The following is a 112,040-nucleotide window of genomic DNA, read 5'->3' as shown; positions in this document are numbered from 1 at the left end:
GCGAGCATGGAGACCGAGTCGGAGCCCTACGTCCGTCTTGCGTCCCTGCGGCAGCTGCACCAGGCCATGGCCGACATGAACAAGGCCCGCAGCCTGGCCGACACCCTGCAGGCCGTCGCCGACGGCGTCGTCCAGGCCCTCGGGTACGAGCTGGCGTGCGTCAACCTGGTCCGGCCCGACGGTGACCTCGTCGTCGCCGCCTTCTCCGGCAACCAGGCCGCCGAGGCCCTCATCACCGGCCGGGCGGGCTCCCGCGAGTCCTGGGACCGGCGGCTGCGCATGGGCGAGCAGTGGGGCGACCTGATCTTCATACCCCACACCGAGGGCTGGGTCCTCGACGACGACGACGTCCCGCAGTGGTACACCGACGGGCCCGCGCCCCGCTTCGAGGACGAGTGGCACCCCTCGGACCGGCTCTTCGCCCCGCTGTACGCCCCCGGCCCGCAGGGCGGCGGCAACAGCGGCGAGCTGATCGGTGTCCTCTCCGTGGACCGGCCGCGCAACGGCCGCCGCCCGGGCGCCTGGGGCCGCGAGGCTTTGCAGATGTACGCGTTCCAGGCCGCCATCGCGATCAGCAACGCCCGGCTCCGCTCCAACATGCAGCGCGCCCTGGTCCGCCTGGAGCGCGACCAGCAGGCGCTGAGGGCCAGCGAGGAAAGCTTCCGGCAGGCCTTCGAGTACGCCCCCTCCGGCATGGCCATCGCCGAGATGGGCGGCGACCAGCACGGCCGCATCCTGCGCACCAACGACGCCCTGTGCCGCCTGCTGGGCCGCCCCGCCTCCGCCATGCGCCGCTACGCCTTCTCCGACCTCGTCCACCCCGAGGACATCGGCACCCTGCTGCGCACCTCCGCCGAGGGCGGCCGGGCCGAGCTGCGCCTGGGCCGCCGCGACGGCACCTACGTCTGGGTCTCCCTGCGCAACAGCGTCGTCGCCGACGCCGCCGACGGGCCCCGCTTCCTGCTCACCCACGTCGAGGACATAGAGGAGCGCAAGCGCCGCGAGCTCCAGCTCGCCCACCGCGCCTCCCACGACTCCCTCACCGGCCTGCCCAACAGCGCCGAGCTGCGCTCCCGCCTCGCCGCCCGGCTGTGCCGGCGCCCGCAGTCGCCGCACGCGGGCGTGGTGGACGCCATGGACGCCGCCTACGGGGACTCCGCCGTCTTCGACTCCGGCGGCCACACCTTCGACTTCGGGGCGGCGGCCGCCGAGCCGTACGGCGCCTACGACCACCACGTGCACGCCGTCGCCCCCGAGGACGGCCGCGACGACGGCACCAAGGGGCTCGCGGTCCTCTTCTGCGACCTGGACGGCTTCAAGTCGATCAACGACCGGTTCGGGCACAACGCCGGTGACGCCGTCCTGATCGAGGTCGCCCGCCGGCTCAGCGGCGGCGTCCGCGACGGGGACACCGTGGCCCGGCTCGGCGGCGACGAGTTCGTGATCCTCGCCAACGGGCTCGGCCGCGCCGACGCCCAGGACCTCGCCGTACGCCTGCGCAACGAGATCATCCAGCCGATCCGCGCCGAGGGACGGGCCGTCCGCGTGGGGGCCAGCTTCGGCATCGGGTGGGCCCACTGCGGCATGACGGCGGACGAAGTGCTGAAGTCTGCTGACGAACGTATGTACGTCGAGAAACGATCTCGTCCCAAACAGCACCGACGTGCGGGATGATCACCAGGTCAGGGCGCCGATGCGGTCTGAGTCACCCTTTCGGGTCAGTGCGAGCGGGTAGGCTCGCCCTCTCACGACCCGTACCGCACACGCAAGCATCTGGTTAGGAGACCAAGGGATGACGCCCGGCAACAACGGCGCGAGCACGCCCGAGGACGACGACCCCTTCGGCTACCTCTACGCCGACGGGCAGGCCAACGGGGCCCAGCCGCCGTCCGGTGGCTACGGCTACCCGAACTCCGTCAACCGGGTGCGTCCCGTCGGCACACGGCAGTACGGCGGCGCACCGCAGGGCCAGGCCGCCCCGACCGCCGCCTACGGCCAGGCCGCCCCGCAGCAACAGGGCGCGTACGGCGCACCCAACGCGCACTACGCGGCGCCGGAGACGCTCCCCGGCGGCGGCGCGCCGAACGGCCCGCAGCAGCCGGGACGCGGCGCGGGCGGGGGCGGCGGTCGCCGCGGTCCCAACACCAAGGGACTGCTGATCGGCGCGGTCGCGGTCGTCGCCGCGGTCGTCGTCGGTATCGCCGTGGCCATGACGAGCAGCAGCTCGGAGGACGACAAGGGCGGCAACGAGGCGGGTGGCGGCTCCACGCCCACCCAGTCCCAGAGCAGCGAGCCCAGCCCCTCGGCCAGCGACGACGCCGAGGAGGAGGTCGAGCTCCCCGCGACCGACGCGAAGGCGCTCAGGCTGTCGCCCGGCGTGACGACCGCCTCGGACATCGAGGGCGCGAAGGCCGACGGCGGGGTCTACGTCACGGGCTTCAACCAGGTCGGCGCGAAGGTCACCTGGACCGTCAGCGGCATCGAGAAGGCCGGCAGCTACCGGCTGAACGTGCGCTACGGCACCCCGGGCACCGACGCCGACGCCACCCTGCTGGTCAACGGCAAGGCCCAGGCCCGCCCGCTGAACATGAGCAACTTCGGCGGCACGCCCGCCGGGGACTGGGAAAAGGGCTGGAAGTCCACCTGGGCCACCGTGAACCTCAACGAGGGCACCAACACGATCGAGCTGGCCTGCAACGCGGACAACAAATGCGAGGCGGTCATCGACCAGTTCTCGCTCACGACGGGCTGACGGCCCCGTAGACCGGCCGCGCGTCACGTCCGCCGCCCCGCGTCACGCCGCGTCGGCCTCCGCCGTCACCGCCACCCCGCGGCCGAGCAGCTCCTCGTACGCCGCCCGGTCGAACTCGCCCGCCACCGGCGCCCGCACCGTCGCCGCCGACAGGGCGACCGCGCGGGCCAGCCGGTCCGGCCAGGGCAGGTGCTCCACCAGGCCGGAGAGCAGCCCGGCGACCGCCGAGTCGCCCGCGCCGGTCGGGTTGCCGCGCACGTGGGCGGGCGGGGCCGCGCGCCAGCGGCCCTCCGGGGTCTCCGCGAACAGTCCGGCGGCCCCCAGCGAGGCGACCACCGAGCGGGCGCCGCGCCGACGGGCGGCCTGCGTGGCCCGCAGCGGCTCGTGCGAGCCGGTCAGCTCGGCCAGCTCGTCGGCGTTCGGCTTGATGATGTCCGGACGGGCGGCGACCCCCCGGCGCAGCGGCTCCCCGCTGGTGTCCAGCAGCACCGGCACGCCCGCCGCGCGGGCGGCGCGCACCAGACCGGCGTAGGCGCCCACCGGGACACCCGGCGGCAGGCTGCCGCACAGGGCGACCGCGGCGGCACCGGCCAGCAGCTCCTCGTACGCCTCCTGGAAGGCGTTCCACTCGGCGGGCGCGACGGCCGGGCCCGGTTCGTTGAGCTGGGTGGTGTCACCGGTGCGCTCGTCCACGACGGCGATGGTGCGCCGCGTCGCCCCCGCCACCGGCACCAGCGCGTCCGCCACCCCGGGCACGCCGGTGAGTCCCGCGCGCACGGTGTCGCCGGTGGTGCCGCCCGCGAAGCCGGTGACCGTGACCTCGTGCCCGAGGGCGGCCAGCACCCGGGCGACGTTCAGGCCCTTGCCGCCGGGACGCTCCGTCACCTCGGTCACCCGGTGGGAGGCGTGGGGCCTGAGGCCCGGGACGCGGTAGGTGATGTCGAGCGCGGTGTTGAGTGTGACGGTGAGGATCACCGTGCCGACCTCCCCCGATCGTCTGCGGCTGGCGTGCCCGTGGAGCTGTGCTCCACGACACGATCATGCCAAAAGGGCGGCGGTCGGCCCAGCCCCCGGTCGGCCGTCGGGGCCCGGTCCCGGGACGGATCAGGCCAGTTGGGGATCGACCGCCCATTCGCCCCGGCGCATGACGCCCACCAGGTCGAACGCGTCGTCCAGGACCACCAGGTCGGCGTCCTTGCCGGGCTCCAGGGAGCCGATCCGGTCGTCCAGGCCCAGCAGCCGCGCCGGGTTGGCGGAGATCGCCGCGACGACGTCCCCGACCGGCAGCCCGTCCACCGTCACCGCCCGCTTGAAGGCGCGGTCCAGGGTGAGCGTGGAGCCCGCGATCGAGCCGCCCTCCACCAGCCGGGCCACGCCGTCCGCGACCTCGACCTCCAGCGGGCCGAGCAGGTAGCGGCCGTCGCCGAAGCCGGCCGCGTCCATCGCGTCGGTGATGAAGGCGACCCGGGAGGCGCCCGCGTGGTGGAAGGCCAGCTGGAGCGCGGCCGGGTGCAGGTGCGTGCCGTCGTTGATCAGCTCGACGGTGATCCGCTCGTCCTCCAGCAGCGCGGTGATGGGACCGGGGGCGCGGTGGCCGACCGGGGGCATCGCGTTGAAGAGGTGCGTGGCGACCGTCGCGCCCGCGTCGATGGCCTGCACCGTCTGCTCGTACGTCGCGTCGGTGTGCCCGATCGCCGCGATCACGCCGTGCTCCGCGAGCAGCCGTACGGAGTCCAGGCCGCCCGGCAGCTCGGTGGCGAGCGTCATCATCTTCGCGTGGCCGTGCGAGGCGTCGACCAGCTTGCGGACCTCGGCCGGGTCCGGGTCGCGCAGCAGTTGCTCGTCGTGGGCGCCCTTGCGGCACGGGGAGATGAACGGCCCCTCGAAGTGGATGCCGGCGACGTCGCCCTGCTGCGCCAGCTCGGCGAGCAGCCCGGCCTGCCGGGCGAGGAAGTCGAGGTCGCCGGTGACGGCGGAGGCGACCACCGTCGTGGTGCCGTGCCGGCGGTGGGTCTCGACGCCCTTGAGGACGTCCTCGGCGGTGCCGCCAGTGAAGGAGGCGCCGCCGCCGCCGTGGTTGTGGATGTCGACGAAGCCGGGGACCACCCAGTGGCCCGACACGTCGACGATCTCCGCCCCGGGGGGCGCCGTGTCCGCGATCCGCGTGCCGTCGACGATCACGCGGCCGTCGTCCACGGTCCCGGTGGGCAGTACCACCCGGGCACCGGCGAGAACCTTGCTTGGGGCCATCAGGTGGTTACCTCCGGGGGAGTCATGGTGGTCGTAGGGGTGGTGCCGTGCGGACCGGTGCCGAGCAGGTCCCAGGCCATCAGCCCGGCGCCCAGGCAGCCCGCGGTGTCCCCGAGCGCCGCGGGGACGATCTCGGGCAGCTTCTGGAAGGTGACGCGCCGTCGGACGGCGTCCCGCAGCGGTGAGAACAAGGTTTCCCCGGCCTCGGCGAGGCCGCCACCGATGATCAGCACGCGCGGGTCCAGCAGAGTGAGCGCGGTGACCAGTCCGTCGGCGAGCGCGTCCACGGCGTCCTGCCACACGGCGAGCGCCCGCGCGTCCCCCGACTCGACGGCCTTGGCGCAGTCGGCGGCGTCCGCCTCCGGGTCGCCGCAGGCCTGTGCCCACGCCTGGCTGACCGCCGACGCGGACGCGAACCGCTCCAGGCACCCGCGCTGCCCGCACGGGCACGGGATGCCGCCGGGGCGCACGACGACGTGGCCAATCTCGCCCGCGAAGCCGTGGGCGCCCGACTCGACCCGGCCGTCGATGCCGATGGCGCCCGCGATGCCGGTGCCCAGCGGCACGAACAGGAACCGGTCGGCGCCCTTCCCGGCCCCGACGCGCCCCTCGGCGAGCCCGCCGGTGCGCACGTCGTGCCCGAGGGCGACCGGGACGCTGCCCAGCCGCTCGCCGAGGAGCGCGCGCAGCGGTACGTCGCGCCAGCCGAGGTTGGCCGCGTAGACGGCGGTGCCGTGCTCCTCGTCGATGATGCCGGGGACGGCCACGCCCGCGGCGGCGGCGGGCTCGCCGAACCGGTCGGCGCCCAGGGCGCGCAGCTCGGCGGCGAAGTCCAGGATGCCCGCGACGACGGCCTCGGGACCGCGCTCGCGGCCGGTGGCCCGGCGGGCCTGGTGGAGCAGCTCGCCCCCCGGCCCCGCCAGGGCGGCCTTCATCCCGGTGCCGCCCACATCGAGGGCGATGACATGTCTCACGGAGACAGTGTGGCCCGTTGACCCGGGAGAGGTCTAGTCCACTGCCGTGGTGTAGACCTTAGTCCGTTAAGCGAACAAGCGCGCAAGCGCGAATCAGTGAACAAGCGAACAAGCGAACGACTGCGGCAAGCAGTGCACGACGTGTCGTCGGCAGGGTTGGGGAATCAGGGTGCAGCGGCGTAGGACAGGAACGATCGCGGTGGTGTCCGCACTGGGCATGACGGCGGTCCTCGGCGGCTGCGGGATCACCGGCGACTCCGGCGAGGTGACGCTGAGGCTGGTCGCCGCCGACTACGGCGACAGCAAGGCCAACAGCTCCCAGGGCTACTGGGACGACGTCGCCAGTGCGTACGAGGCCAAGCACCCCGATGTGAACGTCGACGTCACCGTTTACTCCTGGAACGACGTCGACCGGAAGGTCCGCGAGATGGTCGAGGCCGGCAAGGCTCCCGACCTGGCCCAGATCGGCGCCTACTCCGACTACGCGGACCAGGGCCTGCTCTACCAGGCCGGCGACGTGCTCTCCATCCCGGTCCAGGCGAACTTCGTCTCCCAGCTCGCCACCGCCGGCCAGGTCAACGGCGCCCAGTACGGCCTGCCCTTCGCGGCCTCCACGCGGGTGCTCTTCTACAACAAGACGCTCTTCGAGAAGGCCGGCGTCACCCCGCCCAAGAGCTGGGACGACCTCGCCGACGCCGCCGAGGCACTCAAGGACGAGGGCGTGAAGTACCCGTACGCGCTGCCGCTGGGCCCCGAGGAGGCACCGGCCGAGGCGATGCAGTGGATGCTCAGCGGCGGGGGCGGCTACACCGACGACGTCGGCACCTACTCCATCGACTCCCCGCAGAACGTCACCACCTTCACCTGGCTCAGGGACGAACTGGTCGCCGAGGGCCTCACCGGCCCCGTCGCCCCCGGCAAGCTCGACCGCGCCGACGCCTTCGCCGCCTTCGCGGGCGGCGACGTCGGCATGCTCAACGGGCATCCCACGCTGATGAAGGCGGCGTCCGACAAGGGCGTGAAGTACGGCATGGTGACGACTCCCGGCATCGACGGCGCGAGCAAGAACACACTCGGCGTCACCGACTGGATGACGGCCTTCAAGGAGAACGGCCACCAGGAGGAGATCGGCGACTTCCTCGACTTCGTCTACAGCGACGAGAACGTCCTCGCCTTCTCCCGTCGCTACGACCTGCTCCCGGTCACCACCTCCGCCTCCCAGATCATGAGCACGGCCAAGGAGGACGCGAACCTCAAGCCCTTCCTGAACGAACTGCTGCTCTCCGAGCTCTACCCGGTCGGCAAGACCTCCTGGGCCTCGGTCAGCGCGGACGTCAAGAAGCGCATCGGCCAGGCCGTCGCCCCCGGCGCCAGCCCCAAGGAAGTGCTCGGCCAGATCCAGGCCACGGCGATGCGGGCGGGCAGCGCCGAGTAGCGGCGGCGGGGGAGCGGCCGTTGTCGGTGGCGGGCGTTACGGTGCCGTACATGGACCTGGGACAGAGGGAGCGGGACGTCCTCGCACTGGAACGCCGGAGCTTTCCCGGCCCCGGCGCCAAGGAGCGGGCGATCCGCGAGGAACTGGGCCTGGCCCCCGTCCGGTACTACCAGCTCCTCAACGCCCTCCTGGACGACCCCCGCGCGCTCGCCGCCGACCCGGTGACGGTCAACCGGCTGCGCCGGGTACGGGAGTCGCGCCGCTCGGAGCGGTGAGGTTGACCCACGCCGCGGCGGGATAGGTTCGCGGTATGGGCAGCCACCAGGAATCCACCCGTGACGAATCCCCGGACCACCTGCCGACCCCCGCGACCGAGGCCGGACGCGAAGGCCTCGACGCCCTCCTCGCCGACCCCGGCCGCGCGGTGATCGCCCTCGACTTCGACGGCACACTCGCCCCGATCGTCGCCGACCCCGACCGGGCCCGCGCCCACCCGGACGCCGTACCGGCGCTCGCGGCCCTCGCCCCGAAGGTCGCCGCCGTCGCCGTGATCACCGGCCGCCCCGCCGAGGTCGCCGTCCACCACGGAGGCTTCGCGGACGTGCCGGGCCTCGACCACCTCGTCGTCCTCGGCCACTACGGCGCCGAACGCTGGGACGCCGCCACCGGCACCCTCACCGCCCCCGACCCGCACCCCGGCGTCGCCGCCGTCCGCGCGGAACTGCCCGGCCTGCTGGAGCACTCCGGCGCGGGCGAGGGCACCTGGATCGAGGAGAAGGGCCACGCGGTCGCCGTCCACACCCGCCGCGCCCCCGACCCCCAGGCCGCCTTCGACGCCCTGCGCGCCCCGCTGACCGGCCTGGCCTCCCGCAACGGCCTGATCGTGGAACCGGGCCGCATGGTCCTGGAACTGCGCCCACCCGGCATGGACAAGGGCGCCGCGCTCCGCGAGTACGTCCGCGAACTCGGCGCCGGGTCCGTCCTCTACGCCGGCGACGACCTCGGCGACCTCCCCGCCTTCGACGCCGTCGACACCCTCCGCACGCAGCACACCCCCGGCCTCCTGGTCTGCAGCGGCAGCGACGAGGTCCCAGCCCTCCGCAAGCGAGCCGACCTGGTGGTCGACGGCCCGGAGGGAGTAGTGGCCCTACTCCGAGCCTTGGCGGACGCCTCCTAGCCCGAGCTGCGGGCCGGGCAGCGCGATCAACCCCTCAACGCCTCCAACTGCTCCAAGAACCACCGCCCCGGCGGCAACGCCGTCCCCGCCGCAGCCAACCGCTTCGACCGCTCCCCCCGCTCCCCGGCCGGCAGCCCCAGCGCCTCGTGCAACGCCTCCGCCGTCCCCGACACGTCGTACGGATTCACGACGACCGCGTCCTCCCCCAGCTCCTCGTACGCCCCCGCCTCCCGCGACAGCACCAGCACACACCCCTCGTCGGAGACGACCGGCACCTCCTTCGCGACAAGGTTCATCCCGTCCCGGACGGGGTTGACCAGCGCCACGTCCGCCAGCCGGTACGCCGCCAGCGACCGCGCGAAGTCGTCCTTCACGTGCAGCACGACCGGCGTCCACCCCGCCGTCCCGAACTCCGCGTTGATCGACTCGGCCACCCGCCGCACCTCGGCCGTGTAGTCCCGGTACACGGCGAGATCCTGCCGCGACGGGTAGGCGAACGCCACGTGCACGACCCGCTCGCGCCACTCCGGCCGACCCGTCAGCAGCTCCCGGTAGGCCAGCAGCCCCCGCACGATGTTCTTGGACAGCTCGGTCCGGTCCACCCGCACGATCGTGCGGCGACCCTCCCCGATCTCCTCGCGCAGGTCCGCCATCCGCTCCTCGACGTCGGCCTCGTGCGACCGCTTCCGCAGGAAGTCCCCGTCGGCGCCCAGCCCGTGCACGCCGATCTCCGTGCCGCCGAGCCCGCCCACCAGGGCGTCGCAGCACGCGGTGAACGCGTCCGCCCAGCGCCGGGTGAGGAACCCGAGCCGGTCCGCGCCCAGCATCCCGCGCAGCACCTGCTCGGCGATGTCGTCCGGCAGCAGCCGGAAGTAGTCGACCGGCGCCCAGGGCGTGTGCGAGAAGTGGCCGATCCGCAGGTCGGGCCGCAGCTCGCGGAGCATCCCCGGCACCAGCGTCAGGTGGTAGTCCTGCACGATCGCGACCGCGCCCTCGGCGGCCTCCTCGGCCAGCGCCTCGGCGAACGCCCGGTTGTACTTCTCGTAGGAGGCCCACCGCAGCCGGAACTCCGCGTCGAAGACCGGCTCCAGCGGCGTCTGGTACAGCATGTGGTGCACGAACCACAGCACGGAGTTCGCGATCCCGTTGTACGCGTCCGCGTGCACGTCGGCCGGCACGTCCAGCATCCGCACGCCGTCCTCGCCGACCCCGCGCCGCACCGCCTCACGGTCGCCATCGCTGAGCGCGGAGCACACCCACAGCGCCCCCGCGTCCGGCCCGATGGCCGACAGCCCGGAGACCAGCCCGCCCCCGCCCCGTTTCGCGTCGAGTGAACCGTCCTCCCGCACCTCGTACGAGACGGGCCCCCGGTTGGAGGCGACCAGCACCTGGGCAGTACCGAAGCTTGCAGCCATACGCCTCAACGTAGCCCGGCCCCGAAAACCTCAAACGTGCCCGGGGATCACTTCGGCCGCGATTCGGTCACACCGCTTGTGTGGGAGATGTGAACGTGCCGAGGATGTGCGGTGCACATTTCAACTTTCTGGGGGGTGGGCTCCGTGCCCGTACGTATACGCATGCGCAGACTCGCGGCCTCCGCGGCACTGGTCGCGGCCTCCGCGCTGGCGCTGGCCGGCTGCGGCGACTCAAGCGCCGGTACGCAGGCGGACGAGCGGCCCGCGAGCGCCGCCACCACAGCCACCGCCACCGCCACAGCCACCGCCACGCAGAGCCCCAGCCCCACCCCCGAGGCGTCCCCCGCCGCACAGACCCCGACCCCCACCCCCGTCACGCTGTCCGACTTCACCGGCCGCGACGTCGGGTCGGCCGTCGCCTCCGCCAAGCAGGCCGGGCTCGACTACGCGGTCCAGCTCCAGGGCACCGGACGGCAGGCGTCCTCCTGGGGCGCCGGCGAGGAGGTCTGCGAGCAGACCGACGGCCCCGACGGCGTGACGTTCACCGTCCCCCGCGACGGCCGCGACTGCGCCGGTCGCCTGCTGCACACGCCGGAACCGGACCCGACCCCCGAACCCGAGAAGACGAAGGACACCGGCACCGGTGGCACCGGCGGCGGCACCGGCGCCTGCGAGCTGACCAGCCCCGCGGGCAACTGCTACGCCGACGGCCAGTTCTGCGCGAAGAAGCACCGCGGCCTGAGCACCCACGGCCGCGGCGGCGAGTACCTGACCTGCGAGCCGGACTCCGGCGGCACCTGGCGCTGGTCGGACGGCGTCACCGGCTGAGGCTTTTCACGCCACCCGGCGGGCCGCGTACTCGGCGATCTCCGTCATCGGGGGCCGCTCCTCCGTGTCCACGGAGTACGTGCGCGGCTCGAAGCCGTCGGCGCCCCGCTCGAACTGGGTGAGGGCGGGCCGGACCAGATGGCCGCGGGCCAGCCGGAGCTGGGCGGTGCGGTAGATCGCGGCGGACATCCGGCCCAGCGCCTGGCCGTCCTGGTGCCGGTGCCTGCGGACGCCGACGTCGACCTGCGCGAGGGCGTCCAGGCCCACCAGGTGCAGGGCGTCGACCAGCATCCCCAGCTCGACGCCGTAGCCGACGGGGAAGGGCAGCTGTTCGAGCAGGGAGCGGCGGGCCGCGTACTCGCCGCCGAGCGGCTGGACGAAGCCGGCCAGCCGCGGCCAGTGCATGTTGAGCAGCGGGCGGGCCATCAGCTCCGTGACCCGGCCGCCCTGACCGGGAGCCGCGCCGAGCGGGCGGTCGTACATGGCCTTGACCAGGTGCACGTCCGGTTCGGTGAGCAGCGGGCCCACGATGCCGGAGACGAAGTCGGCGCGGAACTCGCGCAGGTCGGCGTCGACGAAGCAGACGATGTCGCCGCCGGTGACCAGCAGCGAGCGCCACAGCACCTCGCCCTTGCCGGGCACCGCCGGGACGCGCGGCAGGATCGTGTCCCGGTGCACGACCCGCGCGCCCGCCGCCGCGGCCACCTCCGAGGTGCGGTCCCGCGACCCGGAGTCCACCACCAACAGCTCGTCGACGAGCGGCACCCGCTCCATCAGCTCCCGGCGGATCACCGAGACGATGGCGCCGACGGTCGCCTCCTCGTCGAGGGCGGGCAGCACCACGCTGACCGACTGCCCCCCGGCGTGCTTGGCGGCCATGAGCTGCTGGATCGGCCGGTCCCGCACGGACCAGGAGCGTGCGTCCAGCCAGCGCTCGACTTCTTCCAGCACGGTCGGTGGCTCCCTCTGTGATCCATCTCGCGGTTCGGACGACTATCTCAACTGTCATGGCCGTCGGTTACAGTCTTGAACAACGCGGGCGACCATCGCATGCCGGGGTCGCCGCGTGACCAACAACTGAAAACCGCTCATCCAGAGGGGCAGAGGGATACGGCCCGATGAAGCCCCGGCAACCCTCCAGTCGGTTCTTGTCACACGGACGTGGCGAGGCTCCCGGCTAGGGAAGGTGCCAAATCCGTCTCACGGCGAGATGCGTCGTGAGGAAGATGAGGAGAAAGGGCCTCGCCTCACATGGCTGTGCAGACTGTCGCAAGCAACACCGACACCACCGCTTCCACCCCCTCCGCCGCCTCCCCGGTCGACCTCGGTCCCGCCGCGGCGCTCTCCTGCCGCGAGTGCGGTCACCGCGTGCCGCTCGGCCCGCTCTTCGCCTGCGAGGAGTGTTTCGGCCCGCTGGAGATCGCCTACGACTTCTCGGCGTACGACACCGAGGAGCTCCGCAAGCGCATCGAGGCGGGCCCCGCGAACATCTGGCGCTACGCGCCGCTGCTGCCCGTCCCCGCCGACGTGGCGACCAAGCCGAACATCAACCCGGGCTGGACCAAGCTGGTCAAGGCCGACAACCTGGCCCGCGAGCTGGGCGTCGAGGCCGGCAAGCTCTTCGTCAAGGACGACTCCGGCAACCCGACGCACTCCTTCAAGGACCGCGTCGTCGCCCAGGCCCTGGAGGCCGCCCGCGCCTTCGGCTTCACCACCCTCTCCTGCTCTTCCACCGGCAACCTCGCCGGTGCCGTCGGCGCCGCCGCCGCCCGCGCCGGCTTCCGTTCCTGCGTGTTCATCCCGCACGACCTGGAGCAGGGCAAGGTCGTCATGGCCGCCGTCTACGGCGGTGAGCTGGTCGGCATCGAGGGCAACTACGACGACGTCAACCGCTTCTGCTCCGAACTGATCGGCGACCCGGCCGGCGAGGGCTGGGGCTTCGTCAACGTCAACCTGCGCCCGTACTACGCGGAGGGCTCCAAGACCCTCGCGTACGAGATCTGCGAGCAGCTCGGCTGGCGGCTGCCCGACCAGATCGTCGTCCCGATCGCCTCCGGCTCCCAGCTCACGAAGATCGACAAGGGTCTCCAGGAGCTGATCAAGCTCGGGCTGGTCGAGGACAAGCCGTACAAGATCTTCGGCGCCCAGGCCGAGGGCTGCTCGCCGGTGTCCACCGCGTACAAGGCCGGGCACGACGTCGTACGCCCGCAGAAGCCGGACACCATCGCCAAGTCGTTGGCCATCGGCAACCCGGCGGACGGGCCGTACGTCCTCGACATCGCGCGCCGCACGGGTGGCGCCGTGGAGGACGTGACCGACGAGCAGGTCGTCGACGCGATCAAGCTGCTCGCCCGCACGGAGGGCATCTTCGCGGAGACCGCCGGCGGGGTGACGGTGGGCGTGACGAAGAAGCTGGTCGAGGACGGCGTGCTGGACCCGGCGCTGACCACGGTCGTGCTGAACACGGGGGATGGCCTGAAGACGCTGGACGCGGTGGCTGGCACGGGGCTCACCGCGACGATTCGTCCCAGCCTTGATTCGTTCCGCGAGGCCGGTCTCGTCTGAGGGACCGCTCCATCGTTCTCGTCTGCGGGTCGGTGGGGGCTGGTCGCGCAGTTCCCCGCGCCCCTGGGCAATCACCTGACCGGAGGTTTTGAAGTGAGCGTCACCGTTCGTATCCCGACCATTCTGCGCACCTACACGGGTGGGCAGGCCGAGGTCAGCGCCGACGGCGCGAGCCTCGGGGAGGTCATCGCCGATCTGGAGAAGAACCACACCGGCATCGCCGCCCGGGTCCTGGACGACCAGGGCAAGCTGCGCCGCTTCGTCAACGTGTACGTCAACGACGACGACGTGCGTTTCGAGCAGGGCCTGGAGACCGCCACGCCGGACGGCGCGGGCGTCTCCATCATTCCGGCGGTCGCCGGCGGCTGACACGCCTCGTAGTGCCCATTGCCCCCTCCGTGAGAGAAGCGGAGGGGGCAATTCCATGTGATTGAGCGCGGTAGAGTTGGGGAACGCGCTCCCGATCGGAAGATCCGGAGTCCTGAGTTCCTGCTTTGCGCCCGACAAGATGCAGCCAAAATGCAGGCGCATTTCGCGGCTTTTGCTCCTTTTGTGACACCCGACTTGACCCGAATTCAGGCGAAAGCTCGCCATATTTCGGACCGGGTGCGTCCAGATTTCTCGTCCGATTGACCTGTTGCAGACGGCAGTTGGACAGATACATTCAGCCGCGGTCGACGCGTTCCGGCGCACGCCCCCAGTCGTGGGGGGTGAGGTCTGACCCGGGTCCGCGAAGTGCGGATCTGTGCAAGGGCCAGTAATAGGGGAGTTAGGCATGGCTCAGGGCACCGTCAAGTGGTTCAACGCGGAGAAGGGGTACGGCTTCATCGCGGTCGACGGTGGTGCGGATGTTTTCGTCCACTACAGCGCGATTCAGATGGACGGCTACCGCACCCTCGAAGAAGGCCAGCGGGTCGAGTTCGAGATCTCGCAGGGTCAGAAGGGCCCGCAGGCCGACATGGTTCGCCTCAGCGCCTGAGACGTTCGGCCACCGCAAGTAAACGGTTCTTCTCCGAAGGGCCCGCACCTCACCCGGGGTGCGGGCCCTTCGGGCTGCCCGGACGGCCCCCGGTTCCGTGTTCGCGGGTGGCTGAGCGCGGGCGCGGATCCTCGAGAGGCGCTTGCACTCGATGGGGGCGAGTGCTAATCATTGGCGTTAGCACTCTGAAGGTGAGAGTGACAACGAAGGACCGGGTCGGTGAGGCCCGCGGGCCGGGTGGGGAAGGAACCACGAGGCCGGCGAGCCGTCCGTCGCGGGCGCGGGCGCGGTCCGAAGGAATCACCCCCAGTCCTGGAGGGACCACTTCACATGGCCAAGATCATCGCGTTCGACGAGGAGGCGCGGCGCGGCCTCGAGCGCGGCATGAACCAGCTCGCGGACGCCGTCAAGGTGACGCTCGGCCCCAAGGGCCGCAACGTCGTCCTCGAGAAGAAGTGGGGCGCGCCCACGATCACCAACGACGGCGTCTCCATCGCCAAGGAGATCGAGCTCGAGGACCCGTACGAGAAGATCGGCGCCGAGCTGGTCAAGGAAGTCGCCAAGAAGACGGACGACGTCGCCGGTGACGGTACGACCACCGCGACCGTTCTCGCCCAGGCCCTCGTCAAGGAAGGCCTGCGCAACGTCGCGGCCGGCGCCAACCCGATGGCCCTGAAGCGCGGCATCGAGAAGGCCGTCGAGGCCGTCTCCGCCGCCCTGCTGGAGCAGGCGAAGGACGTCGAGACCAAGGAGCAGATCGCCTCCACGGCCTCCATCTCCGCCGCCGACACCCAGATCGGCGAGCTCATCGCCGAGGCCATGGACAAGGTCGGCAAGGAAGGCGTCATCACCGTCGAGGAGTCCCAGACCTTCGGTCTGGAGCTGGAGCTCACCGAGGGTATGCGCTTCGACAAGGGCTACATCTCGGCGTACTTCGCCACCGACATGGAGCGTATGGAGGCGTCGCTCGACGACCCGTACATCCTCATCGCCAACTCCAAGATCGGCAACGTCAAGGACCTGCTGCCGCTCCTGGAGAAGGTCATGCAGTCGGGCAAGCCGCTGCTGATCATCGCCGAGGACGTCGAGGGCGAGGCCCTGTCGACCCTGGTCGTCAACAAGATCCGCGGCACCTTCAAGTCCGTCGCCGTCAAGGCCCCGGGCTTCGGCGACCGCCGCAAGGCCATGCTCGGCGACATCGCCATCCTCACGGGCGGCGAGGTCATCTCCGAGGAGGTCGGCCTCAAGCTGGAGAACGCGTCCCTGGACCTCCTGGGCCGCGCCCGCAAGGTCGTCATCACCAAGGACGAGACCACCATCGTCGACGGCGCCGGCTCGACCGACCAGGTCAACGGCCGCGTCAACCAGATCCGCGCCGAGATCGAGAACAGCGACTCGGACTACGACCGCGAGAAGCTCCAGGAGCGCCTGGCGAAGCTGGCCGGCGGCGTGGCCGTCATCAAGGCCGGTGCCGCCACCGAGGTCGAGCTCAAGGAGCGCAAGCACCGCATCGAGGACGCCGTTCGCAACGCGAAGGCGGCCGTCGAGGAGGGCATCGTCGCCGGTGGTGGCGTGGCCCTGCTCCAGGCCTCCCAGGTCTTCGAGAAGCTGGAGCTGTCGGGTGACGAGGCGACCGGCGCCAACGCCGTGAAGCTCGCCCTGGAGGCCCCGCTGAAGCAGATCGCCGTCAACGGTGGTCTCGAGGGCGGCGTCGTCGTGGAGAAGGTCCGCAACCTGACCGTCGGCCACGGCCTGAACGCCGCGTCCGGTGAGTACGTCGACATGATCGCCGAGGGCATCATCGACCCGGCGAAGGTGACCCGCTCTGCCCTGCAGAACGCCGCCTCCATCGCCGCGCTGTTCCTCACCACCGAGGCCGTCATCGCCGACAAGCCGGAGAAGGCCGCCGCGGCCGGTGCTCCGGGCGGCATGCCGGGCGGTGACATGGACTTCTGATCGACCGGTTCCGGTTGATCGACCGTCCAGTACGGACCGAGGGCGGCACTCCCGACAGGGGGTGCCGCCCTCGGGCGTTCGGTGCCGTGACCTGGGTCACTGATGCCGGGCGGCCGGAATGCGCGTGGCGGGCGCCCCCGTTGTCATCGGCAGGTTCATGCACATGCACATACCTCCCGGTACCTCCAGAGGAGCCCCCACGTGACCGTCACCGCCGCCGACGCCGCCTCGCGCGCCGCCCAGATCCTCGCCCGCCCGGCCACCATCAACGGCCTGACCGTCCCCAACCGCATCGCGATGGCCCCGATGACCCGGATGTTCTCCCCGGGCGGCGTCCCCGGCGAGGACGTGGTCTCGTACTACTCCCGCCGCGCCGCCGCCGGTGTCGGCCTGATCGTCACCGAGGGCACCTACGTCGGCCACGACTCCGCCGGGCTCAGCGACCGCGTGCCGCGCTTCCACGGCGAGGAGCAGCTGGCCGGCTGGGCGAAGGTCGCCGAGGCGGTGCACGCGGCGGGCGGCACGATCGTGCCGCAGCTGTGGCACATCGGCATGGTCCGCAAGCAGGGCGAGCAGCCCTTCCCCGAGGCCCCCGCCGTCGGCCCCTCCGGCCTGCGCATCGGCGAGGACGAGGTCACCGGCAAGGCGATGACCCAGCGCGACCTGGACGACGTCATCGGCGCCTTCGCCGACGCGGCCGCCGACGCCGAACGCATCGGCTTCGACGGCGTGGAGATCCACGGAGCCCACGGCTACCTCATCGACCAGTTCCTGTGGGCGGGCACCAACCGCCGCACCGACGCCTACGGCGGCGACCCGGTCTCCCGCACCCGCTTCGCCGCCGAGATCGTGGCCGCCGTCCGCGAGAAGGTTTCGGCCGAGTTCCCGGTCATCTTCCGCTACTCCCAGTGGAAGCAGGACGCCTACGACGCCCGTCTTGCCGAGACCCCCGAGGAACTGGAGGCCATCCTCGCCCCCCTCGCCTCGGCCGGCGTCGACGCCTTCCACGCCTCCACGCGCCGCTACTGGCAGCCCGAGTTCGACGACTCCGACCTCAACCTCGCCGGCTGGACCAAGAAGCTCACCGGCAAGGCCGCCATCACCGTCGGCTCCGTGGGCCTGGAGGGCGAGTTCCTGGGCTCCTTCCAGGGCCAGGGTGCCGCGCTCGGCAGCCTCGACAACCTCCTGGACCGCATGGAGCGCGACGAGTTCGACGTGGTCGCCATCGGCCGCGCGCTGCTCCAGGACCCGCAGTGGGCGGACAAGGTCCTCTCCGGCCGCTTCGGTGAACTCGCCCCCTTCGACGCGGAGTCGCTGAAGACCCTCAGCTGACCCGGCCCGACCCGTCCGCGCACCGCGGCGTAGGGTCCGTGGGATCACCAACTCGAGTGAGGGAGTGATCCATGACGAACCCCGAGGTCCCGGAGCCCGTGGTGCGCACCGCCACCGGCGCGGTGCGCGGCCGAGTGGAGGACGGCCTGACCGTCTTCCGCGGCATCCCGTTCGCCGAGCCGCCCGTGGGCGAGGCCCGGTTCGCCGCCCCGCGACCGGCCCGCCCCTGGGACGGCGTCCGCGAGGCCCACGCCTTCGGCCCGCCGCCCCCGCAGGACACCGGGCTGGCGGGCCCGCCCGCCGCCCTCCCCGAGGGCGACGACTGGCTCACGGTCAACGTCTGGACCCCAGCCCCCGACCCGGCCGCCCGCCGCCCGGTCATGGTGTGGATATACGGCGGCGCCTACCGCCTGGGCCACTCCGGCAGCCCCGGCTACGACGCCCGCCGCATCGCCGAGGACGGCGACCTCGTCGTCGTCACCCTCAACTACCGCGTCGGCATGGAGGGCTTCGCCCGCATCGAGGGCGCCCCCGCCAACCGGGGCCTGCTCGACCAGATGGCCGCGCTGGAGTGGGTACGGGACAACATCACCGCGTTCGGCGGCGACCCCGGCCAGGTCACGATCTTCGGCGAGTCGGCGGGCGCCGGTTCCGTGGCCTCCCTCCTGGCCATGCCCCGCGCCGCCGGGCTCTTCCACCGGGCCATCGCCCAGAGCGTGCCGGGCACCTTCTTCTCCGACGAACTCGCCTGCGACATCGGCACCGTCCTCGCCGCCGAACTCGGCCTGCGTCCCACCGTCGCCGACCTGGCCGCCGTGGACCCGGCCCAGCTGGTCAAGGCGGGCCAGACCCTCACCCCGAGGATGTCCCAGTACCTCGACCGCTGGGGCCAGGCCGCGCCCACCTCCACCCCGTACTCCCCGGTCGTCGACGGCGACGTCCTCCCGGTCACCCCGTGGCAGGCGCTGGCGTCCGGCACGTCCCGTGACGTCGACCTGGTCGTCGGCCACAACCGCGACGAGAACCGCCTGTTCACCGCGATGGCGGGCAAGCTGGGCTCGATCGGTGAGGAGCGCGCGGGCAAGGCGCTGCGGCTGTACGCGCCGGGCGGCGAGGAGGCCTACCGCGCCGCGTACCCCGACTGGTCCGCGAACGACCTCTACGAACGCGTCCAGACCGACTGGCTGTTCGCCATGCCGTCCCTGCACCTGGCCGAGGCCCACCTCGCGGGCGGCGGCCGCTCCCACATCTACGAGCTGACCTGGCCGGCCCCCGGCAACGGCGGCGCCCTCGGCGCGTGCCACGCCCTGGACGTGCCCCTGCTCTTCGGCACCTTCGGGGCCGACCTCGGCCTGCTCCTCTTCGAGGGCGCGCAGCCGTCGGCGGAGGCGCTGGCGCTGTCCTCGCGTTTCCGGTCCTCCTGGACGTCCTTCGCCCGCACCGGCGACCCCGGCTGGCCCGCGTACGACACGGAGCGGCGCCTGGTCCAGGTCCTGGACGCGGAGCCGGCCGTGGCGCCGTACCCGGAGGAGGCGTCACGCCGCCTGTGGGAGGGCTACGAGTTCGCTGCGCTGCCTCTCACGCAGGGTGCGTGAGGCTCCCGACGAACGCCGACCAGGCCTCGGCCCGGAAGAGGAGTTTCGGGCCGAGGGGATTCTTGGAGTCGCGGACGGGGACGAGTGCGGTGTTGCCGAGGGCGGCTTCGAGGCAGTTGTCGCCGCTTCCGCCGCTGTAGCTGGACCTGTGCCAGTCGTACTCAGGGGTGGTCTCCATGGCCGTAATTCTGCGCCAGGTCCTCGATCAAGGACAGGGACTTCCCAGGCGGGAGCGCGGACATCATGAGCAGGTCGTAGTAGACGCGGTAGCGCGCCACGGTGGCAGGGTCGTCGTCGACCCGTCCGGTGCCGACTCCCTCGAGATACACCAAGGGTGGGGAGTCCGCGAAGTCCATCAGTCGGACGCAGCCCTGCATGGCCGGATGTGCTCCCGCGTCGAAAGGCAGCACCTGGACGATGACCCGGTTCTCCTGCATCAGACCGGCGAGGTGGCGCAGGGCGTCCGCCATCACCGTACGGCCACCGGCGGTCCGACGTAGCGCGGCTTCGTCAACGACGGCCCACAACACGGGCGCTGTTGGATCCGTGAGCATGCGTGCCCTTTGCATGCGTGCGTCCACGAGCTCGTCGATCACGTCGTCCGCCGCAGTCGGCTGATAGGCGCGGCAGACTGCCCGTGCGTAATCAGGAGTCTGCAGCAACCCCGGGATCAGCATTGACGCGTACTCTCTGATCGCCGTCGCCGCCCCTTCCGCCTCCGCCGCCTCGGCGAAATGCTCGGGATACTTCGACTTCGCCGACGCCGCGCAGTTCCGCTGGAAGAAGTCCTCCGTCCCGAGGACGTCGTCCAGCATCCGCGCGTACTCCGGCTGCATCCTCCGCGTGCCCGCCTCCAACTGGCCGATGAACGAGCCGCTGACGAACAGCCGCGCGCCCAGCTCCTCCTGGCTCAGCCCCGCTTTCTCGCGGGCGTGACGCAGCTCCGCGCCCAGGAGCGCGCGGGGGGACGACGACGGATCGAGGTCTTTCGGTCCAGGCATGGCAGCGGAACTCCCGGTCGCACAGCAGGGATTGTTGGGGCGCCCTGTATGGCCAGGTTAGAACCGGAACGGACACGCTGTGTGGCGAATCACAAACTCAGCGTGGAGGTGAGGAAGCGTGCGGTCGACCGAAGAAGTCGTCGAGACCTTGCGACAGGCCCTCGTGGGCGCGGGCATCGTGTTGCCGTCCCTGTGCGTCGATCCGGTGACGGGGGCGAGTGAGGAGCCGTTCGCGCTGGTCGAGCTGGGGCGTTGCAACGTGCGGGTCGCGGAGCGCCTGGCGTCGGTGGTGAGGGGTGAGCGGCCGGCGGTCGGTACGCATGCCGTGGACGCGCGGGACGGGCGTGTGGGGGAGGTGGTGGCGCACGACGGGCGTGACGTACGGCTGCGGCCGGTCGGTGGGGGCCGTGAGTGGGACTGTCCGGTCGTGTCGCTGGCGGCCGCGCAGCAGGGTGAGCTGATGCGGGCCCGGCTGCGCAGGACCAATCAGGACAGTGTGCGGGGGTAGAGGCTGTCCGGCGCCACGATGCGCTCGACGGCGGCGGCCACCAACTCGTCCCGTTCCTCCTGGGAGAAGACGTCCGGCAGCGTGAGCTGTTCGACGATCAGCCAGTTCAGGGCGAGGTACAGCAGCTTGACGGCCGTCGCGTCGCCGGGGAGGCCGGACGCCTCGTGGTAAGAGACGTTGGCGGCGACGTCGGCGCGGACGCGTTCGGTGAGGACGGCGCGCAGGCCGGGGCGGCGGGTGGCCTCCAGACGGAGCTCCAGCAGGGCGAGGTAACCGGTGCGGAACGAGGCGATGCGGTCGACGAGTTCGCGCATCAGGGCGACGTAGGTGTCACGGTCGCGGCCCGCCGTGCGCTGGCGGGCGATGGTGGCGTCGTCGGGGTGGAGGCGTTCGTAGACGCGGGCGCCGGCCTGGGTGAGCAGGTCGTCGCGGTTGGCGAAGTAGTTGGACGCGGTGCCGGCCGGGACGGCGGCGGCCGTGTCCACCGCCCGGAAGGTCAGGCCTCGGGCGCCCTCCGCCGCCAGCACTTCGATGGCCGCGTCGACGAGGGCGGCACGGCGCTGGTCGTTCCGTCTCACCATGGCTCAGAGGCCGCCCATCGGCTCGATGTCCACCCGTACCGGCGTCCCCCACACCCGCAGCACCTCGTAGTCCGTGAATTCGTGGACCAGCCGGTACGCCATCGCCGCGCGCGGCGTCCGCAGTTGGGCCGCGATGTACTGCTCGGCCTCGCGGCGGTCGCGGCGCGGGGTGCCGCACAGCTGCCACGTCTGGCCGTTCCACAGCTCGGGCAGCCAGCGCTGCTGCGGCTGCGGCCGGTCGCCCCGGACGCCGTAGCGGGACTGGACCGGCTCGGTGGCGGGCCGGGCGGGGAGCGGGCCGCCGTTGTACTCGGCGCGGCGGGCGGAGCGGCGGCGGGTCTCGCAGAGGAGGCACAGGTCGGGGGCGGCCTTGTCGACCGGGCCGTTCGGGTGCTCGGGGCAGCGGGTGCTGGGGGCCGCCGACTCGACGCTCTCATCCAGCAGGTCGAGTGCCCGCTTCAGGTCCGCGCGGACCTCGTGCAGTTTGGCGTCGGGGGTGTCGGTGCCCAGGGCCTCGCCGTGCTCACCGAGGAGACGCAGGGCGCGGCCCAGGGCGGTCAGCTGGGCGTGGTTCATGTTTCTCAGGGTCGCACACGGGGCGGGCGGCGCCGTCGGGAAGACCGAAGAAGTACGTGGCCAGGAAGCCGACCGCGTACCCGGTGAGCAGCCCGCCGCCGTACACCCCCGCCGTCACCGCCCAGCCGCCGCCGCCCGCGAGGAGCGGGAACAGCGCCCAGCCGGACGGGCCGATCGCCGTCGCCCCCACGTCCGTGCCGAGCATCGCGAACAGGCCGACGAAGGCGCCGCCCGCCGCGCCGCCCACGCAGGCGGTGAGGAAGGGGCGGCCGAGGGGGAGGGAGACGCCGTAGATCAGGGGTTCACCGACGCCGAGGAGACCGGCCGGGAGCGCTGATCTGATCGTCGTACGGAGGGAGGTGTCGTGGCGCAGACGGACGTAGACCGCAGCCGCCGCGCCGACCTGGCCCGCGCCCGCCATGGCCAGGATGGGGAGCAGGACGGTGTGGCCCTGCTGCTCGATGAGGGTCGTGTGGATGGGGATGAGGGCCTGGTGGAGGCCCAGCATCACCAGGGGGAGGAAGAGGCCGCCGAGGATCAGGCCGGCCAGGGCGCCGGTGGTCGTCAGGAGCCAGTTCGCCGCCGTGCCGATGGCCGTGGCGACCTCGCCGGCCGCGTACATGAGGACGTAGAGGGTGACCAGGCCGGAGACCAGGACGGTGAGGGTGGGGGTGAGCAGGACGTCCAGGGTGCCGGGGAGGCGGGCGCGGCACCACTTCTCGACGCGGGTGGCGAGCAGGGCGGCCGCCAGTGCGCCGAGGACGCCGCCCTGGCCGGGGGCGAGGGCCGCCCCGAAGGCGGTCACCTTCGCCACGCCCGGGTAGACGACGACGGCGGCCACCGCGCCGCCCAGCACGGGCGTGCCGCCGAACTCCTTCGCCGTGTTGTGGCCGACGAACACCGCGATCAGCGCCATGAAGGCGGCGGAGAGGGCGGTCAGGGCGGGGGTGAGGCCGGGGAGCCAGCGCAGGTTCGTCAGCAGGCCCGCGAGGCCCGCGACGATGCCGCAGCCGATGAGGGCGGGGATGAGGGGGACGAAGATGTTCGCGACGCGGCGCAGGGCCGTCTTGAGCGGGGTGGCGTTGCGGGCCTTCTGCCGCGCCTTCAGCATGGCGCCGCGCCGGGCGAGGGCGTCCGCCGTGTCGTCCGTCGCCAGTAGGGCCTCGAAGGCCTCCGTCACCCGGCCGACCACTCCCGGGCCCAGCACGACCTGGTACGACTCACCGTCCTCCACCACCCCGAGCACGCCGGGCAGCGCCCGCAGCGCCTCGTCGTCCACCTGGGAGCGGTCGGCCAGGCCCAGGCGCAGGCGGGTCATGCAGTGGGCGACGGAGGTGACGTTGGCGGCGCCGCCGACCAGGGGGAGGAGGGCGACGGCCGTGGAGTGGGGGTCCTTGATCACTCCCCGAGGGTGCGGTCAGCCCTGCGTCGCCGCCAGCGCGGCACGCAGGTGGCCGCCGGAGTCCTCCAGAAGGCGGGCGGCCGTCGGGCCGTCCACATCGGCCAGCAGGGTCAGGATGGCGTGCTTGACCTCGCCGTCGGTCGCGGTGAGAGCCCGCTCGATCTCGTCGTCGGCGGCGCCGGTGGCGAGGGCGACGATGCGGCGGGAGCGGGCGCGCAGCTTCTCGTTGGAGGCGCGGACGTCCACCATCAGGTTCCCGTACGTCTTGCCGAGGCGGATCATCGTGATCGTCGACAGCATGTTGAGGACCAGCTTCTGCGCCGTACCGGCCTTCAGGCGGGTCGAGCCGGTGATCAGCTCGGGCCCGGTGACGACCTCGATGCCGTGCTCGGCGGCGGCGGCCAGGGCGCTGCCGCCGTTGCAGGCCAGCCCGACGGTCAGGGCACCGTGGGCGCGGGCGTGCTCGACGGCGCCGACGGCGTAGGGCGTGCGGCCGGACGCGGAGACGCCGACCACCGAGTCGTCGGCGGTGAGACCGAGGGCGTCGAGGTCGGCTCGGGCCAGCTCGGCGGAGTCCTCGGCGCCCTCGACGGAGGTCACCATGGCCTCCGGGCCGCCCGCGATGAGGCCGACGACCTGCCCTGGGGCGGTGTTGAAGGTGGGCGGGCACTCCGAGGCGTCCAGCACCCCGAGCCGGCCGGCGGTACCGGCGCCCGCGTAGATCAGCCGCCCGCCGCGCGTCATCCGGGCGGCGATGGCGTCCACGGCGGCGGCGATCTCCGGCAGCCGCTCGGCGACGGCGGCGGGGACGGAGGTGTCCTCGCCGTTCATGACGCGGGCGATCTCGAGAGTCGGTGACTGGTCGATCTCGGCCAGCTCGGGCCGGAAGGCCTCAGTGGTCAGCGTCTCCAACTGGGAGCGGAGATCGGGGTGGTGAGGGGTTGCAGTCATGAGGAAGCCGCTCTTTTCCACTTCGGTACCTGTACTTACCTAGGGGCGCGGGGAACTGCGCGACCAGCCACAACGAACCCGCAGTCGCGCACGGCGAACAACCCCTACGGTCTCCCGCGCACCCCATGCCGATGAGCCAACGCCTCGTAAGAAGCCGCCAGCGCAGGCGCCGCCGCCTCATACGTCCGCTGCGCCACCCCCACGAACAGACAGTCCACCACCAGCAACTGACTCGTCCGCGACGACATCGCCGCCGGCCGCAACTCGCTCTCCCGCGACGTCGACGTGGTCAGTACATGGTCGGCGTACTGCGTGACGGGGCTGTCCGGCCGCCCGGTGACGGCGACGGTCGTCGCGCCGCGTTCGAAGGCGGCCCGCAGCGGCTCGATCACGTCCCCGGTCGACCCGGAGTGCGTGATCGCGATGGCGACGTCCCCGGCCCGCAACTGCACCGCGTTGGTGACGGCGAGGTGCGGATCGCCGGGCGCGTGGGCTATCAGCCCTATGCGCAGCAGCTTCTGTGTGAGGTCCTGGGCGACCAGCCCGGACGCGCCGATGCCGTACACGTCGGTGCGGCGGGCGGCCGCGATCGCGGTGACCGCCGCGCCGAGCTGGACGGTGTCCAGTCCGGCCGCCGTGTCGGCGAGGGTCTGCTGCTCGTCGTAGGCGAGCTTGGCCACGACGTCGGCGATCGGGTCGTCGACCGCGATGTCGGTGGTGATGGCGGGCGCGCGGCCGGACTGCTGCTGGGCGGCGAGACCGGCGAGGGCGAGGCGCAGGTCCCGGTAGCCGGGGTAGCCGAGCAGCCGGGCGGTGCGTACGACCGTGGCCTCGCTGGTGCCGGTGAGCTCGGCGAGTCCGGTGACCGTGAGGGCCGCGCAGCCCGCCGGGTCGCCCGCGACGGCCTCGGCGACCCGCTGCATGGAACGGGTCATCGACGGTGCCAGCGTGCGCACCTTGGCCGCCAGTGCGCCGGGAGCGGGAGGAGAGGCGAAAGTTTCCTTCACGTCATCGGTCACTCATGAAAGATATTTTCGTTTCGGTCCGTGGGTCAAGAGTGCGCACAATGGGTGCATGGACCCCATCAGCCCCCTGGAGCAGGCGCTGCACGCCGCGCGCGCCCTGGTGCTCGCCGACCTGGTGGCCGGCCAGGTCGCCGAGCCGGACGTCGTGTCGCTGGTCGAGGAGTCCGTCGTCCAACGCCGTTGGTGGGTCGAGCAGTGGCCCGAGGGCGTCGAGTTCGTGGCCGGGCTGGTCGCGCAGGACGTGCAGGACGCCCTGCTGGAGCGGTACGGACGGTGGCCGCTGTGCCCGGTGTGCGGCTCCGGCGACCCGCACGCGCTGGACGTCGAACCGGAGCTGGGCCCCGACCCGCACTGGGTGTGCGGCAAGGCGGGGGTGAAGGTCGCGGCCGTCGGTTCGCTGGGCGAGGCCGGCGGCGGCCCGCTGCCGTCGTGAGCGCGCCGGGGACGCCACAGTGACCGTCTACATCGATCCGCCGACCTGGCCGGGCCACGGCCGCATGTGGTCGCACCTGGTCAGCGACGTCTCCTACACCGAACTGCACGCGTTCGCCGAGCGGCTGGGTGTGCCGCGCCGCGCCTTCGAACGCGACCACTACGACATCCCCGCCCAGCGGTACGCCGACGCGGTGTCCGCCGGTGCGCTGGAGGTCAGCAGCCGCGAGGTGGTGCGGCTGCTGCACGGGGCGGGACTGCGCCGGCGCAAGGGCGCCGGTCAGCCGCGCAGTTCGTAGGCGTACTGCTCGGTGTCCTCCCCGGTGACCCGGCGGAAACCGGCGCGGGTGATCACGGCCTGCGAGGCGGTGTTGTCCGGCTCGGTCGTCGCGAACACGGACGTCACCTCCTCCCGGGCCAGCGCCCACGCGGCGAGCACACGCAGGGCCTCGGTGGCGTAGCCGTGACCGCGGGCGGACTGGGCGAGGTCGTAGCCGACCTCCACCCGGCCGTCCTCGTCCGGCGCCGCGTGGAAGCCCATGCCGCCGACCGCGCGGCCGTCCTCGCGGCGCACGAGCACGAACACGCCCCACTCCGGCCGGTGCACGCCCGCCTCGTACGCCTTCAGCAGCATCCCGGCGGCGTCCCGGGTGCCCTGGTACGGGCCGCCCTCGACCCACGCGAAGCCGCCGTCTCCGCCCGCGGCCAGGTCGGCGGCCGCGGCGGGGGTGACCCCCTGGAGGGTGAGGCGTTCGGCGTCGATCACCAGGTTGTTGCGCCAGCGCCACTCGGTGACCGCCGGGCGTCCGGGCAGGTCACCGCGGCCGGTGGCCCACAGCAGGGTGCGCCAGGGGTCGGTGCCGGGGCGGACGTGCGGGAAGAGCCGGGTGAGGACGTCCGTGCAGAGCCGGGCGGGCGGCTCGTAGGCGAGGCCCAGGCCCTCGGCGATGTCGTGCGTGTGGAGCAGTACCTCGGTGATCCCCATCGCGGCGAAGCCCTCGCGGTTCGCGCTGCGGAAGGGGTACGGGTGGAAGGCGCGGACCTCGCGCGGGGTGGTGCGGAGGGTGGCGGCGAGCAGGGCGCCGGTCGTCTCGACGACGTGCAGGGCGCCTGCGTTGTCGGTGCCGTCGTCGAGGGTGATCTCGAAGGGGACGTACGCCTGCGCGGCGCGTCCGGCGAGCTGGCCCGCGTAGGCGATGAGGTCCCCCGCGATGTGCTCGGCCGTCTGCCGGCAGTCCCACTCCAGCCGGCCGGCCCGCACCGCCGTCCAGTCCCGGTCCGTCGCCGTACGCAGCAGCGCCACGGCGTCCGCGACGGCCTCTTCCACCTGTTCCCCGCCCAAGGTCAGCATGTGGGGCAGGCTACGGGGCGGTCTCCTCGCCGGGCGACAGCATTTCCAGCTCGCCGGTGAGGTTGTAGCGGGCGGTCGCCTCCCATTCGCGGCGGCCGTGCGGGGTGTGGAAGAGGGTGGGCAGGTCGAGGAGTTGGCGCAGGATCGCGGCGCGGCCCTCGCGGAAGGCGTCGTCCGGGACGAAGTGGTACTCCTGCCGCACGGCCGCCGTGTACGCGGCGTACGCCGACGGCGGTGAGGCGAGGACCGCCAGGTCGGCGTCGCAGAGCACCTGGCCGTCGTGGTCGTCCTCGGCCGGGGCGTGGGTGACGGTGAGGCGGACCAGGCGGGCCACCTCGGCGGTCCTGTCCGCCGGGACGCCGGCCTCGGGCAGGGCGCGCTCGGCGAGGCGGGCCGAGCGTTCCTCGTTGGTGGACCGGTCGGGGAGGTAGACCGCGTCGTGGAACCAGGCGGCGAGGCGCACCACGGCCGGGTCGTCGGCGTACTCCTCCAGTACGTCGATGTGGTCGAGGACCGCCGTGAGGTGCGCGAGCGTGTGGTAGCGCCGCTGCGGCTCCTGCCAGCGGGCGAGCAGGTTGTCGGCGTACGGGTACGGATGGGGGTGGCAGGCACCGTCGCGTGCCGGGAGCAGGGCACGCAGCCAGCGGGCGCGCAGGGCGTCGAGGTCGTCGGCCATGGGCCCATTGTCGCAACGGGGAGGCGAGCGACTGCGGTGATAGCCTCTAACTGAATCTTGACTCTGTACCGGAGAAGGCGGCGGACCATGACGCAGGCGCGCACCGAGACCCCGCGCGAGCGCTACCGCGCCCAGGTGCGTGCGGAGATCAAGGAGCACGCGCGGGAGCAGATCGCCACGGCCGGTGCCTCCGCGCTCTCCCTCAACGCGATCGCCAAGCGGATGGGGATGAGCGGGCCCGCGCTCTACCGGTACTTCGCCGGCCGCGACGAGCTGATCACCGAACTCGTCACGGACGCCTACCGGAGCCTCGCCGACACCTTCCGGGCGTCCGCCGCGTCCGGCGCCGACCTGGCCGGGCTGGCGCACGCCATGCGCGCGTGGGCGCTGGCCGACCCCCAGCGGTACTTCCTGGTCTTCGGCACCCCCGTGCCGGGCTACCACGCGCCCGCCGACGTCACCGGGATCGCCTCCGAGACCATGGCCGTCATCCTCGACGCCTGCGCCACGCTGCCGTACGAGGGTGACGGGACGGCGGCCTTCGACGCGCACCTCGAAGGCCACCGGCAGTGGGCGGACGGGCATCCGGCTCCCCCCGCGGCCCTGCGCCGGGCGCTGTCCTTCTGGACCCGGCTGCACGGCGTGCTGTCCCTGGAGCTGGCCGGTCACTTCACCGGCATGTCCTTCGACCCGGCGCTGCTGTTCGACGCCGAACTGAACGACCTGACGGCACCCTGACCGCGGGACGGTCGCGGCCCCTAACGTGGAGCCATGACGACTCCTGCTGACGTGCACGACGTACGCGACCCCGAGCGGCCCGGACGGCTGCTGGCCATCGAGCGGGACGCACTGGTGCCGCTGATGCGGTCCCGGACGGACGGCGACTTCGCGGTGCCGGTGGCCGCGTGTCCCGGCTGGACCGTGCGGGACGTGCTGGCGCACTGCTCCTCGGCGCTGATGCGGACGGTGGAGAACCGTTTCGAGGCCGGCGTCTTCTCGCCCGAGTCCAACGACCGCGACATCGCCGAACGCGCCGACTGGACCAACGCCCGGGTCCTCGACGAGCTGGAACGCGGCATGACCGAGGCCGGTCCGGTGATCGGCCGCGCGGGCGGCGCCCTGGACCTGCTGGCGCTGGGCGAGTGGGTGCACGCGGGTGACGTACGGGTGGCCCTCGGCGAGCCGGGCGCGTACGCGGGGCCCGGGCTGCCGGAGGCGCTGGCGCTGCTGGGCACGCTCACCCGCGACCGCGGCCACGTGCCGCTGCACGCCGACCTCGACGACGTGGACGAACCGCTGAAGCTGGGCGGCGCGAGCGGTGAGCGGCCGCCGGGGCGGTTCATCGGGGACGCGCCGACGCTGGTGCGGCTGTACGCGGGCCGGGCGGTCGAGGACGGCAACGGCTACGAGCTGGCCGGGGTGGAGGCGGAGGAGCTGAACCTCTTCCGGCGGCTGGACGGCTGAGCGGCGCCGGGTGGCGGCGTCGGGGAGCCCTGGCCTGCCTATGGGGCGTAGTCTTGGATTGGACTAGACCTGTAGCAGGCCGACGAATGGGGTCCCATGAGCAAGCGTGCAGTCCTGGAGGTGATCGCCCTCGACGTCGAGGACGCGGTCGCCGCCCAGGCCGGAGGCGCGGATCGCCTCGAACTGGTCACCGACATGGCGGCCGACGGACTCACCCCGTCGGCCGGGACCGTCGCCGCGATCCGCGCCGCCGTCGACATCGACCTGCGGGTGATGCTGCGACTGGCGGACGGCTTCGCGGCCGGGGACGTCGAGCGGCTGGTGACAGTCGCCGGGCGGATGCGGGAGGCCGGGGCGACGGAGTTCGTGCTCGGGTTCCTCGACGCGGACGGTGACGTCGATCTCGGGGCGGTGGAGCGGGTCGCCGGGGCGCTGGAGGGGTGCCGGTGGACCTTCCACCGCGCGATCGACCGCGCCGCGAACCGGGACGCCCTGCGCAAGCAGCTCGCGGACTTCCCCGGACTGGACACGTACCTGACGGCCGGGGCGGCCGGCGGGGTGGACGACGGGCTGAACGTGCTGCTCGCGGAGGCGCGGCGGCGGGGGGAGCCGGGGTACGAGCAGCAGCTGCTGGTGGGCGGCGGGCTGCGGCTGGAGCACGTGCCGGGTCTGCTGGAGGCGGGGATCGACGGGTTCCACATCGGCGGGGCGGCGCGGCCCTCCGGGTGGGGCGGGCCGGTTTCGGCGGAGGCGGTCGGGGAGTGGCGGCGGGTGCTGGGAGGCTGATCGCGCGTAACCGCGGGCAGTCGTGCCGCCTGGGGCGGCACGGGTGGACGCGGCGGCACCCGGCCAGCGCCGGGCCGCGTCACCCACCCCCCCCCCAGCGCCGGCGCGGTCAGCACTCGTCAGACGCCCGAGGTTACGCTGCCAGCTGTGGTGGCAGGCCCGCCCCGTGGGTCACGATCAGGCCCGACACCGCGCGGGTCAGGCAGACGTACAGCCGCCGCAGCCCCGTCCGCTCGTCCGGTTCGCCGTCGACCACCGCGCGCGGCTCGTCCAGGACCACGTAGTCGTACTCCAGGCCCTTGGCCAGCGAGGCCGGGACCAGGGTCAGGCGGGTGGCGCGGGTGGTCTCCTCGCCGGGGCGGACGAAGCCGATGCCCGCCGACCCGAGGGCCGCCGCCAGCTCCGGCACCCGCGCGTCGGCGGCGATCAGGCCGACCGAGCCCTCCCGCTCCAGCAGCTCGGCGCAGGCTCGCACCACGTTCGCCGTGCCGGCGTCCGTCCCCCGGACGTCGAAGAACCCCGGGTTCTCACGGATCGACGCCACCGGCGTCAGCCCCGGCGCGATGTGCGGCAGCAGCCGGGACGCGTAGGCGATCACGTCCGTCGGCACGCGGAAACCGGCCGTCAGCTCCTCGACCACCGCCCCGTCCTTGCCCAGGTGGGCCAGCGCCTCGGCCCAGCCGCGGGTCGCCCACGGAGTCGTGCCCTGCGCCAGGTCGCCGAGAACGGTCACCGAGCCGGTCGTGCAGCGCCGGCCCACCGCGCGGTACTGCATGGGGGAGAGGTCCTGCGCCTCGTCGAGGACGACGTGCCCGAGGGAGTGGGTGCGCTCGATCAGGTCGGTGGCCTCGTCGATGAGCACGGCGTCGGCGGGCGACCACTTGGCCGACTTCACCGAGCGGGCCGGCTTCACCCACAGCACCGCCTTCTGCTCCTCCTCGGTGAGGACGCCGTCCGCGTGCTCGGCGAGGAAGTCCGCGTCGGTCAGCAGGCGCAGGACGAGCTTGGCGGGGTCGACCTGCGGCCAGACACTCTTCACCACCGCCTTCACGGCGGCGTTGCGCGCCACCGCGTTCTGCACCCGGTCGTCCGGCGCCTCACCCGCCCGTTCCATCTGCACCAGCACGGCGTGCGCGACGCGCTGCGGAAGGGCCTCGCGGGCGGCGCCGTAGCGGATGTCGCGGGCGAGCAGCTCGCGGACGATCTCCTCCAGCTCGTGCGCCGCCACCCGCCAGCGCCGCGAGCCGCGCACCACGACGACGCCCTCGGTGGGCAGGGTGACGTGCGCGTACAGGGCGCGCCGCAGCACCCGCGCCATCCGCGCGTCACCCTTGATCACCGCCGTCGCCGCCTCGTCGCCGCCGCGCACCTCGACGTGCGCCACCAGGTCGTCGACCGTGGCCTGGCGGACCGTCAGCTCGCCCAGCGCCGGGAGGACCTGCTCGATGTAGTGCAGGAAGGAGCGGTTCGGGCCGATGACGAGGGTGCCGGTGCGGGCCAGGCGCTCGCGGTGGGCGTAGAGGAGGTAGGCGACCCGGTGCAGGCCCACGGCGGTCTTGCCGGTGCCGGGGCCGCCCTGCACGCAGACCGACCCGGCCAGCCCGGCGCGCACGATCTCGTCCTGCTCGGGCTGGATGGTCGCCACGATGTCCCGCATCGGACCGACGCGGGGCCGCTCGATCTCCTGCTGGAGCAGCTTGCTGGTGGTCTCGGCCTCGGCCGGGTCCGACAGGTGCTCGTCCTCGTACGCCGTGAGGTCGCCGCCGGTGTAGCCGAAGCGGCGGCGCAGGGCGACGTCCAGCGGGTTCTTCTTCGACGCCTGGTAGAACGCCTGCGAGACCGGCGCCCGCCAGTCGATCACCATCGGGTCGCCGTCCGCGTCGTGCACGTGCCGGCGTCCGACGTAGAAGCGTTCCCCCTCCGCGCCCTCGGCCTGCTCGGCGCCGGGGGAGTGCAGGTAGTCGAGCCGCCCGAAGAACAGCGGGGTCTCGCTCAGGTCGGCCAGCGCTTTGATGCGCTCCTCGATCTGGCTCTCCAGCACGGCGGCGTTGACCCAGTTCGCGGTGACGTCGGTGATGTCGAGGGACTCGACGTCCTCCCTCATCGCCCGCAGGGCGGAGCGTGAGGCGGCGAGGTGGGAGCGCTCTTTGGACAGGGGATCGTCGTGGACGGGCGTGGACAAGGGAGTGCCTCCGGATGACCTGCGGTACGACCTGCGGTGTGGTGGGCGCGGTTCCGCGCGCCGCGGGGCCGGCCGGTTTCCGTCCGGTCGGCGGCGCTCCGTGGGGAGGCGGGCAAGAGCGGAGATTCTAGGGGAGCGGCCGGGACACGGGCCAACGGTTTTCCGACCCCTAGGGGTTCGCGCCTCCCGCTCTCGGGGGACGCGCTCCCTCCACGGTCGTAGCGCGGGGGGCCGGGGATTGGGCCCGCAGACCGATGCCGGTCGGGGGTGGGCAGTCGCACCATGGAGACATGAGTGCAGCAACCATCTCCCCCGCCCCGGCACCGGGCCGCGCGTCCGGTGCCACGCCCGTGGCCGGCAGCCACCGGCACCGGCTCGGCGACGCCGTGCGCGCCGTGCGGGTGTTCGCGGGTGCCGCCTTCGACGTCGTCATCCTCGGCGAGTACGGCGAGGAGGCCGGCGTCCGCCGCCGCTGAGACCGAGTCCGAGCCTCAGCCGAGGATGTCGTCCGCGTCCATGATCCGGTACGCGTAGCCCTGTTCCGCCAGGAAGCGCTGGCGGTGGGCGGCGAAGTCCTGGTCGAGGGTGTCGCGGGCGACGACCGAGTAGAAGTGCGCCTGGTGGCCGTCGGACTTCGGCCGCAGCACCCGGCCCAGGCGCTGCGCCTCCTCCTGCCGCGACCCGAAGGTGCCCGACACCTGGATCGCGACCGTCGCCTCCGGCAGGTCGATCGAGAAGTTCGCGACCTTCGACACGACCAGCACGCTGATCTCGCCCTGCCGGAAGGACTCGAAGAGCTTCTCCCGCTGGGCGTTGGACGTGTCGCCCTTGATGACCGGCGCGCCCAGGTGCTCGCCCAGCTCGTCCAGCTGGTCGATGTACTGGCCGATGACGAGGATCTGCTGCCCGGCGAAACGCCGCACGATCGCCTCCGTCACCTTCCGCTTGGTGTCGGTCGTCGCGCAGAACCGGTACTTCTCCTCCGCCTCGGCGGTGGCGTACGCGAGCCGCTCGGAGTCGGTGAGGTTGACCCGGACCTCCACGCAGTCGGCGGGCGCGATGTAGCCCTGCGCCTCGATCTCCTTCCACGGCGCGTCGAAGCGCTTGGGCCCGATGAGGGAGAACACGTCCGACTCGCGGCCGTCCTCCCGGACGAGGGTCGCGGTCAGGCCGAGGCGGCGGCGGGCCTGGAGGTCCGCGGTGAACTTGAAGACCGGCGCCGGCAGCAGATGCACCTCGTCGTAGACGATCAGCCCCCAGTCCCGGGAGTCGAACAGCTCCAGGTGCGGGTAGACGCCCTTCCGCCGCGTCGTCAGCACCTGGTACGTGGCGATGGTGACCGGACGGATCTCCTTCCGGGTCCCGCTGTACTCGCCGATCTCGTCCTCGGTCAGCGAGGTGCGCTTGACCAGCTCGTGCTTCCACTGCCGGGCGGAGACCGTGTTGGTGACCAGGATCAGCGTCGTCGACTTCGCCTGCGCCATCGAACCGGCGCCGACCAGCGTCTTGCCCGCGCCGCAGGGGAGCACGACGACACCGCTGCCGCCGTGCCAGAAGTTCTCCACCGCCTGCTTCTGGTACGGGCGCAGCGCCCAGCCGTCCTCCGCCAGCTCGATCGGGTGCGCCTCGCCGTCGACGTACCCGGCGAGGTCCTCGGCGGGCCAGCCGAGCTTCAGCAGCGTCTGCTTGATCTGGCCGCGCTCGGAGGGGTGCACGGCCACCGTGTCGGGGTCGATGCGGGCGCCGACCAGCGGCGCGATCCGCTTCGACTTCAGGACCTCCTCCAGCACCGGCCGGTCGGTGGTCGTCAGGACCAGACCGTGCGCCGGATGCTTGGAGAGGGTGAGGCGGCCGTAGCGGTCCATCGTCTCGGCGATGTCGACGAGCAGCGCGTGCGGCACCGGGTAGCGGCTGTACTCGACGAGCGCGTCGACGACCTGCTCGGCGTCGTGGCCCGCCGCCCGCGCGTTCCACAGGCCCAGCGGGGTCACCCGGTAGGTGTGGATGTGCTCCGGCGCCCGCTCCAGTTCGGCGAAGGGCGCGATGGCCCGACGGCAGTCGGCGGCCTGCTCGTGGTCGACCTCGAGGAGCAGGGTCTTGTCGGACTGGACGATCAGCGGACCATTCACGGGCGGCACCCTTTCGCGTGCGTACGGCCGACGGCGGCTCGGCCAACAGTCCAGTGTGCCTGATCGTCCCGGCGGGCTACCGCAGAGAGATGTTGTTGATCAGCGGACCCTCGGCCGTGACCCCCTCCGTGACCAGGGACTCCACAGTGGTGGCCGGCAGCGGCAGGGGCAGGGCGGCGGCCTTGGGGGCGAGGGCGCCGAACAGCGCGGCGGCGGTGATCAGGGCGGCGACGGAGACGGCCACGGCGGAACGGGCGGCGCGGTCCGGATCGGGGAGCTTGGAACGCATGACGTGCCTTTCGGGATACGGGGAGGCAGGGAGGGGGAGCGGCGCGGGCCGGGCCCAGGGGGGCTGGGACCCGGCCCGCCGTCAGGGGGCGTGAACGAGGACTTCAGCGAGCGGTCAGAGGGTCACGCCTCCACCGAGGTCGATGCCGACCGCGGCGGCCTCGGCGGCGAACGCCGCGATCATCGCGGCGGTGGAGGTCAGGACGGTGGCGACTCGACGAACGGCACGCATCGGATGGTTCCTTCCGGTTCGGTGTTCAGGACACCCGGTGGCTGCCCGACCGCCGAAAAATCGATGCGGATTATGAAAAAAGCTCCCTCTCAGGTGCTAATCACCCGGCGTGGCGTGCATGATCCGGCCCGTACCCCCGAAAGAGGGGCGCGTACGAGGGCGCCGGAGGGGCGCGTCAGGGCGCGTCGTCGGCCAGCTCGGCCACGCCCGTGATCCGGTGCAGCGGGTACGTGCGCACCTCGTCCGCCGTGTGGTCGTACGCCGTCACGAAGCCGCCCTCCACCCGGATCGGCGCGATGACGCGCTGGCTGGCGGCGCCCTCCGCGTTCACGTAGCCGATCCACAGCGCCTCGCCGGTCAGCGCCGCCGCCTGCACGGTGGCGAGGGTCTCGGCGGCGCTCGTGCGGGGCAGCTCGCCGTCCGCCGCCGGGCCGCCGCCCGTACCCTCCCCGGCGCCCGGCTTGCGCGGCGTCGTGGAGGCGAGGTCGCCGGCCCGGATGGCACGGACCGCGGCCGACAGGAGGGTGTCGTCGGGCACCGGCGGACCGTCCGGGACCGGCTGGGGCGCCGCACGAGGCGGGGTGCGGTGGGCGTCGGCGCGGGCGATCAGCACGTCACCGGCGGCGGACTCCGCGGCCGGCGCGAACCCCATCGCGCGCAGCCCCTCCAGCAGCGCCGCCGGGTCGGCCTGCGCGGCCAGGACGGTCGGCGCGAGGCGGCGCAGGCCGAGGCCGGCGGCCCGCTTGTCGGCCAGGATCTCGTCCAGCGTCGCGTCGTCGTCGCAGCGCACGTACGCCGAGGCCGCGCCCACCCGCAGCCGCCCGTGCCGCCGGGCCACGTCGTCGATCAGGTACGTCAGCGGCTGCGGAACCGGCGTACGGGAATGCCGGGCCAGGAAGGCGTGCAGGTCGGCGGCGCTCTGCCCGGCGTCCAGCGCGCGCCGCACCGAACCCGGCGTGAACCGGTAGACGGTCGCCCCGCCCTTCGACTCCACGTCCGCGAGCACCCCCAGCACGTCGGCCAGCTCCCGCTCCAGCGGCCCCGGCGCCACCGCCGTCAGGTCGGCCTGGAGCAGCACGTGGTCCAGCGGCTCGGGGAAGAGCGGCGCGAGCAGCCGGGCGGCGGCCGCGGTGGCGACGGCCTGTTCGGCGGGGGTCGCGGGGGCGGGTGCGGGGGGCGTGCGGTGGTGGTGGACGGGAAGCTTGTCGCCGGGGCCCGCGGGTTCCGGTTGGTGCTCCGCCGCCGGACGGACCGGCTCCGGCGCCCCGATCAGCGCCCGGCCGGGCGCCGCGAGCGCACCGCGCCCGGTGATGCCCAGCAGCTCGGCCTCGGACAGCGTCCACCGCGCGAGCCGGCTGCGCAGGTCGTCGTCCCGCTGCTCCCGCTGCTGCGGTCCGCGCAGGGGGCGCTCCCAGCGCAGCCGGCCCAGCACCGACTCCCCATCGGGCGAGGCGCCCTCGGGCAGCCCCGCCAGCAGGGCCAGCACCCGGCGCCGTACCTCCGGCGCCGCCGAGCGGTCCAGGTTCGGGCCGAGCGCCGAGAGCGTACGGTCCTTCGCGTCCCGTCCGCCGACCACGCCCGGCGTCCGGGTCGCCGTCAGCCACGACTCGGCCAGCAGCGCCCACCGCTCGGCCGGCGGCAGCTCGCGCCACTCGTCGTACGCCGGAGTCGCCGCGTACCGCTCGTCGGCCTCCCCGTCGGAGGCGATCAGCCCGGCCGCGTAGGCCAGTTCGACCCAGAAGGCGGCGACCGGCTCGGGCACGTCCAGGGCGACGGCCGTCCGCTTCAGGTCGCGCACGCTCAGCCCGCCGGCCCGCAGCACCGCCGGGCCGCCCTCGTCCCACTCCTTCAGCAGCTCGTCGACGGTCGCCAGCGCGGCCAGCGCCTGCCCGGCCGCGGTGGCGTCCACAACCTGTGGACGGTGCGTGGCCGCGGCCTCCACCGGCGGCGGCAGCGGCTCCGTCGTCCGGTGCGCCCGGCCCGCGCGCAGGTGCAGGGCGACCTCGCGGGGCAGCACGACCGTGCCGGGCGCGGTCGGCAGCAGCAGGCCCCGGTCCAGCAGTGCCCGCAGGTGGGCCGCCGGATCGTGGGTGACCTGCCCGTACGGCGGGCCCCACATCAGCCGCTCCAGCACCTCGCGGGACTCCCCGGGCAGGGCGGCCAGCAGCGCCGCCATCCGCTTCCGGTCGCCGAACAGCTCGCCGAGCGCGGACACGGCGGAGACGGAGTCGTGGGTCGACGCGAGACCGACGGCGGTGAGGATCTCCTGCATCCGCCCCGGCGACATCCCCGCCGTCGCCTCCCGCACGGTCGGCCCGAGGCCCGTCGGGGACGGGTGCTGCGGGGACGGCGTGAGCAGCTCGCGGGCGGTGCGCACCAGCCGCAGCCGGTCGTCGGCGCCCCACACCAGCGCCTGCTCGCGCAGCAGCGCCACGGTGCGGGGCAGGGCGGCGGCGACGGCCGGGTCGCCCTCGTCACCGGCCATGAGCCGCAGCAGCTCCTCGTACGGCGCCGGGTCCGCCGCCACGGCCAGCGCCTCCGCCGCCTGCAGCGCGAACCGGTCCAGCCGCTCCAGGGCGCGTACGACCGAGGCGCGGGTGCCGGCGCGGGTGGCGAGCTGCGTGAGGTCCGTGGGGACGGGGGTGACGAGGTCGGGACGGCTGCGCAGGAGGGCGGCCAGCGAGACGTCGTCCCTGACGCGGAGCGCCTCCGCGAGGGACCGGGGGGCCGCGGACTTCTCCTCGGTGCTCATCCGGCCCACGGTAGCGGGTGGGTACGACGGTGGGGCGGTGCGTGCGCCGGTGACGTGCGCGGTGGTGTCCGCCGAGCGCGGGAGGATTCGGTACCTTCGTCCGACGGGTACCACAACACACCGCCCCGGAGGCGTTCGTGGGCATCGAGAGCGACCAGGTCGTCTTCGAGTATCTGAGCCGCGTCGGCGACGTGGCCCAGCAGCGGCAGCTGCCGTCGGCCACCCGCATGCGGCTGGTGTCCGAACTGCGGGGCGAGATCGACAAGAGCCGGGCGAAGGCCGTCGTGGACAGTCCCGCCGCCGTCCGCCGCATCCTGGACCGGCTCGGCAGCCCCGACGACGTCGTGGAGGCGGCGGGCGGCACGAGCGGTGCCCCGCGGCCGCCGGTGCCGCCACCGGCCGCCGTGCCCGAACAGCCGGACGGCGGGCCGCGCGAGAAGGAGAAGCGCAGGGGCGGCCTGCGCCGCGCCGTCCCGCGCCCCACCGCGCCCGACGCCTCCCCGGCGCCGGCCGCCTCCCCGCCGCACCTGGCGGGCGCCCACGAGCTGGGCGACGGCGCGGCGCGGCGCGACTGGTGGCGGGTGGACAGCGGCCCGTACGGGGACATCGGCGACCAGGTGCCCGGGTTCGTCGGCGGGGTGGAGATCCCGGACCTGCTCAAGCCCCCGCCGCGGGAACGGGACGAGGCCGAGCGGAAGGAACGGGAGCAGCGGGCGGCCGCCGAGAAGGCCGAAGCGGCCGGGGCCGTGGAGGAGGCGGCGTCCCGTCGCCGCAGCCTCCCCCGCCTGTGGCCCGAGGGCGGCTGGAACAACCCCCTGCTGCTCCTGGCCGCCGCCCTGCTGATCGCCGGCGCCGTCCTGGGCAGCCTGGTCCCGCTCGGCCTGGGCTGGCTGATCGCCTACCTCTCCCGGCGCCTCACCCCCGCCCAGTCGAAGTGGGCGGTACTGGGCCTGCCAGGCACGGTCGCCGCCGCCGGGGTCGTCTGGCTCTGGGGCCGCACGGAGGGCCGCTGGGGCGACCCCATCGCCGAGGGCCACATGAACGACGCGGTCACCGAGACCTGGCCCTGGGTCCTGCGCACCGCGGCCGTGGCCACGGCCCTGTACCTCCTGTGGCGGGCCCGCCGCCCACGGGCCTGACCAGGGCTCCGACCCGGCCCCGGACCCGGCCCTCGGCTCCGGCCCCGGCCCTCGGCTCCGGCCCCGGCCCTCGGCTCCGGCCCCGGCCCTCGGCTCCGGACCCGGACCCGGTCCTGGCCCCGGCTCCTGCCAGGGCCCGGCCCTTCCCCAGGACCGGCCCCTGCCCCGGCCCAAGCCCGTGCCCAAGACCTGGCTGCGGATCCCGCCCTGGGTCTGGCGCCTGCCCCGGCCCCGGCCTTGGGCCCCGGCCCCGGCCCCGGCCTTGGGCCCCGGCCCCGGCCCCGGCCCTGGGCCCCGGCCCCGGCCCCGGCCTTGGGCCCCGGCCCCTGACCCCGCCCCGACTCCAGTCCCACCACCCTCCCGGCACAATGGACCCCATGGCCTCCACCACCCGCCCCGCGCCCACCGTCGGTTTCGATCTCGACATGACGCTGATCGACTCGCGCCCCGGCATCCGCGCCTGCTACGTGGCGCTGACCGAGCGGACCGGGACGTACGTCGACGCCGATCTGGCCGTCACGCGGCTCGGGCCGCCGCTGGTGGAGGAGCTGGCGCACTGGTTCCCGGCCGAGGAGATCGACGCCGTCGCCGACCTGTACCGGGAGATGTACCCGACGTACGCCGTCGCCGCCACGCCCGCGCTGCCCGGCGCCCGCGAGGCCATAGCCGCCGTGCGCGAGGCCGGCGGGCGGGCGCTCGTCGTCACCGCCAAGTACGAGCCGAACGCCAAGCTGCACCTGGCGCACCTCGGCATCGAGCCGGACGCCGTGATCGGCGACCTGTGGGCGGAGCAGAAGGCCGTGGCCCTGCGCGAGCACGCCGCGGACGTGTACGTCGGCGACCACCTCGGCGACGTCCGCGGTGCCCGCGCCGCCGGTGCCCGCTCCGTGGCGGTGGCCAGCGGCCCGTGCAGTGCCGAGGAGCTGCGGGAGGCCGGCGCCGACGTGGTCCTCGGCGACCTGACCGAGTTCCCGGACTGGCTCGCGGACTACTGCGGCGCCGGCTCCGGTGGGGTGGCCGCCGCGCGGGCCTGACGCCGGCCCGCCGCGATCGACTGGAAGACGCCCGCCCCGGCGATGAGGAAGCCGACCCCCATCAGCATGCTCAGCACGAACATGTAGGTGGGGAACGGCGTCGTGCCCAGCAGCAGCGGGGCCACCGTGACCAGAGTGGCCACGGTGCCGATGAGGAAGACGATCGCACCGGCGCGGATCAGCCGGTCACCGGGCGCGGCGGAATTCGTTCGGGTTTTGTCACGCACCCGACCAGGGTAGTTCCCAGCCCTGAGGAACAGCCGGGGGACGTCTTGTCACCGGCGCCGTGACCATTAGCCTGGACACCGGCGGGTCGGACGACCCGCCCAAGTGCTATCAAGAGCCGTTTCCGAGCAGTTTTCCGACGAGTACGAGGACGAGGACAGACGTGCCTACCGGCAAGGTCAAGTGGTTCAACAGCGAGAAGGGCTTCGGCTTCCTCTCCCGCGACGACGGCGGTGACGTCTTCGTGCATTCCTCGGTCCTCCCCGCCGGAGTCGAGGCACTGAAGCCGGGGCAGCGAGTGGAGTTCGGCGTGGTCGCCGGGCAGCGCGGCGACCAGGCGCTCTCCCTCACCCTGCTGGACCCGGCCCCGTCGGTCGCGGCCGCCCAGCGCAAGAAGCCCGACGAGCTGGCGTCGATCGTCCAGGACCTGACGACGCTCCTGGAGAACATCACCCCGATGCTGGAGCGCGGCCGCTACCCCGACAAGACCGCCGGCAAGAAGATCGCCGGACTGCTGCGCGCGGTCGCCGACCAGCTGGACGTCTGACCCGCCACGCCGCTACGGGAACGCCAGCGCGTCCGGGCCGAGGGCCGGTACCAGTCCCTCGGCCGCCGCGCGGGTCAGCAGGCCCCGGACGGCCGCGTAGCCGTCTTCGCCGAGGTCGGCCGTGAACTCGTTGACGTACAGCCCGATGTGCTGGTCGGCGACGGCCGGGTCCATCTCCTGCGCGTGCTCCATCACGTACGGCCGGGACGCCTCCGGGTCGTCCCAGGCCGCGCGGACCGAGGCGCGCACGGAGTCGGCCAGCCGGGTCAGCGCCGCCTCGCCCAGCGACCGCTTGGCGATGATCGCGCCGAGCGGGATCGGCAGTCCGGTGGTGTGCTCCCAGTGCTCGCCCATGTCGGCGAGCTTGTGCAGCCCGTAGTTCCGGTACGTGAAGCGGGCCTCGTGGATCACGAGTCCCGCGTCGACCTTCCCGTCCCGCACGGCCGGCATGATCTCGTGGAACGGCATGACCACGATCTCGCCGACCCCGCCGGGCACCGTGTCGGCCGCCCACAGGCGGAAGAGCAGGTAGGCGGTGGAGGTCTCGCTCGGCACGGCGACCGTGCGGCCCCTCAGGTCCGCGTCCGCCTCCCGGGTCAGCACCAGCGGCCCGCAGCCCCGGCCCAGCGCGCCGCCGCAGGGCAGCAGGGCGTACTCGCCGAGGACGTACGGCAGTACGGCGTACGACACCTTCAGCACGTCCGACTCGCCGCGCTCGGCCATGCCGTTGGTGATGTCGATGTCCGCGAAGGTCACGTCGAGGGCGGGGGCGCCCGGGACGCGGCCGTGGGCGAGGGCGTCGAAGACGAAGGTGTCGTTCGGGCAGGGGGAGTACGCGATCCGCAGGGTCTCGGTCGGCTCGGTGGGCACGGTCTCAGTCGTCATGTGGGGTCCAACTCGAAAGGACGGGGGCGAGCTTCCCGAAGGCGTCCGTCAGGGCCGCCAGCGCGTCGCCGATGCGCCAGGCGGCGCGGTCGCGCGGGCCGACCGGGTTGGACACCGCGCGCAGCTCCAGCACGGGCACCCCGTGTGCGGCGGCGGCCTCGGCGACGCCGAATCCCTCCATCCCCTCGGCCAGGGCGCGCGGGTGGCGGTCGCGCAGCAGCGCGGCGCGTCCGGCGGTGCCGGTGACGGTGGACCCCGTCAGGACGGTGCCGGGGAGGGCGCCGGTCGCGGTGGTGACGGCGGCGACGAGGCCGGCGGGCGGGAAGTGGGTGACGGTGCCGAAGCCGAGTTCGGTCACCGGCAGAAAGCCGTCGGCGGTCTCGGCGCCCAGGTCGGCGGCGGTGATCTCGTCGGCGACGACGAGGGAGCCGACGGGCGCGTGAGGTGCGAAGCCGCCGCCGATGCCGGCCGAGACGACCAGGGCGTAGGGGTCGCCGTCGAGGGCCGCGGCGGTCAGCGCGGCGGCGGTGGAGGCGGCGGCGAGGGCGGGGCCGACGCCGGCCGCGAGGAGGTCCGGGCCGTGCGGCGGCCGGTGGACGGTGATGCCGGGGCCGGGCAGCTGAACGCAGGCCCCTGGGAACGCCTGAGCCACCGCGTCCCGTTCGACGGGGACCGCGGTGGCCACGAGGACGCGTACGGAGGACGTGGTCAGTCGTCCTTCTTCAGGCGGAAGGACCACAGACCGGTGGCCTCCTCGCTGTCGTCCTTGCCGTCGCCGGCCTTGATGGTGACGAGCGTGGAGTCGCCCTGGGCGCCGTACTGGGCGTTGAAGAACACGCTGCCCGGCACGGTGCGGTAGGTGTTGTCCGTGTCGTCGGTGAGCTGCTGACCGTTCATCAGGATCGTCCAGCGCTGGTCCGCGATCTCCGGGTCCACGCCGAAGCGCACGGTGTCGTCGGGGTTGACCGTGATGGACTCGACGTCGTCGTTCTCCAGGCACTTCTGGATCTCGGCCATCTCCAGGGCCTTGCCCTCGCCGCCACAGGTGGCCTCGGAGCTGACCGAGTCACTGCCGACCGTGACCGTGGCCATGGGCGTCGGCTGGTCGCAGGCGGACAGCAGGAGCAGTCCGGCGGATACGGCGCCGGCGGCGGCGACGGCGCGGCGGCGTCGCACAGCGGATTGCAACGTGGTCATGGGCGAAGGCTATACGGCGCTTCCGGCCCGCTCCCCACCTGGGTACGGCGTGGCGTGATCACGCCACCCCGCATCACGCCACCCTCGGCCGGGCCGCCCCCTTGTGCCGGGCCGAGTCGATCAGCCCCCGTACGGTCGTCAGCCACCCGGCGGCGACGATCGCCGCCGCCACCGCGAGGCCCAGCGTGCCGTTGAGCGGCAGCACGATGCCGACCGCGCCGCCCAGCACCCACGACACCTGGAGCAGCGTCTCCGAGCGCGCGAACGCCGACGTGCGCACCTGCTCCGGGACGTCCCGCTGGATCAGCGCGTCCAGCGACAGCTTGGCCAGCGCCTGCGCGAACCCGGCGACCGCCGCCAGGCACGCCACCAGCACGGTGCTGAAGAACACCGCCGCCGTGATCCCCGCGCCCAGCACCACGGCGACGACGGTCACGATGATGATCTCCGGGGCGCGTGAACGCAGCCACGCCCCGACCGCCGTGCCCAGCGCGTTGCCCGCGCCCGCCGCGACGCCCACGATGCCCAGCGAGACGGCCGCGCTCTGCCCGGACAGCGGGTGCACCCGCAGCAGGAAGGCGAGGAAGAAGATCAGGAACCCGGACAGGCAGCGGATCGCGGCGTTCGCGGCCAGCGCGTGCGTCACCGCCGGGCCCACCGTGCGCAGCCCGGGACGCTTGACGGGCTTGCGGTGCGGGCCGTGCAGGTGCCGTTCGTCGGCGGCGAGCAGCGCCCGGTCCTCGCCCCGCGCCGAGTCCACCTTCGGCGGCAGCGTGAACGACAGCACCGTCCCCGCCACGAAGATCACGAAGGCGCCGTACAGCGGCCAGCGCGGTCCGATCGCCTGCAGTCCCGCCGCGATCGGCGCGGCCACGCCGGTGGCGAGCAGCCCGCACAGGGTCACTCTCGAGTTCGCCTTCACCAGGGAGAACCGCGGCGGCAGCAGCCGCGGCACCACCGCACTTCTGACCACCCCGTACGCCTTCGAGGCGACCAGCACGCCGAGCGCCGCCGGATACATCTCGATGCTGCCGCTGATCACCGCCCCGGACAGCACCAGCGCGAGCAGCGCCCGCGCGCCCATCGCGGCCGCCATCGCCGCGCGCCGGCCGTGCGGCAGGCGGTCCAGGAGCGGGCCGATCACCGGGGCGAGGAGCGTGAACGGGGCCATGGTGATGGCCAGGTAGAGCGCGACCCGCCCGCGCGCCTCGTCGGTCGGCACGGAGAAGAAGACGGTGGAGGCGAGGGCGACGGTGATCATCACGTCGCCGGCGCCGTTCACGCCGTGCAGTTCGATCAGCTTGCCGAGACCGGACTCGCCCGCTCCGTGCGCGTGCGTCGCCTTGCGGATGCCGCGCGCCGTCCCGGTCACCGGCAGGCGCAGCGCCCGCCCGACAGCACGGAACCGGGAGCCGGGACCGCGCCCCCGGCTCCCGCCCTTGAACTCCGTCCGTGCGGCTGCCACCCCGTCATAGTGCCCCGAGAGCCGGGGCTGTAGCGTCCATACGGCACGTATGGCGGCCATCGAGTCGGGTGACACCGGCGCCGCGGGCGGGCCGGGAGCACCGGGGAACGGGCGGCCGTACCCCGCCGAAGCTGCCGTCGGTGTAGGCCCAGCGCACATGAGCAGGTAGCGTGCGTAGCGCGCCGTGGCGAACGTTCTCGGCCGCGCGCCGTACGGCCATCCCGCAGAATGGATGACGTAGGTGCGCCCGAGCGCGATCGGGCGCGGACGTCGACGCGGTCCACAGGTCCGCTCCGTCCGCCCCTCGCAGGCAGTGGCGCACTCGTGAGACGGCGTATGGAGAGAAGCGATACCTGTGAGCGCAGCGACAACGCGAAGCCGCACCCCTGACCGCCTGTGCGCCGAGGCCGTCGACCTCGCCCGGGCCGCGGCCGAGGAGGCCGCCGCCCCCGGCGTCGTCGGCGAGCACGAGGGGATGGTGTCGGAGGGCGACCGGGTCGTCACCCACTACTTCGCCTGCAAGGAGCTCGGCTACCGGGGCTGGCGCTGGGCCGTCACCGTGGCCCGCGCCTCCCGCGCCAAGATCGTCACGGTGGACGAGGCGGTGCTGCTGCCCGGCCCGGACGCCCTCCTCGCCCCCGAGTGGGTGCCGTGGAGCGAGCGGCTGCGCCCCGGCGACATGGGCCCCGGCGACCTGCTGCCCACCGACGCGGACGACCTGAGGCTGGAGCCCGGCTGGACCGGCGAGGACGAGCCGCCGCCGAACTCCGCCGTCTCCCACGAGATGGCCGACCTGGTGGAGGCGGAGGATGCGGAGCTGACCGCCGGACCGCCCGCCGAACTGCCGGCCGTCCCGGCCCGCGGCACGATCTCCGCGGTCGCCGAGGAGCTGGGCCTGCGCCGCTCCCGCGTCCTGTCCCGGTACGGGCTGCACGTCGCCGCCGACCGCTGGGAGGAGGGCTACGGCCCCAAGACCGCGATGGCCCAGGCGGCCCCCGCCTCCTGCGTCAGCTGCGGCTTCCTCGCCCGGATCGGCGGCTCGCTGGGGCAGGCCTTCGGAGTGTGCGCCAACGAGTTCTCCCCGGCCGACGGGCACGTCGTGTCGCTGGCCTACGGGTGCGGCGGGCACTCGGAGGCCGCGGTGATGCCGAAGCCGCCGCGGGTGGCTCCGCCGGTGATCGACGAGACGCGGGTCGACCCGTTCCCGCTGCGGCCGGCGGCGGACTCCGGGTCGGTGTCCGTGGCCGAGGACGAGGCGGCGGATCTCGGGCACTCGTAGCCGCGGCGCGGGCCGCGTCCGACGGGTGAGCGGATGAGGTGTGTCGTGGCTCGCGGCGGTACCTTCATGGTCCGTCGATGAGGAGAGTCACCGTGAGCATGTTCGTGCGGCCTGCCGCCGAGGGCGCCGATCCGTTCGGTACGGCACGTCTGCGGCGCGGGGTGCTGGACGCCTGGGCGACCAGCCCGGCCCGGTTCCGTGAGGACGCCAACGCGGAGGAGGACCTCGTCCTCGGCGGCTACCGCGACCGGCTCGTCGTCGAGCTGGCGCAGAACGCCGCCGACGCCGCCGCCCGCGCGGGCGTGCCCGGACGGCTCCGGCTCACCCTGCGCGACGGCGTCCTGGTCGCCGCCAACACCGGTGCCCCGCTGGACGCGGCCGGCGTCGAGTCGCTGTCCACGCTGCGCGCCTCCGCCAAGCGGGACGCCGGGCAGGGTGCCGTCGGCCGGTTCGGGGTCGGTTTCGCCGCCGTCCTCGCGGTCACCGACGAACCCGCCGTCGTCGGCCGGCACGGCGGCGTGCGCTGGTCCCTGGCCGAGGCGCGGGGACTGGCCGGCGACACCGCCCTGCACAGTCCCGGCCTGGGCGACGAGATCCGGCGGCGCGACGGACACGTCCCGCTGCTGCGGCTGCCGTTCCCCGCCGAGGGCAGCGCCCCGAGCCCCTACGACACGGCCGTCATCCTCCCGCTGCGCGACACGGCCGCCGCCGACCTCGCCGAACGGCTCCTGAACGCCGTGGACGACGCGCTGCTCCTCGCCCTGCCGGGCCTGGAGGAGGTCGTGGTGGAGACCGGGGACGCGCCCCGCACGCTGTCCCGCCGCACCGAGGGCCCGCTGACCGTCGTCGAGGACTCCCGGGAGGGCACGACCAGCTGGCGCACCTCCGTCGCGCACGGCCCGCTCACCCCCGACCTCCTCGCCGACCGGCCGGTCGAGGAACGGCTGCGCCCGCACTGGTCGGTGACCTGGGCGGTGCCCGTGGACGCCGACGGCGGCCCCGTCCGCCCCCGCACCAGCCCCGTCCTGCACGCCCCCACGCCCAGCGACGAACCCCTCGGCGTGCCCGCCTTGCTCATCGCGTCCTACCCGCTGGACTCCACCCGCCGGCACGCCGCGCGCGGCCCGCTGACCGACTTCCTGACCGAGCGGGCGGCGGACGCCTACGCCGGACTGCTCGCCGACTGGAGCCCGGTCTCCGCCGGCCTCGTCGACCTCGTGCCCGGACCGCTGGGCAAGGGCGAACTGGACGGCGCCCTGCGCCAGGCGATCCTCGAACGGCTGCCCCGCACCGCCTTCCTGCCGCCCGCCGCCGCACCGCGCGAGGACGACCCCGACCTGCCCGAGTCCCTGCGCCCCCGCGACGCCGAGGTGGCCGAGGGCGCGGGCGCCGACACCGTACGCGTCCTCGCCGAGGTGCTGCCGACGCTGCTGCCCGCCGGCCTGGAGCGCCGGGTGGAGCTGCGCACCCTGGGCGTGGCCCGCGTGCCGCTGACCGACGCGATCGACCGGCTGGCCGGGCTGGAGAAGGCCCCGGACTGGTGGCGGCGGCTGTACGACAGCCTCGCCGGGGTCGACCCCGACCGGCTGTCCGGGCTGCCCGTGCCCCTCGCGGACGGCCGTACGACCATCGGCCCCCGGCAGGTCCTCCTGCCCTCTCCGGACGCCGCCTCCCTCGACCCGGACGTCCTCACCCGTCTCGGCCTCAAGGTCGCCCACCCGGACGCCGCCCACCCGCTCCTGGAGAAGCTCGGCGCCCTCCCGGCCACCCCGCGCGCCGTGCTCACCACCCCGCAGGTGAGGGCCGCAGTCGCCGCCTCCCTCGACGACGAGGGCGGCAGCAACTGGGAGGAGGACACCCTCGACGCCGACGAACTGGCCGACACCGTCCTCGGCCTGGTCCGCGACGCCGGACTCGAACCCGGCGACGAACCCTGGCTCGGCGCCCTCGCCCTGACCGACGAGGACGGCGAACTCTCCCCGGCCGGCGAACTCGTCTTCCCCGACGGCCCCTTCGCCCGCGTCATGCGCGAGGACGAACTCGCCGTCGTGGACGCGGAACTGGCCGGGAAGTGGGGTCCGGAACCGCTGGCCGCCTGCGGCGTCCTCGTCACCTTCGCCCTCGTCCGCGCCACCGACGTCGTCCTCGACCCCGACGAACTGGAACCCCGCGAGGGCGACTTCGCCGAACCCGACGACGCGGGCCTGCTGGACGCGGTGGACGTGTGGAGCGAGGACGTCCTCGACCGCTTCCCCGACAGCCCCGTCCCGCCGGTCGCCACCGAGATCGTCGCCGTGCGCGACCTCGACCTCGTCGACGACGACCGCTGGCCCGAGGCCCTCGCCCTGCTCTCCCGGCCGCCGCTGCGCGACGCGCTGGTCCAGCCGGTGCGCGTCCTGCTGCACGACGGCACCCACGAGGTCGTACGGCCCTACACCGCGTGGTGGCTGCGCGGGCACCCCGTGCTCGGCGGCCGCCGCCCGGCCGGGCTGCGCGCGGCGGGCGGCGACCCGCTGCTGCGCGGCCTGTACGACGAGGCCGACGCGTCCGGCTTCGAGGACGAGCAGGTACTGCGGGCGCTGGGCGTACGCACCTCGGTGGCCGCCCTGCTCGACGAGCCCGGCGGCGCGGCCGAGCTGCTGGACCGCCTCGCCGACCCCGAACGCCCCGTCACCGCCGCCCAGCTCCACGCCCTCTACGGTGCGCTGGCCGACCTGGACCCCGAGCAGGTCACCCTGCCGGACGAGGTGCGGGCCGTGGTCGACGGCGAGGTGCGCGTGGTGGACGCCGCCGACGCGGTGGTCGTCGACTCGCCCGACCTGCTGCCCTTCACGTCCGGCGTCCCGCTGCTGCCGGTGCGCCCGGCCCGTGCCGCCGAACTGGCGGAGCTGTTCCAGGTGCGGCGGCTGAGCGAGTCCGTCACCGGCGCGGTGGACTCCGAGGGCACGGAACACGACGTACCGGAGCCGGTGCGGGTGCTGCTGGGGGCGCGGACGCCGGTGTCGTACGTGGAGCACGATGAGCTGGTCGTCGACGGCGTTGAGATCGACTGGCGGGTGACGGACGACGGGGCGTTGCATGCGGCGACGCTGGAGGGAGTGGCGGCCGGGCTGGCCTGGGCGGCGGGGCAGTGGCCGCGACGGTTCGAGGTGGCGGCGCTGCTGGAGGACGAGTCGCGGACGGAGGAGTTGGCGAGGGACCGCTGGTTCGACTGACGGGCGCGCCCCAAAGGGGCGCGGGGCTGTGTTCGACATGCGGCTCCGCCGCGTGGGCGCGACCAGCCACGATGGCGCGGCAGTCGGCCACGGACCGTCACACCGGGAAGCGGCGGTCCACCCACCGCCACGTCACCTCCAGCAGACCCGCACCGACCACCGCGATGCCGACGGCAGTCCACGGCATCGTCACCCCCACCAGCTTCAGCGCGAAGAAGTCCTGCAACCACGGCACTACCAGCACGATCACAAAGCCCAGCCCCATCGCCGCCACCAGCAGTACCCGCCACCACGTGTACGGCCGGGCGATGATCGCCAGCACCCACATCGACACCAGGAACAGCGTCAGCGTCGCCGCGCTGGTCTCCGCGTCCAGCGCGCCCGGCCCCGAGTAGTGCTGCCGGGCGACGAGGTACGTCGCGAAGGTCGCCGTCGCGGCCACGATCCCGCCCGGGATCGCGTACCGCATCACGCGCCGGACGAAGTGCGGCTTGGCCCGTTCCTTGTTCGGGGCGAGGGCCAGGAAGAAGGCCGGGACGCCGATGGTGAGCGTGGAGAGCAGGGTCAGGTGGCGGGGCAGGAACGGGTACTCGACCTGCGAGCAGACCACGAGGATCGCCAGCAGCACCGAGTACACGGTCTTCACCAGGAACAGGGTCGCCACCCGCGTGATGTTGCCGATGACGCGGCGCCCCTCGGCCACCACCGACGGCAGCGTGGCGAAGCTGTTGTTCAGCAGCACGATCTGCGCGACCGCCCGCGTGGCCTCCGAACCGGAGCCCATCGCCACGCCGATGTCGGCGTCCTTGAGCGCAAGGACGTCGTTGACGCCGTCGCCGGTCATCGCGACCGTGTGCCCGCGTGACTGGAGGGCGCCCACCATGTCCCGCTTCTGCTGCGGGGTGACCCGGCCGAACACCGTGCCCTCGTCCAGCGCCCCCGCCATCTCCTCCTGGCCGGCAGGCAGCCGGCGCGCGTCGACGGTCGCGCCGGACAGCCCGAGCTTGGCGGCCACCGCGCCGACCGACACCGCGTTGTCCCCGGAGATGACCTTGGCGCGGACGTCCTGGTCGGCGAAGTAGCGCAGGGTGTCGGCGGCGTCCGGGCGCAGCCGCTGCTCCAGGACGACCAGGGCCGTGGGCGTCACGTCCTCGGCCACCGCGGGGTCGTCCAGGTCCCGCCGGGCGCGGGCCAGCAGCAGCACCCGCAGCCCCTGCTCGTTGAGCCGCCCGGTCTCCGCGAGGGCGGGGTCGTCCTCGGCCAGCAGGACGTCGGGCGCGCCCAACAGCCAGGTGCCGGTGGCGCCGTCGGTCTCGCTGAGGGCGGCGCCGCTGTACTTGCGGGCGGAGGAGAAGGGCAGCGACTCGGTGCAACGCCAGTCCTCGGGCGCCGGGTACGCGGCGATCACGGCCTGGAGGGAGGCGTTGGGGCGGGGGTCGGACTCGCCGAGGGCACCGAGCACCGTACGGACGTACGCCTCGTCGGCGCCGTCGAGCGTGCGCAGCTCGGTGACGTCCATGCCGCCCTCGGTGAGGGTGCCGGTCTTGTCGAGGCAGACCGTGTCGACGCGGGCCAGGCCCTCGATGGCGGGCAGCTCCTGGACGAGGCACTGCTTGCGGCCGAGGCGGATGACGCCGATCGCGAAGGCGACGGAGGTCAGCAGGACCAGGCCCTCCGGGACCATGGGCACGATGCCGCCGACGGTCCGGGCGATCGAGTCGTCCAGCTCGTTGTCCTTGGCGAGGAGCTGGCTGAGGATCAGGCCGAGCGCGGTGGGGACCATCATCCAGGTGACGTACTTCAGGATCGTGGAGATGCCGGAGCGCAGCTCGGACTGGACCAGGGTGAAGCGGGAGGCCTCCTCGGCGAGCTGGACGGCGTAGGCCTCGCGGCCGACCTTGGTCGCCTGGAACGCGCCGCCGCCCGCGACCACGAAGGAGCCGGACATGACCTGGTCCCCGGGCCGCTTGACGACCGGGTCGGCCTCGCCGGTGAGCAGCGACTCGTCGATCTCCAGCCCGTCCGACTCGACGCACACCCCGTCGACGACGGCCTTGTCCCCGGGACCGATCTCGATCACGTCGTCCAGCACGATCTCGGAGGTGCTGACGTCGGTGGCCGTCCCGTCCCGGCGCACGGTCGGCCGGGCCTCGCCGATCAGGGCCAGGGAGTCGAGGGTCTTCTTCGCCCGCCACTCCTGGATGATGCCGATGCCGGTGTTGGCGAGGATCACGAAGCCGAACAGGCTGTCCTGGATCGGCGCCACGATCAGCATGATCACCCAGAGCACGCCGATGATCGCGTTGAAGCGGGTGAAGACGTTGGCGCGGACGATGTCGGTCAGCGAGCGGCTGCTGCGTACGGGTACGTCGTTGACCTGGCCGCGCGCCACCCGTTCGGCGACCCCGGCCGCCGTCAGGCCGGTCGCCGGGGTCGGGGTGTGAACGGGGCGCGCGGAGTCGAGTCGGTCGTCCGCGTCGAGATGCGTCATGCGTTCGACGGTACGTGCGGGTTTGGGGCGTCACCCGCCGAATGCCTGGAAGTTCCGACCTGGGTATGACGGGCGGCGGGGATGGGTGATGCCCAGGTACTACGGGGTGTGGGCCGTGGGGTGGTGCGGGCCGGGGTCCGCGGGGCCGCGCGGGTTTCCGGCGTCGCGCAGGTCCGCCAGGTCGCGCCGGAAGGTCAGTCCCGCGCGCCCGTCGAGCCGCGTCTCGCCGGTGCGGACGAAGCCGGTGCGGGCGAGCACGGCCTGCGAGGCGGCGTTGTCGACGGTGGCCGCCGCCCGCAGCGCCGTCAGCCCGTAGTTCCGGGCGGCGAGGGCGCAGACCTCCCGCACGGCCCTGGTGGCCAGGCCCTGCCCGGCGGCCCGCTCGGCGATCCGGTAGCCGAGGTCGGCGACGCCCCGCTCGACGTCCACGAGGTTGACCCGGCCGAGTATCCCGCCGTCGGCGCCGACCAGCACGTGGAAGTGGCAGACACCGGCCTCCTGCTCGGCCAGCAGCGCGCGGAGCCGTTCGTCGAAGTGGGCGAACCAGTCGTCGCCCCGGTCGGGTACGGAGGCGGCGAACCAGGCGCGGTTCTCCCGTTCGAAGGCGAGCAGGGCGGGCGCGTGGGCGGCGTGCAGGCGCCGCAGTCCGGGCACGGGCGTCAGCCCGCGTCCCGTGCGGCCCGTTTGAGGGCCGCGTCGCGCTTGCGCACGTACCAGATGCCGATCAGGCCGAGCCCGGCGCCGGCCAGGCAGGTCCACACCCACCAGGTGTGCCCGTGGTCGTCGAACCAGCCGTAGAAGGGCAGCTGCGCCAGGAAGAGGACGAACCACAGGACGGTGCCGCCGACGATGGTCGGAACCACGGGGCCCTCCAGGGGCTCCGGTGCCTCGTGCGTGGGTGTCCACTTCGTCATGCGTACAGCTTACGAGGCGCCCGGCGGCGGTCCGACGGGGCGCCGCCACCCCAGGTCTACGCGCGGAGATAGCGATCAGGGGCTCATACGTTCATACTGAACCCGTTTGTCTCTGACCGCTTTCATTCGTAGGAAACGCCAACAAGGCCGTGGGGGAACCTGTTGGTGATGAGGTCCTCGCATGCCCACCTCGGCCTCCGCCAAGGTCCCCCCGTCCCCCGAGTCGCCGGAAGACCGGCGGCCCCCGCAGAACGGCCTCGACCGCTACTTCAAGATCTCCGAGCGCGGCAGCACCCTGTCCCGTGAGATCCGCGGCGGCTTCGCCACCTTCTTCGCGATGGCCTACATCATCGTGCTGAACCCGATCATCCTGGGCAGCGCGAAGGACATGTACGGCAACCAGCTCGACAACGGTCAGCTGGTCACCGCGACCGCCCTCACGGCGGCCTTCACCACGCTCCTGATGGGCGTCATCGGCAACGTCCCGATCGCGCTCGCCGCCGGTCTCGGCGTGAACTCCGTCGTCGCCCTCCAGCTCGCCCCGCGGATGTCCTGGCCGGACGCCATGGGCATGGTGGTGCTCGCCGGTTTCGTCGTGATGCTGCTGGTCGCCACCGGCCTGCGCGAGCGCGTCATGAACGCCGTGCCCCACGGACTGCGCAAGGCCATCGCGATCGGCATCGGTCTGTTCATCCTGCTGATCGGCCTCGTCGACTCCGGGTTCGTCACCCGGATGCCGGACGCCGCGCAGACCACCGTCCCGCTCCAGCTGGGCACGGGCGGCCATCTGCTCGGCTGGCCGGTGCTGGTCTTCGTCCTCGGTGTGCTGCTCACCCTGGCGCTGATCGTCCGCAAGACCCCCGGCGCGATCCTGATCTCGATCGTCGTGATGACCGTCGTAGCGATGGTCATCAACCTGGTCGCCGACGTCCCCTCCTGGGGCCTGACCACCCCCGAGTGGCCCGGCAACCCGGTCGCCACCCCGGACTTCGGCCTGGTCGGCGAGGTCAGCCTGTTCGGCGGGTTCGAGAAGGTCGGCATCCTGACCGGGGTGCTGTTCGTGTTCACCGTCCTGCTGTCGTGCTTCTTCGACGCGATGGGCACGATCATGGCGGTCAGCGACGAGGCGAAGCTGACCGACGGCGAGGGCCAGATGCCGGGCATCAACAAGGTCCTGTTCGTCGACGGCATCGCGGTCGCCACCGGCGGTGCCAGCTCCGCGTCGGCGACGACCTGCTTCGTGGAGTCCACGGCCGGCGTCGGCGAGGGTGCCCGCACCGGCTTCGCGAACATCGTCAGCGGCGGGCTGTTCGCCCTGGCCCTGTTCCTCACGCCGGTCGCCACGATGGTGCCGTCCCAGGCGGCCACCCCGGCGCTGGTCGCGGTCGGCTTCCTGATCCTGGCCGGTTCGATCGGGGAGATCGACTGGAGCGACTTCACGATCGCCATCCCGGCGTTCCTGACGATGCTGATGATGCCGTTCACCTACTCGATCACCAACGGCATCGGCATGGGCTTCATCGCCTTCTCCGTGCTGCGCCTGGCCGTCGGGCGGGGCCGCGAGGTCCCGGTCACGATGTACGCGGTGTCGGCGGTCTTCGCCTTCTACTACCTGATGCCGGCCCTGGGCCTGACCTGACCCGTGCGGGGCACGCTCACGTGACCCCGTAGAACCGTTCCGTCTCCTCCACGGCGGACTGGAACCGCTCGTCGAAGTCATCACGGATGAGCGTCCGGACGACATAGTCCTGGACGCTCATTCCTCTTTTCGCCGCATGGTGCCGGAGCCGGTCGAGCAGCTCCCCGTCTATCCGCAGGCTGAGCACGCTGGTCCCCATGGGCACGAGGGTCACCCCCACCGGACGGGTGGTGCTCCGATTTCCGGAAACGACTCACTCGTACGGGTGAACTGCGGGTTTCAGTGGCGGGCGTCACGGGCACGCGGGCGGTTGTGCGGTGGTATTTCGCCAGACTAATGAGTTACGCTAAGGAACATGCCGGACCTCAAGCATGGCGACGACGCCGCCGCCGTGAACTCCCTGCGCTCCGCCGTGATGCGGTTGTCCCGTCGGCTCAAGCACCAGCGGGTCGACGAGTCGCTCAGTCCGACCGAGATGTCGGTGCTGGGGACCCTGTCCAACTGCGGCAGCGCGACCCCGGGCGAGCTCGCCCGCAAGGAACACGTCCAGCCGCCGTCGATGACCCGCATCGTGGCGCTGCTGGAGGCGAAGGGGCTGGTCCGGCTGGAGCCGCATCCCGAGGACCGGCGCCAGAAGGTCGTGACGCAGACCGAGCAGGCCGTGGTGATGCTCGAGGAGAGCCGCCGCAAGCGGAACGCGTTCCTGGCCACGCTGGTCGAGGGACTCGACGAGGAGGAGTGGGCGGCCCTGCGCGCCGCCGCCCCCGTGCTCGAGAAGCTGGCCCACGTGTAAGCAGCACCGACGAGGAGGCGAACCTTTTTGAGTACGGGACCCGGAGCAGCTTCCGCCCCCGCACCCGACGGCCACGACGACCCGACCACCCCCGGCACTCGTCGTAAGACCTCGATGTTCGCCTCCCTGAAGGTCAGGAACTACCGCCTGTTCTTCACGGGCCAGGTCGTCTCGAACATCGGCACCTGGATGCAGCGCATCGCCCAGGACTGGCTGGTGCTGAGCCTCACCGGCTCCTCGGCCGCCGTCGGCATCACCACCGCCCTGCAGTTCCTGCCGATGCTGCTCTTCGGCCTCTACGGCGGTGTCCTCGTCGACCGCCTGCGCAAGCGCCCCGCGCTGCTGGTCACGCAGTCCTCGATGGCGGTGACCGCGCTCTTCCTCGCCGTTCTCACCCTCACCGGCCACGTGCAGGTCTGGCATGTCTACGTCGCCGCCTTCGCGATGGGCCTGGCCACCGTGGTCGACAACCCGGCCCGCCAGTCCTTCGTCGCCGAGCTCGTCGGCCGCGACCAGCTCCAGAACGCGGTCAGCCTCAACTCGGCCAACTTCCAGTCCGCCCGCCTGGTCGGCCCCGCCGTCGCCGGTCTGATGATCACCGGGGTGGGCACCGGCTGGGCGTTCCTCGCCAACGGCCTGTCCTTCGTCGCGCCGCTGAGCTGCCTGCTGCTGATGCGCGCCCGGGAACTGCACGCCGTCGAGCGCACGCCGCGCGGCAAGGGCCAGCTGCGGGAGGGCCTGCACTACGTCGCCGGACGCCCCGAGTTGATCTGGACCATCACTCTGGTCGGTTTCATCGGCACCTTCGGCTTCAACTTCCCGGTCTTCCTGTCCGCCTTCGCCGACGACGTCTTCCACGCCGGGGCCGGCGCCTACAGCCTCTTCAACACCCTCATGGCCGTCGGTTCGGTGGCCGGCGCCCTGCTCGCCGCCCGGCGCGGCACGGCCCGCCTGCGGGTCCTGATCGCGGCGGCGCTCGCCTTCGGCGCCCTGGAGATGGTGGCGGCGACGGTCCCCGAGCTGTGGCTGTTCGCGCTGCTGATGGTCCCGATCGGCGTCTTCAGCATGACGGTCAACGTCACCGCCAACACCAGCATCCAGATGTCCACCGACCCGGCCATGCGGGGCCGCGTCATGTCCCTCTACATGATGGTCTTCCTCGGCGGCTCCCCGGTCGGCGCCCCGATCGTCGGCTGGGTCACCGACACCTACGGCGCCCGCGCGGGCTTCGCCGCGGGCGGCGCGGTGGCGGCGACGGCCGCGCTCGTCATCGGCCTGATCCTGGCCCGCGTCGGCAACCTGCGCCTGTCGGTGGGCTGGCACCGGGGACACCCGCAGGTGCGGTTCGTGCCGCGTGAGCGGCGGGAGGAGCTGGCGCCGGCGGCGTAGGGGCCGGGCGGGAAGGGTCTGACAGGGTGCTGCCATGAGACTGTTCGCCGCCGTACTGCCCCCCGAGGACGTCACCGCCGCCCTCGCCGCCGAGGTGGCGGCGCTGAAGAGGCTGCCCGGTGCGGAGGAGCTGCGCTGGACCGGTCGTCCCGGCTGGCACTTCACCCTCGCCTTCTACGGAGAGGTCGACGACGACCTCGTACCGGACGTGTCGGCCCGCCTGCAGCGGGCGGCCCACCGCACCGCCCCCTTCGGGTTGGCGTTGCGCGGAGGCGGCCAGTTCGGACACGGGCGGGCCCTGTGGACCGGTGCGGAGGGTGACCTGGCGACGCTGCGGCTGCTCGCCGACCGGGCGGAGTCGGCGGGGCGCAGGGCGGGCGTCGAGATGGGGGAGCACCGGCGCTACAAGCCCCACCTGACGGTGGCCCGCAGCCGGGAGGCGTACGACACGCGACCGTACGTCGATGCCCTGGACGGCTTCACCAGCCGTACCTGGACGGTCACCGACCTCGCACTGGTGCGCAGCAACCTGCCGAGGTCCGGGGTGCCGGGCGAGCAGCCCCGTTACGAGACGGTCGCCCGCAGCCCGCTCGGCGCGTCCGGTTAGGCTCGGGGACGTGGACCCGAAGACCCGTAACCGGATCATGGCCGGTGTGCTCGTGCTGATGCTCGTGGTGGTGGCGGTGGCGGCGGCCCTCGGCTGACCTGGCCGTGGGCGCCGCCGCCCCGCTCACCACGTCACCGCGCTGCGCGCTCAGCTACCAGGCGAACGCCTCCGGCGAGGGCCCCGGCCCCGGGAAGATCTCGTCCAGCCCGGCCAGCAGCTCGTCCGACAGCTCCAGCTCCGCGGCCCGCAGCGCCGACGTGAGCTGCTCGGCCGTGCGCGGGCCGACGATCGGGCCGGTCACGCCGGGCCGGGTCAGCAGCCAGGCCAGCGCGGCCTCGCCGGGCTCGACGCCGTGCTTGTCGAGCAGGTCCTCGTACGCCTGGATCTGAGCCCGCTTCGCCGGGTCGGCCAGGGTGTCGGCCGCCCGGCCGGAGGCGCGGCGCCCGCCCTGGACCTCCTTCTTGATCACGCCGCCGAGCAGCCCGCCGTGCAGCGGCGACCACGGGATGACGCCCAGGCCGTAGTCCTGCGCGGCCGGAATCACCTCCATCTCGGCGCGGCGCTCGGCCAGGTTGTACAGGCACTGCTCGCTGACCAGCCCGATGGTGCCGCCGCGCCGGGCGGCGGTCTCGTTGGCCTGGGCGATCTTGTAGCCCGGGAAGTTCGACGACCCGGCGTACAGCACCTTGCCCTGCTGCACCAGCGTGTCGACGGCTTGCCAGATCTCGTCGAAGCCGGTGGAGCGGTCGATGTGGTGGAACTGGTAGAGGTCGATGCGGTCGGTTTGGAGCCGCTTCAGACTGGCGTCGACCGCCCGCCGGATGTTCACGGCGGACAGCTTGTCGTGGTTCGGCCACGCCTCGCCGTCGGCGCCCATGTTGCCGTACACCTTGGTGGCGATCACGGTCTTGTCGCGCCGGTCGCCGCCCTGGGCGAACCAGTTGCCGATGATCTCCTCGGTGCGGCCCTTGTTCTCGCCCCAGCCGTACACGTTGGCGGTGTCGAAGAAGTTGATGCCGGCGTCCAGTGCCGCGTCCATGATGGCGTGGCTGTCGGCCTCGTCGGTCTGCGGACCGAAGTTCATCGTCCCGAGGACGAGCCGGCTGACCTTGAGTCCTGTGCGTCCCAGCTGCGTGTACTCCATGGTCTCCAAGCCAACGGCTTGGAGTGCGCTCCAGGCAAGCGGGTTCGGTCGGTCAGTCGCGGGGGAAGGTGTCGGTCCTGAGGGTGAGGCCGAGGACGGTGTCGGTGAGGTCCAGTTCCTGTCCGAAGGCGACGCGGGTCTCGGTGGTGTAGTCGCCGTCCTTGGGGTGCGTGAAGATGTGGCAGCGGCCCTGGTACGGGTCGGCGATGAGGTAGAGCGGGACCTCCGCGGTGGCGTAGGCGAGTTTCTTGGGGCCGTAGTCGTTGGCGGCGGTGCCTTTGGAGATGACCTCGGCTACGAACTCGACGTCCTCGTAGCGCCAGTGGCCCGTTTCGTCCTCCTCCGCCCCGTCACGGAACTTGGCCACGTCGGGGCAGAAGGCGTTCCCGAGTCCCGGGAAGTCGATGCGGACGTCCGAGAAGAGTTCGACGTCCATACCGAAGCGGTCTTCGATGGCTCGTTCGATACGGCGGATGATCTTGTGGTGGGTGCGGCGCTGCGGTGTCATGTGGACGTTGCCCCCGACGATCTCGACCCTGAATCCTTCGGGGACGGGCATCCGCTCCAGCCGCTCGAACCACTCGTCCAGGCGCTGGGTGTTGGCATCGGCCATGGCGATCCTGTCGTCAACGACGGTCATCGTGGCACTCCTCCCCGGCTGTCCCACGGGCGGGAGCAGCCGCGCGGTACAACGATACGCACGGCGACCGGGACACGGGGGACGCGCATATGCCAGAGGCGCGGGCGCCTACGAAAAGGCGCAGTACGGCCCGCCCAGCTCCCACTCCTCGTGCAGCGCCTCCGCGAACGCGCCCGCGATCCGGTGCTCGCCGCTCTCGTTGGGATGCGTGCCGTCGTAGGTGTCCGTGTGGAAGTCGTACGCCGTCGGCGGCGGGACCAGCAGCAGCGGGGAGCCGGGTGCGTCGAGGTCGGCGACCGTCTTCGCGAGGAGGTCGTTGAAGCGGTGGACCTGCCCGGCGAAGGTCTCGTCGGCGTCCACCCGGATGTTGTGCAGCACCGGCATCACGGCCGTGCGCACGCGCGGGTTCGCCGAGCGGGCGTTCGCCACGAAGGCGCGGACGTTGTCGGCGGTCTGCTCCGCGTTGGTGTAGAAGCCGAGGTCGATGAGGCCGAGGGAGACCAGGAGCACGTCCGCGCGGCAGGCGCGTACCGTCTCGGCGATGACCGGGGTCATGTGGTGCCACCCCTCGCCCCAGCCCGCCAGGTGCGCGCGGGGGAAGTCCGGGTCGGCGTAGGCGTACGAGACCGGCTCGTCCGTCGACGGGTCGTGCAGCGTCTCGCGCGGGCCCACGAACGTGAAGGGCCGGCCGTAGGAGTCGCGCAGGTGCTGCCACAGACGGTAGCGCCACGTGTGTTCGCCTGCGCTCCCTATCGTCATGGAGTCACCGACGAACATGAACCTGAGCATCCGCTCATCATGGACGATGCACGGACGATGCGCCTGACCGTCGCTATGTGAGCCCGGCCACGCAGCGTGACCGTCACCGTGAACGGCCGCGCGGGATGGCAGGCTTGGCGCATGCGCCGATCTCTCGCCCTCCTCGCCTCGGCCCTCCTCGTGGGTGCGTTGGCCGTGCCCGCCTCCGCCGCCGACGGGGACGACGGGAGCGACGGCTTCACGATCAGGGACCCGCGCATCACCGAGTCCAGCGGCCTCGCCGCCTCCCGCCTCCACCCCGGCGTCTACTGGACGCACAACGACCAGGACAACGGCCCCTACCTCTACGCCGTGGACGGCTCCACCGGCGAGACCGTCGCCCGGGTCGCCCTTTCCGGCGTGGGCACGCCCCGGGACGTCGAGGCGATCTCCATCGGCCCCGGCAACAAGATCTTCGTCGGCGACATCGGCGACAACCTCGGCGGCACCTGGCCGTACGTGTGGATCTACGAGCTGCCCGAGCCGGCGGAGCTGAAGGACCAGACGGTCCAGGCGACCCAGTACGTCGTGAAGTACGCGGACGGCGCGCGCGACGCCGAGTCGATGGCCGTCCACCCGAAGACCGGGCGGGTCTACATCATCGACAAGAACGAGAACGGCGGGCACCTGTACGAGGGACCCGAGAAGCTCTCCGCCTCCGGCACCAACGTCTTCCGGCGCGCCGCCCCCGTAGAGCTGTGGGCCACCGACGCCGCCTTCTCCCCGGACGGGAAGACGCTCGCCGTGCGCGGCTACCTCGGGGGCATCTGGTACGACTGGAACGGCGGGAAGATCCAGCGCAAGGGGCGGATCAGCGTGCCGCTGGGACAGGGCGAGTCCGTCACCTACACCCCCGACGGGAAGAAGCTGCTGCTCGGCATGGAGGGGACGAACAGCCCGGTCAAGGCCGAGGACGCGCCGGGGGGCGGGAGCGGCGGGTCCGGCAGGGGCGGCTCCGACGCCTCGGGCGGGGGCGACGACGGGGCCGGCGGTCCGGGCGGGGACACGCTCAAGGTCGGGGCGGTCGGGCTGCTCGTGGCGTGCGCCGTCCTGTTCGGCCTACGACGGGTCTTCCGCCGCCGCTGACCCGTCCGGCGTGCGCCGCGCGGCCACCAGCACCTCCAGCCCGTCCAGGATGCGCTGCAGCCCGAAGTCGAAGTGGTCGAAGCCGGTGCCGAAGGCGTCCTCGGAGAGGGAGGCCAGCACGGGGTAGCGGCCGCTGGTCATGGCCTTCACCAGCACCGGTTCCTGGGCCTGCCAGAACTGCGCGTCGGTGAGCCCCGAGGTGCGTTCCGCCTCCTCCTGGTACACCTGCGTGCGGGCGGCCCCGACGACGTACCCGTCGATCAGGACGAGCGCCGAGACCAGCTCGGGGTCGGTCAGGCCCATCGGCTTGATCCGGGCGAGCACCTTCTCCATGCCGTCCAGCGCGCTCGGGCCCAGGATCGGGCGGGACTGGTTGACCTCCAGCAGCCAGGTGTGGCGGCGGTAGAGGGCAAGGGTGGCGTGGCCGAGCGCCGCCAGCGCCGAACGCCAGTCGCCGTCACCGAGGTCGCCGAGTTCGCCGGGGTCCTCGGAGGGACGCTGCACGCGGTCCAGCATGAGGTCGAGGAGTTCGGCCTTGCCGGGGACGTAGCGGTACAGGGACATGGTGCCGGTCCCCAGCTCGGTGGCGATGCGGCGCATCGAGACGGCACCGAGCCCGTCCCGGTCGGCGACCTCGACGGCCGCCTCCACGATCCGCTCCAGCGTCAGCCCCGGCTTGGGCCCACGGCTGGGCCGTCGGCCGGTGTCCCACAACAGTTCCATGGTGCGGTTGACGTCACCGCTGCCACTGGTCTCCGTACCGCTCGCCATGAGGTCAGTCTAGGTCCGCGCGATAAAACTGGGTACGGTGTACGCGCAATCGGGTACGGTGTACTCAGTTAGGGAGTGAAAGGGGGACCACCCATGAGCGACGGACACGCGGTACGGGCCGAGGGGCTGGAGAAGAGGTACGGCGACAAACGCGCCCTCGACGGCTTCGACCTGGCCGTCCGCGAGGGCACCGTGCACGGGCTGCTGGGGCCGAACGGCGCGGGCAAGACCACCGCCGTGCGCATCCTGTCCACGCTGATCCGGCTGGACGGCGGGCGCGCGAGGTCGCCGGCCTCGATGTCGCCCGGCAGGCCCGTGAGGTACGGGCGCGGATCGGCCTCACCGGGCAGTACGCGGCCGTGGACGAGGTGCTCACCGGCCGGCAGAACCTGGAGATGTTCGGGCGGCTGTTCCACCTGGGCGGCAGGCGCGCCCGCGCCCGTGCCGTGGAGCTGCTGGAGCAGTTCGACCTGACCGACGCCGCCGACCGGGGCGTCGGCAAGTACAGCGGCGGCATGCGGCGCCGCCTCGACCTCGCCGCCTCGATGATCCTGGCCCCGTCCGTGCTGTTCCTGGACGAGCCGACCACGGGCCTGGACCCGCGCAGCCGGGGCGAGGTCTGGGACTCGGTCCGCGCCCTGGTGGCGAGCGGCACGACGGTGCTGCTGACCACGCAGTACCTGGAGGAGGCCGACAAGCTGGCCTCCCGCATCACCGTCATCGACCGGGGCCGGGCCATCGCCGACGACACCCCGGACGGGCTGAAGAACCTGGTCGGCGGCGACCGGATCGAGGTCGTGGTCGCCGACCGCGCCGAGATCCCGGAAGTGGTGAAGACGGTCGCCCGGGTCTGCAAGGGCGAACCGGAGGTGGAAGAGGAGGCGCTGCGCGTGCACGCCCCGGTCACCGACCGGGTGTCGGCCCTGACCGAAGTGGCCCGCACCCTCCAGGACGAGGGCGTCGCCGTGGAGGACATCGGGCTGCGCAGGCCGAGCCTGGACGACGTGTTCCTGCGCCTGACCGGACACCGTACGAGCGCGGAGCCCGCGCGGCACGCGGAGAAGGAGGCGGTGGCGGCATGAGCGCCCTCGACCTGACGACGGCCCCGGCCGCCGAGCGCGGCCGCCTCTACTGGCTGCTCGCCGACTGCGGCAACATCGTCCGCCGCGGCCTGACCCACTACCAGCGCCAGCCCGTCAACATCGCCTGGCAGCTGGGCTTCCCCATCCTCTCCGTCCTCCTCTACGGCTATGTCTTCGGCAGCGCGATGACCGTGCCCGGCGGCGGGGACTACAAGGACTTCCTGATGCCCGGCATGTTCGTGATGACCATGGCCTTCGGCTTCATCAACACCGCGACGGTCGTCGTCTACGACTCCACCAAGGGCGTCATCGACCGGTTCCGCTCCATGCCGATGTCGTCGTCGGCGGTGGTGGCCGGACGGGGGGTCACGGATCTGGTCGTCGCCTGCGCCGAGCTGGCCATCATGATGCTGACGGCACTGGCCATGGGCTGGCGGCCGGACGGCGGCTGGGGATTCCTGGCGGCCTTCGGACTGCTGCTGTGGCTGCGGTTCGCGCTCATCTGGATCGGCGTGTGGCTGGGTCTGCTGGTCCCCAACCCGGAGGCGGCGGGCGGTCTGTTCGCCGTGGCCTTCCCGCTCACGATGATCTCCAGCATCTTCGTCGCCCCGCAGCTCATGCCGGACTGGCTGGGCTGGGTGGCCGCCTGGAACCCGATCTCCTCCACGGCCGCGGCCGCCCGCGACCTGTTCGGCACCCCGGTCGGCGGCGGCGACTCCTGGGTCGAGCAGCACGCGCTGCTGATGGCGGGGGTGTGGCCGGTGATCCTGACGGCGATCTTCCTGCCGCTGGCGGTACGGAGGTTCCAGCGGCTGAGCCGGTAGGCCCGAGGAAGCGGTGAGGGGCGCCCGGCGAATCGCCGGGCGCCCCTCACCGTCGTACGACGGCTGTCGCTACAGCTTCTCGATCACGTAGTCGACGCACTTCGTCAGCGCCTCGACGTCCGCCGGGTCGATCGCCGGGAACATCGCGACGCGCAGCTGGTTGCGGCCGAGCTTGCGGTACGGCTCGGTGTCGACGACGCCGTTGGCGCGCAGCACCTTGGCGACGGCGGCGGCGTCGATGTCGTCGGAGAAGTCGATGGTGCCGATGACCTGGGACCGCTTGGCCGGGTCGGAGACGAACGGGGTGGCGTACTTGGCCTCCTCCGCCCAGGAGTACAGGCGGGTCGAGGAGTCCTTGGTGCGGCCGGTGGTGAAGTCCAGGCCGCCCTGGCCGTTCATCCACTCCAGCTGCTCGCCCAGCAGGAACAGCGTGGCGAGGGCCGGCGTGTTGTACGTCTGGTTCTTGCGGGAGTTGTCGATCGCGGTCGGGAGCGAGAAGAACTCCGGGACGTGGCGGCCGGACGCGTGGACGCGCTCGGCGCGCTCGATCGCGGCCGGGGAGAAGACGCCGATCCACAGGCCGCCGTCGGAGGCGAAGGACTTCTGCGGGGCGAAGTAGTAGACGTCGGTCTCGGCGATGTCGACCGGCAGACCACCGGCGCCGGACGTCGCGTCGACCAGCACGAGGGAGCCCTCGTCCGCGCCGGCAACCCGTTTGATCGGCATGGCGACACCGGTCGAGGTCTCGTTGTGGGTGAACGCGTACACGTCCACGCCGGCCTCGGCCCGCGCCTCGGGGTGCGTGCCCGGGTCGGCGGAGACGACGGTCGGCTCGGCCAGCCAGGGCGCCAGCTTAGCGGCCTTGGCGAACTTGGAGGAGAACTCGCCGAACGTGAGGTGCTGCGACTTGTTCTCGATCAGACCGTGGGTCGCGATGTCCCAGAACGCGGTGGAGCCGCCGTTGCCGAGGACCACCTCGTAGCCGTCGGGGAGCCGGAACAGCTCGGAGATGCCCTCACGGACCTTGCCGACCAGGTTCTTGACGGGCGCCTGGCGGTGGGAGGTGCCGAGCAGGGACGTACCGGTGGCGGCCAGGGCGTCCAGCGCCTCCACCCGCACCTTGGAGGGACCCGCGCCGAATCGACCGTCCGCGGGCTTGATGTCAGCAGGAATCTGGATCTCAGCCACGTGCCGGAGCGTATCCCCTCGGCCAAACCGGACGAAGACATGTCCGTCCGATGAGACGAGATCTCCGTCTTGCGGACCTGTGCCAAGCGACAAGCGCTCATGCTGGAAGCATGACCGATCTGGAGGCAGCACTGCGCAGGGCCGTCCGCGGCGAGGTCGGATTCGACGTCACGTCCCGGGCGCTGACCACGATGGACGCGTCCAACTACCGGAGAGTCCCGCTCGGGGTGGTCGCGCCCAGGGACGCCGACGACGTGGCGGCCGTACTGGAGGTGTGCCGGGCGCACGGCACGCCGGTCGTCGCGAGAGGCGGCGGCACGTCGATCGCCGGCCAGGCGACCGGCACGGGCGTGGTCCTGGACTTCACCCGGCACATGAACCGCCTGGTCGCCCTGGACCCGGAGGCCCGCACGGCCGTCGTCCAGCCCGGCCTCGTCCTCGACCGCCTCCAGGAGGCCGCCGCCCCGCACGGCCTGCGCTTCGGCCCCGACCCCTCCACCCACAGCCGCTGCACCCTCGGCGGGATGATCGGCAACAACTCGTGCGGCTCCCACTCGGTGGCGTGGGGCACGACGGCGGACAGCGTGCGCGAGCTGTCGGTGCTCACGGCGCGGGGGAGGCCCGCGCGGCTCGGGCCCGGCTGGGCGGGGGCACCGGAGGGCCTGCGCGAGCTGGTCGACGGCGACCTGGCGCGCCTGCGCACCGGCTTCCCGGACCTCCCCCGCCGCATCTCCGGCTACGCGCTGGACGCGCTGCTGCCGGAGAACGGCGCGGACGTGGCCCGCTCCTTCTGCGGCTCGGAGGGCACGCTGGGCGTGCTGACCGAGGCGGTCGTACGGCTGGTCGAGGCCCCGCGGGCACGTGCGCTGGCGGTCCTCGGGTACGCCGACGAGGCGGGCGCGGCGGAGGCGGCCGCCGGGCTGCTGCCCCTCGGCCCCCTGACCGTGGAGGGCATGGCGGTGGACCTGGTCCCGTCCACGGAGGGGCTGCCGCGGGGCGGGGCGTGGCTGTTCGTGGAGACGGGCGGCGACTCGGAGGCACAGGCGCGGGCGGCCGCCGAGGCGGTCGTACGGGCGGCGGACGACGCCGTGGACGCGCTGGTGGTGACCGACCCGGCCGGTCAGCGGGCGCTGTGGCGCATCCGGGAGGACGCGAGCGGCACGGCGACCCGGATGCCGGACGGTTCGGAGGCGTGGCCCGGCTGGGAGGACTGCGCGGTGCCCCCGGCCCGGCTGGGCGGCTACCTGCGGGACTTCAGGGCGCTGCTGACCGCCCACGGCCTGCGCGGCACGCCGTACGGCCACTTCGGCGACGGCTGCATCCACGTACGCATCGACTTCGACCTGCTGACGGACGCCGGGGTCGCCCGTTTCCGCCGCTTCTCGGAAGAGCTGGCGGACGTGGTCGTGGCGCACGGCGGCTCGCTCTCCGGGGAGCACGGGGACGGGCAGGCACGGGCGGAGCTGCTGCCGCGGATGTACGGCGAGGAGACGGTCGCCCTCTTCGAACGCGCGAAGGGCGTCTGGGACCCGGACGACCTCCTCAACCCCGGGATGCTGGTCCGCCCGGCCCCGCTCGACACAAACCTCCGTTTCTCCGTCCTGCCGCGCGAGCCGGTCGACGTGGAGTTCGGCTACCCGTCCGACGGCGGCGACTTCTCGGCGGCGGTGCGGCGCTGCGTCGGCGTCGCGAAGTGCCGTACGACGTCGGTGACCGGCTCGGCGGTGATGTGCCCCTCCTTCCGGGCCACGGGGGACGAGCAGCACTCCACGCGGGGCCGCGCCCGCCTGCTGCACGAGATGCTTGCCGGTGAGGTGGTGACGGACGGCTGGCGTTCGGAGGAGGTCCGGGACGCCCTGGACCTGTGCCTGTCCTGCAAGGGCTGCCGCTCCGACTGCCCGGTCGAGGTCGACATGGCCACGTACAAGGCGGAGTTCCTGCACCACCACTACGCGGGACGCCGCCGCCCGCCCGCCCACTACGCGATGGGGTGGCTGCCGGTGTGGCTGCGCTGGGCGGCGCGGGCGCGGGTGGCTCCGGTCGTCAACGCGCTCGCGTCCGTGCGGCCGCTGGCGGCGGTGGGGAAACGGCTGGGCGGGATCGCGAAGGAGCGGGACGTACCGCGTCTGTCGGGGGAGACGTTCAGCCGGTGGTGGCGGGGGCGCGGAGGACCGGTCGCCGAGGGTGAGCTGGTGGTCCTGTGGCCCGACACCTTCACCGAGCACCTGTCCCCCTCCGTGGGCCGGGCGGCCGTACGGGTTCTGGAGGCGGCGGGGCTGCGGGTGGTGCTGCCGCCGACACTGCGCGGACGGGCGGCGGTCGGCGACGGCACGTCGAGGTCGGCTCTGGCGCTGCTGGCCGCCCGCCGGAGCCGCGTCTGCTGCGGCCTGACCTACGTGTCGACGGGCCAACTGGACCGCGCCCGCGCGGTGATGCGCCGCACGCTGGACCTGATGACGCCGGTGCTGGAGACGTCCGCCCCGGTCGTCGTCCTGGAGCCGAGCTGCGCCGCCGCCCTGCGCACGGACCTGCCCGAGCTGCTGCACGACGATCCGCGGGCCGCCCGCCTCGCCGCCCGCGTCCTGACCTTCGCACAAGCCCTGGAACGCCACGCCCCCGACTGGACCCCGCCCACCGTGAACCTCCCGGCGACCGGCCAGACCCACTGCCACCAGCACGCGGTCCTGGGCGACGCGGCCGACCGCCGCCTGCGCGAGGCGGCCGGCCTGACCGGTGAGCTGAGTGGCGGCTGCTGCGGTCTCGCGGGCAACTTCGGTTTCGAGGACGGCCACTACGAGGTGTCGGTGGCTTGTGCGGAGGACCAACTGCTCCCGGCGGTGCGCGAGGCGCCGGACGGGGCGGTGGTCCTGGCGGACGGCTTCTCGTGCCGGACGCAGCTGGAACAGCTGGGCGGGGTGCGGGGGCGGCACTTGGCGGAGGTGTTGGCGGAGGGGCTGGAGCAGAGGCCGGAGTGACGGGAGCTACGGCCGGTGGAACTCGACCTCGGGACGGGATGCCGTGGGGCCGTCGAGCAGCGGCTGTGGGACGCCCCGCAAGTGGAGCTCGAAGAAGGCGGCGACGTAGTCGCGGGTGATGTGCCAACTCCGCTCACCTGAGAGCGGAGCCTCCGGGTCCGTCGGCAGCCCCAGCCGGTCGCCCAGCCAGGGGAAGTCGGTGAAGGAGAAGTGCCCGGCTCCGTCGACGGTCAGCCAGCGCTTCCAGCCGTGCAGGCGGCTCCAGGCGCCGTCCCAGTCGGTGATGTCGCCGCCGGGGCTGTGGACGCTCTCCGCGCCGAGCATCAAGAAGGGCCGCTCGCCGATCCCTGCCCCGGCGTCGTCGACGAAGAAGTTGCCGTCGAGATCGGCGCCGGCCCGCACCCGGCGGTCGGCGGCCATGGTCGCCGCGGCGGTCGCTCCGCCGATCGAATGCCCGGCTGCCCCGATCCGCCGGGGGTCGATCATGCGGGCCAGCGCCCCGGTCCTCCGGCGGTCCGTCAGCTCGTCGATCACGAACGACAGGTCGGCCGTCCTCCCGCGCACCACACCGGCGAACTCGGCACGTCCGTCGACCTTTTCGCAGGCCACGCAGGGCATGACCCGGCCTCCGGGGAACTCCGTGGCGAGCGATTCGTAGGCGTGGTCCACGGCGGCGACGACGTAACCGCGACTGGCCAGGTCGTCGGCGAGCGAGGTGAGCGTGGTGCGCGGCATCCCGAATCCGGGGGACAGCAGCACCAGTGGGAAGCGTCCGCGCGCTGGGGCGGCGCCGACCCGCGCGTGCGTCCGGGTGCCGGCCAGCGTCTCGGCCGGCACGACACCGGTCAGCCCCCTCGCCTCCAGCAGGAGCCGTGCCTCGTCGGCCGTCACGTACGCCGCCGGTGACCCGGCGCCCGTCCGGCGGGCCGGGTACGACACGGACACCAGCAACTCCCGTCCCCGCGCCGTCGGCACCCAGGGGTCGGTGCGGTGCCGGTCGACGAGGTGCAGGGTGCGGCGCCCCACCGGGTGCGGTCCGGCGGGGCGCGGCAGCTCGGGCGCGCTGGTGCTGCGCGTCCCCGGCACTGAGTACTGGGTCTGCGCGTGCGCCTGCTGAGAAGCCGACGCGGGCGCGGCGCCCAGCAGCGGGACGGCCAACGCGCACGTGAGCAGGGCGGCCACTGCGGCTCTGCGTGGTCTAGTGGTCATGTCCCGAAGCTAGGTTCTCGACTGGGCTCAACACATCGGTCCTGGGCGCCGCTTGGCGTACGACCAGGGGGTGACGTCGGAGCGCGGGGTGATACCGCGGGGCGATGGGAGAGAGACGGCTCGTGTCAGAGTCTCAGCCCCCGGAGTCGACGGCTTCCAGCCGTCGGCCGCGGCTCTCGGCCACTCGCAGGGCGTTGGCGAGGCATTCCGCAAGTCGCTCCGCGAGGTAGCGGAGTTCACCGGGCGGTGTGCCCGGGAGGAGTTCACGGGCATGGGCGAGCAGCTCTGCGCCCATGCCGAGCTGGGTGACCTCGGTGGTGTCAGCGAGTCGGGAGACGGGGCCACCGTGGTCGTCGGTGACGAGGTAGCAGGGCTTGCCCTCGGGCCCTGACCAGGGGAGCAGGCGGGGTTCGCGCGGTGCGGTCATGCCACTGTCTCCAGCTCGTACGGGGTGGGGAGGAGGACGTACGGGCGTACGGCCACGGTTTCTGTGCCGTCGAGGGTGGCGGGCAGGCCGTAGGGGCTGCGGTGGGTGGGGAGGGGAATTGCGGCAGGGCGGTGAGGGGTGGGGAGAACCGCCGGGGGCGGGACGGTTCCGCGGTGGGCTCCTCGGGGGCGGAGGGACAGGCTCACCCAGGTGATGAGGTGGCCGATAAGGTCGGTCATGCCATCAGCTCCGATCAGGATTCAGCTGGTGGCCACGCCCCGGGGCCGGTCGGACGGTCGCCGGGGTCTCGCCGTGTGGGCGGGCGTGGCGGCACGACAAAGACTGGACCGGTGGACCGGTCCAGTCAAGCAGGACGTCAGTTCCCGCACCGCATGGGGTAGTTGTCGGTCTGCTCGTAGACGTGGGAGGGCGTGACGCCCTCCTCGCACACCAGGGCACGTCGCTCTTGATCGAAGGCGGTATGCAGAACGACGGCGACCGCGGCCGGCTGTTCCACTTCCAGGAGCCGCGCCTCTTCGTCTGTGGCCAGGCGCACGGTCGTCACGTCGTGACCCTCCACGGGCCCACGGCCCGTCTCGCGGCGGACGTAGTGTGTCGTGCCCTCGGCGATCGGCCCCTTCGCGGACAGGCGCGGTGCGGCGTCGGCCACCGAGGCCGGGAACCACGCGGTTACCAGACTGTGCGGCGAGCCGTCGTCGAGCAACATGAGGCGGACCCGGCGCAAGGCCTTCTCGTCGGCTGCCAGCCCCAAGGCCTCGGCGACATGAGCAGGCGGAACCGCACGGTCCGGCGGGCCGATGCGGCGGTACGGCGATCCGCCGGACAGCCGACTGGAGCCCACCCCTCGCCCACCGGCAGGCCGGGCTACGGGGGTTTCCGTCACGAGGAAGCCGGAGCCTTGTCGTGCGACGACGAGGCCGTCGTGCCGCAGGATGTCGTACGCCTTGACCACGGTGGCCCGCGATACGCCCCACTGTTCGGCCAGGTCGCGGCCTGATGGCAGGAGGTCGCCCGGATCGAATTCGCCGTTCGCGATCCTGGTACGCAGATCATTGGCGATCTGCTCGTACTTCAGCAGCGGCATGGCACTCTTTCCCGATCACTGGACTGGTCCACCGGTTCGCCACCAGAATGCATGGATGACGAGCCTTGAGGTAACGCCGGAGATCGTGAGGTTCTACAGCGAGAGCGTCGACGAGGCGGACCGGTTGGTCGCCACGGCCGACGGACGTCTGGAGATGGTACGTACGCAGGAGTTGCTGCGCCGCCACCTCCCCCAGGCTCCGGCTCGGGTGCTCGACGTCGGCGGCGGACCCGGCACGCACGCCCGCTGGCTCGTCGAGGACGGGTACACGGTCCACTTGGTGGATCCCATTCCCCGTCACGTGCAGCAGGCCAGGGACACGGGCGCGAGTGCCGAGATCGGTGACGCCCGGCACCTCACGGCCCATGGCGACTCCTACGACGTCGTGCTCATGCTGGGCCCCCTGTACCACCTGCCGCAACGGGCGGACCGGGACCGTGCGCTGGCAGAGGCCCGCCGCGTGCTCAAGCCCGGCGGGCTGCTGGCCGTCGCGGGTATCAACCGGTACGCGTCGCTGTTCGAGCATGCCGCTTACGCGCACCTGCACAAGGAGTCGATGCGGGAGAGCATCGAGACCATCCTCGCCACTCAGATCCACGACGGAAAGAAGGCGTTCACCACGGCGTACTTCCACAGTGGGCAGCAGTTGCGCGACGAGGTGGCGGCGGCGGGCTTCGTCGGCGCGGACGTCTACGGGATCGAGGGGCCCGCGTGGTCCATGCTGGCGGCGGCGGAGCGGAACACCGGGCAGTCGTTCCGTGAGTCAAGCCTGTTCGAGTCGGTGCTCACCGCTGCCCGTCTGGCCGAGCCTCACCCGGAGCTGCTGGCGGCGAGCTCCCACCTGCTGGCCGTGGGGCGTCGACAGGAGTGACGCAGTCGGGTGAGGCGCACTCGATCGGGCTGGTTCGGTGATCGAGTTCGTTCCCGATGTCCCCCGTTGGCGCCAGGTCGCCGAGGTGGTGCGTGGCCGCATCGTCGACGGCACCTACGCGCCGCGTACGCGTGTTCCCTCCGTCGTGCAACTCAGCGCGGAATTCGGAATCGCGAACGCGACGGCTCACAAGGCTCTACGGGCGCTGCGCGAAGCAGGGTTTACCTACACAGAGCCCGGCCTCGGCTCTTTCGCCGTCCATCAGCCCAGTGGCATCGACCGGGTGCGGTAACGGACTTGCGACGCATGGACCGCTTCGCGGATCCGTAGCATCCGTCGTAGGACTCCCGAGCTCGACGGGGACGGCCACCCCGACCTGGCCTTCGGCTCGCAGGGGGACGTGGAGGGCGGGGCCGGGGGCGGCAGCATCGAGGTGGCGTACGGGACGGGGGGCGGGGTCGGGCTCGCGCGGTGTCAGTACCTGACGCAGGACGACCCCGGCGTACCGGGGAAGAACCGCGACGAGAGCTTCTTCGGGGCTGACGTGGTGGCGCGCGACCTCGACGAGGACGGGTACACCGACCTGGCCACCGTCGTCTTCGACTGGGAACCGAGCGTGATCGTCATGTGGGGCTCGGCGGACGGGCTGTCGCGGGCCGTGCGGGTGCCGGGGACGGACACCAGTCACGTCTCTTGGGACAACGATCCGATCCTGGACGAGCAGCTCGTCGCCGGTGACTTCGACGGCGACGGGCACGCCGACCTGGTCTTCGGGCTGGGCTCCGAGAAGGGGCTGCTCAAGGGGCCCTTCGCACGGGACGGCAGCCCGGCGGAGACGGCCGCGGTCCCGGCTCCGCGCCGGCCCTCGGGGGACGTCGACGACGCCAACTACCGCGACCTCGTCGCCGGGGACCTCAACGGCGACGGCGCCGACGAGCTGGTGACCTTCCACGAAGCCTGGTTCCCGGATGCTTCCTGGACCGAGACGCCGTGGCCGGTCGGCTACTTCGAGGGCGGCCCGGACGGCCTGACCCAGCCTGCCGGCGTCGACCTCCCCGACGCGGCGACGGCGGCCGTCGGTGACGTGGACGGCGACGGTTACGGCGACCTGGTCCTCAGCCCCCGGGGCGGCGACGCGAGCCGCAGTTCGGTGACGGTGGTGTACGGGTCGGAGTCGGGGCCGGGGAAACGCAGAACGACCATCGACCGCGACACCCCGGGCGTGCCCGGCGAGGAACCCCAGGACGAGGACGCCGTACTGGCCTCCCTGGACACCGGGGACGTGAACGGCGACGGGTACGCGGACGTGGTGGCCGGCGCGCCGCGATGGGACCCGTACTCCGAACCGGGTCCCGAGCAGGTGCTGTTCCTGGCGGGCGGCCCGGACGGACTCACCGGTGTGGGCGCCCGGGTGTTCGAGGGCGGTGACCTGCCGGGCTCCGCCGAGCGGGCAGGCTTCGGCGCGGAGGTGGCCCTCACCGACCTGGACGGCGACCACCGCGCCGACCTGGTGGTGGCCGAGCTGGGCGGCGACAGGACCGGCAGCTCCGCGTGGTTGCTGCCCGGTACGGACGACGGGCCGTCCGCCGGGAGTGTCACCCGGCTGTACGGGGACACCTTCGACGACAGCGGGAGGCTGGACCTGCTGATGGGGGGCGGGGGGATCGCTCACTAGCCACTAGCAACCAGCCGCTAGCCCCGTCGTACCACCCGGTGGCGCAGGTGCACCACCCCCGAGCCGAAGGTGCGGGTCTCGACGAGTTCGAGATCCACCCGGCGCTCGCCCCGAGGGAAGTACGGGATGCCGCCGCCGACCAGCACCGGGTAGACCATGACCCGGTACTCGTCGATCAGGTCGGCCTCGGCCGCCTGGGCGGCGAGGGTCGCGCCGCCGATCGCGATCTCGCCCTCCCCGGGTTCGGCCCGCAGCCGCTCGATCTCCTCCGCCACGCCGCCGGACGCCAGGCGGGCCCGGCCCCGCACCGTCGGCAGCGTGGTGGAGAACACCACCTTGGGGAGCGGGTTCCAGAGTGCGGCCCATTCGAGCTCGGCGTCGGCGAGCGTCCCCTCCCGCTCGGCGTCCTCCCAGTACAGCATCGTCTCGTACAGCCGCCGTCCCATGAGGTGGACGTCGATCTGTCGGATCTCGTCGATCCAGAAGCGGAAGACGTCCGGGTCGGGCTCGCCCCAGGCGAAGTCGCCGTCCGGCCCGACGATGTAGCCGTCGAGCGAGACGTTCATCGAATAGGTCACGTGGCGCATCGGAGTCCTCCTCGTACGGACGGGTTCGACCGTACGCCCGTTCCGCCGCCGTCACTTCCCGAAGCGGTACTTCAGGTGTGTCGCCAGGGGGGTGTGGACCACCCGGACCGGTTCGAGGTCGCCGCGGACGGCGCCCGGGCCCTCGAAGAGCCGCAGGCCGGCGCCGAGGAGCGTCGGCACCACGTGGAGCTGGAGCTCGTCGATGAGGCCCGCCCCGAGGTACTGGCGCACGGTGTCCGCGCCGCCCGCGATGTCGACGTCGCGGTCACCGGCGGCGGCCTTCGCCCGGTCGAGGGCGTTGTGGATGCCGTCGGTGACGAAGGTGAAGGTGGTGCCGCCCTCCTTGACCAGGGTGGGGCGGGGGCGGTTGGTGAGGACGAAGACGGGGGTGCGGAAGGGCGGGTTGTCGCCCCAGAACTCCTCGCCCGTGTCGTACATCGTCCGGCCCATGACCACGGCTCCGGTGGCGTCGAACCACTCGCGGACCAGCTCGGAGTCGCGGTTCTCGACCCCGCCGGTCATGCCCTGGCGCTCACGCCAGCTCGCCAGGGTGTGGATCCAGTCGAAGATCGGGGCGGCACCGTCGCCGCCCGGGTTGTCGAGGGTGACGTTCGGGCCGGCTACGTAGCCGTCGAGGGTGATGGCCAGGTCGGCGGTGACGGTCATGAGGGGCGCTCCTCGGAGGTGGGGTGTGCTGCCTTCACCCACGCGTCGATCGGGAGTCCGCGTTTTCGACACGCCGCCCGCGAAGGCGGCTCAGGGCGCCGTCTCGCCGCGCACCAGCGGGCCGCACACCGGCTGGGCGTCCTCGGGCAGGTCGTCCGGGTGACACCAGCGGGCCTCCAGGATCTCCAGCGGGTCGAGGCGCAGTTCGCCGCCCAGCAGCCGGGCCTCGTACGCCACCTCCAGCCGGGTGCGCAGGCCGCTGTTCAGCATGACCAGGCGGCCCGCCGCCACGTCCAGACCGGTCTCCTCCTTGACCTCCCGGACCACGGTGCGCCGGAAGTCCTCACCCTTGTGCGCGAAGCCGCTCGGCAGACCCCACTGGCGGCCCGGGGCCCACATCCGGTGCTTCAGCATCAGGACCCGCCCCTCGTCGTCCCGCACGACGCCGGTCACGCCGACCACGAACTTGGCGTTCACCAGCCACATCACGCGGCTCTGGACGGGGCGCAGCAGGCGCCAGAGGCGGGTCAGGAGTCGTCTCACGCAGCGGACGGTACCCGGTCGTCCCGCGGCCGGGGGCGGGCGGCCCCGCTCGCCTGACGGACGTGCGTTGACAGGCGCGCGTCCCGGCCCTGACAGTTGCGTAAAAGAGTTACGTGCCTGACAGAGTCCATTACTCTGGACCGTGCCGTACAGCGTGATGAACGACGTCCACCCGCACACCGTCCCGGAGCTCCCGTGAGTACCCCCAGCGCCGACCCCGGCACCCAGTCCCCGGCCGTCGCGGCACCCGTGCCCGCCCCCGTGGCCACCCCCGACGCCGCGCAGGGCGGCGGCCGGTGGGGTTCGCTCGGGCCGGTCGGTCTGGTCCTCGCCGGCGGGCTCTCCGTGCAGTTCGGAGCCGCGCTGGCGGTGAGCCTGATGCCGCGGGCCGGTGCGCTCGGCGTGGTGACGCTGCGGCTGGCCGTGGCCGCCGTCGTGCTGCTGATCGTCTGCCGGCCCCGGCTGCGCGGGCACTCGCGGGCCGACTGGGGCACGGTCGTCGTCTTCGGCATCGCCATGGCCGGCATGAACGGCCTCTTCTACCAGGCCGTCGACCGCATCCCCCTCGGTCCCGCCGTCACCCTGGAGGTGCTCGGCCCGCTCGCCCTGTCCGTCTTCGCCTCCCGCCGCGCCGTCAACCTGGTCTGGGCCGGCCTCGCGCTGGCCGGCGTCTTCCTGCTCGGCGGCGGCGGCTTCGACAGCCTCGACCCGGCCGGTGCCGCCTTCGCGCTCGGGGCGGGCGTCATGTGGGCGGCGTACATCGTCTTCAGCGCGCGTACCGGCCGGCGCTTTCCGCAGGCCGACGGGCTGGCCCTGGCGATGGCGGTCGGCGCGGTGCTGTTCCTGCCGCTGGGCATCGCCGAGTCGGGCACGAAGCTCTTCGACCCGATGACGCTGGCCCTCGGCGCCGGGGTCGCCCTGCTCTCCTCCGTCCTGCCCTACACCCTCGAACTCCTCGCCCTGCGCCGCCTGCCCGCGCCGACCTTCGCCATCCTCATGAGCCTGGAGCCCGCCATCGCCGCGGCGGCCGGTTCCCTCATCCTCGACCAGGCCCTGTCCGCCACCCAGTCCGCCGCCATCGCCCTGGTGATCGCGGCGAGCATGGGCGCGGTGCGGACCCAGGTGGGGCGCGGGCGGCGGGTGAAGGCGGCCCCGGACCTGCCGTAGGGGGCGTCCGCATGCCCTCCCTCCGGGCCCCGGCACGAAGGGCTGTCACCCGCACCGCATAGGCTGCGGACCTGGTCATCTCATCGGGATCACGGGGAGGGAACCGATGAACCACGCGGCCGAGGTCTTCCAGCCCTTGCAGGACGACGATCCGCGCGCGGTGGGCGGCTACCGGCTCGCCGCCCGGCTCGGAGCGGGTGGCATGGGACGGGTGTACCTGTCGCACACCCGGGGCGGCCGGCCCGTGGCCATCAAGGTCGTACGGTCGGAACTGGCCGACGACCAGACCTTCCGTCGGCGCTTCGGCCGCGAGATCAAGTCGGCCCGGAAGGTGAAGGGCGCCTACACCGCCGAACTGATCGACGCCGACGCCGACGGCACTCCGCCCTGGCTGGCCACGCTGTACGTCCCCGGGCCCTCGCTGTCGGGCGCCGTCGCCCGGGGCGGGCCGCTGCCGGTGCCGGCGGTGCTGTGGCTGATGGCGGGGGTCGCCGAGGCGTTGCAGGCCATCCACGGTGCGGGCATCGTGCACCGGGACCTCAAGCCGTCGAACGTCCTGCTCGCCTCCGACGGGCCCCGCGTCATCGACTTCGGCATCTCCGTCGCCGCCGACAGCACCGCGCACACCGCCACGGGCTCCACCATCGGCACGCCCCAGTACATGGCGCCCGAACAGGCGTCCGGGGGCGACGTCACGGCGGCGACCGACGTCTTCTCGCTCGGGCAGACGGCCGCGTTCGCGGCGCTGGGCAGGCCGCTGTACGGCGACGGGCCGGCCGCCACCGTGCTGTACCGGATCGTCCACTCGCAGCCCGACCTGTCCGGGCTGCCGGAGCGCCTGCGCGACCTGCTCGGCCGGTGCCTGGCCGCCGACCCCGAGGACCGGGCCACCCCGGTCGAGGTCGTCGAGTGGTGCCGCCGGGAGCTGGGCCGGGACGGCGAGGAGGAGGCCGGTTCGGAAGTGTGGCGGGAGATCACCGGGCCGCCGGTGACGGTGCCGCCGCCGGTCGCGGCCACCGGTCCGGCGACCGCCGCGGCCTCGGTTCCGGCCCTGGACCCTACCGTGGCGCACACGCGGCCGTGGACGGTCCCGCAGCCGCCCCTCGCGCAGTGGCCGGGCACCGCCCAGTGGCCCGCCGGACCGTACGGCGTGACCGCACCGCAGCGGCAGGACGGCCCGGAGCAACGCAGGCGCCGCCGGAGACGCGTCACGCTGATCACGGCCGCTGCCCTGGCCGCGGGCGCGCTCGCGATCACCGCGGCGTGGACGGTCCTCGATGCGGCGTGGGACGGCGTACGGGACCGCACCCGGGACACGGCGGCGTCCGCGTCCCGGACGCCCGGCGCGGGAGCGGGAAAGGCGTCGGCGTCCGGAGACGCGGCGTCCGGGTCAGCCGCGGCGGAGGGCTCGGACTCGTCGGCCGTACCCGGATCGGTGGCCGACGGTTCCGCCGCCGGGACGACGGCGCCGCGGGCTTACGCGGTCGGCCCCCGGACGGTGGACGCCGACTCCTCACTGAGCCTCTCCGACGGGGCGAGGCGCGAGGACCGCGAGGGTGACATCCGCTTCGACTGCGAGAGCGTCGGCTGTGCGCTGGAGAGCGACACCAGCGTCTTCACCCTGATTTTCGGCCCGCCGGGCGCCACATACGAGATGTGCGACCTGATGACCAGGGGCAAGCGCAGCCACCGCGTCGGCCTGGCCTCGGTGTCGGTCGGCATGGAGATCTGCGTCAGGCACCGCAACGGGGACATCGCGCTGCTCGTCGTCCAGACGAAGTCGACCGCGGTGCCCGAGTTGGCCTTCGTCAACGCGGACGTCACGGTCTGGCGGGCGAAGAAGGATTGAGCGGGCGGAGAAGGACTGAGCGGGCGGAGAAGGACCGAGGCGTCACGCACGGGCCCGCCGTCGAGGCGGCGCATCCAAAAATCATGCAAGCATGCTTGATTGTTACTACCGCCCCTGCCATGCTCCCCACACCGCGCCGCACACCGCCGTGCCCGAGGGGAGCGCCCCGTGTCCGACCCGACGCCCGTGATCGACGACCTGCGCGAGGAGAGCGAGGAACTCGACGCGCTGGTGGCCGCGTTGAGCCCGCGGGAGTGGCGGCTCGCCACCCCGGCGCCCGGCTGGACGATCGCCCACCAGATCGCGCACCTGCACTGGACCGACCGCGCCGCCCTGGTCGCCGTCACCGACGAGGACGGCTTCGGCACCCTGATCGAGCAGGCCCTCGCCGCGCCCGACCGGTATGTCGACGACGGCGCGGAGGAGGGCGCCCGGCAGGAACCGGCCGCGCTGCTGGCCGCCTGGCGGGACGGACGCACCGCCCTCGACAAGGCGCTGCGCGCGTCGGCCCCCGGCGCCCGCTTCCCCTGGTACGGCCCGCCCATGGCCGCCGCCTCCATGGCCACCGCCCGCCTGATGGAGACCTGGGCGCACGGCCTGGACATCGCCGACACCCTCGGCATCACCCGCCCGCCCACCGACCGTCTGCGGCACATCGCCCGCATCGGCGTCCGCGCCCGGGACTTCGCCCACGCCACCCACGGACTCACCCCGCCCGCGGAGCAGTTCCGCGTCGAACTCACCGGGCCGGGCGGGGACGTGTGGACGTACGGTCCCGAGGACGCCCGGCAGCGCGTGACCGGCCCCGCCCTCGACTTCTGCCTCCTGGCCACCCAGCGCGCCCACCGCGCCGACCTCGCGCTCACCGCCGAGGGCCCGGACGCCGACCGCTGGCTGGACATCGCCCAGGCCTTCGCCGGACCGCCGGGAGCCGGCCGCCCGCCGAAGGGGGCGGGGTCCCGGTGAGCGTGCTCCGCGTCGGCAACGCCTCCGGCTTCTACGGCGACCGCTTCGACGCCATGCGCGAGATGCTCACCGGCGGCCCCCTGGACGTCCTCACCGGCGACTACCTCGCCGAGCTGACCATGCTGATCCTCGGCCGGGACAGGATGAAGGACCCCGGCGCCGGCTACGCCCGCACCTTCCTGCGGCAGTTGGAGGAGTGCCTCGGCCTCGCCCGGGAACGGGGCGTGCGCATCGTCGCCAACGCCGGGGGCCTCAACCCTGCCGGACTCGCCGACGCCGTACGCGCCCTGGCCGATCGGCTCGGCATCCCTGTCCGCGTCGCGCACGTCGAGGGCGACGACCTCACCGCCGCCCACCCGGGAGCGCTGGCCGCCCACGCCTACCTCGGCGGCTTCGGCATCGCGGAGTGCCTGCGGGCCGGCGCCGACGTGGTCGTCACGGGCCGCGTCACCGACGCCGCGCTGGTCACCGGGCCCGCCGCCGCCCACTTCGGCTGGGGGCCCACGGAGTACGACCGGCTGGCGGGCGCCGTCGTCGCCGGGCACCTGCTGGAGTGCGGGGCGCAGGCCACCGGCGGCAACTACGCCTTCTTCCGGGACGGCGACGTACGGCACCCCGGCTTCCCGCTCGCCGAACTGCACGCCGACGGCACCTGTGTCATCACCAAGCACGACGGCACCGGCGGTTTCGTCGACGTCGGCACCGTCACCGCCCAGCTGCTGTACGAGACGGGCGGCGCCCGGTACGCCGGCCCCGACGTCACCGCCCGGCTGGACACCGTACGGCTCTCCCCGGACGGCCCCGACCGCGTCCGCGTCGAGGGCGTGCGGGGCGAGGCACCGCCGCCCACCCTCAAGGCCGGCCTGAACCGTCTCGGCGGCTTCCGCAACGAGGTCGCCTTCGTCCTCACCGGTCTCGACGTCGAGGCGAAGGCTGCGCTGGTGCGGGCCCAGATGGAACCCGCCCTCGCCGAGGTCTCCGACGTCCGCTGGGACCTGGCCCGCACCGACCGGCCCGACGCGCCGACCGAGGAGACGGCCGGCGCGCTGCTGCGGCTCGTCGTCCGGGACGCCGACCAGCAGGCCGTGGGGCGGGCGTTGAGCGGGGCGGCGATCGAGCTGGCCCTCGCGAGCTACCCCGGGTTCCATGTGCTCGCGCCACCCGGGAAGGGCGCGCCCTATGGAGTGTTCGACGCCCTCCACGTGCCCCAGGACTCCGTCGACCATGTGGCGGTCCTCCACGACGGGCGCCGGATCTCCGTGCCCGGCGCCCAGGACACCGCCGTACTCACGGACGTACCGGAACCGCCCCTGCCGGAACCGTTCCCGCCCGGCCCCGTCCGCCGCGCCCCCCTCGGACTCGTCGCCGGCGCCCGCAGCGGCGACAAGGGCGGCGACGCCAACGTCGGCGTGTGGGCGCGGACCGACGACGCCTGGCGGTGGCTCGCCCACGAGCTGACCGCCGACCGGTTCCGCGAGCTGATCCCGGAGGCCCGCGACCTGCGCGTCACCCGGCACCAGCTCCCCGACCTGCGCGCCCTCAACTTCGTCGTCGAGGGCATCCTCGGCGAGGGCGTCGCCGCCCAGGCCCGATTCGACCCGCAGGCCAAGGCGCTCGGCGAATGGCTGCGCGCCCGGCACCTGGACATACCGGAGGCCCTGCTTTGACCGTCAGCCCGGAGGTACAGCCGTGACCGTCGTCAGCCCGGAGGTACAGCCGTGACCGTCCTCGCCTCCGCCCTCGACCCCACCGCCCCCGACCACCGCGCCAACCGCGAGGCGATGCTCGCCAAGCTCGCCGACCTGGAGGCCGAGCACGCCAAGGCCCTCGCGGGCGGCGGCGAGAAATACACCGCCCGGCACCGGAAACGCGGCAAGCTCCTCGCCCGCGAGCGCATCGAACTGCTCCTCGACCCCGACACGCCCTTCCTGGAACTGTCGCCGCTCGCGGCCTGGGGGAGCGAGTACACCGTCGGCGCCTCCCTCGTCACCGGTATCGGCGTCGTCGAGGGCGTCGAGTGCCTGATCACCGCCAACGACCCGACCGTGCGCGGCGGCGCCTCCAACCCCTGGTCGCTGAAGAAGGCCCTGCGCGCCAACGACATCGCCCTCGCCAACCGGCTGCCCTGCATCAGCCTCGTCGAGTCCGGCGGCGCCGACCTGCCCTCCCAGAAGGAGATCTTCATCCCGGGCGGCGCGATCTTCCGGGACCTCACGAGGCTGTCGGCGGCCGGCATTCCCACCGTCGCCGTCGTCTTCGGCAACTCGACGGCCGGGGGCGCCTACATCCCCGGCATGTCCGACCACGTGATCATGGTCAAGGAGCGGGCCAAGGTGTTCCTCGGCGGGCCGCCCCTGGTCAAGATGGCCACCGGCGAGGAGAGCGACGACGAGTCGCTGGGCGGCGCCGAGATGCACGCCCGCACCTCGGGCCTCGCCGACTACTTCGCCGTGGACGAACCGGACGCGCTGCGGCAGGCCCGCCGCGTCGTCGCCCGTCTGGGCCACCGCAAGGCGTACGCCGACCCGGCCCCCGCCGCACCCCCGAAGTACGACCCGGAGGACCTGCTCGGCATCGTCCCCGCCGACCTCAAGGCCCCCTTCGATCCGCGCGAGGTGATCGCCCGCATCGTCGACGCCTCCGACTTCGACGAGTTCAAACCGCTGTACGGCACGAGCCTGACGACCGGCTGGGCGGCTCTGCACGGCTACCCGGTCGGCATCCTCGCCAACGCCCAGGGGGTGCTCTTCAGCGAGGAGTCGCAGAAGGCCGCCCAGTTCATCCAGCTCGCCAACCAGCGCGACATCCCGCTCCTCTTCCTCCACAACACCACCGGCTACATGGTCGGCAAGGAGTACGAGCAGGGCGGCATCATCAAGCACGGGGCCATGATGATCAACGCGGTCTCCAACTCCCGCGTCCCCCACCTCTCCGTCCTCCTGGGCGCCTCCTACGGCGCCGGGCACTACGGCATGTGCGGCCGCGCCTACGACCCTCGCTTCCTCTTCGCCTGGCCCAGCGCCAAGTCCGCCGTCATGGGCCCGCAGCAGCTCGCCGGGGTCCTGTCCATCGTCGCCCGCCAGTCCGCCGCCGCGAAGGGACAGCCGTACGACGACGAGGGCGACGCGGCACTGCGCGCCATGGTGGAGCAGCAGATCGAGTCCGAGTCGCTGCCCATGTTCCTGTCCGGGCGGCTCTACGACGACGGCGTCATCGACCCGCGCGACACCCGCACCGTCCTCGGCCTGTGCCTGTCCGCCGTCCACACCGCGCCCTACGAGGGCGCGCGCGGTGGCTTCGGCGTCTTCCGAATGTGAGGTTGAGGGACCAGTGATCACTTCCGTCCTCGTCGCCAACCGCGGCGAGATCGCCTGCCGGGTCTTCCGCACCTGCCGCGAGTCGGGCATCCGGACCGTCGCCGTCCACTCGGACGCCGACGAGAACGCCCTCCACGCGCGCGTGGCCGACGCGGCCGTACGGCTGCCGGGAGCGGCGCCCGCCGACACGTACCTGCGCGGCGACCTGATCGTGAAGGCCGCGACCGCCGCCGGCGCCGACGCCGTCCACCCCGGCTACGGCTTCCTCTCCGAGAACGCCGACTTCGCGCGCGCCGTACGGGACGCCGGGCTGCTGTGGATCGGGCCGCCGCCGGAGGCGATCGAGGCGATGGCGTCCAAGACCCGCGCCAAGGAACTGCTGGGCATCGCGCCCCTGGACCGGGACACGGTCACCGAGGCCGACCTGCCGGTGCTGGTGAAGGCGGCGGCCGGTGGCGGCGGGCGCGGCATGCGCGTCGTACGGCGCCTCGCCGGCCTCGACGCCGAACTGACCGCCGCCCGCGCGGAGGCCGCGAGCGCCTTCGGCGACGGCGAGGTGTTCGTCGAGCCGTACGTCGAGGGCGGCCGCCACGTCGAGGTGCAGGTCCTCGCCGACACCCACGGCACGGTGTGGGCGCTCGGCACGCGCGACTGCTCCCTCCAGCGCCGCCACCAGAAAGTCATCGAGGAGGCACCGGCACCGGGCCTGAGCGCGGCACTCACACAGGAGCTGTACGAGCAGGCGGTCCGCGCCGCCCGCGCGGTGGACTACGTCGGCGCCGGGACGGTCGAGTTCCTGGTCGACGCCGACGGCAGGGCGCACTTCCTGGAGATGAACACCCGCCTCCAGGTCGAACACCCGGTCACCGAGGCCCTCTTCGGCGTCGACCTCGTCGCCCTCCAGCTCCGGATCGCCGAGGGCCACGCCCTCGAAACCGACCCCCCGCGCGCGCGGGGCCACGCCGTGGAGGCCCGCCTGTACGCCGAGGACCCGGCGAACGGCTGGGCCCCGCAGACCGGCCGCCTGCACCGCCTCGCCGTCCCCGACGGCGTCCGCCTGGACACCGGCTACACCGACGGCGACGACATCGGCGTCCACTACGACCCGATGCTCGCCAAGGCCGTCGCCCACGCACCCACCCGCGCGGAGGCCGTCCGCCGCCTCGCCGGTGCCCTGGAACGGGCGGCGATCCACGGCCCGGTCACCAACCGGGACCTGCTCGTCCGCTCGCTACGGCACGAGGAGTTCACGTCCGCCCGCATGGACACCGGCTTCTACGACCGCCACCTGACCGACCTGAACTCCCCGGCGCCGGACCCCTTCGCCCCGCTGGCCGCCGCCCTCGCCGACGCCCACGGCCGCTCCCGGTTCGGCGGCGGCTGGCGCAACGTCCCGTCACAGCCCCAGGTCAAGCGGTACACCATGGCGGGCGAGGAACACGAGGTCCGCTACCACCACACCCGCACCGGCCTCACCGCCGACGGCGTACGCGTCGTCCACGCCGACGCCCACCTCGTCGTCCTCGAGACCGACGGCGTACGGCGCCGCTACGAGGTCGCCCGCTACGGCGACCAGATCCACGTGAACGCCGCCCGCCTCACCGCCCTGCCCCGCTTCCCCGACCCCACCGCCCAGCACGCCCCCGGCTCCCTCCTCGCCCCCATGCCCGGCACGGTCGCCCGCGTCGCGGAGGGCCTGACGGAGGGGGCGGCGGTGGAGGCGGGCCAGCCCCTCCTGTGGCTGGAGGCGATGAAGATGGAACACAAGATCACCGCCCCGGCCACGGGCACACTCGCCGCACTGAATGCCGTACCGGGCCAGCAGGTCACGGTGGGCTCTCTACTGGCGGTAGTGCAAGAGGCCTAGGGGCGCGGGGCCGCATTGAACATGCGGCTCCGCCGCGTGGGCGCGCGACCAGCCACGACGAAACCCGCACCCGAAGGAGCCGCATGACCCCCGTAATCGAATCCGACGCGCACAAGTCCCTCCGCGAAGCGGTATCCACCTTCGCCGGCAACCACCCCCGCACCCTCGGCACCGACAACAAACACTTCTGGCAGGCCGCGGCCAAGCTCGGCTACATCGGCGTCAACCTCCCCGAAACCTACGGAGGAGGCGGCGCCGGCATCACCGAACTCGCCCTCGTCCTCGAAGAGATGGGCGCCTCCGGCAACCCCCTGCTCATGATGATCGTCTCCCCGGCGATCTGCGGCACCGTCATCTCCCGCTTCGGCACCGAAGAGCAAAAACGCGAGTGGCTCCCGCCCCTCGCCGACGGCACCCGCCTCATGGCCTTCGGCATCACCGAACCCGACGCCGGCTCCAACAGCCACCGGATCACCACCACCGCCCGCCGCGACACCGCCACCGGCGACTGGCTCCTGACCGGCCGCAAGGTCTTCGTCTCCGGCGTCGACATCGCCGACGCCACCCTGATCGTCGGCCGCACCGAAGACGCCCGCACCGGCAAGCTCAAGCCCTGCCTGTTCATCGTCCCCCGCGACACCCCCGGCTTCGAGCGCCGCCCCATCGACATGGAACTCAACGCCGCCGAGAAGCAGTTCGAGCTGACCCTCGACGGCGTCCGGCTGCCCGCCGACGCGCTCGTCGGCGACGAGGACGCCGGTCTCCTCCAGCTCTTCGCCGGGCTCAACCCCGAGCGCATCATGACGGCGGCGTTCGGCATCGGCATGGGCCGTTACGCGCTCTCCCGGGCCCTGGAGTACGCCCGTGAGCGCACGGTCTGGAAGACCCCCATCGGCGCCCACCAGGCCATCGCCCACCCCCTCGCCCAGGCCCACATCGACCTCGAACTGGCCCGCCTGATGATGCAGAAGGCCGCCCACCTCTACGACGCCGGTGACGACATGGGCGCCGGCGAGGCCGCCAACATGGCGAAGTACGCCGCCGGGGAGGCCTGCGTGAAGGCCGTCGACCAGGCCGTGCACACCCTTGGCGGCAACGGCCTCACCCGCGAGTTCGGTCTCGCCCAGCTGATAACGGCCTCGCGTGTGGCTCGCATCGCGCCGGTGAGCAGGGAGATGATCCTCAACTACGTCTCCCACCAGACCCTCGGCCTGCCCAAGTCGTACTAGACCGCGTTACCGACCTGTTGGAGGAACCGTGTTCCGCAGCGAGTACGCAGACGTCCCGCTTGTCGACCTGCCCATCCACGAGGCCGTGCTCGGCCGCGCCGCCGAGTACGGCGACACCCCGGCGCTGATCGACGGCACCGACGGCACCACCCTCACCTATGAGCAGGTGGACCGGTTCCACCGGCGGGTCGCCGCCGCCCTCGCCGAGGCCGGCGTGCGCAAGGGCGACGTACTCGCCCTGCACAGCCCCAACACGGTCGCCTTCCCGCTCGCCTTCTACGCCGCCACCCGCGCGGGCGCATCGGTCACCACCGTGCACCCGCTCGCCACGGCCGAGGAGTTCGCCAAGCAGCTCAAGGACTGCGCGGCCCGCTGGATCGTCACCGTCTCACCGCTGCTGGACACCGCCCGCCGGGCCGCCGAGCTCGCGGGCGGTGTCCAGGAGATCCTGGTGTGCGACAGCGCGCCCGGCCACCGCTCGCTCGTCGACATGCTGGCCTCCACCGCACCCGAACCGTCCGTCACCGTCGACCCCGCCGAGGACGTCGCCGTACTGCCGTACTCCTCCGGAACCACCGGCACCCCCAAGGGCGTGATGCTCACCCACCGGCAGATCGCCACCAACCTCGCCCAGCTCGAACCGGCGATCCCGGCCGCCCCGGGCGAACGCGTCCTCGCTGTCCTGCCGTTCTTCCACATCTACGGGCTGACGGCCCTCGTGAACGCTCCGCTGCGGCTCGGCGCCACCGTCGTCGTCCTGCCCCGCTTCGACCTGGAGCAGTTCCTCGCGGCCATCCAGAACCACCGCATCACCGGCCTGTACGTCGCCCCGCCGATCGTCCTCGCCCTCGCCAAGCACCCCCTGGTCGCCGACTACGACCTCTCCTCGCTGAAGTACGTCATCAGCGCCGCCGCCCCCCTGGACGCGAACCTCGCCGCCGCCTGCTCGCGGCGGCTCGGCCTGCCGCCCGTCGGCCAGGCCTACGGCATGACCGAACTGTCCCCGGGCACCCACGTCGTCCCCCTCGACGCCATGCACGACGCCCCGCCCGGCACCGTCGGCAAGCTCATCGCGGGAACCGAGATGCGCGTCGTCTCCCTCGACGACCCCGGCAAGGACCTCCCCGCCGGCGAGTCCGGCGAGATCCTCATCCGCGGTCCCCAGGTCATGAAGGGCTACCTCGGCCGCCCCGACGCAACCGCCGCCATGATCGACGAGGAGGGGTGGCTGCACACGGGGGACGTGGGGCACGTGAACGGTGACGGCTGGCTGTTCGTCGTCGACCGGGTCAAGGAACTGATCAAGTACAAGGGCTTCCAGGTCGCCCCCGCCGAACTCGAAGCCCTCCTGCTCACCCACCCCGGCATCGCCGACGCCGCCGTCATCGGCACCTACAACGACGACGGCAACGAGGTCCCGCACGCCCACGTCGTACGCCGCCCCACCGCACCCGACCTCTCCGCGGGGGAGATCATGATGTACGTCGCCGAACGCGTCGCCCCCTACAAACGCGTCCGCCAAGTCACCTTCATCGACGGCGTGCCCCGGGCGGCCAGCGGCAAGATCCTCCGCCGGGAACTGCGAGGGCGGTCATGAGCCTCGTCGCCCGCGCCCGGGAGCGAGGCGTCGAGACCCTCACCCTCGACTCCCCGCACAACCGCAACGCCCTGTCCGCCGCCCTCGTCACCGAACTCACCGACGCCCTCACCGACGCCGGCGAGGACACCGACGTCCGCGCCGTCCTCCTCACCCACACCGGCAACACCTTCAGCGCCGGAGCCGACCTGCGCGACCCGCCCGACCCGGACGCCCTGGTCGCCCTGCTGAGGCGGATCGTCGAACTGCCCAAGCCCGTCGTCGCCCGCGTCGACGGTCACGTCCGCGCGGGCGGCCTCGGCCTGCTCGGCGCCTGCGACGTCGCGGCCGCCTCCACCGTGTCGACGTTCGCCTTCACCGAGGTCCGCATCGGCGTCGCCCCCGCCGTCATCTCCCTCACGCTCCTGCCCCGCACCGACCCCCGCGCCCTCGCCCGCCACTACCTCACCGGCGAACGCCTCGACGCCGCCGAGGCCGCCAGAACCGGCCTGGTCACGGCGGCGGGCGACGACGTGGACGCCGTACTCGCGCCCGTCCTCGACGGTGTGCGCCGTGCCTCACCTCAGGCGCTGGCCGAGACGAAACGGCTGCTCACGGCTAGGGTGCTGGAGGCCTTCGACCGGGACGCGGCGCAGCTGACCGCGCTCTCGGCCCGGCTGTTCGCCTCCCCGCAGGCCCGCGAGGGGATGACGGCCTTCCTCGAACGACGGGATCCACAATGGGTGGTGTGAGCGGCGCCGTGCACGCGGCCGACCGCGCGGAACGCGTCCCCAAGCAGGACCGCAGCCGGGCCACCCGGCAGCGGCTCCTGGAAGCCGCCGTGGCCTGCCTCGCCGAACACGGCTGGGCCGGCTCCACGGTCTCCGTCGTCGCCGAACGCGCCGGCGTCTCCCGGGGCGCCGCCCAGCACCACTTCCCGACCCGCGAGGACCTCTTCACCGCCGCCGTCGAGTACGTCGCCGAGGAACGCTCCGTGGCGCTGCGCGCCCTCTTCCCCGAGGGCGCCGGCCCCGGCGACCGGCACGCCGTCGTCGCCGCGCTCGTCGACCTCTACACCGGCCCCCTCTTCCGCGCCGCCCTACACCTGTGGGTGGCCGCCTCCAACGAGGAGCAGCTGCGGGGCCGGGTGACCGAACTGGAGGCCCGCGTCGGCCGCGAGACCCACCGCATCGCCGTCGACCTCCTCGGCGCCGACGAGAGGCGCCCCGGCGCCCGCGAAACCGTCCAAGGCCTCCTGGACATGGCCCGCGGCCTCGGCCTCGCCAACCTCCTCACCGACGACACGGCCCGCCGGGAACGGGTCGTGGAGCAGTGGGCGGGCTTGCTGAGCGCGGTACTGGACTGACGTGCCCGGCCGTCAGCCGAGCCGCAGGTTGTCGACGCGGCAGCGCAAATGCGGCGCACCGGCGAACTTGGCGTCCACGGTGACGAGCGCGGCGTCGAGGGTCTCGGCGAGAGCGACGTAGGAGGCGTCGTAGGGCCACATGTTGTGCCGCAGCTCCCAGACGCGGGGCAGCAACGGCACATGGTCGTAGCGCCTCAGCGGCATCCGCCCCAGAAGCTGCAGTGCACGCTCCGCCTCGCCCTCGGGCAGCTTGTTGCCGCGTACGAGGCCGCGCAGGACGGACGCGCACTCCAGGTCGACGGCGTGCGGTGCGGCCAGCCGGTGGTCCAGGGCGCGGGCCCGGACCCGTTCGGCGAGTTCGTCGCCGCCCACGAGGAACTCCACGAGAGCGGAGGTGTCCAGGACGAGCACGCTCACCCGCGGGCCTCGCGCAGATCACGCAGGACGTCGGTGACGTCGTCCGCCGATACGTTGCCGCGCGAGGCGATCGCACGCGCTTCGGCGGCCGCTTCGGCGGGCGACAGCAGTGCCGCCTCACCCACCAGCAGCTGCAGGACGTAGTTCTGCAGCGACTGCCCCGTGCGCGCCGCTCTCGCCTTCAGCGTGCGCAGTGAGTCCTCCGGGACGTCCCGCACGTGGATCGTAGCCATGCAAGCATTCTAGTCCCAAAGCGAGCGAAGTGCTTGCGGATCTCACGGACTCAGCCGCTCCACCCGCCACCCCCCGTCCGCCCCCGCCACGTACCGCAGCCGGTCGTGCAGCCGGTTCTCCCGCCCCTGCCAGAACTCCACCGCGTCCGGGACCACCCGGAACCCGCCCCAGTGCGGTGGCACCGGCACCTGCTCGCCCTCCGGATAGCGCGCCGCCAGCCCGGCGTACGCGGCGTCCAGGGCGTCCCGGTCCGCCACCACCGACGACTGGGCGCTGGCCCAGGCACCCAGCTGGGAGCCGTGCGGCCGGGTCCGGAAGTAGCCGGCGGTCTCGTCCCGCCCGGTCCGCCGCGCCGTCCCCGTCACGATCACCTGCCGGGCCATCGGATGCCACGGGAACAGCAGCGACACGTACGGATTCCCGCCCAGCTCACGGCCCTTGCGCGACTCGTAGTTGGTGTAGAAGACGAAGCCCCGCTCGTCGAAGTGCTTCAGCAGCACCGTGCGGGAGCTGGGCCGGCCCTCGGCGTCCGCCGTGGAGACGACCATCGCGTTCGGCTCGAACAGCCCGCCCTCCGTCGCGGCCTGCTTGAACCAGCGCGCGAACTGCTCCAGGGGCGTGGCGGCCAGCTCGGACTCGGCAAGCCCCTCGGCCCGGTACTGCTTGCGCATCGAGGCGAGATCGAAGGGGACGGCATCGCGGTCGGTCACAGCGGCCATCCTGCCGCATCCACCGCGCCCTCCACTGAGTCCTTCGTCACGGCCTCCGGCACGACTCCCGCAGAAAGTGGCACTCAGTGCCGCTACCCCTCCCCAAAGGTGGCACTCGGAGATATCGTGCTGATCCCGTCCCGGTTGGATGACCCGAGGCCGAACGGGGCATCACAGGGATGACCGGAGACCAGGACCGCGAGTCGTCGACCGACCGCGGATCCACAGGAACCGGGTGTTCCGGTGTTCCGAGACGGGCCGGTCGCCACACTTACGATCACGAGGAGCCGCCTGATGTCCGACTTCGTACCCGGGCTCGAAGGAGTCGTCGCGTTCGAGACGGAGATCGCCGAACCCGACAAGGAGGGCGGCGCCCTCCGCTACCGCGGCGTCGACATCGAGGACCTGGTCGGGCACGTCTCCTTCGGGAACGTCTGGGGCCTGCTCGTCGACGGCGCCTTCAACCCCGGCCTGCCCCCGGCCGAACCCTTCCCGATCCCCGTGCACTCCGGCGACATCCGTGTCGACGTGCAGTCCGCGCTCGCCATGCTCGCCCCCGTCTGGGGCCTCAAACCGCTCCTCGACATCGACGCCGAGCAGGCCCGCGCCGACCTCGCCCGCGCCGCCGTCATGGCCCTGTCCTACGTCGCCCAGTCCGCCCGCGGCCAGGGCCTGCCCATGGTCCCGCAGCGCGAGATCGACAAGGCCCAGTCCGTCGTCGAACGCTTCATGATCCGCTGGCGCGGCGAACCCGACCCCAAGCACGTCGCCGCCGTCGACGCCTACTGGACCTCCGCCGCCGAGCACGGCATGAACGCCTCCACCTTCACCGCCCGTGTCATCGCCTCCACCGGCGCCGACGTGGCCGCCGCCCTCTCCGGAGCCGTCGGCGCCATGTCCGGCCCGCTGCACGGCGGCGCCCCCTCCCGCGTCCTGCACATGATCGAGGAGATCGAACGCACCGGGGACGCCGAGGCCTACGTCAAGAAGACCCTCGACGCGGGCGAACGCCTCATGGGCTTCGGCCACCGGGTCTACCGCGCCGAGGACCCCCGCGCCCGCGTCCTGCGCCGCACCGCCCGCGAACTGGGCGCCCCGCGCTACGAGGTCGCCGAAGCCCTGGAGAAGGCCGCCCTGGCCGAACTCCACGCCCGCCGCCCCGACCGGGTCCTCGCCACCAACGTCGAGTTCTGGGCCGCCATCATGCTGGACTTCGCCGAGGTCCCGGCGCACATGTTCACCTCGATGTTCACCTGCGCCCGCACGGCCGGCTGGTCCGCGCACATCCTGGAACAGAAGCGCACCGGCCGCCTGGTCCGGCCCTCGGCCCGCTACGTCGGCCCGGGCCCCCGCGACCCGCGCGCGATCGAGGGCTACGCCGACATCGCGGGCTGACGGACCGCGCCGTACACGCAGACGACCCGCGAGTCTGGTTCCTCCGGAGAGGAGCCGGCCGGACTTACCGGCGACTCGCGGGTCGGGTGACTGCTTGGGATTGGGCCGGCTGCGCGCGTCTTTCACGCGCTGGTCCGGCACCGCACTCGGTGTGGTGACGGGCCGCTAGCCCGCAGCCACCTCACGCGTCCGGTTGTCATACATCTGCCGAACCACCTCCCTTCTGTGTGCTCCCCACATTAGGAACTGACCGCCCGCTCATCAACGTCTTTTTTCCGGACCCGTCCGCGGCCCTCGGCCGACGATCACCCATGGACGCGTCCGCGCTGGTCACCTACCGTTTCGCCCATGACGAAACACCAGGGGGAGCCGCCGGTCAGGCGGGCGGTGGTCAGCGGGTCGACGTTCGAGGAGCGGATCGGGTACGCCCGGGCCGTCGTCGACGGGGACCGGGTGCACGTGTCGGGGACGACCGGGTTCGACTACGCGTCGATGACCATCTCCGAGGACGTGGTGGAGCAGGCCGGGCAGTGCCTGCGGAACATCGGGGCGGCACTGGCCGAGGCGGGGTGCACGTTCGCGGACGTCGTGCGGGTGCGGTACCTGCTGCCCGCGCGGGAGGACTTCGAGCCGTGCTGGCCGGTGCTGCGGCGGGCGTTCGGCGAGGTGCGGCCGGCCGCGACCATGATGGTGTGCGGGCTCGCCGACGAGCGGATGCGGATCGAGATCGAGGCGGACGCGCGGCGCGGGCCGGTCGGTCCGGGCGCCGGACTGCGCGTCGAGGCCGTGGCCGGGGACGCCATGGTGGAGGAGTGGCGGCACGTCCACGACGAGGTGGTGCCGCCCGCCGCGATGACCCCGGATCAGGCGCGGGAGCGGGCCGGGCGGTACCGGCTGGCCAACGCGTACCTCGGGGACGTGCTCGTCGGGTGCTCCACGGTGCGGCCGCCCGAGGGGGAGGAGCGGGCGGCGACCGTGATCGCCCGGGTGCTGCCCGCGTTCCGGGGGCGCGGGATCGGCGCGGCGCTCTACGAGGCGGGCCTGGCCGAGGCGGCCGCGCTCGGCGCCGAGGCGGTGGAGACCGTGGTGCTGGCGGCCAACGGTGACGGGTTGCGGTTCGCCGAGGGGCGTGGGTTCGTGGAACGGGAGCGGTACGTGTTGGATGGCGAGAGCGACGAGTGGGTCGATCTGAGGCTCGCCGCGCACCCGTCATGACGGGGGCGTATGCCGAGTTTCCGCAGTACAACGATTTCCGCAATCTTGTGGGAACTCGGTGTGTGCTGCATCACGTTCGAGTTGAATGAAGGCCAGTGACGCAGCCTGCAGGGGGTCCAGGTGAGTGCTTCCCGGCGTAGTGGGACCACCGACGAGCTGGGGCCGGACGAGCCGGAACAGCCCGAGCGGGACGGCGCGGACCTGTTGGCCGCGCTGCTCGACGGCATGGACGCGGCCCTGTGCGCCTTCGACGCGGACGGGGTGGTCACCCACTGGAACCGCGAGGCGGAGCGGATCCTGGGCTGGAGCGCGGCCGAGGCCGTGGGACGGCAGGGTTTCGCCGGCTGGGCCGTGCGCCGGGCGGACGCCGGTGAGGTCGAGGAGCGGCTGCTGTCCGCGATGCGCGCCCCGGGCCGGCAGGTGCACGAGTTCGCGTTGCTGACCAAGGACGGCGGTCGGGTGCTGGTGCGCACCCAGTCCGCGGCCGTGCGCGGTCCCGACGGCCGACCCGCCGGGGTGTACTGCGCGTTCAGCGAGGTGCACGCGCAGATCGACCTGGAGCGCTCCATCGCGCTGAGCGAGGCCCTGCTGGAGGACGCGAGCTGGGGCGTCGTACTGGTGGACGTGGATCTGCGGCCGGCCGTGGTGAACGCCCACGCGGCGCGGGCCCTGGGCGCCGGGCGTACGTCCGTGCTGGGGCGGCCGCTGGGCGATCTGCTCGCGCAGGGCGTGGAGGAGCTGGAGAGCGCGCTGACGCACGTGCTGGCGGAGGGCGCGCCGCCCGGGCCCGCCGAGATCTGGGTGAGCGTGCGCACGCCGGAGGGCGAGCGGCGCCGGTGCTGGCGCAGCGGCTTCGTGCGGCTGGCGTCGCCGCTGGCGGAGGAGCCGGTGCCGTTGGGCGTGGGCTGGCTGTTCCAGGACATCACGGAGGGCAAGCAGGCCGAGCAGGAGGCGGCGCTGCTGCGCTTCCGCACCAACCAGCTGCACCGCGCGGCGCGGGCGGCGGCGGAGTGCGAGGATCCCGCGGAGGCGGCGGTCGTCCACCTGGACTTCGCGCTCGCCGGGTTCGCCGACCACGCCCTGATCGACCGGGTGGTGGGCGAGAGCGGGCCCCGGGCGGGCGAGTCCGAGGCGGCGGAGCCACAAGCGCCGGGGCCGGTGCGGCTGATGCGGGTGGCGGCGACGCCGTCCGGAGCGCCGGGGCCGAGCGTGCCGGCCGCGACGTCGGGCATGCCGGTGCGCTACGCCGAGGGGCACCCGGCGGTGCAGTGCGTGGAGCGGGCGGGCTCGGTGCGGGCCAGTGCCGGTGTCCGGGCGGTGCCGGCGGAGCGGGTGCGCCAGTGGGCGACGGCCCGGCAGTGGCCGGCGGACACGGTGCACGGCCTGTGCGCGGTCCTGCGCAGCCGGGGCCGGACGCTGGGCGTCGTGACGTTCCTGCGCGGCTCGGGGCGCAGCGCGTTCGAGCGCTCGGACGCGGTGTACGCCGAGGACGTGGCGGTGCGCATCGCGGCGGCGCTGGATCTCGCCGGGCCGGTGGAGGGGCCGTAGCGATCGGGGTCCTGGCCGGGTGTCCGCTCAGCGCCGGTAGAAGATCCGGTCCCCGTACTGGTCCAGTACCCGCCCGTTCCATTCGTGGCCGCCGTCGACGTTGCCGGAGCGCAGCAGGGGCGGTTCGATGCCGCGGTCGGCGAGGGCGGCGGCCGCCGTGGCGGTCATGGCCTGCATCAGGGCGCTGGTGACGACCGTGGAGGCGGGCGCGAAGGGCGCGGGGACGGTGTCGAGCGTGAGCTCCGCGTCGCCGACGGCGATCTTCGAGTCCAGCACGATGTCGCAGTGGTCCTTGAGGAAGGAGCCGGAGGCGTGCCGCGACTTGGTCTCGGAGGCGTACGCCACCGAGGTCACGCCGATGACGCGGACGCCCAGGGCGCGGGCGTTCATGGCCATCTCCACGGGCAGCGCGTTGCGCCCGGACAGGGAGATGATCACCAGGGCGTCGCCCGCGCGGATCGGCGAGGAGTCCAGTACGGCGCTCGCGAGGCCGTCCACCCGCTCCAGCGCGGAGCCGAGCGTGGCCGGCATGACGTCGACGCCGACGACGCCGGGCACGGCGAGCAGGTTCATCAGGGCGAGGCCGCCGGCGCGGTAGACGACGTCCTGGGCGGCGAGGGAGGAGTGGCCGGCGCCGAAGGTGAAGAGCCGGCCGCCGTCGGCCACCGTGTCGGCGAGCAGCGTGCCGGCCGCCTCGACGGAGTCGGCCTCCTCGTCGCGGACCCGTCGCAGGAGGTCGATCGCGGCGTCGATGAACTGCCCGGCCGGCTTGCGGTCGCTCATGCGGGACCCCTTCGGAGTGGCTGCGTCGCGGATCACCGTGCGGTCTGGACCAGTGCGGTGTCAATACGGCGTCGACACCGCCGGACGGCCGCGCGGGCCCTGGTTTCCGCGGTGCGGCACGGTTGTCGGTGGTATGCGTCAGAATTGGGGGCAGGGCCAGCGCACGAGCCGGTGGGCCGTAGCCTCCGGCAATCTCATCAAGGGGCACGTATGTCCGGACTGATCGACACCACGGAGATGTACCTCCGCACCATTCTGGAGCTGGAGGAGGAAGGTGTGGTCCCGATGCGCGCCCGGATCGCCGAGCGGCTCGACCAGAGCGGCCCGACGGTCAGCCAGACGGTGGCGCGGATGGAGCGCGACGGTCTGGTGTCCGTGGCGGCCGACCGGCACCTGGAGCTGACCGACGAGGGCCGCCGGCTGGCCACGCGGGTGATGCGCAAGCACCGGCTCGCGGAGTGCCTGCTCGTCGACGTGATCGGCCTGGAGTGGGAGCAGGTGCACGCCGAGGCCTGCCGCTGGGAGCACGTGATGAGCGAGGCCGTCGAGCGCCGGGTGCTGGAGCTGCTGCGGCACCCGACCGAGTCGCCGTACGGCAACCCGATCCCGGGCCTGGAGGAGCTGGGCGAGACGGACGGCGCCGATCCGTTCCTGGACGAGGGCATGGTGTCCCTCGCCGACCTGGACCCGGGCACGGAGGGCAAGACGGTCGTCGTGCGCCGGATCGGCGAGCCGATCCAGACGGACGCGCAGCTGATGTACACGCTGCGCCGGGCGGGCGTGCAGCCCGGCTCGGTGGTGAGCGTGACCGAGTCGGCCGGCGGCGTGCTGGTGGGCAGCGGCGGCGAGGCGGCGGAGCTGGAGACGGAGACCGCCTCGCACGTGTTCGTCGCCAAGCGCTGACGGGCTGCCCGCCACGGCGTGGATCACGCCGTTTCCCGTGTGCGGTCCGCCGAATCGCAGCGTCCGGTCACCGCGCGTGCAAGGCTGTGGCGTGAGGCGTATGACGTGAGGGCTCTGGGCCGTGGTGTGACAGCGATGTCGTCCCGGCCGGAGAGGGGGAGGGGCGTGCTGCTGAGACGGAGAGGGCCCCGGCGCCGTGTGGCGCCGGGGCCTGTCCTCCCCTGTGCTGACCCGGAGCCCCGAGCTCTCAGGGTCAATCCCCTCGGACCGTTTTCCCCGAGCGGCCCGCCTCCCGTTGAAGATCTCCCCTCGGCGGCGGCGATCAATCCCTGAAGGGGGTCACTCGAACGAGGGGTGTTGCTCGCCGAGGCGGCATTTTCGAATATGCATTCGATACTCTGCGAGCGTCGGACGGCCGTGAGCGGACGGTGGCCCGTCACGGCCAGAACGACAGGCACGACAGGCAGGACACGGTTCACAGGATCGGCCGGCCCGGCGGGGCGGGCGGTCCGAGCGGAGCTTGGGGGTGCCAGGACCATGGCGCGACGCATCGACGTGACCGGCGCGGGCGGCGTACGCCTCGCGGCCTGGGAGTTCGGCGACCCTCCCAAGACGGACCGGACCGACCGCACGGACCACGCGGACCACACAGGTGTGCTGTTACTGCACGGCCTGATGGGCCGCGCGTCCCACTGGGCCCCCACGGCCCGCTGGCTCGCCGCCCGGCACCGGGCCGTCGCCCTCGACCAGCGCGGCCACGGCCGCAGCGACAAGCCGCCGCGGGGCTCCTACACCCGGGAGGCCTACGTGGAGGACGTCGAGGCCGCCCTGGAGCAGCTCGGTCTCGGCCCGGCCGTCCTGATCGGCCACGCCATGGGCGCGCTGACCGCCTGGCAGCTCGCCGCCAAACGTCCCGACCTGGTCCGCGGTCTGGTCGTCTGCGACATGCGGGCCTCCGCCCTCGGCGCCGCGTCCCAGCACACCTGGACCGAGTGGTTCGGCGCCTGGCCGGTCCCCTTCGCCACCCTCGCCGACGTACGCAAGTGGTTCGGCGAGGACGATCCGTGGGTGGAGCGCCCGAATCCGGCCCGGGGCGAGTTCTACGCCGAGGTGATGGCCGAGTCCCCGGACGGCTGGCGGCCGGTCTTCGAGCCGGAGCAGATGCTGCGCTCCCGCGAGACATGGGTCTACGACGCCCACTGGGAGGAGCTGGCCCAGGTCCGCTGTCCCACGCTGGTCGTCCGCGGCCTCGACGGCGAGCTGGGCCGCGCCGAGGCCCAGGAGATGGTCCGCGTCCTGCCGCACGGCCAGTACGCGGAGGTCGCCGACGCCGGCCACCTCGTCCACTACGACCAGCCGGAGGCGTGGCGAGCGGCCATCGAGCCGTTCCTCGACAGCCTCCGCGACGGCTGACCGGACCGGGCGCCGCCGTCAGCCCTTGCTGACCGCCGTGAGGATCTCCGGCAGCCGTCCGGCCGTGCGCGGCGCGGCCAGCCGCAGGCCGGCCAGCGTCAGCACCGCGCCGTACACCGCGCCCACCGGAAGCAGCAGCGGGCTCCCGGCACCGCGTACGTTCAGCCAGATCGTCAGCGCGATCACGGGTGCGCACAGCAGGGCCGCGCCGACCATGCCGCCGAGGATCGAGATCCAGGCCAGCCCGACCTGACCGGGGGCGACGTTCTTGTGGCCCTCCTGCGGGATGGAGTACGGGAAGCGCGCCGAGGTCCACGCCCCGGTCGCCAGCATCGCGCCGAGCAGCGCGAAGGACAGGCCCAGGGCCTCGGGCAGGGTCCGCCAGTCGTCGAGCATCGCCGTGGTCAGGACGGTGACGAGGGTCGCGTACGGAAGAGTGATCAGCAGCAGGGCCAGCGCGCGGGCGCGCAGTTCCACGTAGGCGTCCCTGGTCGAGGAGATGGTCAGCGCCACCATCCAGAAGGCGGACGTGTCCTGCCCGAACTGGTTGTACATCTGGATGCCGAGCATCCCGGCGGCGAAGCAGGCGAAATACACCGAGCCGGTGCCCTGCCAGGCGTTGAAGACCGGCACGATCAGGCCGATGGCCAGCGAGGTCACCCACGCCGCCTTCGTCTTCGGATCGCGCCACACGTAGCGCAGGGTGCGTTCCATCGTCGTACCGGTGCGGCCGGTGGGCAGCAGCCGGGTGAGGCCCGACGAGCCGCGCCGGCGCACGGGACGCGTGTCGCTCTGCAGGGTGGACCCGTCCGGCGTGGTCATCAGCCGCGTCAGGTGCCGCTCCCACACCCGCAGCAGCAGCACCAGCGCCGCCGCCGTCAGGGCCAGCTGCGCCAGCGCGGTGCCCCAGGACCCGTCGCCCGCCGCGTCCATCGCGCCGAGGGCCGAGGCGGGCGGCACCCAGCGCAGCACGTCGGCCGCCGGGTCGAGCTGTTCCAGCCCGGACGAACCCAGTCGCTGTGCGCCGAAGTTGACGACCTGCGCCCCGACCGCGACGACCAGCCCGCTCAGCACCGCCAGGTCGCGGCCCTTGCGACTGGTCAGCAGCCGTACGTTGGCGGCGGCGACGGCCCGCGCGAGGGTCACGCACACCAGCAGCGCGAGGACACCGCCGACGACGCCGACGGCGTACGCCGCCCAGCCGTGCGCGACCGCGACCACCGAGCCGGCCAGCACGCACAGCGTGAACAGCGGCCCGATGCCCACCAGCGACGCCGTGAGCAGGGCCCGGACCAGCGGGCGGGGCCGCAGCGGCAGCATCACCAGCCGGGTCGCGTCCAGCGTTTCGTCGCCGCCGGGGAAGAACAGCGGCATCACCGCCCAGCCGAGACCCAGCACCGCCGCCAGCAGGATGACCAGTGACCCCACGTGGTCGTACCCGCGCAGGGCGATCAGACCGATCAGCTGGAGCGCGGCGAAGAGCAGCACGGCGACGGCGGAGGCGATGTAGGCGGCCCGCCGCCCGCCGGACCGGCGCAGCCCGTTGCGCAGGAGCGACAGTTTCAGCCGTACGAAGACGGAGGTGACCGACGCGCTCACCGGGACCCGCCGCCCAGCCAGTCCAGGTCCGACCCGGTGTCCAGGCCCCCGGCGCCGACGAGTTCGAGAAACGCCTGCTGCAGGGAGGCCGCCTCCCCGCGCACCTCGGCGAGGGTGCCGGTGGCGCGGATGCGGCCCGCGGCCATGACGGCCACCCAGTCGCACAGGGACTCCACCAGCTCCATGACGTGGGAGGAGAAGACGACGGTGGCGCCGGAGGCGGTGTAACGCTCCAGGACGCCCCGGATCGTCTGCGCCGACACCGGGTCGACCCCCTCGAACGGCTCGTCCAGGAAGAGCACTTCGGGATTGTGCAGCAGCGCGGTGGCCAGCCCGATCTTCTTCCGCATGCCGGTCGAGTAGTCGACGACCAGCTTGTGCTGGGCCCCGGCCAGGTCCAGTACGTCCAGCAGCTGGGTCGCCCGCCGGTCCACCTCGTCACCGGGCAGGCCGCGCAAACGCCCCGTGTAGCCGAGCAGTTCCCGCCCGGACAGCCGCTCGAACAGCCGCAGCCCCTCCGGCAGCACCCCGATCCGCGCCTTCACCTCCACCGGGTCGCGCCACACGTCGTGCCCGACGACCTCGACGGTCCCCTGATCCGGCCGCAGCAGCCCGGTCACCATGGAGAGGGTGGTGGTCTTCCCGGCGCCGTTCGGCCCGACGAGCCCGACGAACTTGCCCGCGGGCAGCTCCAGATCGACCCCACCCACGGCAACCTGCTGCCCGAACCGCTTCCAGAGCCCTCGCACGCGCACGGCAACCCTCGCACCCACCACGTCTCCCTCCGTCAACTCCGCACCCTACGGGGGAAGAGCGCCCCGATAAGGGGCGCGGGGAACTGCGCGATCAACCACGTACGGCCGCCAGCCGCCAGAACACCTCAACCAGGCAGATGAATAGGCGCCCCTAACGATCCCTACCGCACGCATACGCCAACGGCGACACCAACTCCTCCACATCCGGCAGCCACCGATTCGCCGGCGTAGGCCGGCAGGCCCACTGCACAGCCCCCCGTGTCCCGTACCGCGTAGGCGGCGCAGCCACATACGCCCCTTCCCCGAGCGCCGTGAGATCGAGCAGTCGCGGCACCCAGCCCAGCTTCCGCACCAGCTCCGGCACCTTCGCGGCGGCCCCCGGAAGAACGAAGAACCGCATCCGCCGGTCCGGCGTCAGCGTCACCGGCCCGAGCGTCAGCTCCATCCGCTCCATCCGCGCCAGCGCCAGGAACCCCGCGGTCTCCGGCACGTCGATCGCGTCGAACGTCCGCCCCGTGGGCAGCAGGATCGAGGCCGCCGGCTGCTTCTGCCACATCCTGCGGGCGACGGTCGCGCTGCCCGTCGCCTGCGTCGCCCAGTCCTCGCGCGCCGGGTGCGCGCCCGGGGCGGCGCACGCCGGGTCCCCGCAGGAACAGCGCTGCTCCCCGTCGGCTGCTTCCAGCCAGGTGCCGGGGAACACGTCCCAGTGGCGCTCCTCGGCGTAGCGTACGGCGGTCTCCAGCAGCGACGCGCCTCGCTGCTGCGGGATCTGGGTGGCTTCGGTGCCGGGGATGGTCTCTGTCACGTGGAACTCAACTCCCGTGCTCACCGGGGGTTACGGCGGTTGCGCGCGCGGGGGAGGAGCATCGATTCCGCATCCGGGGCGCATGGGTGCATGTACGGGGGCGCGCGGGAGGATTCGCCGCCGGAGCTGGGTAGCCACGTCTGGGGCCGACGCCGGCCGGCGTCGGCCGTCACCCCGGCAATCCTCGCAAGCTTCGCAAGTCTCGCATTGTCGGCACATCGACTGGGCATTGATCTTCACGGCCGGATCTTCTCGTCCGCCGGGACAGCATCGAGACCGTATGAGACCGCATGGGGGTTACGCCATGGCCGCAAGGCCTCTCGTCGCGCGGCAGCCGAACGAACGACTGCAGGCGCTCATTCAAGAAGCGGGCTGCTCGAACGCGGGCCTCGCCCGCCGGGTCAACGTGTGCGGGGTCGAGCACGGACTCGACCTGCGGTACGACAAGACCTCGGTGGCCCGTTGGCTGCGTGGGCAGCAACCGCGCGGCCGGGCACCGGCGATCATCGCCGAGGCGCTCGGACGCAAGCTCGGCCGCACGGTCACGATCGACGAGATCGGCATGGCCAACGGCAAGAACCTCGCCTCGGGGGTCGGCCTCCAGTTCTCGCCGACGGTACTGGGAGCCATCGAGCAGGTCTGCGAGCTGTGGCGCAGTGACGTCGGGCGGCGGGACTTCCTGTCCGGGTCGTCCGTCGCCGCCTCGGCGCTCGTCGAACCCAGCCGGGACTGGCTGATTTCCGCCCCCGACTCACAGGTGTCGCGCTCGGCCGGGCCGCGGGTGGGGCCCTCCGACGTGGCGGCGGTGCGGGCGATGACGCAGGCGCTGGTCGACCTGGACCACCAGTACGGCAGCGGGCACGTGCGCCCGGTCGTCGTGCACTACCTGAACAGCGTCGTCTCCGGGCTGCTCGCGGGCTCCTACCGGGAGGCGGTGGGACGGGAGTTGTTCGCCACGGTGGCCCGGCTGACCGAGCTGGCCGGGTACATGGCCGTCGACACCGGCCAGCCCGGACTCGCCCAGCGGTATTACATCCAGTCCCTGCGGCTCGCGCAGGCGGCCGGTGACCGCGGCTACGGCGGGTACGTGCTGGCCGCCTCCATGAGCCACCTCGCCGCGCAGCTCGGAAACCCCCGGGAGATCGCGCAGTTGGCGCGCGCGGCGCAGGAGGGGGCGCGCGGGCGGGTGACGCCGCGCGCGGAGGCGATGTTCCACGCCGCCGAGGCCCGCGGGCACGCGCTGCTGGGCGACGCACGGGCGGCCCACACGGCGGCCGGGCGGGCGGTCACCGCGATGGACGCGGCCGAACCGGCGGCCGGGGACGACCCGGTGTGGATCGCGCACTTCGACGAGGCGTATCTGGCGGACGAGTTGGCGCACTGCCACCGGGACCTGGGGGAGGCCGACTCGGCGGCGCGGTGCGCCCGGCAGTCGCTGGACGGGCACCCCGAGTCGCGGGCGCGCAGGCGGGCCATCGGCCATGTGCTGCTGGCCACGGCCCAGGTGCAGCAGCGCGAGATCGAACAGGCCTGCACGACGGCGACGAAGGCGGTGGAGCTCCTCGGGACGCTGCGGTCGAACCGGGGCGCGGAGTACCTGGACGACTTCCAGGCGCGGCTGGAACCGTACCGGGAGGAGGCGGTGGTAAGGGAGTTCGGGGCGCGGCTGGACCTCCAGGCCGCCGCGTGAACACCGGCGCGGTGTGAGCGAAGTTCCATGAACAGCGTGCCGCGGCACGGTTTTGTTACTGCGGTCACAGGGAAGGAGTTCACGCCCCATGCGGCGTGGCAGTGGGCTCCGGGGACCCGGTAGCGTGAGCCGACGATTCCGAAGGTCCCCCATTCACAGGAGTCCCGGTGACGCAGAGTGGACAGGGCGAGGAGCCCTCGCCGCGGGAAGCGCGCGAAGGCATCGTGCTGCCCTCGGACGGTGGCGAGCCGCTGGTACCGGGCCTGACCGGCCCGGGCGCGCCGGCCGGCCCCGCACCCGCGCCCGCCTCGGCGCCACCCGGCGGCCAGGCCTGGGACCGGCCGTGGGGGCCCGAGCAGCAGAGCCCGGCGCCCGAGCAGGGCTGGTCCACTCCGCCCGCCGCCCAGCCCTGGGGCTCCCCGCCCCAGGCGGGCCCCGGCCCGCTGCCTCCGGAGGGCGCGCAGGCCACCGGTGAGTACGGCGGGCAGGCGTACGGAGCGGCGTCCCACGGGCAGGCGTACGGCGGTTCGTCCGGCGCGCAGCCCTACGGCGGGCCGGCCGGGAGCCAGGCGTACGGCTCGGGGCCGTCGTACGGGCAGCCGGGGCCGCAGGGGCAGTACCACCAGCCGGGCCCGCACGGCCAGACCGGCCAGCACGCACAGAACGGCCAGCAGGCCGGTCAGCACGGTCAGTCCGGTCCGCAGGGTCAGCCTGGTCAGTTCGGCCAGCCGGGACCGCAGGGCCACCACGGGCAGTCGGGGCAGCACGGTCAGCCGAGTCCGCACGGCCAGCAGGCCGGTCAGCACGGTCAGTCCGGTCCGCAGGGTCAGCCTGGTGAGTTCGGCCAGCCGGGACCGCAGGGCCACCACGGGCAGGCCGGGCCCCACGGCCAGTCGGGGCAGCACGGCCAGCCAGGTCAGGCCGGGCCGCACCTTCACCCCGGCCTCCCCGGACAGGGGCCCGCGGCCGACGACGGTGCCACGCGGTACCTGCCGCCCGTCGCGTCGACCGCCGACGAGGGTGCGACGCAGTACATCCCCCCGGTGCCCCCGGCCGGGAACCCGGCCGACGAGGGTGCCACGCAGTACATACCCCCGGTCTCTCCGGGCGCCCTGCCCCCGGAGAGACCCGCCCAGCCGCACGCCGAGTCGACGCAGTTCCTCGGCACGGCGGCACCGCAGTACCCGGCACGGCCCGGCCCCAACCCCGACGCCGAGGCCACGCAGTTCATCGCGCCCGTGCCCGGCGGCCCCGCCACACCGGCCCCGTACGGCGGCGCGCCCGGCGGTGACGAGGGACGGCAGCCCCCCGCCGAATTCGACAGCCTCTTCCGCAGCGCCCCGGCCGCCGACGGGCCGGCCTCGTCGACCCAGCAGCTGCCCGCCTTCGACGAGCCGCAGGCGGCGCACCGCGGCGGCCCCTCCGCCTACGCCCCGCAGGGCCCGCACGGCCCGGCCGGTGGCGGCCGGCGGCGCGGCGGCCACGACGACGGCGGCCGGGCCGGCGGCGGGCGCACCGGCTCGCGCGTGCCCATGCTCGCGGCCGTGGGCGTCGGCATCGCCGTCGTCGGCATCGGCGCGGGCGCGATGCTGGCCGGGGGCGGCGGTGGCGAGGAGAACAAGGGCGGCAATCAGCCTGTCTCCGCGACCGCCCCCGTCTCCGAGTCCGCGTCGGCGTCCGCGTCACCGTCGCCGTCGGTCGACCCGGCCCGCCGGCAGGCCGTCGAGCTGGACAAGCTGCTGGCCGAGAGCGGCACCGGCCGGACCACCGTGATCAACGCCGTGGCCGACGTGAAGAAGTGCGACAACCTGCCCCAGGCGGCCAAGGACCTGCGCGAGGCCGCCAAGCAGCGCACCGGGCTGGTCACCAGCCTCTCCGAGCTGTCCGTGGACAAGCTGCCGCAGCACGCCGAGCTGACCGCCGCCCTCACCAAGGCGTGGCAGGCCTCCGCGTCGGCCGACAACCACTACGCGGCCTGGGCCGACCGGACGGCCGGCAAGAAGGGCTGCAAGAAGGGCAAGGCCGCCACCCAGCCCAAGGAGGCCAACCGGGCGAGCGGCACGGCGAGCAAGGAGAAGACCAAGGCCGCCGCCCTCTGGAACGCCATCGCCAAGCAGTACGGACTCACGGAGCGCCAGCCCACCCAGCTCTGAGAGGGGCCCGTGCGACCCCGGTCCCGCCGGGGTCCGCTCAGGCCACGTGGGCGTTCTGCAGGAGGCGGGTGGTGTCCATGGAGCCCTGGTGGGCGGAGACCAGCCGGCCCTGCCGTACGACCTGGAGGGTGACCTCGGTGTTGACCAGGCGCGGGAAGCCGACCGAGGCGAGCTCGGCGGCGAACGTCCACCGGAGGGTGGGAGTGAGTCCGCCCGTGCCGACCTCCAGGCCGCCGTCCAGGGCCCGCCGTACGGTGCCGGCGCTCACCTCGCCGTCGCCGAGCGACTCGACGACCTTCTTGAGGACGGTGTACGCGATCCAGGTGGTCTGCACCCCGGCGTCCGCCGCGTCGATGTCGTTGTCGCCGAACGCCTCCTCCTTGATCACCTTCTTCATCCCGTTCCAGGCCGGATCGTCCGCCTCCGGGTACCAGCCAGTGACGTACGCCCCCTCGTAGGGCCCGGACGCCCCGCCGCTCGCGTTGACCGTGGACTGGTCGACGCTGCCGAGCACGGTCGCGGTCCGTACGTCGGGGTAGTCCTCGCGGGCCCGGCGGAAGGAGTCCATGAAGGTGCCGGTGCGGTCGCCGAGGACCGGCACCACGCACCCCGGGTCCGCCGGATCGCCGGTCGTGCTCTCAAGGGCCCGCTCGGCCTGGCCGCTGTACTCGGTGGCGTCCTCCGCCGCCCGCTGGTCCTCGGCGCGCTCGTGCCCGCCCGAGGTGAGCCCCGAGTCGAGCAGGACGGGGAACTGGTCGCCCGCGATGGTGTCGGGGCGGATGAGGGCGACGGGCCCGCAGGAGCCGGCGAGCGCGCTGCCGAGGCCGGCCAGCAGCGCGGGCTGTCCCCCGTTGACCGGGTAGGACAGGGGGCTGGTGAACTCCGCGTTGGTGATGCCGTAGCCGCCGATGTAGGGGATTCCGGCGCCCTCCAGCACGGGGAAGAAGGAGTCCGCGTGCTGGCTGTAGGAGCCGACGACCGCGACCGCCTTCTCGTTGACGGCGCGGCGGGCGCACTTGGCCGCGGCCACGCTGTCGTTGTGGTCGTTGCAGGTCAGCACGTTGAGCTTGCGGCCGCCGATGCCGCCGTTCGCGTTGACCCAGCGGGCGTAGGCCTGCGCGAAGGCGGGCATGCCCGGCTTGTTGGTCGCGCCCGTCTCCTGCGGCGCCCAGGTCATGACGGTGATCGCGTCGTCCCCGGAACCCCCCGTGGTACCGGGGACGACGCCGCAGCCGACGGCGAGCGACACGCACGCCACCAGCGCGCCCGCCGACAGTGCGCCGGTGCGGGTGGCCCGGGAGCGGCCGCTCGGGCGGCGGAGGAAGCTGCTGCGGATGGGGCGCCTGCCGGTCATGTGCCCGCACGATTCCGTCACACGGCCAACCCGGAGGTGACCTGCGGTCAATGCGCGGTGACACGGAGGTGAATTGCGGGGGCCGGTGAGGAGGGCCGGGAGGGGAACGTACGATCGATGACCGTGCAAGGTTCGGAGAACTCTTCCCGTCGCGGCCGTCGCTCCTCCACCATGGGCGGCATGCCCCTCAACGACATGCCGTGGTGGCGCTGGCGCAGCAACGTGCGCTCCGCGCTGCACATGCTCTCCGCCCCCGCCTTCCAGCGGGACGTCTGGCTGGCCGGCGTCGACGGCTACGGCGACGTCACCGACGCGGTGTACCGGCTGGTGGAGGACACCTGGCTGGACCACTGGTCCGCGGAGAAGTACGTGGGCACGGTCTTCCGGGACTCACAGGAGGCGGCGCTCGTCGACACGGCCGTGCTGCGCGTACTGAGGATCATGCACCAGGTGGGGCCGGACGCGCCGGTGACCGCGTATCTCGACCACCCGGACTGGCCGGACGCGGTGCGGGCGGCGCGCGACGCGCACGTGCGACTGGCCACCAGTGACGGTGAGGACCCGGAGACGGCGCCGCGCACGCTGGAGCTGCTGCAGATCCTGACCCGGTCCGCCTGACGGGACGACGCTCGGGCGGCGGGCCCGGGTATGGGACCCTGTCCTGCATGAACGAGCAGTCCTCCGCCGCCGTCCCGTCGGCCGCCGCCCGGGCCGACCAGTACGTCCTCACCCTCTCCTGCCCGGACAAGCAGGGCATCGTGCACGCCGTGTCGAGCTACCTGTTCATGACCGGCTGCAACATCGAGGACAGCCAGCAGTTCGGCGACCACGACACGGGACTGTTCTTCATGCGGGTCCACTTCTCGGCCGACGAGCCGGTGACCGTGGACAAGCTGCGGGCCAGCTTCACGGCGATCGGTGACGCCTTCCAGATGGACTGGCAGATCGACCGGGCCGACCGGAAGATGCGCATCGTGCTCATGGTCAGCAGGTTCGGGCACTGCCTGAACGACCTGCTCTTCCGGGCCCGGATCGGCGCGCTGCCGGTGGAGATCGCGGCCGTGGTGTCCAACCACACGGACTTCGCCGAGCTGGTGGGGTCGTACGACATTCCCTTCCACCACATCCCCGTGACGAGGGACACGAAGGCGGACGCCGAGGCACGGCTGCTGGAGATCGTGCGCGAGGAGAACGTCGAACTCGTCGTGCTCGCCCGCTACATGCAGGTCCTCTCGGACGACCTGTGCAAGCGGCTCAGCGGCCGGATCATCAACATCCACCACTCGTTCCTGCCGAGCTTCAAGGGCGCCAAGCCCTACCACCAGGCGCACGCGCGGGGCGTGAAGCTGATCGGCGCGACCGCTCACTACGTGACCGCGGACCTCGACGAGGGCCCGATCATCGAGCAGGAGGTGGAGCGGGTCGGCCACGACGTCACGCCGGACCAGCTGGTCGCGGTCGGACGGGACGTGGAGTGCCAGGCACTGGCGCGGGCGGTCAAGTGGCACGCGGAGCACCGCATCCTGCTGAACGGCCGACGGACCGTCGTCTTTGCCTAGGGCCGGTCGGGCAGGCCCTGGGCGAGGACGACGATCGTCCCGGTCGTTCCCGGTCGTGCACGGTCACTTCGGGTCGTTGTTGAACTTGGCGGTCGCCCAGAAGTAGCCGAGTGCGGTGAGGGCGACACTCCAGACGAGGGCGAGCCATCCGTAGTGGCCGATCTCGGTGCCGAGGAGCAGGCCGCGCAGGGTCTCGATGGCCGGCGTGAACGGCTGGTACTCGGCGATCGGCTGGAACCAGCCGGGCATGGAGTCGATCGGGACGAAGGCGCTGGAGATCAGCGGGAGGAAGATCAGCGGCAGCGCGTTGTTGCTGGCGGCCTCGGCGTTGGGGCTGACCAGGCCCATCCCGACGGCGATCCAGGTCAGCGCCAGTGTGAAGAGCACCAGGAGCCCGAAGGCCGCGAGCCACTCCAGGGCGGTGGCGTCCGCCGAGCGGAAGCCGATGGCGACGCCGACGGCGCCGACGAGGACCACGCTCATGATCGACTGGGCCACGCTGCCGATGACGTGTCCGACGAGTACGGAGCCGCGGTGGATGGCCATGGTCCGGAAGCGGGCGATGATGCCCTCGGTCATGTCGTTGGAGACGGAGACCGCGGTGCCGATCGTGGTGGACCCGATGGTCATCAGGAGCAGGCCCGGCACGATGTAGGCGATGTAGTCGGAGCGGTCGCCGCCGCCGATGCCGGCGCTCATCGCCTCGCCGAAGACGTAGACGAAGAGCAGCAGCAGCATGACCGGCGTGAGCAGCAGGTTCAGGGTGAGGGAGGGGTAGCGCCGGGCGTGCAGGAGGTTGCGGCGCAGCATCGTGGACGAGTCGCGCACGGCGAGGGCGAGGTTGCTCATCGGACGGTCTCCTTCGGCTGGTCGGTCTGGGCGGGGACGGCGGCGTTGCCGGTGAGGGCGAAGAAGACGTCGTCGAGGTCGGGGGTGTGGACGGTGAGTTCGTCGGCCTCGATGCCGGCCGAGTCCAGTCGGTCGAGGATGGTGCGCAGGTCGCGCTGGCTGCCGTCGCTGGGGAGTTGCAGGGTCAGCGACTCGTCGTCCCCGGTGACCTCGCGCAGGGCCAAGGCCGCGGACCGGTAGGCGGCGGGGTCGGTGAAGCGGAGGCGGACGTGGCCGCCGGGGATCATCCGCTTCAGCTCCTCCGCCGTGCCCTCGGCGGCGATCCGGCCGCCGTTGAGCACGGCGATGCGGTCGGCGAGTTCGTCGGCCTCCTCCAGGTACTGGGTGGTGAGGAAGACGGTGACGCCGTCGGAGACCAGTTCGCGGATGATCTGCCACATGTTGTGGCGGGAGCGGGGGTCGAGGCCGGTGGTGGGTTCGTCGAGGAAGATGATGCGGGGGTCGCCGACGAGGGTCATGGCGATGTCGAGGCGGCGCTTCATGCCGCCGGAGTAGGTGGAGGCGGGCTTCTTCGCGGCTTCGGTGAGGTCGAAGCGTTCCAGGAGTTCGGCGGCGACCCGGCGTCCCTCGTCGCGGGGGAGGTGGTGCAGGTCGGCCATGAGCCACATGTTCTCCTCGCCGGTGATCAGTCCGTCGACGGCGGAGAACTGGCCGGTGACGCCGATGGTGGCCCGTACGGCCTGGGGGCTGGTGGCGAGGTCGTGTCCGGCGACGCGGAGGGTGCCGGCGTCGGCGGTGATGAGGGTGGAGAGGATCTTGACGGCGGTGGTCTTGCCGGCGCCGTTCGGGCCGAGGAGGGAGAAGACCGTTCCCTCGGGCACGTTCAGGTCGATGCCGTCGAGGACGGTCTTGTCGCCGTAGGACTTGCGCAGTCCGCTCGCCGCGATGGCCAGGTCGGTCATGGTGGTTGCTCCTCAGAGGCTGCGGGCGGTGATGTCGCCGTGGGCGGTGGTGGCGTGGATGGTCAGGCCGGGGGTGCCGTCGGTGTTCTTGAGCGCGTTGTCGATACGGCCGTAGCCGGTGCCGGCGTCCAGCGAGGCCGAGACCCCGGCGGCGGCGCCGACCGTCACGTCGCCGGACTGGGTGCGCAGCACGAGCGCACCGCGTGCGGCCTCGGCGATCCGGATGTCGCCCTTCTGGGTGCTGATCTCGGCGGAACCGCCCAACCGCCCGACCGTGACGTCGCCGGCGGCGGTGGTGAGCCGGACGCTCGCGGCCTCGTCGAGCTTGACCGGGCCGTGCGCGCCCTCGAACTCGACGTCACCGAGCCGTCCGACGCCCCGGAACTCGGTGGCGGCCGTCCTCGCCTCGACGCGGGAGTCGGCCGGCAGCCGGACCGTCACCTCGACGGACCCGGAGGCTCCCATGAGCTGGTTGTTCTCCGGCGCCTCGACCCGCAGGACGCCGTCGCCGAACTCGACCCTGGTCTGCTCGGCCACCCGCACGTCGCGGCCCTTCGAGGGGTTCGCGGGCAGGACCTCGACCGTGGTGTCGGTCCGGTCGGCGGCGATGAACTGGACGCGTCCCGCGGGGATGCTGAGGACGGCGGAGATCGGAGCGGGGGTGTCGAAGGTCTGCATGGTGGTCTCCTGTACTCGTCGTTCTTTCTGACGAGAGAAACGCTACGTTGCCTTCATGGTTCTATCAACACACTTGTTGCGCACTCGCATTGAAAGGGCAGCTCAGCGGCTGTTATTCGTTGCAACCGAACTGCGAAGCAATGCAACGGCGATTACCCATGCGTTGCAATGAAGTGGGAATGAACGCTATAGTGACGGCATCAAGGGAGCGCGCGAAGGAGATCACGATGCCGGGAGGCAGGCTCACTCAGCAGGAACGTCAGCAGATCGCCCTGGGGCTGGCCGACGGCCTCGCCTACGCGGAGATCGCCAGACGCCTCGACCGCCCCACCTCGACGATCACGCGCGAGGTGATGCGCAACGGCGGCCCCACCGCGTACCGGGCCGACCTCGCCCACCGGGCCACCGAGCGCCGAGCCCACCGGCGCAGGCAGGCCGCGCCCCGGGGACCCCAGGCGCTCCCGCAGGCCCACGGGCGCGACGCCGAGGCGGTGCGCGAGTACGAGGAGACGCTGACCACCGTCTTCATGCAGTCGGGCACGCCGAAAATGATGGCCCGGGTGATGGCCTGCCTCTTCGTCAGCGACACGGGCAGCCTCACCGCGTCCGAACTCGTCCGGCGCCTCCAGGTCAGTCCGGCGTCCGTCTCCAAGGCGGTCGCGTTCCTGGACGAACAGGGCCTCGTCCGCCGGGAACGCGACGATTCCCGCCGCGAGCGCTACGTCATCGACGACGACGTCTGGTACCAGTCCATGGTCGCCAGCGCCCGCGGCACCCTGCAGATCGCCGAAACCGCGCGCCAGGGCGTCGGCGTCCTCGGCTCCGGAACGCCGGCCGCCGCGCGCCTGGAGAACATGGCCCGCTTCCTCGACTTCATCTCGGAGAGCATCGTCCGCGCCGCGGACCAGGCCCGCGAGGTACTCCACACGGCACCCGCCACGCCCCCGGACAGCGCCGAGTGACCCCGCGGCGTACCCGGCCGTACGGGGTGGCCTACGGGGTGGCCGGAATCCGCCCTACATCCGGCTCAGGCTGGCCGCGGCGAACAGGACGTCCCTGATCGCCTCGCGGTCGCCCACCTGACCGGCCGCGGCCTCCGCCGGAGGCACGTGACCCGCGGCCAGCCGGCAGAACTCAACGCCGTCCAGGGCGACATGGGCCACCTCATGGTCGGCGGAGCCCTTGGCGCCCGGTGAGTCGAGCGGGATCAGCCACTCGCCGCCGCCCGAGCCCTCGATCTCCAGCCGCAGGCTCCGCCCCGGTTCACCCGCGGTGACCAGGTGCGGGCGGGCCCCCGGCGCGGCCAGCCCGGCCATGCGGCGCTGGGCCAGGACGCCCGGCAGCATCCGGGCCGCGAGGTCGATCATGCGGTTCAGGTGGCGGGCGGAGGGCGGCTCGTACGGGTAGTCCACCGCGTCCGCGATGTCCTCGGCGTGCACCCAGCACTCGAACGCCCGGTCCAGCATGGCGTCGCGCAGCGGCAGCTCGAAGTCGCCGTACGACACGGGCATCCCGCCCGCGTCGCCGGTGAACGACACGGTCCGGACGATGTCGTGGCTCAGCTCGCGCCAGGGCGCCCGCACCGCACGGGTGGGCGGGTAGTGCGAGGCACGCCAGTACGCCTCCGTGCGGCTGCCCGGCGCGCAGGTGGGCGCGGTGATGTCCCTCAGCGGATCGGCGAGGCCCAGGGCGACCGCAACCAGTCCGTCGACCGTGAGCAGGTGCGCGATGACCCCGGCGACGGTGGTACGGCGGCTCGCGGCACCGTCGGCCTCGAACCAGCGCAGCCGGACCGGGGCGTGCCACTCGGCGTCCCCGATGTCCTGCAGCAGCGCGTCCAGCCGCGCGGTCTCGGCGTCGTACGGCGTCGCCCACTCGGGCACGGGGATGCGCGGCGGGCGCCGCTCCAGGCACCCCTCCAGGACGCGGGTGCGCAGCGCCGGGTCCAGGTCGAGGCTCTCCGGCCGCTGGAGCAGGGTGACGGCGTCGCGCAGCCGCAGTGCCTCGTCGGCACAGGGGGCGCACTCGCCGATGTGCTCCTCGACCGCCGCCGCCTCCTCGGCCGAGCAGGCGGCCAGCGCCCACGCCCCGAGGAGCGACGTCAGCACGTGGTGCTCCAGCGCGACCGGCCCGCCCGGCACCACATCGGGCAACGCCCGCCCGGTGTCCTCGACGGAGGCGCGGGGGAGTGGTATGCGGGGAGCGGGGGCGTTCGGGGCGTCGGGGACGCTGGGGCCGCCTGGGGCGTCGTTCGCCGTCGGTCCATTCGATCCGCCCGGTGGTTCGTCGCGCGGCGGGCCCCCGGGGCCCGGCGAGGCGGTGGTGCCGTCGGGCGAGGGCGGGCCGGGTGCGGCGGGGTGCGCAGGGCGGTCCGGGCTCGCCGGTGCGTCGTGGCCGCCCCGCGGCTCCGGGCCGTCGTCCCCGGAGCCTCCGCTGTCCGGAGTGCCCGCGCCCCCGCCCTCGTCGTAGGCCCCCTTCACGCCGCACCCCCGTATCCCGGCGGCGCCCCCGGTGTTCCCGGGGAGCCGGCGTCGCGGGCCGTGGACAGGAGCTGGAGGCCCAGGCGCAGGCGGCGGCGGGCCTCGTCCTCCGTGACGCCCAGGTCGGCGGCGGTCTGGCGGTAGTCGCGGCGCTGGAAGTAGGCCAGCTCCAGGGCGGCGCGCAGCGGGGCCGGCATGGACTGGACGATGTAGTCGGCGCGCGCGGCGACCGAGGCGTGCCGCACCTTCGTCTCCAGCTCCTCCACGCTTCCGGAGCCGCCGCGGGCGAGGGCGGCCGTCTCCGTGGCCCGCAGCCGCTGCACGGCCAGCCGGTGGGTCAGCGTGGCGATCCAGGTGCGCAGCGGGCCCTGGCGGGGGTCGTAGGCGTCCGGATGCTCCCAGACGTGCGCGAAGACGTCGCGCGTGAGGTGGTCGGCGGCGCGCTCGTCGTCGAGCACGCGGTGCGCCAGGCCGTGCACCATCGAGGCGAACCGGTCGTACAGCTCACCCAGGGCGGCGGCCTCGCCGCGTGCCAGCCGCTGCTGCATCTTCCGGTCCCAGCGCGGCGGTACGTCCCTCTTCGCCATGCGGCCTCTTCACCCCCTGTACCTGTGCGTACCCGTACGTCGCACTCCAGCCTGCGGCCGACGTCTCCCCGAATGTAGTCGGCACGTCCGACACCGCACGCCCCTTTGTGTCAATGCGCGCCCCCGGCGGCCCGCACGTGCTAGGCACCTCGCCTACCCTCTATCGTGCGACCGGAATCGATCGAACGGGATCGAAACCGTCTGAAACAAGCCTTTTCCGATCGTTCCCCGTTTCCGGGTCGGCGTTTGCGGGAACGGCCGGTGGGCAGGCGCGCGCCCAAGAAGCGTAAGCATGGCTTCCGTTTCGGGTGAATTTCGGGTGATTCCGGACGTCCGATGTACCGGCGACTGAAGGGCATGGTGGTGACGTTCAATGTGACCGGCGGCGAGCAGGGCGAATGGGCCGTGCTCCAGGTGTCGGGTGAACTGGACCTGGTGACGTCACCGGTGCTGCGGCAGCGGGTACACGACGAGGTGGCCGAGGGGCGGCACAGTCTCGTCCTGGACCTCTCCGAGGTCCTGTTCTGCGATTCCAGCGGGGTCGGTGTGCTCATCGCGTCCCGGCGGCTCATCCGCTCCTGCCAGGGGCGGCTGCGCCTGATACTGCCCG

The 112,040-nt window shown here is 73.0% G+C and carries 107 protein-coding genes, 1 pseudogene and 1 riboswitch (1 of these 109 only partly in view); of the genes and pseudogenes, 56 read left to right on the top strand and 52 right to left on the bottom strand.

Features of this window, described 5'->3' with window-relative positions; translation table 11 throughout:
- Window positions 1-6: 6 nt before the first annotated feature.
- Window positions 7-1,674, top strand: a complete 1,668-nt coding sequence (gene cdgB, locus AMK11_RS21670) for a diguanylate cyclase CdgB (RefSeq protein WP_073729658.1) — start codon at window positions 7-9, stop codon at window positions 1,672-1,674.
- Between the two features lie 118 nt (window positions 1,675-1,792).
- Window positions 1,793-2,752 (top strand): CBM35 domain-containing protein, encoded by a 960-nt coding sequence (locus tag AMK11_RS21665; RefSeq protein WP_073729657.1) that lies wholly within the window; start codon window positions 1,793-1,795, stop codon window positions 2,750-2,752.
- A 42-nt stretch (window positions 2,753-2,794) separates the two neighbouring features.
- On the opposite strand, the gene AMK11_RS21660 is transcribed toward AMK11_RS21665, so the two are convergent.
- From AMK11_RS21660 to AMK11_RS21650, 3 genes are all read right to left on the bottom strand, one after another.
- Window positions 2,795-3,727 carry a 1-phosphofructokinase family hexose kinase gene (locus AMK11_RS21660; protein ID WP_073729656.1) on the bottom strand — a complete coding sequence of 311 codons (933 nt, stop codon included), beginning with the start codon at window positions 3,725-3,727 and terminating at the stop codon, window positions 2,795-2,797.
- A 129-nt stretch (window positions 3,728-3,856) separates the two neighbouring features.
- Complete coding sequence (gene nagA / locus AMK11_RS21655; RefSeq protein WP_073729655.1) at window positions 3,857-5,002, bottom strand: N-acetylglucosamine-6-phosphate deacetylase; 1,146 nt, start codon at window positions 5,000-5,002, stop codon at window positions 3,857-3,859.
- Entirely contained in the window at window positions 5,002-5,937 is a 936-nt protein-coding gene (locus tag AMK11_RS21650; RefSeq protein ID WP_241847037.1) for an ROK family protein, read from the bottom strand. Before AMK11_RS21650 ends, nagA begins: the two co-directional genes overlap by 1 nt.
- A 208-nt stretch (window positions 5,938-6,145) precedes the next feature.
- Between AMK11_RS21650 and AMK11_RS21645 the strand changes: the two genes are divergently transcribed.
- The 3 genes from AMK11_RS21645 to otsB are packed head-to-tail and all read left to right on the top strand — an operon-like array spanning window position 6,146 to window position 8,588.
- Window positions 6,146-7,411 (top strand): extracellular solute-binding protein, encoded by a 1,266-nt coding sequence (locus tag AMK11_RS21645; RefSeq protein ID WP_079187591.1) that lies wholly within the window; start codon window positions 6,146-6,148, stop codon window positions 7,409-7,411.
- A 50-nt stretch (window positions 7,412-7,461) separates the two neighbouring features.
- A complete protein-coding gene (locus tag AMK11_RS21640; RefSeq protein WP_073729652.1) occupies window positions 7,462-7,686 on the top strand; it encodes a DUF3263 domain-containing protein in 225 nt (74 codons plus the stop codon).
- A gap of 35 nt (window positions 7,687-7,721) precedes the next feature.
- On the top strand, window positions 7,722-8,588 hold the full coding sequence (gene otsB / locus AMK11_RS21635) for a trehalose-phosphatase (RefSeq protein ID WP_073729651.1): 867 nt from the start codon (window positions 7,722-7,724) through the stop codon (window positions 8,586-8,588).
- 26 nt (window positions 8,589-8,614) lie between these two features.
- On the opposite strand, the gene AMK11_RS21630 is transcribed toward otsB, so the two are convergent.
- Entirely contained in the window at window positions 8,615-10,003 is a 1,389-nt protein-coding gene (locus AMK11_RS21630) for an alpha,alpha-trehalose-phosphate synthase (UDP-forming) (protein WP_073729650.1), read from the bottom strand.
- Window positions 10,004-10,147: 144 nt separating this feature from the next.
- On the opposite strand from AMK11_RS21630, the gene AMK11_RS21625 reads away from it, so the two are divergent.
- Complete coding sequence (locus tag AMK11_RS21625) at window positions 10,148-10,831, top strand: hypothetical protein (protein ID WP_073729820.1); 684 nt, start codon at window positions 10,148-10,150, stop codon at window positions 10,829-10,831.
- A gap of 6 nt (window positions 10,832-10,837) precedes the next feature.
- Here the strand turns inward: AMK11_RS21625 and AMK11_RS21620 are convergent, their stop codons facing one another.
- A complete protein-coding gene (locus AMK11_RS21620; RefSeq protein WP_073729649.1) occupies window positions 10,838-11,782 on the bottom strand; it encodes a glucosyl-3-phosphoglycerate synthase in 945 nt (314 codons plus the stop codon).
- A 134-nt stretch (window positions 11,783-11,916) separates the two neighbouring features.
- A riboswitch (SAM riboswitch) is annotated at window positions 11,917-12,064 on the top strand.
- An 18-nt stretch (window positions 12,065-12,082) separates the two neighbouring features.
- On the opposite strand from AMK11_RS21620, the gene thrC reads away from it, so the two are divergent.
- From thrC to AMK11_RS21590, 6 genes are all read left to right on the top strand, one after another.
- Window positions 12,083-13,396, top strand: a complete 1,314-nt coding sequence (gene thrC, locus AMK11_RS21615) for a threonine synthase (protein WP_073729648.1) — start codon at window positions 12,083-12,085, stop codon at window positions 13,394-13,396.
- Window positions 13,397-13,489: 93 nt separating this feature from the next.
- On the top strand, window positions 13,490-13,765 hold the full coding sequence (locus AMK11_RS21610) for a MoaD/ThiS family protein (protein WP_073729647.1): 276 nt from the start codon (window positions 13,490-13,492) through the stop codon (window positions 13,763-13,765).
- Between the two features lie 406 nt (window positions 13,766-14,171).
- Entirely contained in the window at window positions 14,172-14,375 is a 204-nt protein-coding gene (locus tag AMK11_RS21605; RefSeq protein ID WP_004929928.1) for a cold-shock protein, read from the top strand.
- Window positions 14,376-14,705: 330 nt separating this feature from the next.
- Window positions 14,706-16,331: a chaperonin GroEL gene (gene groL / locus AMK11_RS21600; protein ID WP_073729646.1), complete on the top strand. Its 1,626-nt coding sequence runs from the start codon at window positions 14,706-14,708 to the stop codon at window positions 16,329-16,331.
- Between the two features lie 201 nt (window positions 16,332-16,532).
- Complete coding sequence (locus AMK11_RS21595) at window positions 16,533-17,663, top strand: NADH:flavin oxidoreductase (protein WP_073729645.1); 1,131 nt, start codon at window positions 16,533-16,535, stop codon at window positions 17,661-17,663.
- Between the two features lie 71 nt (window positions 17,664-17,734).
- A complete protein-coding gene (locus tag AMK11_RS21590; RefSeq protein WP_073729644.1) occupies window positions 17,735-19,258 on the top strand; it encodes a carboxylesterase/lipase family protein in 1,524 nt (507 codons plus the stop codon).
- Here the strand turns inward: AMK11_RS21590 and AMK11_RS21585 are convergent.
- On the bottom strand, window positions 19,242-19,436 hold the full coding sequence (locus AMK11_RS21585) for a DUF397 domain-containing protein (RefSeq protein WP_073729643.1): 195 nt from the start codon (window positions 19,434-19,436) through the stop codon (window positions 19,242-19,244). The genes AMK11_RS21590 and AMK11_RS21585 overlap by 17 nt on opposite strands.
- A complete protein-coding gene (locus tag AMK11_RS21580) occupies window positions 19,420-20,259 on the bottom strand; it encodes a helix-turn-helix domain-containing protein (protein WP_073729642.1) in 840 nt (279 codons plus the stop codon). Before AMK11_RS21580 ends, AMK11_RS21585 begins: the two co-directional genes overlap by 17 nt.
- A 118-nt stretch (window positions 20,260-20,377) precedes the next feature.
- On the opposite strand from AMK11_RS21580, the gene AMK11_RS21575 reads away from it, so the two are divergent.
- Window positions 20,378-20,767, top strand: a complete 390-nt coding sequence (locus tag AMK11_RS21575; RefSeq protein ID WP_073729641.1) for a hypothetical protein — start codon at window positions 20,378-20,380, stop codon at window positions 20,765-20,767.
- Here AMK11_RS21575 and AMK11_RS21570 read toward each other — a convergent pair.
- From AMK11_RS21570 to AMK11_RS21550, 5 genes are all read right to left on the bottom strand, one after another.
- Entirely contained in the window at window positions 20,746-21,348 is a 603-nt protein-coding gene (locus tag AMK11_RS21570) for a TetR/AcrR family transcriptional regulator (protein ID WP_073729640.1), read from the bottom strand. The two genes, AMK11_RS21575 and AMK11_RS21570, sit on opposite strands and share 22 nt — an antisense overlap.
- A gap of 3 nt (window positions 21,349-21,351) precedes the next feature.
- Window positions 21,352-21,924 carry a hypothetical protein gene (locus AMK11_RS21565; RefSeq protein ID WP_073729639.1) on the bottom strand — a complete coding sequence of 191 codons (573 nt, stop codon included), beginning with the start codon at window positions 21,922-21,924 and terminating at the stop codon, window positions 21,352-21,354.
- Window positions 21,872-23,326, bottom strand: coding sequence for a PTS transporter subunit EIIC (locus AMK11_RS21560; protein WP_073729638.1), 1,455 nt, complete (start codon window positions 23,324-23,326; stop codon window positions 21,872-21,874). The genes AMK11_RS21565 and AMK11_RS21560 overlap by 53 nt, the downstream gene beginning before the upstream one ends.
- A 15-nt stretch (window positions 23,327-23,341) precedes the next feature.
- On the bottom strand, window positions 23,342-24,277 hold the full coding sequence (gene murQ / locus AMK11_RS21555) for an N-acetylmuramic acid 6-phosphate etherase (protein WP_073729819.1): 936 nt from the start codon (window positions 24,275-24,277) through the stop codon (window positions 23,342-23,344).
- 104 nt (window positions 24,278-24,381) lie between these two features.
- Complete coding sequence (locus tag AMK11_RS21550) at window positions 24,382-25,296, bottom strand: MurR/RpiR family transcriptional regulator (RefSeq protein ID WP_073729637.1); 915 nt, start codon at window positions 25,294-25,296, stop codon at window positions 24,382-24,384.
- 55 nt (window positions 25,297-25,351) lie between these two features.
- Between AMK11_RS21550 and AMK11_RS21545 the strand changes: the two genes are divergently transcribed.
- Both AMK11_RS21545 and AMK11_RS21540 read left to right on the top strand, forming a co-directional pair.
- Entirely contained in the window at window positions 25,352-25,735 is a 384-nt protein-coding gene (locus AMK11_RS21545) for a hypothetical protein (RefSeq protein ID WP_073729636.1), read from the top strand.
- Window positions 25,736-25,754: 19 nt separating this feature from the next.
- On the top strand, window positions 25,755-26,033 hold the full coding sequence (locus tag AMK11_RS21540) for a DUF4031 domain-containing protein (protein WP_073729635.1): 279 nt from the start codon (window positions 25,755-25,757) through the stop codon (window positions 26,031-26,033).
- Here the strand turns inward: AMK11_RS21540 and AMK11_RS21535 are convergent.
- Entirely contained in the window at window positions 26,015-27,085 is a 1,071-nt protein-coding gene (locus AMK11_RS21535) for a GNAT family N-acetyltransferase (RefSeq protein WP_079187590.1), read from the bottom strand. The two genes, AMK11_RS21540 and AMK11_RS21535, sit on opposite strands and share 19 nt — an antisense overlap.
- Window positions 27,086-27,095: 10 nt before the next feature.
- Complete coding sequence (locus tag AMK11_RS21530; RefSeq protein ID WP_073729634.1) at window positions 27,096-27,761, bottom strand: HD domain-containing protein; 666 nt, start codon at window positions 27,759-27,761, stop codon at window positions 27,096-27,098.
- 87 nt (window positions 27,762-27,848) lie between these two features.
- Between AMK11_RS21530 and AMK11_RS21525 the strand changes: the two genes are divergently transcribed.
- From AMK11_RS21525 to AMK11_RS21515, 3 genes are all read left to right on the top strand, one after another.
- Window positions 27,849-28,499 (top strand): TetR/AcrR family transcriptional regulator, encoded by a 651-nt coding sequence (locus tag AMK11_RS21525; protein ID WP_073729633.1) that lies wholly within the window; start codon window positions 27,849-27,851, stop codon window positions 28,497-28,499.
- 33 nt (window positions 28,500-28,532) lie between these two features.
- Window positions 28,533-29,225, top strand: a complete 693-nt coding sequence (locus AMK11_RS21520; RefSeq protein ID WP_073729632.1) for a maleylpyruvate isomerase family mycothiol-dependent enzyme — start codon at window positions 28,533-28,535, stop codon at window positions 29,223-29,225.
- A gap of 96 nt (window positions 29,226-29,321) precedes the next feature.
- Window positions 29,322-30,011, top strand: a complete 690-nt coding sequence (locus tag AMK11_RS21515; protein ID WP_073729631.1) for a copper homeostasis protein CutC — start codon at window positions 29,322-29,324, stop codon at window positions 30,009-30,011.
- Between the two features lie 133 nt (window positions 30,012-30,144).
- Here the strand turns inward: AMK11_RS21515 and AMK11_RS21510 are convergent, their stop codons facing one another.
- Complete coding sequence (locus tag AMK11_RS21510; RefSeq protein ID WP_073729630.1) at window positions 30,145-32,193, bottom strand: HelD family protein; 2,049 nt, start codon at window positions 32,191-32,193, stop codon at window positions 30,145-30,147.
- Window positions 32,194-32,483: 290 nt separating this feature from the next.
- Here AMK11_RS21510 and AMK11_RS21505 point away from each other — a divergent pair, with 290 nt between their 5' ends.
- On the top strand, window positions 32,484-32,669 hold the full coding sequence (locus AMK11_RS21505; RefSeq protein WP_007390268.1) for a hypothetical protein: 186 nt from the start codon (window positions 32,484-32,486) through the stop codon (window positions 32,667-32,669).
- Between the two features lie 15 nt (window positions 32,670-32,684).
- Here AMK11_RS21505 and AMK11_RS21500 read toward each other — a convergent pair whose 3' ends face one another.
- The 3 genes from AMK11_RS21500 to AMK11_RS21490 all read right to left on the bottom strand — a co-directional run bounded on the left by AMK11_RS21500 (window position 32,685) and on the right by AMK11_RS21490 (window position 37,594).
- On the bottom strand, window positions 32,685-34,322 hold the full coding sequence (locus AMK11_RS21500) for a DNA repair helicase XPB (RefSeq protein ID WP_073729629.1): 1,638 nt from the start codon (window positions 34,320-34,322) through the stop codon (window positions 32,685-32,687).
- 76 nt (window positions 34,323-34,398) lie between these two features.
- Complete coding sequence (locus tag AMK11_RS21495) at window positions 34,399-34,611, bottom strand: hypothetical protein (RefSeq protein ID WP_073729628.1); 213 nt, start codon at window positions 34,609-34,611, stop codon at window positions 34,399-34,401.
- A gap of 406 nt (window positions 34,612-35,017) precedes the next feature.
- Window positions 35,018-37,594, bottom strand: a complete 2,577-nt coding sequence (locus AMK11_RS21490; RefSeq protein ID WP_073729627.1) for a helicase C-terminal domain-containing protein — start codon at window positions 37,592-37,594, stop codon at window positions 35,018-35,020.
- Between the two features lie 137 nt (window positions 37,595-37,731).
- On the opposite strand from AMK11_RS21490, the gene AMK11_RS21485 reads away from it, so the two are divergent.
- Both AMK11_RS21485 and AMK11_RS21480 read left to right on the top strand, forming a co-directional pair.
- Window positions 37,732-38,733 (top strand): hypothetical protein, encoded by a 1,002-nt coding sequence (locus tag AMK11_RS21485; protein ID WP_073729626.1) that lies wholly within the window; start codon window positions 37,732-37,734, stop codon window positions 38,731-38,733.
- Window positions 38,734-39,110: 377 nt separating this feature from the next.
- Window positions 39,111-39,767: an HAD family hydrolase gene (locus AMK11_RS21480; RefSeq protein ID WP_073729625.1), complete on the top strand. Its 657-nt coding sequence runs from the start codon at window positions 39,111-39,113 to the stop codon at window positions 39,765-39,767.
- Here the strand turns inward: AMK11_RS21480 and AMK11_RS21475 are convergent.
- Window positions 39,722-39,994, bottom strand: a complete 273-nt coding sequence (locus AMK11_RS21475; RefSeq protein ID WP_073729624.1) for a hypothetical protein — start codon at window positions 39,992-39,994, stop codon at window positions 39,722-39,724. The genes AMK11_RS21480 and AMK11_RS21475 overlap by 46 nt on opposite strands.
- Before the next feature lie 161 nt (window positions 39,995-40,155).
- Here AMK11_RS21475 and AMK11_RS38990 point away from each other — a divergent pair, with 161 nt between their 5' ends.
- Window positions 40,156-40,539 (top strand): cold-shock protein, encoded by a 384-nt coding sequence (locus tag AMK11_RS38990; protein WP_073729623.1) that lies wholly within the window; start codon window positions 40,156-40,158, stop codon window positions 40,537-40,539.
- A 12-nt stretch (window positions 40,540-40,551) separates the two neighbouring features.
- Here the strand turns inward: AMK11_RS38990 and AMK11_RS21465 are convergent, their stop codons facing one another.
- The 4 genes from AMK11_RS21465 to AMK11_RS21450 all read right to left on the bottom strand — a co-directional run bounded on the left by AMK11_RS21465 (window position 40,552) and on the right by AMK11_RS21450 (window position 44,086).
- Window positions 40,552-41,424, bottom strand: a complete 873-nt coding sequence (locus tag AMK11_RS21465) for a 1,4-dihydroxy-6-naphthoate synthase (RefSeq protein ID WP_073729622.1) — start codon at window positions 41,422-41,424, stop codon at window positions 40,552-40,554.
- Window positions 41,414-42,163 carry a futalosine hydrolase gene (locus AMK11_RS21460; protein ID WP_241847029.1) on the bottom strand — a complete coding sequence of 250 codons (750 nt, stop codon included), beginning with the start codon at window positions 42,161-42,163 and terminating at the stop codon, window positions 41,414-41,416. The genes AMK11_RS21465 and AMK11_RS21460 overlap by 11 nt, the downstream gene beginning before the upstream one ends.
- Window positions 42,133-42,621, bottom strand: coding sequence for a DUF2771 domain-containing protein (locus tag AMK11_RS21455; RefSeq protein WP_241847028.1), 489 nt, complete (start codon window positions 42,619-42,621; stop codon window positions 42,133-42,135). The genes AMK11_RS21460 and AMK11_RS21455 overlap by 31 nt, the downstream gene beginning before the upstream one ends.
- A 73-nt stretch (window positions 42,622-42,694) precedes the next feature.
- Window positions 42,695-44,086: an MFS transporter gene (locus tag AMK11_RS21450; RefSeq protein ID WP_073729620.1), complete on the bottom strand. Its 1,392-nt coding sequence runs from the start codon at window positions 44,084-44,086 to the stop codon at window positions 42,695-42,697.
- A gap of 355 nt (window positions 44,087-44,441) precedes the next feature.
- On the opposite strand from AMK11_RS21450, the gene AMK11_RS21445 reads away from it, so the two are divergent.
- Together AMK11_RS21445 and AMK11_RS21440 are read left to right on the top strand one after the other, a co-directional pair.
- Entirely contained in the window at window positions 44,442-45,365 is a 924-nt protein-coding gene (locus AMK11_RS21445) for a DUF3027 domain-containing protein (RefSeq protein WP_073729619.1), read from the top strand.
- Window positions 45,366-45,457: 92 nt separating this feature from the next.
- Window positions 45,458-48,580, top strand: a complete 3,123-nt coding sequence (locus AMK11_RS21440) for a sacsin N-terminal ATP-binding-like domain-containing protein (RefSeq protein WP_073729618.1) — start codon at window positions 45,458-45,460, stop codon at window positions 48,578-48,580.
- A 97-nt stretch (window positions 48,581-48,677) separates the two neighbouring features.
- Here AMK11_RS21440 and AMK11_RS21435 read toward each other — a convergent pair whose 3' ends face one another.
- The 3 genes from AMK11_RS21435 to AMK11_RS21425 all read right to left on the bottom strand — a co-directional run bounded on the left by AMK11_RS21435 (window position 48,678) and on the right by AMK11_RS21425 (window position 51,985).
- Complete coding sequence (locus tag AMK11_RS21435; protein WP_073729617.1) at window positions 48,678-51,071, bottom strand: HAD-IC family P-type ATPase; 2,394 nt, start codon at window positions 51,069-51,071, stop codon at window positions 48,678-48,680.
- 99 nt (window positions 51,072-51,170) lie between these two features.
- Complete coding sequence (locus AMK11_RS21430; RefSeq protein WP_073729616.1) at window positions 51,171-51,725, bottom strand: GNAT family N-acetyltransferase; 555 nt, start codon at window positions 51,723-51,725, stop codon at window positions 51,171-51,173.
- Between the two features lie 5 nt (window positions 51,726-51,730).
- Window positions 51,731-51,985 carry a DUF2530 domain-containing protein gene (locus tag AMK11_RS21425; protein ID WP_073729615.1) on the bottom strand — a complete coding sequence of 85 codons (255 nt, stop codon included), beginning with the start codon at window positions 51,983-51,985 and terminating at the stop codon, window positions 51,731-51,733.
- A gap of 181 nt (window positions 51,986-52,166) precedes the next feature.
- Between AMK11_RS21425 and AMK11_RS21420 the strand changes: the two genes are divergently transcribed.
- Complete coding sequence (locus AMK11_RS21420; RefSeq protein WP_073729614.1) at window positions 52,167-53,624, top strand: NCS2 family permease; 1,458 nt, start codon at window positions 52,167-52,169, stop codon at window positions 53,622-53,624.
- 16 nt (window positions 53,625-53,640) lie between these two features.
- On the opposite strand, the gene AMK11_RS21415 is transcribed toward AMK11_RS21420, so the two are convergent.
- Window positions 53,641-53,823 (bottom strand): ribbon-helix-helix protein, CopG family, encoded by a 183-nt coding sequence (locus AMK11_RS21415; RefSeq protein WP_198941424.1) that lies wholly within the window; start codon window positions 53,821-53,823, stop codon window positions 53,641-53,643.
- Between the two features lie 156 nt (window positions 53,824-53,979).
- Here AMK11_RS21415 and AMK11_RS21410 point away from each other — a divergent pair, with 156 nt between their 5' ends.
- From AMK11_RS21410 to thpR, 3 genes are read left to right on the top strand one after another with little or no spacing between them, the layout of a single operon-like run.
- Window positions 53,980-54,417, top strand: coding sequence for a MarR family winged helix-turn-helix transcriptional regulator (locus AMK11_RS21410; RefSeq protein WP_073729613.1), 438 nt, complete (start codon window positions 53,980-53,982; stop codon window positions 54,415-54,417).
- Between the two features lie 27 nt (window positions 54,418-54,444).
- Window positions 54,445-55,806: an MFS transporter gene (locus AMK11_RS21405; protein WP_073729611.1), complete on the top strand. Its 1,362-nt coding sequence runs from the start codon at window positions 54,445-54,447 to the stop codon at window positions 55,804-55,806.
- A gap of 34 nt (window positions 55,807-55,840) precedes the next feature.
- On the top strand, window positions 55,841-56,413 hold the full coding sequence (gene thpR / locus AMK11_RS21400) for an RNA 2',3'-cyclic phosphodiesterase (protein WP_073729609.1): 573 nt from the start codon (window positions 55,841-55,843) through the stop codon (window positions 56,411-56,413).
- 151 nt (window positions 56,414-56,564) lie between these two features.
- Here the strand turns inward: thpR and AMK11_RS21395 are convergent, their stop codons facing one another.
- The 3 genes from AMK11_RS21395 to AMK11_RS21385 form a co-directional block, all read right to left on the bottom strand.
- Window positions 56,565-57,557 (bottom strand): aldo/keto reductase, encoded by a 993-nt coding sequence (locus AMK11_RS21395; RefSeq protein WP_073729815.1) that lies wholly within the window; start codon window positions 57,555-57,557, stop codon window positions 56,565-56,567.
- A 52-nt stretch (window positions 57,558-57,609) separates the two neighbouring features.
- Entirely contained in the window at window positions 57,610-58,197 is a 588-nt protein-coding gene (locus AMK11_RS21390; protein ID WP_073729607.1) for a Uma2 family endonuclease, read from the bottom strand.
- A gap of 108 nt (window positions 58,198-58,305) precedes the next feature.
- Window positions 58,306-58,986, bottom strand: a complete 681-nt coding sequence (locus AMK11_RS21385; protein WP_073729605.1) for an SGNH/GDSL hydrolase family protein — start codon at window positions 58,984-58,986, stop codon at window positions 58,306-58,308.
- A 111-nt stretch (window positions 58,987-59,097) separates the two neighbouring features.
- Between AMK11_RS21385 and AMK11_RS21380 the strand changes: the two genes are divergently transcribed.
- Window positions 59,098-60,081 (top strand): hypothetical protein, encoded by a 984-nt coding sequence (locus tag AMK11_RS21380; protein ID WP_073729814.1) that lies wholly within the window; start codon window positions 59,098-59,100, stop codon window positions 60,079-60,081.
- On the opposite strand, the gene AMK11_RS21375 is transcribed toward AMK11_RS21380, so the two are convergent.
- The gene (locus tag AMK11_RS21375) at window positions 60,055-60,852 is read right to left on the bottom strand and encodes a TetR/AcrR family transcriptional regulator (RefSeq protein ID WP_073729603.1); all 798 of its coding nucleotides are present in this window, start codon (window positions 60,850-60,852) and stop codon (window positions 60,055-60,057) included. The genes AMK11_RS21380 and AMK11_RS21375 overlap by 27 nt on opposite strands.
- A 93-nt stretch (window positions 60,853-60,945) precedes the next feature.
- Between AMK11_RS21375 and AMK11_RS21370 the strand changes: the two are divergent.
- Together AMK11_RS21370 and AMK11_RS21365 are read left to right on the top strand one after the other, a co-directional pair.
- Window positions 60,946-61,934: pseudogene (locus AMK11_RS21370) on the top strand (ATP-binding cassette domain-containing protein).
- Window positions 61,931-62,758, top strand: coding sequence for an ABC transporter permease (locus AMK11_RS21365; protein ID WP_073729601.1), 828 nt, complete (start codon window positions 61,931-61,933; stop codon window positions 62,756-62,758). Before AMK11_RS21370 ends, AMK11_RS21365 begins: the two are co-directional and overlap by 4 nt.
- Before the next feature lie 69 nt (window positions 62,759-62,827).
- Here AMK11_RS21365 and serC read toward each other — a convergent pair whose 3' ends face one another.
- Window positions 62,828-63,946 (bottom strand): phosphoserine transaminase, encoded by a 1,119-nt coding sequence (serC, locus tag AMK11_RS21360; RefSeq protein WP_073729599.1) that lies wholly within the window; start codon window positions 63,944-63,946, stop codon window positions 62,828-62,830.
- A gap of 110 nt (window positions 63,947-64,056) precedes the next feature.
- Here serC and AMK11_RS21355 point away from each other — a divergent pair, with 110 nt between their 5' ends.
- Entirely contained in the window at window positions 64,057-66,921 is a 2,865-nt protein-coding gene (locus tag AMK11_RS21355) for an FAD-binding and (Fe-S)-binding domain-containing protein (protein WP_073729597.1), read from the top strand.
- A gap of 6 nt (window positions 66,922-66,927) precedes the next feature.
- On the opposite strand, the gene AMK11_RS21350 is transcribed toward AMK11_RS21355, so the two are convergent.
- The 4 genes from AMK11_RS21350 to AMK11_RS21335 all read right to left on the bottom strand — a co-directional run bounded on the left by AMK11_RS21350 (window position 66,928) and on the right by AMK11_RS21335 (window position 69,662).
- Window positions 66,928-68,130 carry an alpha/beta hydrolase family protein gene (locus AMK11_RS21350; RefSeq protein ID WP_073729595.1) on the bottom strand — a complete coding sequence of 401 codons (1,203 nt, stop codon included), beginning with the start codon at window positions 68,128-68,130 and terminating at the stop codon, window positions 66,928-66,930.
- Between the two features lie 133 nt (window positions 68,131-68,263).
- Window positions 68,264-68,557, bottom strand: coding sequence for a hypothetical protein (locus AMK11_RS21345; protein WP_073729593.1), 294 nt, complete (start codon window positions 68,555-68,557; stop codon window positions 68,264-68,266).
- A complete protein-coding gene (locus tag AMK11_RS21340; protein ID WP_073729591.1) occupies window positions 68,554-68,796 on the bottom strand; it encodes a hypothetical protein in 243 nt (80 codons plus the stop codon). The genes AMK11_RS21345 and AMK11_RS21340 overlap by 4 nt, the downstream gene beginning before the upstream one ends.
- 137 nt (window positions 68,797-68,933) lie before the next feature.
- Entirely contained in the window at window positions 68,934-69,662 is a 729-nt protein-coding gene (locus tag AMK11_RS21335; protein ID WP_073729589.1) for a GntR family transcriptional regulator, read from the bottom strand.
- A gap of 55 nt (window positions 69,663-69,717) precedes the next feature.
- Between AMK11_RS21335 and AMK11_RS21330 the strand changes: the two genes are divergently transcribed.
- The 3 genes from AMK11_RS21330 (at window position 69,718) to AMK11_RS21320 (ending at window position 72,208) form a co-directional block, all read left to right on the top strand.
- Window positions 69,718-70,533: a class I SAM-dependent methyltransferase gene (locus tag AMK11_RS21330; protein ID WP_073729587.1), complete on the top strand. Its 816-nt coding sequence runs from the start codon at window positions 69,718-69,720 to the stop codon at window positions 70,531-70,533.
- A gap of 37 nt (window positions 70,534-70,570) precedes the next feature.
- Complete coding sequence (locus AMK11_RS21325; RefSeq protein ID WP_073729585.1) at window positions 70,571-70,825, top strand: GntR family transcriptional regulator; 255 nt, start codon at window positions 70,571-70,573, stop codon at window positions 70,823-70,825.
- A 108-nt stretch (window positions 70,826-70,933) separates the two neighbouring features.
- Window positions 70,934-72,208, top strand: coding sequence for an integrin alpha (locus tag AMK11_RS21320; protein WP_241847027.1), 1,275 nt, complete (start codon window positions 70,934-70,936; stop codon window positions 72,206-72,208).
- A 17-nt stretch (window positions 72,209-72,225) separates the two neighbouring features.
- On the opposite strand, the gene AMK11_RS21315 is transcribed toward AMK11_RS21320, so the two are convergent.
- The 3 genes from AMK11_RS21315 to AMK11_RS21305 all read right to left on the bottom strand — a co-directional run bounded on the left by AMK11_RS21315 (window position 72,226) and on the right by AMK11_RS21305 (window position 74,004).
- The gene (locus AMK11_RS21315) at window positions 72,226-72,795 is read right to left on the bottom strand and encodes a dihydrofolate reductase family protein (RefSeq protein WP_073729583.1); all 570 of its coding nucleotides are present in this window, start codon (window positions 72,793-72,795) and stop codon (window positions 72,226-72,228) included.
- 51 nt (window positions 72,796-72,846) lie between these two features.
- Window positions 72,847-73,461, bottom strand: a complete 615-nt coding sequence (locus AMK11_RS21310) for a dihydrofolate reductase family protein (protein WP_073729581.1) — start codon at window positions 73,459-73,461, stop codon at window positions 72,847-72,849.
- A 90-nt stretch (window positions 73,462-73,551) separates the two neighbouring features.
- Window positions 73,552-74,004, bottom strand: a complete 453-nt coding sequence (locus AMK11_RS21305; protein WP_073729579.1) for an NUDIX hydrolase — start codon at window positions 74,002-74,004, stop codon at window positions 73,552-73,554.
- Between the two features lie 195 nt (window positions 74,005-74,199).
- Here AMK11_RS21305 and AMK11_RS21300 point away from each other — a divergent pair, with 195 nt between their 5' ends.
- The 10 genes from AMK11_RS21300 (at window position 74,200) to AMK11_RS21255 (ending at window position 87,341) form a co-directional block, all read left to right on the top strand.
- Window positions 74,200-75,171 carry an EamA family transporter gene (locus AMK11_RS21300; RefSeq protein ID WP_073729577.1) on the top strand — a complete coding sequence of 324 codons (972 nt, stop codon included), beginning with the start codon at window positions 74,200-74,202 and terminating at the stop codon, window positions 75,169-75,171.
- A gap of 106 nt (window positions 75,172-75,277) precedes the next feature.
- Entirely contained in the window at window positions 75,278-77,020 is a 1,743-nt protein-coding gene (locus tag AMK11_RS21295) for a serine/threonine-protein kinase (protein ID WP_073729575.1), read from the top strand.
- A gap of 168 nt (window positions 77,021-77,188) precedes the next feature.
- Window positions 77,189-77,986, top strand: a complete 798-nt coding sequence (locus AMK11_RS21290) for a TIGR03084 family metal-binding protein (protein ID WP_073729573.1) — start codon at window positions 77,189-77,191, stop codon at window positions 77,984-77,986.
- Entirely contained in the window at window positions 77,983-79,653 is a 1,671-nt protein-coding gene (locus AMK11_RS21285) for an acyclic terpene utilization AtuA family protein (protein WP_073729571.1), read from the top strand. The genes AMK11_RS21290 and AMK11_RS21285 overlap by 4 nt, the downstream gene beginning before the upstream one ends.
- Before the next feature lie 51 nt (window positions 79,654-79,704).
- Window positions 79,705-81,303 carry an acyl-CoA carboxylase subunit beta gene (locus AMK11_RS21280; protein ID WP_073729569.1) on the top strand — a complete coding sequence of 533 codons (1,599 nt, stop codon included), beginning with the start codon at window positions 79,705-79,707 and terminating at the stop codon, window positions 81,301-81,303.
- Window positions 81,304-81,316: 13 nt separating this feature from the next.
- Window positions 81,317-83,170 carry an acetyl/propionyl/methylcrotonyl-CoA carboxylase subunit alpha gene (locus tag AMK11_RS21275; protein WP_073729566.1) on the top strand — a complete coding sequence of 618 codons (1,854 nt, stop codon included), beginning with the start codon at window positions 81,317-81,319 and terminating at the stop codon, window positions 83,168-83,170.
- Between the two features lie 83 nt (window positions 83,171-83,253).
- Entirely contained in the window at window positions 83,254-84,399 is a 1,146-nt protein-coding gene (locus AMK11_RS21270; RefSeq protein ID WP_073729564.1) for an acyl-CoA dehydrogenase family protein, read from the top strand.
- Window positions 84,400-84,427: 28 nt separating this feature from the next.
- Window positions 84,428-85,996 (top strand): 4-coumarate--CoA ligase family protein, encoded by a 1,569-nt coding sequence (locus AMK11_RS21265; protein WP_073729562.1) that lies wholly within the window; start codon window positions 84,428-84,430, stop codon window positions 85,994-85,996.
- Window positions 85,993-86,727: an enoyl-CoA hydratase family protein gene (locus AMK11_RS21260; RefSeq protein WP_073729560.1), complete on the top strand. Its 735-nt coding sequence runs from the start codon at window positions 85,993-85,995 to the stop codon at window positions 86,725-86,727. Before AMK11_RS21265 ends, AMK11_RS21260 begins: the two co-directional genes overlap by 4 nt.
- Complete coding sequence (locus tag AMK11_RS21255; protein ID WP_073729558.1) at window positions 86,715-87,341, top strand: TetR/AcrR family transcriptional regulator; 627 nt, start codon at window positions 86,715-86,717, stop codon at window positions 87,339-87,341. The genes AMK11_RS21260 and AMK11_RS21255 overlap by 13 nt, the downstream gene beginning before the upstream one ends.
- 12 nt (window positions 87,342-87,353) lie before the next feature.
- On the opposite strand, the gene AMK11_RS21250 is transcribed toward AMK11_RS21255, so the two are convergent.
- Genes AMK11_RS21250 through pdxH form a run of 3 tightly spaced genes read right to left on the bottom strand, consistent with a single transcriptional unit; the run spans window position 87,354 to window position 88,711 of the window.
- Window positions 87,354-87,758, bottom strand: a complete 405-nt coding sequence (locus AMK11_RS21250) for a type II toxin-antitoxin system VapC family toxin (protein WP_079187586.1) — start codon at window positions 87,756-87,758, stop codon at window positions 87,354-87,356.
- Window positions 87,755-87,991, bottom strand: a complete 237-nt coding sequence (locus AMK11_RS21245; protein ID WP_073729556.1) for a FitA-like ribbon-helix-helix domain-containing protein — start codon at window positions 87,989-87,991, stop codon at window positions 87,755-87,757. Before AMK11_RS21245 ends, AMK11_RS21250 begins: the two co-directional genes overlap by 4 nt.
- Before the next feature lie 42 nt (window positions 87,992-88,033).
- Entirely contained in the window at window positions 88,034-88,711 is a 678-nt protein-coding gene (gene pdxH / locus AMK11_RS21240) for a pyridoxamine 5'-phosphate oxidase (RefSeq protein WP_079187585.1), read from the bottom strand.
- A gap of 285 nt (window positions 88,712-88,996) precedes the next feature.
- On the opposite strand from pdxH, the gene AMK11_RS21235 reads away from it, so the two are divergent.
- The 3 genes from AMK11_RS21235 (at window position 88,997) to AMK11_RS21225 (ending at window position 92,860) form a co-directional block, all read left to right on the top strand.
- Window positions 88,997-90,097, top strand: a complete 1,101-nt coding sequence (locus tag AMK11_RS21235) for a citrate synthase 2 (RefSeq protein ID WP_073729551.1) — start codon at window positions 88,997-88,999, stop codon at window positions 90,095-90,097.
- Between the two features lie 348 nt (window positions 90,098-90,445).
- On the top strand, window positions 90,446-91,312 hold the full coding sequence (locus AMK11_RS21230) for a GNAT family N-acetyltransferase (protein ID WP_073729548.1): 867 nt from the start codon (window positions 90,446-90,448) through the stop codon (window positions 91,310-91,312).
- A 120-nt stretch (window positions 91,313-91,432) separates the two neighbouring features.
- A complete protein-coding gene (locus tag AMK11_RS21225; protein WP_073729546.1) occupies window positions 91,433-92,860 on the top strand; it encodes a PAS domain-containing protein in 1,428 nt (475 codons plus the stop codon).
- A 27-nt stretch (window positions 92,861-92,887) separates the two neighbouring features.
- On the opposite strand, the gene AMK11_RS21220 is transcribed toward AMK11_RS21225, so the two are convergent.
- Entirely contained in the window at window positions 92,888-93,643 is a 756-nt protein-coding gene (locus AMK11_RS21220) for an SIS domain-containing protein (protein ID WP_073729544.1), read from the bottom strand.
- A 210-nt stretch (window positions 93,644-93,853) separates the two neighbouring features.
- On the opposite strand from AMK11_RS21220, the gene AMK11_RS21215 reads away from it, so the two are divergent.
- Both AMK11_RS21215 and AMK11_RS21210 read left to right on the top strand, forming a co-directional pair.
- Window positions 93,854-94,546 (top strand): metal-dependent transcriptional regulator, encoded by a 693-nt coding sequence (locus AMK11_RS21215; protein ID WP_073729542.1) that lies wholly within the window; start codon window positions 93,854-93,856, stop codon window positions 94,544-94,546.
- A gap of 537 nt (window positions 94,547-95,083) precedes the next feature.
- A complete protein-coding gene (locus AMK11_RS21210) occupies window positions 95,084-95,959 on the top strand; it encodes an alpha/beta fold hydrolase (protein WP_073729540.1) in 876 nt (291 codons plus the stop codon).
- Between the two features lie 18 nt (window positions 95,960-95,977).
- Here the strand turns inward: AMK11_RS21210 and AMK11_RS21205 are convergent, their stop codons facing one another.
- The 3 genes from AMK11_RS21205 to AMK11_RS21195 form a co-directional block, all read right to left on the bottom strand.
- Window positions 95,978-97,558, bottom strand: coding sequence for a transporter (locus AMK11_RS21205; RefSeq protein WP_107429714.1), 1,581 nt, complete (start codon window positions 97,556-97,558; stop codon window positions 95,978-95,980).
- Window positions 97,555-98,349, bottom strand: coding sequence for an ABC transporter ATP-binding protein (locus AMK11_RS21200; protein WP_073729537.1), 795 nt, complete (start codon window positions 98,347-98,349; stop codon window positions 97,555-97,557). The genes AMK11_RS21205 and AMK11_RS21200 overlap by 4 nt, the downstream gene beginning before the upstream one ends.
- 115 nt (window positions 98,350-98,464) lie before the next feature.
- Window positions 98,465-99,118, bottom strand: a complete 654-nt coding sequence (locus AMK11_RS21195; protein ID WP_073729535.1) for a bifunctional DNA primase/polymerase — start codon at window positions 99,116-99,118, stop codon at window positions 98,465-98,467.
- Between the two features lie 304 nt (window positions 99,119-99,422).
- Here AMK11_RS21195 and AMK11_RS21190 point away from each other — a divergent pair, with 304 nt between their 5' ends.
- Window positions 99,423-100,808 carry a transcriptional regulator gene (locus AMK11_RS21190; protein ID WP_073729533.1) on the top strand — a complete coding sequence of 462 codons (1,386 nt, stop codon included), beginning with the start codon at window positions 99,423-99,425 and terminating at the stop codon, window positions 100,806-100,808.
- 167 nt (window positions 100,809-100,975) lie between these two features.
- Complete coding sequence (locus AMK11_RS21185) at window positions 100,976-102,961, top strand: hypothetical protein (protein ID WP_241847026.1); 1,986 nt, start codon at window positions 100,976-100,978, stop codon at window positions 102,959-102,961.
- Between the two features lie 37 nt (window positions 102,962-102,998).
- Here AMK11_RS21185 and AMK11_RS21180 read toward each other — a convergent pair whose 3' ends face one another.
- Window positions 102,999-104,315 (bottom strand): ABC transporter substrate-binding protein, encoded by a 1,317-nt coding sequence (locus tag AMK11_RS21180; protein WP_073729531.1) that lies wholly within the window; start codon window positions 104,313-104,315, stop codon window positions 102,999-103,001.
- Between the two features lie 117 nt (window positions 104,316-104,432).
- Between AMK11_RS21180 and AMK11_RS21175 the strand changes: the two genes are divergently transcribed.
- Both AMK11_RS21175 and purU read left to right on the top strand, forming a co-directional pair.
- Complete coding sequence (locus tag AMK11_RS21175) at window positions 104,433-104,933, top strand: SCO4402 family protein (RefSeq protein ID WP_073729529.1); 501 nt, start codon at window positions 104,433-104,435, stop codon at window positions 104,931-104,933.
- A gap of 47 nt (window positions 104,934-104,980) precedes the next feature.
- Window positions 104,981-105,874 (top strand): formyltetrahydrofolate deformylase, encoded by an 894-nt coding sequence (gene purU, locus AMK11_RS21170; protein WP_073729527.1) that lies wholly within the window; start codon window positions 104,981-104,983, stop codon window positions 105,872-105,874.
- Window positions 105,875-105,937: 63 nt separating this feature from the next.
- On the opposite strand, the gene AMK11_RS21165 is transcribed toward purU, so the two are convergent.
- The 3 genes from AMK11_RS21165 to AMK11_RS21155 are packed head-to-tail and all read right to left on the bottom strand — an operon-like array spanning window position 105,938 to window position 108,363.
- Entirely contained in the window at window positions 105,938-106,723 is a 786-nt protein-coding gene (locus tag AMK11_RS21165; RefSeq protein WP_073729525.1) for an ABC transporter permease, read from the bottom strand.
- Window positions 106,720-107,685 (bottom strand): ATP-binding cassette domain-containing protein, encoded by a 966-nt coding sequence (locus AMK11_RS21160; protein WP_073729523.1) that lies wholly within the window; start codon window positions 107,683-107,685, stop codon window positions 106,720-106,722. The genes AMK11_RS21165 and AMK11_RS21160 overlap by 4 nt, the downstream gene beginning before the upstream one ends.
- Window positions 107,686-107,697: 12 nt before the next feature.
- On the bottom strand, window positions 107,698-108,363 hold the full coding sequence (locus AMK11_RS21155) for a DUF4097 family beta strand repeat-containing protein (RefSeq protein WP_073729521.1): 666 nt from the start codon (window positions 108,361-108,363) through the stop codon (window positions 107,698-107,700).
- Window positions 108,364-108,590: 227 nt separating this feature from the next.
- Between AMK11_RS21155 and AMK11_RS21150 the strand changes: the two genes are divergently transcribed.
- Window positions 108,591-109,325, top strand: a complete 735-nt coding sequence (locus tag AMK11_RS21150; RefSeq protein WP_073729519.1) for a GbsR/MarR family transcriptional regulator — start codon at window positions 108,591-108,593, stop codon at window positions 109,323-109,325.
- A gap of 54 nt (window positions 109,326-109,379) precedes the next feature.
- On the opposite strand, the gene AMK11_RS21145 is transcribed toward AMK11_RS21150, so the two are convergent.
- The gene (locus AMK11_RS21145) at window positions 109,380-110,843 is read right to left on the bottom strand and encodes a maleylpyruvate isomerase N-terminal domain-containing protein (protein WP_079187584.1); all 1,464 of its coding nucleotides are present in this window, start codon (window positions 110,841-110,843) and stop codon (window positions 109,380-109,382) included.
- Window positions 110,840-111,430 carry a sigma-70 family RNA polymerase sigma factor gene (locus AMK11_RS21140; RefSeq protein ID WP_073729517.1) on the bottom strand — a complete coding sequence of 197 codons (591 nt, stop codon included), beginning with the start codon at window positions 111,428-111,430 and terminating at the stop codon, window positions 110,840-110,842. Before AMK11_RS21140 ends, AMK11_RS21145 begins: the two co-directional genes overlap by 4 nt.
- A gap of 357 nt (window positions 111,431-111,787) precedes the next feature.
- Between AMK11_RS21140 and AMK11_RS21135 the strand changes: the two genes are divergently transcribed.
- Window positions 111,788-112,040 carry the 5' portion of an STAS domain-containing protein gene (locus AMK11_RS21135; protein WP_073729810.1) on the top strand. Its footprint extends 128 nt past the window's final position, so the window shows 253 of its 381 coding nt (coding positions 1-253); it begins with the start codon at window positions 111,788-111,790; the stop codon falls past the right edge of the window.

It is taken from the genome of Streptomyces sp. CB02414, from assembly GCF_001905385.1.
Classification (GTDB): domain Bacteria; phylum Actinomycetota; class Actinomycetes; order Streptomycetales; family Streptomycetaceae; genus Streptomyces.
The sequence above is the reverse complement of the archived record's forward strand: the minus strand, read 5'-3'. Positions and strand labels throughout refer to the sequence as shown.

Bases quoted from the DNA above. Each gene is read 5' to 3' on its own strand.
- AMK11_RS21520 (WP_073729632.1), top strand. From the start codon at position 28,533: ATGACGACTCCTGCTGACGTGCACGACGTACGCGACCCCGAGCGGCCC.
- AMK11_RS21380 (WP_073729814.1), top strand. From the start codon at position 59,098: ATGCGCCGATCTCTCGCCCTCCTCGCCTCGGCCCTCCTCGTGGGTGCG.
- AMK11_RS21340 (WP_073729591.1), bottom strand. From the start codon at position 68,796: ATGACCGACCTTATCGGCCACCTCATCACCTGGGTGAGCCTGTCCCTC.
- AMK11_RS21455 (WP_241847028.1), bottom strand. From the start codon at position 42,621: ATGACCACGTTGCAATCCGCTGTGCGACGCCGCCGCGCCGTCGCCGCC.
- otsB (WP_073729651.1), top strand. From the start codon at position 7,722: ATGGGCAGCCACCAGGAATCCACCCGTGACGAATCCCCGGACCACCTG.
- AMK11_RS21415 (WP_198941424.1), bottom strand. From the start codon at position 53,823: ATGGGGACCAGCGTGCTCAGCCTGCGGATAGACGGGGAGCTGCTCGAC.
- AMK11_RS21365 (WP_073729601.1), top strand. From the start codon at position 61,931: ATGAGCGCCCTCGACCTGACGACGGCCCCGGCCGCCGAGCGCGGCCGC.
- thrC (WP_073729648.1), top strand. From the start codon at position 12,083: ATGGCTGTGCAGACTGTCGCAAGCAACACCGACACCACCGCTTCCACC.
- AMK11_RS21425 (WP_073729615.1), bottom strand. From the start codon at position 51,985: ATGACGAAGTGGACACCCACGCACGAGGCACCGGAGCCCCTGGAGGGC.
- AMK11_RS21245 (WP_073729556.1), bottom strand. From the start codon at position 87,991: ATGGCTACGATCCACGTGCGGGACGTCCCGGAGGACTCACTGCGCACG.
- AMK11_RS21435 (WP_073729617.1), bottom strand. From the start codon at position 51,071: ATGACGCATCTCGACGCGGACGACCGACTCGACTCCGCGCGCCCCGTT.
- cdgB (WP_073729658.1), top strand. From the start codon at position 7: ATGGAGACCGAGTCGGAGCCCTACGTCCGTCTTGCGTCCCTGCGGCAG.
- AMK11_RS21355 (WP_073729597.1), top strand. From the start codon at position 64,057: ATGACCGATCTGGAGGCAGCACTGCGCAGGGCCGTCCGCGGCGAGGTC.
- AMK11_RS21605 (WP_004929928.1), top strand. From the start codon at position 14,172: ATGGCTCAGGGCACCGTCAAGTGGTTCAACGCGGAGAAGGGGTACGGC.
- AMK11_RS21315 (WP_073729583.1), bottom strand. From the start codon at position 72,795: ATGCGCCACGTGACCTATTCGATGAACGTCTCGCTCGACGGCTACATC.
- AMK11_RS21270 (WP_073729564.1), top strand. From the start codon at position 83,254: ATGACCCCCGTAATCGAATCCGACGCGCACAAGTCCCTCCGCGAAGCG.
- AMK11_RS21215 (WP_073729542.1), top strand. From the start codon at position 93,854: ATGTCCGGACTGATCGACACCACGGAGATGTACCTCCGCACCATTCTG.
- AMK11_RS21330 (WP_073729587.1), top strand. From the start codon at position 69,718: ATGACGAGCCTTGAGGTAACGCCGGAGATCGTGAGGTTCTACAGCGAG.
- AMK11_RS21490 (WP_073729627.1), bottom strand. From the start codon at position 37,594: ATGAGCACCGAGGAGAAGTCCGCGGCCCCCCGGTCCCTCGCGGAGGCG.
- AMK11_RS21465 (WP_073729622.1), bottom strand. From the start codon at position 41,424: ATGACGACTGAGACCGTGCCCACCGAGCCGACCGAGACCCTGCGGATC.
- AMK11_RS21350 (WP_073729595.1), bottom strand. From the start codon at position 68,130: ATGACCACTAGACCACGCAGAGCCGCAGTGGCCGCCCTGCTCACGTGC.
- AMK11_RS21640 (WP_073729652.1), top strand. From the start codon at position 7,462: ATGGACCTGGGACAGAGGGAGCGGGACGTCCTCGCACTGGAACGCCGG.
- AMK11_RS21480 (WP_073729625.1), top strand. From the start codon at position 39,111: ATGGCCTCCACCACCCGCCCCGCGCCCACCGTCGGTTTCGATCTCGAC.
- AMK11_RS21160 (WP_073729523.1), bottom strand. From the start codon at position 107,685: ATGACCGACCTGGCCATCGCGGCGAGCGGACTGCGCAAGTCCTACGGC.
- AMK11_RS21235 (WP_073729551.1), top strand. From the start codon at position 88,997: ATGTCCGACTTCGTACCCGGGCTCGAAGGAGTCGTCGCGTTCGAGACG.
- AMK11_RS21180 (WP_073729531.1), bottom strand. From the start codon at position 104,315: ATGACCGGCAGGCGCCCCATCCGCAGCAGCTTCCTCCGCCGCCCGAGC.
- AMK11_RS21570 (WP_073729640.1), bottom strand. From the start codon at position 21,348: ATGGTGAGACGGAACGACCAGCGCCGTGCCGCCCTCGTCGACGCGGCC.
- AMK11_RS21525 (WP_073729633.1), top strand. From the start codon at position 27,849: ATGACGCAGGCGCGCACCGAGACCCCGCGCGAGCGCTACCGCGCCCAG.
- AMK11_RS21230 (WP_073729548.1), top strand. From the start codon at position 90,446: ATGACGAAACACCAGGGGGAGCCGCCGGTCAGGCGGGCGGTGGTCAGC.
- AMK11_RS21310 (WP_073729581.1), bottom strand. From the start codon at position 73,461: ATGACCGTCACCGCCGACCTGGCCATCACCCTCGACGGCTACGTAGCC.
- AMK11_RS21155 (WP_073729521.1), bottom strand. From the start codon at position 108,363: ATGCAGACCTTCGACACCCCCGCTCCGATCTCCGCCGTCCTCAGCATC.
- pdxH (WP_079187585.1), bottom strand. From the start codon at position 88,711: ATGGCCGCTGTGACCGACCGCGATGCCGTCCCCTTCGATCTCGCCTCG.
- nagA (WP_073729655.1), bottom strand. From the start codon at position 5,002: ATGGCCCCAAGCAAGGTTCTCGCCGGTGCCCGGGTGGTACTGCCCACC.
- AMK11_RS21175 (WP_073729529.1), top strand. From the start codon at position 104,433: ATGACCGTGCAAGGTTCGGAGAACTCTTCCCGTCGCGGCCGTCGCTCC.
- thpR (WP_073729609.1), top strand. From the start codon at position 55,841: ATGAGACTGTTCGCCGCCGTACTGCCCCCCGAGGACGTCACCGCCGCC.
- AMK11_RS21495 (WP_073729628.1), bottom strand. From the start codon at position 34,611: ATGCGTTCCAAGCTCCCCGATCCGGACCGCGCCGCCCGTTCCGCCGTG.
- AMK11_RS21505 (WP_007390268.1), top strand. From the start codon at position 32,484: ATGAGTGCAGCAACCATCTCCCCCGCCCCGGCACCGGGCCGCGCGTCC.
- AMK11_RS21375 (WP_073729603.1), bottom strand. From the start codon at position 60,852: ATGGCGAGCGGTACGGAGACCAGTGGCAGCGGTGACGTCAACCGCACC.
- AMK11_RS21565 (WP_073729639.1), bottom strand. From the start codon at position 21,924: ATGAACCACGCCCAGCTGACCGCCCTGGGCCGCGCCCTGCGTCTCCTC.
- AMK11_RS21410 (WP_073729613.1), top strand. From the start codon at position 53,980: ATGCCGGACCTCAAGCATGGCGACGACGCCGCCGCCGTGAACTCCCTG.
- AMK11_RS21295 (WP_073729575.1), top strand. From the start codon at position 75,278: ATGAACCACGCGGCCGAGGTCTTCCAGCCCTTGCAGGACGACGATCCG.
- purU (WP_073729527.1), top strand. From the start codon at position 104,981: ATGAACGAGCAGTCCTCCGCCGCCGTCCCGTCGGCCGCCGCCCGGGCC.
- AMK11_RS21545 (WP_073729636.1), top strand. From the start codon at position 25,352: ATGGACCCCATCAGCCCCCTGGAGCAGGCGCTGCACGCCGCGCGCGCC.
- AMK11_RS21650 (WP_241847037.1), bottom strand. From the start codon at position 5,937: ATGAAGGCCGCCCTGGCGGGGCCGGGGGGCGAGCTGCTCCACCAGGCC.
- AMK11_RS21345 (WP_073729593.1), bottom strand. From the start codon at position 68,557: ATGACCGCACCGCGCGAACCCCGCCTGCTCCCCTGGTCAGGGCCCGAG.
- AMK11_RS21590 (WP_073729644.1), top strand. From the start codon at position 17,735: ATGACGAACCCCGAGGTCCCGGAGCCCGTGGTGCGCACCGCCACCGGC.
- AMK11_RS21535 (WP_079187590.1), bottom strand. From the start codon at position 27,085: ATGCTGACCTTGGGCGGGGAACAGGTGGAAGAGGCCGTCGCGGACGCC.
- AMK11_RS21220 (WP_073729544.1), bottom strand. From the start codon at position 93,643: ATGAGCGACCGCAAGCCGGCCGGGCAGTTCATCGACGCCGCGATCGAC.
- AMK11_RS21390 (WP_073729607.1), bottom strand. From the start codon at position 58,197: ATGACCGTCGTTGACGACAGGATCGCCATGGCCGATGCCAACACCCAG.
- AMK11_RS21580 (WP_073729642.1), bottom strand. From the start codon at position 20,259: ATGCCTGGACCGAAAGACCTCGATCCGTCGTCGTCCCCCCGCGCGCTC.
- AMK11_RS21210 (WP_073729540.1), top strand. From the start codon at position 95,084: ATGGCGCGACGCATCGACGTGACCGGCGCGGGCGGCGTACGCCTCGCG.
- AMK11_RS21630 (WP_073729650.1), bottom strand. From the start codon at position 10,003: ATGGCTGCAAGCTTCGGTACTGCCCAGGTGCTGGTCGCCTCCAACCGG.
- AMK11_RS21585 (WP_073729643.1), bottom strand. From the start codon at position 19,436: ATGGAGACCACCCCTGAGTACGACTGGCACAGGTCCAGCTACAGCGGC.
- groL (WP_073729646.1), top strand. From the start codon at position 14,706: ATGGCCAAGATCATCGCGTTCGACGAGGAGGCGCGGCGCGGCCTCGAG.
- AMK11_RS21420 (WP_073729614.1), top strand. From the start codon at position 52,167: ATGCCCACCTCGGCCTCCGCCAAGGTCCCCCCGTCCCCCGAGTCGCCG.
- AMK11_RS21150 (WP_073729519.1), top strand. From the start codon at position 108,591: ATGCCGGGAGGCAGGCTCACTCAGCAGGAACGTCAGCAGATCGCCCTG.
- AMK11_RS21140 (WP_073729517.1), bottom strand. From the start codon at position 111,430: ATGGCGAAGAGGGACGTACCGCCGCGCTGGGACCGGAAGATGCAGCAG.
- AMK11_RS21530 (WP_073729634.1), bottom strand. From the start codon at position 27,761: ATGGCCGACGACCTCGACGCCCTGCGCGCCCGCTGGCTGCGTGCCCTG.
- AMK11_RS21255 (WP_073729558.1), top strand. From the start codon at position 86,715: ATGGGTGGTGTGAGCGGCGCCGTGCACGCGGCCGACCGCGCGGAACGC.
- AMK11_RS21165 (WP_073729525.1), bottom strand. From the start codon at position 106,723: ATGAGCAACCTCGCCCTCGCCGTGCGCGACTCGTCCACGATGCTGCGC.
- AMK11_RS21665 (WP_073729657.1), top strand. From the start codon at position 1,793: ATGACGCCCGGCAACAACGGCGCGAGCACGCCCGAGGACGACGACCCC.
- AMK11_RS21190 (WP_073729533.1), top strand. From the start codon at position 99,423: ATGGCCGCAAGGCCTCTCGTCGCGCGGCAGCCGAACGAACGACTGCAG.
- AMK11_RS21335 (WP_073729589.1), bottom strand. From the start codon at position 69,662: ATGCCGCTGCTGAAGTACGAGCAGATCGCCAATGATCTGCGTACCAGG.
- AMK11_RS21260 (WP_073729560.1), top strand. From the start codon at position 85,993: ATGAGCCTCGTCGCCCGCGCCCGGGAGCGAGGCGTCGAGACCCTCACC.
- AMK11_RS21385 (WP_073729605.1), bottom strand. From the start codon at position 58,986: ATGCTCAGGTTCATGTTCGTCGGTGACTCCATGACGATAGGGAGCGCA.
- AMK11_RS21515 (WP_073729631.1), top strand. From the start codon at position 29,322: ATGAGCAAGCGTGCAGTCCTGGAGGTGATCGCCCTCGACGTCGAGGAC.
- AMK11_RS21395 (WP_073729815.1), bottom strand. From the start codon at position 57,557: ATGGAGTACACGCAGCTGGGACGCACAGGACTCAAGGTCAGCCGGCTC.
- murQ (WP_073729819.1), bottom strand. From the start codon at position 24,277: ATGACTGCAACCCCTCACCACCCCGATCTCCGCTCCCAGTTGGAGACG.